This is a genomic window from Spirillospora sp. NPDC048823 (genome assembly GCF_043198445.1).
Lineage (GTDB): Bacteria > Actinomycetota > Actinomycetes > Streptosporangiales > Streptosporangiaceae > Spirillospora.
This window is the reverse complement of the sequence record NZ_JBICUT010000005.1, coordinates 55,846-164,763: the sequence shown is the minus strand read 5'-3', so window position 1 is coordinate 164,763 and position 108,918 is coordinate 55,846. Positions and strand designations below refer to the sequence as shown.

117 protein-coding genes, 3 tRNA genes and 2 pseudogenes (1 of these 122 only partly in view) are annotated in these 108,918 nt (G+C 74.7%); 65 read left to right on the top strand and 57 right to left on the bottom strand.

The genetic code is table 11. The features are described from left to right. Together ACGFK0_RS14215 and ACGFK0_RS14210 are read right to left on the bottom strand one after the other, a co-directional pair. Positions 1-1,008, bottom strand: the 5' portion of a protein-coding gene (locus ACGFK0_RS14215) for a hypothetical protein (protein ID WP_392904474.1). It extends 1,074 nt beyond the left edge of the window; the window shows 1,008 of its 2,082 coding nt (coding positions 1-1,008); its start codon is at positions 1,006-1,008; the stop codon falls past the left edge of the window. A 31-nt stretch (positions 1,009-1,039) separates the two neighbouring features. Continuing rightward, positions 1,040-1,573 (bottom strand): hypothetical protein, encoded by a 534-nt coding sequence (locus tag ACGFK0_RS14210; protein WP_392904472.1) that lies wholly within the window; start codon positions 1,571-1,573, stop codon positions 1,040-1,042. A gap of 416 nt (positions 1,574-1,989) precedes the next feature. Between ACGFK0_RS14210 and ACGFK0_RS14205 the strand changes: the two genes are divergently transcribed. The 6 genes from ACGFK0_RS14205 to ACGFK0_RS14180 all read left to right on the top strand — a co-directional run bounded on the left by ACGFK0_RS14205 (position 1,990) and on the right by ACGFK0_RS14180 (position 8,393). Beyond that, positions 1,990-3,618 (top strand): lysine 5,6-aminomutase subunit alpha, encoded by a 1,629-nt coding sequence (locus ACGFK0_RS14205; RefSeq protein WP_392904470.1) that lies wholly within the window; start codon positions 1,990-1,992, stop codon positions 3,616-3,618. After that, complete coding sequence (locus ACGFK0_RS14200) at positions 3,615-4,454, top strand: OAM dimerization domain-containing protein (RefSeq protein ID WP_392904467.1); 840 nt, start codon at positions 3,615-3,617, stop codon at positions 4,452-4,454. Before ACGFK0_RS14205 ends, ACGFK0_RS14200 begins: the two co-directional genes overlap by 4 nt. Further along, on the top strand, positions 4,454-4,849 hold the full coding sequence (locus tag ACGFK0_RS14195) for a hotdog fold domain-containing protein (RefSeq protein ID WP_392904465.1): 396 nt from the start codon (positions 4,454-4,456) through the stop codon (positions 4,847-4,849). Before ACGFK0_RS14200 ends, ACGFK0_RS14195 begins: the two co-directional genes overlap by 1 nt. A 500-nt stretch (positions 4,850-5,349) precedes the next feature. After that, complete coding sequence (gene lnt / locus ACGFK0_RS14190; protein WP_392904463.1) at positions 5,350-7,005, top strand: apolipoprotein N-acyltransferase; 1,656 nt, start codon at positions 5,350-5,352, stop codon at positions 7,003-7,005. A 5-nt stretch (positions 7,006-7,010) separates the two neighbouring features. Further along, positions 7,011-7,757 carry a polyprenol monophosphomannose synthase gene (locus tag ACGFK0_RS14185; protein WP_392904460.1) on the top strand — a complete coding sequence of 249 codons (747 nt, stop codon included), beginning with the start codon at positions 7,011-7,013 and terminating at the stop codon, positions 7,755-7,757. Between the two features lie 108 nt (positions 7,758-7,865). Further along, on the top strand, positions 7,866-8,393 hold the full coding sequence (locus ACGFK0_RS14180) for an FxsA family protein (protein WP_392904458.1): 528 nt from the start codon (positions 7,866-7,868) through the stop codon (positions 8,391-8,393). Between the two features lie 57 nt (positions 8,394-8,450). Here the strand turns inward: ACGFK0_RS14180 and ACGFK0_RS14175 are convergent, their stop codons facing one another. Both ACGFK0_RS14175 and ACGFK0_RS14170 read right to left on the bottom strand, forming a co-directional pair. Beyond that, on the bottom strand, positions 8,451-9,248 hold the full coding sequence (locus tag ACGFK0_RS14175) for an ABC transporter permease subunit (protein ID WP_392904456.1): 798 nt from the start codon (positions 9,246-9,248) through the stop codon (positions 8,451-8,453). Next, the gene (locus ACGFK0_RS14170; protein ID WP_392904454.1) at positions 9,245-9,772 is read right to left on the bottom strand and encodes a hypothetical protein; all 528 of its coding nucleotides are present in this window, start codon (positions 9,770-9,772) and stop codon (positions 9,245-9,247) included. Before ACGFK0_RS14170 ends, ACGFK0_RS14175 begins: the two co-directional genes overlap by 4 nt. A gap of 62 nt (positions 9,773-9,834) precedes the next feature. Here ACGFK0_RS14170 and ACGFK0_RS14165 point away from each other — a divergent pair, with 62 nt between their 5' ends. Then, positions 9,835-10,539, top strand: a complete 705-nt coding sequence (locus ACGFK0_RS14165) for a response regulator (RefSeq protein WP_392904452.1) — start codon at positions 9,835-9,837, stop codon at positions 10,537-10,539. Positions 10,540-10,616: 77 nt separating this feature from the next. Here ACGFK0_RS14165 and ACGFK0_RS14160 read toward each other — a convergent pair whose 3' ends face one another. The 3 genes from ACGFK0_RS14160 to ACGFK0_RS14150 form a co-directional block, all read right to left on the bottom strand. Then, positions 10,617-10,961, bottom strand: a complete 345-nt coding sequence (locus ACGFK0_RS14160) for an RNA polymerase-binding protein RbpA (RefSeq protein ID WP_392904449.1) — start codon at positions 10,959-10,961, stop codon at positions 10,617-10,619. 140 nt (positions 10,962-11,101) lie between these two features. Further along, positions 11,102-11,707, bottom strand: a complete 606-nt coding sequence (locus ACGFK0_RS14155) for an ATP-dependent Clp protease proteolytic subunit (protein WP_392904447.1) — start codon at positions 11,705-11,707, stop codon at positions 11,102-11,104. Continuing rightward, positions 11,704-12,348, bottom strand: coding sequence for a ClpP family protease (locus tag ACGFK0_RS14150; protein WP_392904444.1), 645 nt, complete (start codon positions 12,346-12,348; stop codon positions 11,704-11,706). Before ACGFK0_RS14150 ends, ACGFK0_RS14155 begins: the two co-directional genes overlap by 4 nt. Positions 12,349-12,437: 89 nt before the next feature. Between ACGFK0_RS14150 and ACGFK0_RS14145 the strand changes: the two genes are divergently transcribed. Then, positions 12,438-12,728 (top strand): type II toxin-antitoxin system Phd/YefM family antitoxin, encoded by a 291-nt coding sequence (locus ACGFK0_RS14145; protein WP_392904440.1) that lies wholly within the window; start codon positions 12,438-12,440, stop codon positions 12,726-12,728. A gap of 57 nt (positions 12,729-12,785) precedes the next feature. Here ACGFK0_RS14145 and ACGFK0_RS14140 read toward each other — a convergent pair whose 3' ends face one another. Continuing rightward, positions 12,786-13,592: a glycerophosphodiester phosphodiesterase gene (locus ACGFK0_RS14140; RefSeq protein WP_392904437.1), complete on the bottom strand. Its 807-nt coding sequence runs from the start codon at positions 13,590-13,592 to the stop codon at positions 12,786-12,788. A 115-nt stretch (positions 13,593-13,707) separates the two neighbouring features. On the opposite strand from ACGFK0_RS14140, the gene ACGFK0_RS14135 reads away from it, so the two are divergent. Further along, positions 13,708-13,932, top strand: coding sequence for an EF-hand domain-containing protein (locus ACGFK0_RS14135; protein WP_392904434.1), 225 nt, complete (start codon positions 13,708-13,710; stop codon positions 13,930-13,932). A 38-nt stretch (positions 13,933-13,970) separates the two neighbouring features. Here the strand turns inward: ACGFK0_RS14135 and ACGFK0_RS14130 are convergent, their stop codons facing one another. From ACGFK0_RS14130 to ACGFK0_RS14095, 8 genes are all read right to left on the bottom strand, one after another. After that, positions 13,971-15,806: an MFS transporter gene (locus tag ACGFK0_RS14130; protein ID WP_392904431.1), complete on the bottom strand. Its 1,836-nt coding sequence runs from the start codon at positions 15,804-15,806 to the stop codon at positions 13,971-13,973. Positions 15,807-15,963: 157 nt separating this feature from the next. Beyond that, positions 15,964-16,755, bottom strand: coding sequence for a rod shape-determining protein (locus ACGFK0_RS14125; protein WP_392904427.1), 792 nt, complete (start codon positions 16,753-16,755; stop codon positions 15,964-15,966). After that, positions 16,755-17,093: a TraR/DksA family transcriptional regulator gene (locus ACGFK0_RS14120; protein WP_392904424.1), complete on the bottom strand. Its 339-nt coding sequence runs from the start codon at positions 17,091-17,093 to the stop codon at positions 16,755-16,757. Before ACGFK0_RS14120 ends, ACGFK0_RS14125 begins: the two co-directional genes overlap by 1 nt. A gap of 122 nt (positions 17,094-17,215) precedes the next feature. Next, positions 17,216-17,767, bottom strand: a complete 552-nt coding sequence (locus tag ACGFK0_RS14115; RefSeq protein WP_392904421.1) for a TrmH family RNA methyltransferase — start codon at positions 17,765-17,767, stop codon at positions 17,216-17,218. Beyond that, positions 17,764-18,378 (bottom strand): class I SAM-dependent methyltransferase, encoded by a 615-nt coding sequence (locus ACGFK0_RS14110; protein ID WP_392904418.1) that lies wholly within the window; start codon positions 18,376-18,378, stop codon positions 17,764-17,766. The genes ACGFK0_RS14115 and ACGFK0_RS14110 overlap by 4 nt, the downstream gene beginning before the upstream one ends. Before the next feature lie 50 nt (positions 18,379-18,428). After that, positions 18,429-19,376 (bottom strand): VWA domain-containing protein, encoded by a 948-nt coding sequence (locus tag ACGFK0_RS14105; protein WP_392904415.1) that lies wholly within the window; start codon positions 19,374-19,376, stop codon positions 18,429-18,431. Then, entirely contained in the window at positions 19,373-20,458 is a 1,086-nt protein-coding gene (locus ACGFK0_RS14100) for a DUF58 domain-containing protein (RefSeq protein WP_392904413.1), read from the bottom strand. Before ACGFK0_RS14100 ends, ACGFK0_RS14105 begins: the two co-directional genes overlap by 4 nt. After that, positions 20,455-21,471, bottom strand: coding sequence for an AAA family ATPase (locus tag ACGFK0_RS14095; RefSeq protein WP_392904411.1), 1,017 nt, complete (start codon positions 21,469-21,471; stop codon positions 20,455-20,457). Before ACGFK0_RS14095 ends, ACGFK0_RS14100 begins: the two co-directional genes overlap by 4 nt. Before the next feature lie 764 nt (positions 21,472-22,235). Here ACGFK0_RS14095 and ACGFK0_RS14090 point away from each other — a divergent pair. Together ACGFK0_RS14090 and ACGFK0_RS14085 are read left to right on the top strand one after the other, a co-directional pair. Next, positions 22,236-22,514: a hypothetical protein gene (locus ACGFK0_RS14090; RefSeq protein ID WP_392904409.1), complete on the top strand. Its 279-nt coding sequence runs from the start codon at positions 22,236-22,238 to the stop codon at positions 22,512-22,514. A gap of 66 nt (positions 22,515-22,580) precedes the next feature. Then, entirely contained in the window at positions 22,581-24,224 is a 1,644-nt protein-coding gene (locus ACGFK0_RS14085; protein ID WP_392904407.1) for a DUF885 domain-containing protein, read from the top strand. Positions 24,225-24,270: 46 nt separating this feature from the next. Here ACGFK0_RS14085 and ACGFK0_RS14080 read toward each other — a convergent pair whose 3' ends face one another. Next, positions 24,271-24,615: a hypothetical protein gene (locus ACGFK0_RS14080; protein WP_392904404.1), complete on the bottom strand. Its 345-nt coding sequence runs from the start codon at positions 24,613-24,615 to the stop codon at positions 24,271-24,273. A 158-nt stretch (positions 24,616-24,773) separates the two neighbouring features. After that, on the bottom strand, positions 24,774-25,688 hold the full coding sequence (locus tag ACGFK0_RS14075; protein ID WP_392904402.1) for an alpha/beta hydrolase: 915 nt from the start codon (positions 25,686-25,688) through the stop codon (positions 24,774-24,776). 304 nt (positions 25,689-25,992) lie between these two features. Here ACGFK0_RS14075 and ACGFK0_RS14070 point away from each other — a divergent pair, with 304 nt between their 5' ends. Continuing rightward, a complete protein-coding gene (locus tag ACGFK0_RS14070) occupies positions 25,993-26,871 on the top strand; it encodes a recombinase family protein (protein ID WP_392904400.1) in 879 nt (292 codons plus the stop codon). A 95-nt stretch (positions 26,872-26,966) separates the two neighbouring features. Here the strand turns inward: ACGFK0_RS14070 and ACGFK0_RS14065 are convergent, their stop codons facing one another. Beyond that, positions 26,967-27,374: a hypothetical protein gene (locus ACGFK0_RS14065; RefSeq protein ID WP_392904398.1), complete on the bottom strand. Its 408-nt coding sequence runs from the start codon at positions 27,372-27,374 to the stop codon at positions 26,967-26,969. 453 nt (positions 27,375-27,827) lie between these two features. On the opposite strand from ACGFK0_RS14065, the gene ACGFK0_RS14060 reads away from it, so the two are divergent. Beyond that, positions 27,828-28,568: a hypothetical protein gene (locus ACGFK0_RS14060; RefSeq protein WP_392904396.1), complete on the top strand. Its 741-nt coding sequence runs from the start codon at positions 27,828-27,830 to the stop codon at positions 28,566-28,568. A 52-nt stretch (positions 28,569-28,620) separates the two neighbouring features. Here ACGFK0_RS14060 and ACGFK0_RS14055 read toward each other — a convergent pair whose 3' ends face one another. Further along, the gene (locus ACGFK0_RS14055; protein WP_392905115.1) at positions 28,621-31,650 is read right to left on the bottom strand and encodes a Tn3 family transposase; all 3,030 of its coding nucleotides are present in this window, start codon (positions 31,648-31,650) and stop codon (positions 28,621-28,623) included. Positions 31,651-32,324: 674 nt separating this feature from the next. Here ACGFK0_RS14055 and ACGFK0_RS14050 point away from each other — a divergent pair. The 3 genes from ACGFK0_RS14050 to ACGFK0_RS14040 all read left to right on the top strand — a co-directional run bounded on the left by ACGFK0_RS14050 (position 32,325) and on the right by ACGFK0_RS14040 (position 32,608). Continuing rightward, a tRNA-Asp gene (locus ACGFK0_RS14050) sits at positions 32,325-32,397 on the top strand. 25 nt (positions 32,398-32,422) lie between these two features. Next, a tRNA-Cys gene (locus ACGFK0_RS14045) sits at positions 32,423-32,495 on the top strand. A 40-nt stretch (positions 32,496-32,535) separates the two neighbouring features. Further along, a tRNA-Arg gene (locus tag ACGFK0_RS14040) sits at positions 32,536-32,608 on the top strand. Between the two features lie 10 nt (positions 32,609-32,618). Here the strand turns inward: ACGFK0_RS14040 and ACGFK0_RS14035 are convergent. Next, a complete protein-coding gene (locus tag ACGFK0_RS14035) occupies positions 32,619-33,023 on the bottom strand; it encodes a RidA family protein (RefSeq protein ID WP_392904394.1) in 405 nt (134 codons plus the stop codon). Positions 33,024-33,169: 146 nt separating this feature from the next. Here ACGFK0_RS14035 and ACGFK0_RS14030 point away from each other — a divergent pair, with 146 nt between their 5' ends. The 3 genes from ACGFK0_RS14030 (at position 33,170) to ACGFK0_RS14020 (ending at position 36,149) form a co-directional block, all read left to right on the top strand. Next, positions 33,170-34,168 (top strand): helix-turn-helix transcriptional regulator, encoded by a 999-nt coding sequence (locus ACGFK0_RS14030; RefSeq protein WP_392904392.1) that lies wholly within the window; start codon positions 33,170-33,172, stop codon positions 34,166-34,168. Positions 34,169-34,308: 140 nt separating this feature from the next. After that, positions 34,309-35,076, top strand: coding sequence for an SDR family NAD(P)-dependent oxidoreductase (locus ACGFK0_RS14025; RefSeq protein ID WP_392904390.1), 768 nt, complete (start codon positions 34,309-34,311; stop codon positions 35,074-35,076). Positions 35,077-35,153: 77 nt separating this feature from the next. Continuing rightward, positions 35,154-36,149: an RNA polymerase sigma-70 factor gene (locus tag ACGFK0_RS14020; RefSeq protein ID WP_392904388.1), complete on the top strand. Its 996-nt coding sequence runs from the start codon at positions 35,154-35,156 to the stop codon at positions 36,147-36,149. Here ACGFK0_RS14020 and ACGFK0_RS14015 read toward each other — a convergent pair. Next, positions 36,139-36,636: an FBP domain-containing protein gene (locus ACGFK0_RS14015; RefSeq protein ID WP_392904386.1), complete on the bottom strand. Its 498-nt coding sequence runs from the start codon at positions 36,634-36,636 to the stop codon at positions 36,139-36,141. The two genes, ACGFK0_RS14020 and ACGFK0_RS14015, sit on opposite strands and share 11 nt — an antisense overlap. Positions 36,637-36,708: 72 nt before the next feature. On the opposite strand from ACGFK0_RS14015, the gene ACGFK0_RS14010 reads away from it, so the two are divergent. Then, on the top strand, positions 36,709-37,284 hold the full coding sequence (locus ACGFK0_RS14010; RefSeq protein ID WP_392904385.1) for a TetR/AcrR family transcriptional regulator: 576 nt from the start codon (positions 36,709-36,711) through the stop codon (positions 37,282-37,284). A 69-nt stretch (positions 37,285-37,353) separates the two neighbouring features. Here ACGFK0_RS14010 and ACGFK0_RS14005 read toward each other — a convergent pair whose 3' ends face one another. Continuing rightward, positions 37,354-38,076, bottom strand: a complete 723-nt coding sequence (locus tag ACGFK0_RS14005; protein WP_392904382.1) for a TetR/AcrR family transcriptional regulator — start codon at positions 38,074-38,076, stop codon at positions 37,354-37,356. 105 nt (positions 38,077-38,181) lie between these two features. Here ACGFK0_RS14005 and ACGFK0_RS14000 point away from each other — a divergent pair, with 105 nt between their 5' ends. Further along, positions 38,182-39,144 carry an ATP-binding cassette domain-containing protein gene (locus ACGFK0_RS14000; protein WP_392904379.1) on the top strand — a complete coding sequence of 321 codons (963 nt, stop codon included), beginning with the start codon at positions 38,182-38,184 and terminating at the stop codon, positions 39,142-39,144. After that, positions 39,141-39,992 (top strand): ABC transporter permease, encoded by an 852-nt coding sequence (locus ACGFK0_RS13995; protein ID WP_392904377.1) that lies wholly within the window; start codon positions 39,141-39,143, stop codon positions 39,990-39,992. Before ACGFK0_RS14000 ends, ACGFK0_RS13995 begins: the two co-directional genes overlap by 4 nt. Positions 39,993-40,014: 22 nt before the next feature. Here the strand turns inward: ACGFK0_RS13995 and ACGFK0_RS13990 are convergent, their stop codons facing one another. Both ACGFK0_RS13990 and rsgA read right to left on the bottom strand, forming a co-directional pair. Next, positions 40,015-40,521 carry a GNAT family N-acetyltransferase gene (locus tag ACGFK0_RS13990; protein ID WP_392904375.1) on the bottom strand — a complete coding sequence of 169 codons (507 nt, stop codon included), beginning with the start codon at positions 40,519-40,521 and terminating at the stop codon, positions 40,015-40,017. Continuing rightward, positions 40,518-41,606, bottom strand: a complete 1,089-nt coding sequence (gene rsgA / locus ACGFK0_RS13985; RefSeq protein WP_392904373.1) for a ribosome small subunit-dependent GTPase A — start codon at positions 41,604-41,606, stop codon at positions 40,518-40,520. The genes ACGFK0_RS13990 and rsgA overlap by 4 nt, the downstream gene beginning before the upstream one ends. Before the next feature lie 323 nt (positions 41,607-41,929). Between rsgA and ACGFK0_RS13980 the strand changes: the two genes are divergently transcribed. The 3 genes from ACGFK0_RS13980 to ACGFK0_RS13970 all read left to right on the top strand — a co-directional run bounded on the left by ACGFK0_RS13980 (position 41,930) and on the right by ACGFK0_RS13970 (position 44,714). Next, positions 41,930-42,949 (top strand): hypothetical protein, encoded by a 1,020-nt coding sequence (locus ACGFK0_RS13980; RefSeq protein ID WP_392904371.1) that lies wholly within the window; start codon positions 41,930-41,932, stop codon positions 42,947-42,949. Between the two features lie 97 nt (positions 42,950-43,046). Further along, on the top strand, positions 43,047-44,243 hold the full coding sequence (locus ACGFK0_RS13975) for a hypothetical protein (RefSeq protein WP_392904368.1): 1,197 nt from the start codon (positions 43,047-43,049) through the stop codon (positions 44,241-44,243). Positions 44,244-44,414: 171 nt separating this feature from the next. After that, positions 44,415-44,714: a 4a-hydroxytetrahydrobiopterin dehydratase gene (locus ACGFK0_RS13970; protein WP_392904366.1), complete on the top strand. Its 300-nt coding sequence runs from the start codon at positions 44,415-44,417 to the stop codon at positions 44,712-44,714. 124 nt (positions 44,715-44,838) lie between these two features. Here ACGFK0_RS13970 and ACGFK0_RS13965 read toward each other — a convergent pair whose 3' ends face one another. From ACGFK0_RS13965 to ACGFK0_RS13955, 3 genes are read right to left on the bottom strand one after another with little or no spacing between them, the layout of a single operon-like run. Continuing rightward, on the bottom strand, positions 44,839-45,033 hold the full coding sequence (locus ACGFK0_RS13965) for an SDR family oxidoreductase (protein ID WP_392904364.1): 195 nt from the start codon (positions 45,031-45,033) through the stop codon (positions 44,839-44,841). 11 nt (positions 45,034-45,044) lie between these two features. Further along, the gene (locus tag ACGFK0_RS13960; RefSeq protein WP_392904362.1) at positions 45,045-45,239 is read right to left on the bottom strand and encodes a hypothetical protein; all 195 of its coding nucleotides are present in this window, start codon (positions 45,237-45,239) and stop codon (positions 45,045-45,047) included. Continuing rightward, positions 45,236-47,125, bottom strand: coding sequence for a hypothetical protein (locus tag ACGFK0_RS13955; protein WP_392904360.1), 1,890 nt, complete (start codon positions 47,123-47,125; stop codon positions 45,236-45,238). The genes ACGFK0_RS13960 and ACGFK0_RS13955 overlap by 4 nt, the downstream gene beginning before the upstream one ends. A 136-nt stretch (positions 47,126-47,261) precedes the next feature. Here ACGFK0_RS13955 and ACGFK0_RS13950 point away from each other — a divergent pair, with 136 nt between their 5' ends. From ACGFK0_RS13950 to ACGFK0_RS13940, 3 genes are all read left to right on the top strand, one after another. Next, positions 47,262-47,693 carry a hypothetical protein gene (locus ACGFK0_RS13950; protein WP_392904357.1) on the top strand — a complete coding sequence of 144 codons (432 nt, stop codon included), beginning with the start codon at positions 47,262-47,264 and terminating at the stop codon, positions 47,691-47,693. Between the two features lie 2 nt (positions 47,694-47,695). Next, positions 47,696-49,075 (top strand): hypothetical protein, encoded by a 1,380-nt coding sequence (locus ACGFK0_RS13945; RefSeq protein ID WP_392904355.1) that lies wholly within the window; start codon positions 47,696-47,698, stop codon positions 49,073-49,075. A 279-nt stretch (positions 49,076-49,354) separates the two neighbouring features. Further along, positions 49,355-49,783 (top strand): hypothetical protein, encoded by a 429-nt coding sequence (locus ACGFK0_RS13940; protein WP_392904353.1) that lies wholly within the window; start codon positions 49,355-49,357, stop codon positions 49,781-49,783. 87 nt (positions 49,784-49,870) lie between these two features. Here the strand turns inward: ACGFK0_RS13940 and ACGFK0_RS13935 are convergent, their stop codons facing one another. Continuing rightward, positions 49,871-50,398 carry a pyridoxamine 5'-phosphate oxidase family protein gene (locus ACGFK0_RS13935; RefSeq protein WP_392904351.1) on the bottom strand — a complete coding sequence of 176 codons (528 nt, stop codon included), beginning with the start codon at positions 50,396-50,398 and terminating at the stop codon, positions 49,871-49,873. Positions 50,399-50,490: 92 nt separating this feature from the next. Here ACGFK0_RS13935 and ACGFK0_RS13930 point away from each other — a divergent pair, with 92 nt between their 5' ends. Both ACGFK0_RS13930 and ACGFK0_RS13925 read left to right on the top strand, forming a co-directional pair. Further along, a complete protein-coding gene (locus tag ACGFK0_RS13930) occupies positions 50,491-50,961 on the top strand; it encodes a PPOX class F420-dependent oxidoreductase (protein ID WP_392904349.1) in 471 nt (156 codons plus the stop codon). A 150-nt stretch (positions 50,962-51,111) separates the two neighbouring features. Beyond that, complete coding sequence (locus tag ACGFK0_RS13925; RefSeq protein WP_392904347.1) at positions 51,112-52,677, top strand: Imm49 family immunity protein; 1,566 nt, start codon at positions 51,112-51,114, stop codon at positions 52,675-52,677. A 55-nt stretch (positions 52,678-52,732) separates the two neighbouring features. Here ACGFK0_RS13925 and ACGFK0_RS13920 read toward each other — a convergent pair whose 3' ends face one another. Beyond that, positions 52,733-54,112 (bottom strand): cytochrome P450, encoded by a 1,380-nt coding sequence (locus ACGFK0_RS13920; protein ID WP_392904345.1) that lies wholly within the window; start codon positions 54,110-54,112, stop codon positions 52,733-52,735. Between the two features lie 101 nt (positions 54,113-54,213). On the opposite strand from ACGFK0_RS13920, the gene ACGFK0_RS13915 reads away from it, so the two are divergent. From ACGFK0_RS13915 to ACGFK0_RS13870, 10 genes are all read left to right on the top strand, one after another. Beyond that, positions 54,214-55,002: an IclR family transcriptional regulator gene (locus ACGFK0_RS13915; protein ID WP_392904342.1), complete on the top strand. Its 789-nt coding sequence runs from the start codon at positions 54,214-54,216 to the stop codon at positions 55,000-55,002. Between the two features lie 179 nt (positions 55,003-55,181). Beyond that, complete coding sequence (locus tag ACGFK0_RS13910; RefSeq protein WP_392904340.1) at positions 55,182-56,258, top strand: aminotransferase class V-fold PLP-dependent enzyme; 1,077 nt, start codon at positions 55,182-55,184, stop codon at positions 56,256-56,258. A gap of 83 nt (positions 56,259-56,341) precedes the next feature. Then, positions 56,342-57,391: an NAD-dependent epimerase/dehydratase family protein gene (locus ACGFK0_RS13905; protein ID WP_392904338.1), complete on the top strand. Its 1,050-nt coding sequence runs from the start codon at positions 56,342-56,344 to the stop codon at positions 57,389-57,391. Between the two features lie 37 nt (positions 57,392-57,428). Beyond that, the gene (locus tag ACGFK0_RS13900) at positions 57,429-58,097 is read left to right on the top strand and encodes a glycosyltransferase family 2 protein (RefSeq protein ID WP_392904334.1); all 669 of its coding nucleotides are present in this window, start codon (positions 57,429-57,431) and stop codon (positions 58,095-58,097) included. Further along, positions 58,094-58,756, top strand: a complete 663-nt coding sequence (locus ACGFK0_RS13895) for a TIGR04282 family arsenosugar biosynthesis glycosyltransferase (RefSeq protein WP_392904330.1) — start codon at positions 58,094-58,096, stop codon at positions 58,754-58,756. The genes ACGFK0_RS13900 and ACGFK0_RS13895 overlap by 4 nt, the downstream gene beginning before the upstream one ends. Continuing rightward, positions 58,753-59,370: a class I SAM-dependent methyltransferase gene (locus tag ACGFK0_RS13890; protein ID WP_392904327.1), complete on the top strand. Its 618-nt coding sequence runs from the start codon at positions 58,753-58,755 to the stop codon at positions 59,368-59,370. Before ACGFK0_RS13895 ends, ACGFK0_RS13890 begins: the two co-directional genes overlap by 4 nt. Then, entirely contained in the window at positions 59,367-60,497 is a 1,131-nt protein-coding gene (locus tag ACGFK0_RS13885; RefSeq protein WP_392904324.1) for a molybdopterin-dependent oxidoreductase, read from the top strand. The genes ACGFK0_RS13890 and ACGFK0_RS13885 overlap by 4 nt, the downstream gene beginning before the upstream one ends. Continuing rightward, positions 60,494-60,925 (top strand): hypothetical protein, encoded by a 432-nt coding sequence (locus ACGFK0_RS13880; protein ID WP_392904321.1) that lies wholly within the window; start codon positions 60,494-60,496, stop codon positions 60,923-60,925. Before ACGFK0_RS13885 ends, ACGFK0_RS13880 begins: the two co-directional genes overlap by 4 nt. Next, positions 60,922-62,295: a hypothetical protein gene (locus ACGFK0_RS13875; RefSeq protein ID WP_392904318.1), complete on the top strand. Its 1,374-nt coding sequence runs from the start codon at positions 60,922-60,924 to the stop codon at positions 62,293-62,295. Before ACGFK0_RS13880 ends, ACGFK0_RS13875 begins: the two co-directional genes overlap by 4 nt. A gap of 174 nt (positions 62,296-62,469) precedes the next feature. Then, positions 62,470-62,937 (top strand): DoxX family protein, encoded by a 468-nt coding sequence (locus tag ACGFK0_RS13870; RefSeq protein ID WP_392904315.1) that lies wholly within the window; start codon positions 62,470-62,472, stop codon positions 62,935-62,937. 91 nt (positions 62,938-63,028) lie between these two features. On the opposite strand, the gene ACGFK0_RS13865 is transcribed toward ACGFK0_RS13870, so the two are convergent. Next, positions 63,029-64,108: a 3-oxoacyl-ACP synthase III family protein gene (locus ACGFK0_RS13865; protein WP_392904312.1), complete on the bottom strand. Its 1,080-nt coding sequence runs from the start codon at positions 64,106-64,108 to the stop codon at positions 63,029-63,031. A gap of 128 nt (positions 64,109-64,236) precedes the next feature. Between ACGFK0_RS13865 and ACGFK0_RS13860 the strand changes: the two genes are divergently transcribed. From ACGFK0_RS13860 to ACGFK0_RS13850, 3 genes are all read left to right on the top strand, one after another. Then, positions 64,237-65,250: an ACP S-malonyltransferase gene (locus tag ACGFK0_RS13860; protein ID WP_392904310.1), complete on the top strand. Its 1,014-nt coding sequence runs from the start codon at positions 64,237-64,239 to the stop codon at positions 65,248-65,250. A gap of 13 nt (positions 65,251-65,263) precedes the next feature. After that, a complete protein-coding gene (locus ACGFK0_RS13855; protein WP_392904307.1) occupies positions 65,264-67,072 on the top strand; it encodes an acyl-CoA dehydrogenase in 1,809 nt (602 codons plus the stop codon). A gap of 150 nt (positions 67,073-67,222) precedes the next feature. After that, the gene (locus ACGFK0_RS13850) at positions 67,223-67,798 is read left to right on the top strand and encodes a TerD family protein (protein WP_392904304.1); all 576 of its coding nucleotides are present in this window, start codon (positions 67,223-67,225) and stop codon (positions 67,796-67,798) included. Positions 67,799-67,874: 76 nt separating this feature from the next. On the opposite strand, the gene ACGFK0_RS13845 is transcribed toward ACGFK0_RS13850, so the two are convergent. Next, positions 67,875-69,578 (bottom strand): class I adenylate-forming enzyme family protein, encoded by a 1,704-nt coding sequence (locus ACGFK0_RS13845; protein ID WP_392904301.1) that lies wholly within the window; start codon positions 69,576-69,578, stop codon positions 67,875-67,877. Positions 69,579-69,765: 187 nt separating this feature from the next. On the opposite strand from ACGFK0_RS13845, the gene ACGFK0_RS13840 reads away from it, so the two are divergent. Further along, the gene (locus ACGFK0_RS13840) at positions 69,766-70,545 is read left to right on the top strand and encodes an HAD-IIA family hydrolase (RefSeq protein ID WP_392904299.1); all 780 of its coding nucleotides are present in this window, start codon (positions 69,766-69,768) and stop codon (positions 70,543-70,545) included. Positions 70,546-70,565: 20 nt separating this feature from the next. On the opposite strand, the gene ACGFK0_RS13835 is transcribed toward ACGFK0_RS13840, so the two are convergent. Continuing rightward, positions 70,566-70,985: an ester cyclase gene (locus ACGFK0_RS13835; protein WP_392904297.1), complete on the bottom strand. Its 420-nt coding sequence runs from the start codon at positions 70,983-70,985 to the stop codon at positions 70,566-70,568. 88 nt (positions 70,986-71,073) lie between these two features. On the opposite strand from ACGFK0_RS13835, the gene ACGFK0_RS13830 reads away from it, so the two are divergent. After that, entirely contained in the window at positions 71,074-71,700 is a 627-nt protein-coding gene (locus tag ACGFK0_RS13830; RefSeq protein ID WP_392904294.1) for an IMPACT family protein, read from the top strand. Positions 71,701-71,722: 22 nt separating this feature from the next. Here ACGFK0_RS13830 and ACGFK0_RS13825 read toward each other — a convergent pair whose 3' ends face one another. Next, on the bottom strand, positions 71,723-72,712 hold the full coding sequence (locus ACGFK0_RS13825; RefSeq protein WP_392904292.1) for a GlxA family transcriptional regulator: 990 nt from the start codon (positions 72,710-72,712) through the stop codon (positions 71,723-71,725). Positions 72,713-72,719: 7 nt separating this feature from the next. Then, positions 72,720-73,346 (bottom strand): cysteine hydrolase family protein, encoded by a 627-nt coding sequence (locus ACGFK0_RS13820; RefSeq protein WP_392904289.1) that lies wholly within the window; start codon positions 73,344-73,346, stop codon positions 72,720-72,722. Positions 73,347-73,561: 215 nt separating this feature from the next. Here ACGFK0_RS13820 and ACGFK0_RS13815 point away from each other — a divergent pair, with 215 nt between their 5' ends. The 4 genes and pseudogenes from ACGFK0_RS13815 to ACGFK0_RS13800 all read left to right on the top strand — a co-directional run. Next, entirely contained in the window at positions 73,562-74,851 is a 1,290-nt protein-coding gene (locus ACGFK0_RS13815; protein ID WP_392904287.1) for a glutamate--cysteine ligase, read from the top strand. After that, a complete protein-coding gene (locus ACGFK0_RS13810; RefSeq protein WP_392904285.1) occupies positions 74,848-75,990 on the top strand; it encodes an iron-containing redox enzyme family protein in 1,143 nt (380 codons plus the stop codon). The genes ACGFK0_RS13815 and ACGFK0_RS13810 overlap by 4 nt, the downstream gene beginning before the upstream one ends. Next, positions 75,987-76,727, top strand: a complete 741-nt coding sequence (locus tag ACGFK0_RS13805; protein ID WP_392904283.1) for a HemK2/MTQ2 family protein methyltransferase — start codon at positions 75,987-75,989, stop codon at positions 76,725-76,727. The genes ACGFK0_RS13810 and ACGFK0_RS13805 overlap by 4 nt, the downstream gene beginning before the upstream one ends. A 97-nt stretch (positions 76,728-76,824) precedes the next feature. After that, positions 76,825-76,983, top strand: a pseudogene (locus ACGFK0_RS13800) (CDGSH iron-sulfur domain-containing protein); the annotation flags it as partial. Between the two features lie 206 nt (positions 76,984-77,189). On the opposite strand, the gene ACGFK0_RS13795 reads toward ACGFK0_RS13800, so the two are convergent. The 6 genes from ACGFK0_RS13795 to ACGFK0_RS13770 form a co-directional block, all read right to left on the bottom strand. Next, positions 77,190-77,441, bottom strand: coding sequence for a hypothetical protein (locus tag ACGFK0_RS13795; protein WP_392904281.1), 252 nt, complete (start codon positions 77,439-77,441; stop codon positions 77,190-77,192). 79 nt (positions 77,442-77,520) lie between these two features. Then, on the bottom strand, positions 77,521-78,594 hold the full coding sequence (locus ACGFK0_RS13790) for an NAD-dependent epimerase/dehydratase family protein (RefSeq protein WP_392904279.1): 1,074 nt from the start codon (positions 78,592-78,594) through the stop codon (positions 77,521-77,523). 118 nt (positions 78,595-78,712) lie between these two features. Beyond that, positions 78,713-79,540, bottom strand: a complete 828-nt coding sequence (locus ACGFK0_RS13785) for a methylated-DNA--[protein]-cysteine S-methyltransferase (protein WP_392904277.1) — start codon at positions 79,538-79,540, stop codon at positions 78,713-78,715. Continuing rightward, positions 79,537-80,190, bottom strand: coding sequence for an RNA polymerase sigma factor (locus tag ACGFK0_RS13780; protein WP_392904275.1), 654 nt, complete (start codon positions 80,188-80,190; stop codon positions 79,537-79,539). Before ACGFK0_RS13780 ends, ACGFK0_RS13785 begins: the two co-directional genes overlap by 4 nt. Positions 80,191-80,245: 55 nt before the next feature. Next, entirely contained in the window at positions 80,246-80,911 is a 666-nt protein-coding gene (locus tag ACGFK0_RS13775) for a response regulator (RefSeq protein WP_392904273.1), read from the bottom strand. Next, positions 80,908-81,042, bottom strand: a complete 135-nt coding sequence (locus ACGFK0_RS13770; RefSeq protein WP_392904271.1) for a hypothetical protein — start codon at positions 81,040-81,042, stop codon at positions 80,908-80,910. Before ACGFK0_RS13770 ends, ACGFK0_RS13775 begins: the two co-directional genes overlap by 4 nt. Before the next feature lie 338 nt (positions 81,043-81,380). Between ACGFK0_RS13770 and ACGFK0_RS13765 the strand changes: the two genes are divergently transcribed. Beyond that, entirely contained in the window at positions 81,381-83,303 is a 1,923-nt protein-coding gene (locus ACGFK0_RS13765) for a sensor histidine kinase (RefSeq protein ID WP_392904268.1), read from the top strand. Beyond that, on the top strand, positions 83,300-83,968 hold the full coding sequence (locus tag ACGFK0_RS13760; protein ID WP_392904265.1) for a response regulator: 669 nt from the start codon (positions 83,300-83,302) through the stop codon (positions 83,966-83,968). The genes ACGFK0_RS13765 and ACGFK0_RS13760 overlap by 4 nt, the downstream gene beginning before the upstream one ends. Positions 83,969-84,000: 32 nt before the next feature. On the opposite strand, the gene ACGFK0_RS13755 is transcribed toward ACGFK0_RS13760, so the two are convergent. After that, the gene (locus ACGFK0_RS13755; protein WP_392904262.1) at positions 84,001-84,717 is read right to left on the bottom strand and encodes a phosphatase PAP2 family protein; all 717 of its coding nucleotides are present in this window, start codon (positions 84,715-84,717) and stop codon (positions 84,001-84,003) included. 105 nt (positions 84,718-84,822) lie between these two features. Further along, positions 84,823-85,497 carry a DedA family protein gene (locus ACGFK0_RS13750; RefSeq protein WP_392904259.1) on the bottom strand — a complete coding sequence of 225 codons (675 nt, stop codon included), beginning with the start codon at positions 85,495-85,497 and terminating at the stop codon, positions 84,823-84,825. 186 nt (positions 85,498-85,683) lie between these two features. Here ACGFK0_RS13750 and ACGFK0_RS13745 point away from each other — a divergent pair, with 186 nt between their 5' ends. The 3 genes and pseudogenes from ACGFK0_RS13745 to ACGFK0_RS13735 form a co-directional block, all read left to right on the top strand. After that, positions 85,684-86,115 carry a DUF1707 domain-containing protein gene (locus tag ACGFK0_RS13745; RefSeq protein WP_392904257.1) on the top strand — a complete coding sequence of 144 codons (432 nt, stop codon included), beginning with the start codon at positions 85,684-85,686 and terminating at the stop codon, positions 86,113-86,115. A gap of 71 nt (positions 86,116-86,186) precedes the next feature. Further along, positions 86,187-86,840, top strand: a complete 654-nt coding sequence (locus ACGFK0_RS13740) for an HAD family hydrolase (RefSeq protein WP_392904255.1) — start codon at positions 86,187-86,189, stop codon at positions 86,838-86,840. Then, positions 86,837-87,607: pseudogene (locus ACGFK0_RS13735) on the top strand (sigma-70 family RNA polymerase sigma factor); the annotation flags it as partial. The gene ACGFK0_RS13740 and the pseudogene ACGFK0_RS13735, both read left to right, overlap by 4 nt. A 57-nt stretch (positions 87,608-87,664) precedes the next feature. On the opposite strand, the gene ACGFK0_RS13730 reads toward ACGFK0_RS13735, so the two are convergent. After that, entirely contained in the window at positions 87,665-88,249 is a 585-nt protein-coding gene (locus ACGFK0_RS13730; protein WP_392904253.1) for a dihydrofolate reductase family protein, read from the bottom strand. Between the two features lie 117 nt (positions 88,250-88,366). Beyond that, entirely contained in the window at positions 88,367-89,434 is a 1,068-nt protein-coding gene (locus ACGFK0_RS13725; protein WP_392904251.1) for a tyrosine-type recombinase/integrase, read from the bottom strand. Positions 89,435-89,487: 53 nt separating this feature from the next. On the opposite strand from ACGFK0_RS13725, the gene ACGFK0_RS13720 reads away from it, so the two are divergent. Continuing rightward, complete coding sequence (locus tag ACGFK0_RS13720) at positions 89,488-89,949, top strand: hypothetical protein (RefSeq protein WP_392904248.1); 462 nt, start codon at positions 89,488-89,490, stop codon at positions 89,947-89,949. Positions 89,950-89,982: 33 nt separating this feature from the next. Here ACGFK0_RS13720 and ACGFK0_RS13715 read toward each other — a convergent pair whose 3' ends face one another. Next, positions 89,983-90,315: a YnfA family protein gene (locus ACGFK0_RS13715; protein ID WP_392904246.1), complete on the bottom strand. Its 333-nt coding sequence runs from the start codon at positions 90,313-90,315 to the stop codon at positions 89,983-89,985. A gap of 179 nt (positions 90,316-90,494) precedes the next feature. Here ACGFK0_RS13715 and ACGFK0_RS13710 point away from each other — a divergent pair, with 179 nt between their 5' ends. From ACGFK0_RS13710 to cydC, 7 genes are all read left to right on the top strand, one after another. After that, positions 90,495-91,028: a GNAT family N-acetyltransferase gene (locus ACGFK0_RS13710; RefSeq protein WP_392904244.1), complete on the top strand. Its 534-nt coding sequence runs from the start codon at positions 90,495-90,497 to the stop codon at positions 91,026-91,028. 229 nt (positions 91,029-91,257) lie between these two features. Beyond that, positions 91,258-91,824 carry a TIGR03086 family metal-binding protein gene (locus tag ACGFK0_RS13705; protein ID WP_392904241.1) on the top strand — a complete coding sequence of 189 codons (567 nt, stop codon included), beginning with the start codon at positions 91,258-91,260 and terminating at the stop codon, positions 91,822-91,824. A 119-nt stretch (positions 91,825-91,943) separates the two neighbouring features. Continuing rightward, a complete protein-coding gene (locus ACGFK0_RS13700) occupies positions 91,944-93,092 on the top strand; it encodes an MFS transporter (RefSeq protein ID WP_392905111.1) in 1,149 nt (382 codons plus the stop codon). A gap of 120 nt (positions 93,093-93,212) precedes the next feature. Then, complete coding sequence (locus ACGFK0_RS13695; protein WP_392905109.1) at positions 93,213-94,463, top strand: cytochrome ubiquinol oxidase subunit I; 1,251 nt, start codon at positions 93,213-93,215, stop codon at positions 94,461-94,463. Between the two features lie 13 nt (positions 94,464-94,476). Beyond that, on the top strand, positions 94,477-95,223 hold the full coding sequence (locus ACGFK0_RS13690; protein ID WP_392904239.1) for a cytochrome d ubiquinol oxidase subunit II: 747 nt from the start codon (positions 94,477-94,479) through the stop codon (positions 95,221-95,223). 61 nt (positions 95,224-95,284) lie between these two features. After that, the gene (gene cydD, locus ACGFK0_RS13685; RefSeq protein ID WP_392904237.1) at positions 95,285-96,862 is read left to right on the top strand and encodes a thiol reductant ABC exporter subunit CydD; all 1,578 of its coding nucleotides are present in this window, start codon (positions 95,285-95,287) and stop codon (positions 96,860-96,862) included. After that, positions 96,859-98,595, top strand: coding sequence for a thiol reductant ABC exporter subunit CydC (gene cydC / locus ACGFK0_RS13680; protein ID WP_392904234.1), 1,737 nt, complete (start codon positions 96,859-96,861; stop codon positions 98,593-98,595). The genes cydD and cydC overlap by 4 nt, the downstream gene beginning before the upstream one ends. A gap of 30 nt (positions 98,596-98,625) precedes the next feature. Here cydC and ACGFK0_RS13675 read toward each other — a convergent pair whose 3' ends face one another. Next, positions 98,626-100,152, bottom strand: coding sequence for a PLP-dependent aminotransferase family protein (locus tag ACGFK0_RS13675; protein ID WP_392904232.1), 1,527 nt, complete (start codon positions 100,150-100,152; stop codon positions 98,626-98,628). Between the two features lie 28 nt (positions 100,153-100,180). Between ACGFK0_RS13675 and ACGFK0_RS13670 the strand changes: the two genes are divergently transcribed. Then, entirely contained in the window at positions 100,181-101,032 is an 852-nt protein-coding gene (locus ACGFK0_RS13670; RefSeq protein WP_392904230.1) for a methyltransferase domain-containing protein, read from the top strand. 12 nt (positions 101,033-101,044) lie between these two features. On the opposite strand, the gene ACGFK0_RS13665 is transcribed toward ACGFK0_RS13670, so the two are convergent. From ACGFK0_RS13665 to gvpJ, 8 genes are read right to left on the bottom strand one after another with little or no spacing between them, the layout of a single operon-like run. Next, positions 101,045-101,542 (bottom strand): gas vesicle protein K, encoded by a 498-nt coding sequence (locus ACGFK0_RS13665; RefSeq protein ID WP_392904228.1) that lies wholly within the window; start codon positions 101,540-101,542, stop codon positions 101,045-101,047. Then, positions 101,539-101,745 (bottom strand): gas vesicle protein, encoded by a 207-nt coding sequence (locus ACGFK0_RS13660; RefSeq protein ID WP_392904227.1) that lies wholly within the window; start codon positions 101,743-101,745, stop codon positions 101,539-101,541. The genes ACGFK0_RS13665 and ACGFK0_RS13660 overlap by 4 nt, the downstream gene beginning before the upstream one ends. Beyond that, the gene (locus ACGFK0_RS13655; RefSeq protein ID WP_392904225.1) at positions 101,742-102,644 is read right to left on the bottom strand and encodes a GvpL/GvpF family gas vesicle protein; all 903 of its coding nucleotides are present in this window, start codon (positions 102,642-102,644) and stop codon (positions 101,742-101,744) included. Before ACGFK0_RS13655 ends, ACGFK0_RS13660 begins: the two co-directional genes overlap by 4 nt. Then, on the bottom strand, positions 102,641-103,021 hold the full coding sequence (locus ACGFK0_RS13650; protein ID WP_392904223.1) for a gas vesicle protein: 381 nt from the start codon (positions 103,019-103,021) through the stop codon (positions 102,641-102,643). The genes ACGFK0_RS13655 and ACGFK0_RS13650 overlap by 4 nt, the downstream gene beginning before the upstream one ends. A 49-nt stretch (positions 103,022-103,070) precedes the next feature. Then, complete coding sequence (gvpO, locus tag ACGFK0_RS13645; RefSeq protein WP_392904220.1) at positions 103,071-103,331, bottom strand: gas vesicle protein GvpO; 261 nt, start codon at positions 103,329-103,331, stop codon at positions 103,071-103,073. A 10-nt stretch (positions 103,332-103,341) separates the two neighbouring features. Further along, a complete protein-coding gene (locus ACGFK0_RS13640) occupies positions 103,342-103,605 on the bottom strand; it encodes a gas vesicle protein GvpG (RefSeq protein ID WP_392904217.1) in 264 nt (87 codons plus the stop codon). A gap of 3 nt (positions 103,606-103,608) precedes the next feature. Beyond that, on the bottom strand, positions 103,609-104,394 hold the full coding sequence (locus tag ACGFK0_RS13635) for a GvpL/GvpF family gas vesicle protein (protein WP_392904214.1): 786 nt from the start codon (positions 104,392-104,394) through the stop codon (positions 103,609-103,611). Then, positions 104,391-104,828, bottom strand: a complete 438-nt coding sequence (gene gvpJ, locus ACGFK0_RS13630; protein ID WP_392904211.1) for a gas vesicle protein GvpJ — start codon at positions 104,826-104,828, stop codon at positions 104,391-104,393. Before gvpJ ends, ACGFK0_RS13635 begins: the two co-directional genes overlap by 4 nt. A 580-nt stretch (positions 104,829-105,408) precedes the next feature. Here gvpJ and ACGFK0_RS13625 point away from each other — a divergent pair. Then, on the top strand, positions 105,409-106,638 hold the full coding sequence (locus tag ACGFK0_RS13625; RefSeq protein WP_392904209.1) for a hypothetical protein: 1,230 nt from the start codon (positions 105,409-105,411) through the stop codon (positions 106,636-106,638). A 40-nt stretch (positions 106,639-106,678) separates the two neighbouring features. Here ACGFK0_RS13625 and ACGFK0_RS13620 read toward each other — a convergent pair whose 3' ends face one another. Continuing rightward, on the bottom strand, positions 106,679-107,278 hold the full coding sequence (locus tag ACGFK0_RS13620; protein WP_392904207.1) for a hemerythrin domain-containing protein: 600 nt from the start codon (positions 107,276-107,278) through the stop codon (positions 106,679-106,681). A 116-nt stretch (positions 107,279-107,394) separates the two neighbouring features. Further along, positions 107,395-108,309, bottom strand: a complete 915-nt coding sequence (locus ACGFK0_RS13615) for a LysR family transcriptional regulator (protein WP_392904204.1) — start codon at positions 108,307-108,309, stop codon at positions 107,395-107,397. A gap of 38 nt (positions 108,310-108,347) precedes the next feature. On the opposite strand from ACGFK0_RS13615, the gene ACGFK0_RS13610 reads away from it, so the two are divergent. Further along, complete coding sequence (locus ACGFK0_RS13610) at positions 108,348-108,845, top strand: nuclear transport factor 2 family protein (RefSeq protein WP_392904202.1); 498 nt, start codon at positions 108,348-108,350, stop codon at positions 108,843-108,845. The last annotated feature ends 73 nt before the right edge of the window (positions 108,846-108,918 follow it).

Here is a 108,918-nt window from a genome sequence, read left to right as displayed (position 1 = left end):
GGTCAGGTCCGTGGCGTCGATGTCGTTGACGGTGACCTGGTCGGCCCACAGCGCGACGCCGTCCGGCGCGGACAGGGAGGCGCCGTCGATGGTGAGGAACGTGCGGATCTGCGCGCCGGGCATGCGCATCTCGCCCTCGGCCCGGAATCCGCGCCGCGCGAAGAACGGGCCCTCGACCGTGAGGCCGCCCGCGCCCAGGGCCACGCCGCCGGGGTTGCGCAGGGCCGCCGCGTCGAGCAGGACCTCGGCGTGGACCCGTGTGCTGCGCAGCGCGGTCTCGCCGTGGACGGTCAGCGCGGTGGCGTGCAGGCCGCCGCCGATCATGGTGCGGCTGAGCGACAGGCCCTTCGAGGAGTGGGCCGCGCCCATGATCGTGGCGTTGTTCAGGTTGAGCCGTCCTTCCACGCGGCCGCCGCGCAGCAGGAAGGGCCCGTCGGCGCGGAACCCCTCGTTTGCCTCGACATCGCCGTCCACGACCAGGCCGTCGGCGGCGGTGGCGACGCCGTCCGCGTCCGGGCCGATCCGGGCGCCGCGCAGCGAGACCTCCCCGTTGATCCTGGCGCGGTCGAGCCTGATCCCGGCCCGGACGGTGCTGAGATGCAGGTTGAGGATGCCGTCCATGCCCATCCGCGCCGCGTTGAGGCTGTGCAGGGACGAGCGCACCAGCCGCACCGTCCGGACGGTCGCCTCGACCAGCCGGACCGGCTCGTCGAAGTGGCAGTACTCGCACACCAGCGCGCAGGGGATCTCGGCGCCCATGAGGTCGAGGCGTCCCCGGACCCGGGCGCCGCGCAACCGGACCCCGGGGCGCCTGCCCGGGTCCGGCGGGACCGCGCCGAGCAGCAGCGCGGCGATCACCTCGGCGCGGACCGTGCGGTCGTCGTCCCACTGCGGAGCGGTGGCGACATCGTCCCGGCCGGGATCGCCCGTGCGCAGGTCGACCCATTCGCCGCGGGGGAAGGCCTCCCACAGCCGTTCTTCGGCCTCGTTGAGCCGCGATGTCGTCATGCCCCGATTGTGGGGGACTCCGGGATGATCGTCAGCGGGCGAAGGCGATGGCGGTGCCCGCGCTGACGACGACCGCGATGATCACCAGGACCAGTGAGGTGCTCAGCGGGTCGCGGCGCTCGGCCGGCCGGTGCGCCCGCACCGCCCGCGGAGCCGCGGGCGCCTCACCCGGCGTGGTCCGCCCCGGCGCCGCCTGCTCCGGCGGGGCCGGCCGCGTCCGGGGCGGCGGCGGGGGAGCGGGGCCGGACGCCCCGCCCGCCGCCGCGGCGGGCGCCGGGCGCGGCTCGGCGGGCGGGGCGTCCGGGGCCGGTGTCCCGGGCGGCGGCGGATCGGTGGGCCGTTCCTGGGACGGCGGCCTCGGCGGGCTTTCGGGCGGTGGTGGCGCCGCCGCGGGCGGCGCCGTGGCCGCGCGCTCGCAGGCGCCGGCGGCGGGCCCGGCGTCCGCCCCGATCCGCACTTCGATGCACACGCTGACCCGGGGCGCCGGCGCGGGGTCGGCGAGCGCGCAGGGCGGGAAGGCGAACACGCCGGCGAGGGCGGCGGGCAGGACGAGGCGGCGGCGCACGCTCAGCCACCTCCCGCGATGCGCCGCGGTCCGCCCCGGCCGCGGGCGCTGAGCCGTCCGTTCTCCATGAGCCTCCGTTCGGGACCGCGGGCGAGACCGGCGTCCTCGCGAGCCCCCGCTGGACGTGCCGTGCCTCCGGCCCGGGCGGCCGTGCGGCGGCCCGGTCATCACCGGTGGTGAGTGTAGTTTCACGGATCGTCGCTACCGGCGGGTTCGGCCTGGGCATCACCTGGAGGTGAGGTGACCGGCCCGGCCAGGGAAGATGGGCCTGTACACCGGAGGCGGCCCGAGGGGATGTACTGCCAGTTCTTGTGAAATACGGTATGAATGCCGGAAGATCTCCTGTAGATGACCTGGTACGAAGGACGATTGATGGAACCGGCCTGAGAGGGGCGGCTGCGTGAGGGGAGACGGCAATGGCGCCGCAGGGAAAACTGGGCCTCGACCCGGAGGTGGTGCGCACCGCCCGGCGGCTGGCCGCCCGGGCCGCAGAGCCCATCATCGACATGGCACGCTCCCACACCACCGTCTCCGTTGAGCGCGCCCTGCTTCGGCTGGCCGGCCTCACCGGCGCCGACGACGGCGGACGCCCCTGGGCCAACCACCTCGCCGACGCCGTCCGCGACCAGGTCGGCCTGGAGCACGGCGTGGCGCTGCCGGTCTGGGACGCACTGCTGAACGGCCCGCACGGCTCCCTCGGCGACCTCGCGCAGGCCGCCGCCCGGGGCCGCGTGTCGTTCCGGCTGCCGTCGGGAACCGACGCCGCCCACGCCCGCAAGGCCGCCGGGGAGGCGGCCCGCGGCGGGATCGGCCGCATCGACCGCCGCCGCGCCGAACGGGACCGGCTGCTGGCCGAACTGCCCCCGCCCGACGCGGGAGACGCGCCGAAGCCGCTGGTCTACCTGATCGTGGCGACCGGCGACATCTACGAGGACATCCCCCAGGCGCAGGCCGCCGCGCGGGAGGGCGCCGACGTCGTCGCGGTGATCCGCTCCACCGGCCAGTCGCTGCTGGACTTCGTCCCCGAGGGCGCCACCCGCGAGGGGTACGCCGGCACCTACGCGACGCGGGAGAACTTCCGGCTGATGCGGTCCGCACTGGACGAGGTGTCCCGCGAGCTCGGCCGGTACGTGCGGCTGACGAACTACGCGTCCGGGCTGTGCATGCCGGAGATCGCGACGCTCGCCGGGCTGGAGCGCCTGGACATGATGCTGAACGACTGCATGTACGGGATCATCTTCCGCGACATCAACCCCCGCCGGACGTTCATCGACCAGCGCTTCTCCCGGCAGATCCACGCCCGCGCCGGCATCATGATCAACACCGGCGAGGACAACTACCTCACCACCGCCGACGCGGTCGACGCCGCGCACACCGTGATCGTCAGCCAGCTGCTGAACGAGAGGTTCGGGCACGAGGCGGGCCTCACCGACGCCCAGCTCGGCCTCGGCCACGCCTTCGAGATCAACCCGGCGATCCCCGAGTCGTTCCGGCTGGAGCTCGCGCACGCCCAGCTCGTCCGGGAGCTGTTCCCCGGCGCGCCGCTGAAGTACATGCCGCCGACCAAGCACATGACCGGCAACATCTTCGCCGGCTACCTGCTGGACGCGTTCTTCAACCTCGCCGGCGTCATGACCGGGCAGTCGATCATCCTGATCGGGATGATGACCGAGGGCATCCACACCCCCTGGCTGTCGGACCGCGACCTGGCGCTGGAGAACGTCCGCTACGTCCGCGACGCCTGCGGCGGCCTCGCCGAGGACTTCGTGCCCCGCCCCGGCGGCATGCTCGTCCAGCGCGCCGAGCGGGTCCTGTCGGAGTCGGTGGAGCTGCTGGAGCGCGTCAGCGACGACGGCCTGCTCACCGCCATCGCCGAGGGCACCTTCGGCGTCACCCGCCGCCCTCCCGACGGCGGCAAGGGCCTGGACGGCGTCGTCCCCCGCGCCGACGGCTACGTCAACCCCGCCATCGAGATCCTCGACTCCGAAGACCCGCACGCCGGCCGCCCCACCGCCGACGCAGCCGAGCAGGAGGTGCCCGCATGACGGTCGAGAGCCCCGGGACCGGTACGCAGACCCCGGCCGAGCCCGCCGACACCCGGCAGGTCATCCGCCCCTACGGCGACACCACCGGGGACGGGATGGTGCAGATGTCGTTCACGCTCCCGGTCCCGTCCGGCAAACGCGCAGACGCCGCCGCGCTGCAGCTCGCCGGGAAGATGGGCCTGGACCAGGCCAGCGTCGTGCACGCCAAGCCGATGGGTCCCGACTTCACCTTCTTCATCGTGTACGGGAAGGTGCGGCACCTCGTCGACTACGCCTCCATCCCCGTCCCCGAGGAACGCGCCTACCCGCTGCTGACCGCTCAGGAGGTGAACCTGGCGATCCGCGGCGCGCTGAACCGGCGGCTGGTGGTCGTCGGCGCCTGCATCGGCACCGACGCCCACACCGTCGGCATCGACGCGATCCTCAACGTCAAGGGGTACGCGGGGGAGAAGGGCCTGGAGTACTACCGCGAGATCCACGTGGTCAACATGGGCGCCCAGGTCACCGTGGCCGAACTGGTCGAGCGCGCCAAGGCCGAGGACGCCGACGCGGTCCTGGTGTCGCAGGTCGTCACCCAGCGCAACGCGCACCTGCACAACACCAAGCAGATGGCCGCCGCGTTCCACTCCGAATACCCCACCGCCGTCGCCGGCGGCATGGGACGGCCCCTGCTGGTCGTCGGCGGCCCCAGGTTCGACACCGTCACCGAGGCCGACCTCGGCGTCGACCGGATCTTCGGCAGGGGCACCACGCCCGCCGAGGTCGCCGCCTACCTCGTGCACGCCCTGCTTCCCGGCGGGACCGCGCCGGGCGACGACGACCCGGAGGACGAGTGATGAGCGACCCGCGCGAGGGACTGGCGGTCACGCACCGCCGCTACATCCCCTACTCCCACGCCCACTACGCGGGCGACCTGGTCGACGGCGCCTACGTGCTCGGGCTGTTCGGGGACGCGGCGACGGAGCTGTGCGTCCGCACCGACGGTGACGAGGGACTGTTCGCGTCCTACTCCGACGTGCAGTTCCGCGCCCCGGTCCGGGCGGGCGACGTCCTGGAGACCACCGCCGTGCTCGCGCGCGCCGGAACCCGCAGCCGCGTCATGGAGTTCGAGGCCCGGGTGGTGTGCCGGGGCCGCCCGGACAAGGGTGAATCGGCCGCCGAGGTCCTGCCGGACCCGATCGTTGCGGTGACCGCCACCGGAACCGTCGTCGTCGCCCCGCCCCGCCCGTGAGACCGGGCGGCCGGGCCGCCGGCCGCCCCCGTGATCGCCGATCTTCCGCACGGAAATCGCACGCCTCACGATCATGGCGCTGACCTGGGAGAACATGGAGTCGCCGCAGAACATGCGGCGGTTGACATGAGGGCTGGAGCCGGTAGTTTTGCTGCAGTCCAGCACGGGACTCACCGATCGTGCCGCCCGAGGCGCCGCAGGGCACCGCGCCACGACGGGGACGGGGGATCACGCGAGTGGTCGACGCCGCGCCCGCCCGAGCCAGCGCGGTGATCCGGGGCCGTGCCCGGACGGAGCCGCCCGATCGCGCGGGGGGTTGGACCCGGGAAGGGCCCGGACATCCGGTAGAAAACGGACGCTCGTTCTCACCGCCTGTGGGACGACTCCGGCCCGACGGGTGTCACGGGCCCTCTTCCGTGTGCGCGCCCCCATCCGTGGTCGCCGTGACGGCCCGAGCCCGGTAGCGTTCCCGGGAGGGAACAAGGGAACGAGGTGGGGACGTGGCCCAGGAGACCCTCCCGGAACGGTCACCGGCCGAGAGCACGGTCACCGGCACGGGAACGGGTGGTGAACCGGGCGCGGCGATACGGCCGGGCTGGGCGGCGCGCCTGGGCGACGGCCTGCGCAGCGGCGGCCGCGCGGGCTGGCCCCGCACGCTGCTGGCCGTGGCCGCCGGGCTGGCCATGTGGCTCGCCTTCCCGCCCTTCGACCTGACACCGGCGGCCCCGGCCGGCGTCGCGCTGCTCACCCTCACGATGCGCGGCCTGTCCGCCCGCACCGGCGCGTGGCTCGGCTTCGTCGGCGGCGCCGCGTTCTTCGTCCCCGTCCTGGAGGGCATCGGCCAGATCGGCCCGGACGCCTGGATCGTGCTCGCCCTCGTCCAGGCCCTGTACTTCCTGCCGCTCGGCGCCGGGATCGCCATGGTCACCCGGCTGCGCGGCTGGCCGGTGTGGACGGCCGCGCTGTGGATCGGCGAAGAGCTGATCCGCGGCCACGTCCCCTTCGGCGGATTCCCGTGGGCGCGGCTCGCCTTCAGCCAGACCGCCACGCCGCTGACACCCTACGCCTCGGTGGGCGGCGCGCCCCTGGTCACGTTCCTGACCGCCCTGATCGGCGGGCTGCTCGCCTACGCGGCCGTCGCCGCCCACCGCGCCCGCACCGCCGGGACGCCGGCGCGATGGCGTCCCCTGGTGCCCGTCGCCGCCGCCCTCGCCGTGATCGCCGCCATCGCCGGGGGCGGGACGCTGATCCCCACGCCCACGTCCGGGCGGCCCGTGACCGTCGCCGTCATCCAGGGCAACGTGCCGCGCCTGGGCCTGGACTTCCTCGGCCAGCGCAAGGCCGTCCTGAACAACCACGTCGAGGCCACCCACGAGCTGGCCGCGCGGGTCCGCGCCGGGAAGGTCCCGAAGCCCGAACTGGTGGTGTGGCCGGAGAACGCCAGCGACCTGGACCCCTACACCGAGCCCGAGGCCTACACCGCCATCGACGCCGCGGTGAAGGACGTCGGCGTCCCCGTCCTGGTCGGCGCCCTCACCGACACGCCCGACGGCGAGAAGGTCGAGAACCGCGGCATCGTCTGGGATCCGCAGAGCGGGCCCGGCGACTACTACGTCAAACGGCACCCCGTCCCGTTCGGGGAGTACCTCCCGTTCCGCGACGTCCTCACCACGCTGATCACCCGGTTCGAGCGGATCCCCCGCGACTTCGCCAAGGGCACCCGTTCCGGCGTGATGCAGCTCGGCCCGGTCACGATCGGCGACGTCATCTGCTTCGAGGTGGCCTACGACAAGGAGGTCCGTGACGTGGCGCGCGGCGACCTGCTGGTCGTGCAGACCAACAACGCCACCTACGGCAAGACGAGCCTGCCGCCGCAGCAGATCGCGATGTCGCGGCTGCGCGCGGTGGAACATGGCCGTACGATCTTGGTTGCCGCGACCAGCGGGATCAGCGCGATCGTCGCCCCGGACGGGCGGATGATCGACGAGTCCCGCGAGTTCGTCCCCGACATCCAGGTCGAGACCGTCCCGGCGCGGACGGCCACCACCCTGTCGGACCGGCTGGGCGCCGCGCCCGAGTGGACGCTCGCGGCGCTCGGCCTCGGCGCGATCTTCGCGGCGGCATGGACGGCGGCGCGCGAGAACGAGGGGAACTGACACCGATGGAGATCCCAGCCGACCTGGGCCGGGTGCTCGTGATCATCCCGACCTACAACGAGCGGGACAACATCGAGGGCATCGCCGGGCGGGTACGCGAGGCCGTCCCGTCCGCGGACGTCCTGGTGGTCGATGACGCCAGCCCCGACGGCACCGGCGAGGCCGCCGACGCCATGGCCGACAAGGACGAGCAGATCCGCGTCCTGCACCGCGAGGGCAAGGACGGCCTCGGCCCGGCCTACATCGCCGGGTTCCGGTGGGCCGCCGAACGCGGCTACGACGTCATGGTCGAGATGGACGCCGACGGCTCCCACCAGCCCGAGGAGCTGCCGCGGCTGCTGGCCGCCCTGGTGGACGCCGACCTGGTCATCGGGGCCCGCTGGGTACCGGGCGGCAAGGTGCGCAACTGGCCCAAGCGGCGCGAGGCGCTGTCGCGGGGCGCCAACACCTACGCCCGGCTGATGCTCGGCATCCCCCTGCACGACGCCACCGGCGGCTACCGCGCGTTCCGCGCCGCGACGCTGGAGAAGATCGGGCTGGACGACGTCGACTCCCGCGGCTACTGCTTCCAGATCGACCTGGCGCTGCGGGCGCTGCGGCAGGGGCTGCGGGTCGTGGAGGTGCCCATCACCTTCGTCGAACGCGTCCACGGCACCAGCAAGATGAACCGGGACGTCATGGCCGAGGCGGCGCTGCGCATCACCCAGTGGGGCGTGAGCGACCGCGCCGGCAAGCTGCGTCCGCCCCGCTGAGCCCCGTCCCGGACCCCGCCCGCCGGACCCCGCGCGCGGCGGGGAAACGAACGGGGGCGCCGCAGCGTTGTACAGGATGAGGCTTTCGACGACCCCGAAGATGGAGCCATGCTGCCGCTGCTGATCGTCCTGGCGTTCCTGCTGGTGCCGGTCCTGGAGATCTACGTCCTGATCCAGGTCGGCCAGGTGATCGGTGCCTGGCCGCTGGCCGGGCTGCTGGCCGCCGAGGTCGTCCTCGGCGCGTGGATCATCCGGCGGGAGGGCCGGCGCGCCTGGGGCGCGCTGTACGACACCGTCCGCAGCGGCGTCCTGCAGGACCGCGAACTCGGCGACGCGGTGCTGGTCATGGCCGGCGGGGTGCTGATCCTGCTGCCCGGCCTCGTCACCGACGTGCTCGGCGCCGCGCTGGTCCTGCCGTTCACGCGGCCGCCGCTCAAGCGGGCGATGTCGGCGTTCGCGGCGCGGCGGATGCGGGCGGCCGAGGCGCGCGCCGCGATGTTCCCGCCGCCCGGCCTCGGAGGCGCCGGGTTCGATCCCTTCGGACGGGGACCGGGACCCGAACGGGTGGAGACCCCGCCCGGGCCCGTGGTCCGCGGCGAGGTCGTCCACGACGATGACACCCCGTCCAAGACCTGACGCGGCCCCCGGCCTCGCAGGCGCCTCCCCGGCCCCGTAGGCGTCCCGCCGGGCCTCTCAGGCGTCGCGCCCGGCGAGCAGGGCACCGCCCGCCAGCAGCGCCGCCGCCGCGTACCCGGCCAGGACCCCCATCCCCGCCCACGGCCCGATCGGCAGCCGGTCCAGGTCGCGGGTCCACTGGACGGCCAGGCCCGCCGACATCGGCGCGAGCTTCTCCAGGCGCTCCTGCCACTGCGCGTCCCCGACGAGCCGCGTGATGACCGGGACGATCCACAGCAGCGCCAGCACGGCCGTGATCGCCGCCGCCTGCTCCCGCACCGCCGTGCCCACCCCGAGCGCCAGCAGTGCCACCAGCACCAGATACAGGACGGTCCCGGCCGCGGCCCGGACGGTGGGCCCGTCCGTCAGCGACAGCGGCGGGTAGCCGGCGGCGGCGGTGAACCCGTTGCCGGGCAGGATGCCCCGCCCCGCCGCCAGCGACGCCAGCACCCCCGCCGTCCCCGCGCCCGCGACGGCGGCCGCGACGACCGCGGCCTTCGCGGCCAGGACCGTGCCGCGGCGCGGGACCGCCGCCAGCGTCGCGGCGATCGTCCCGTTGGCGTACTCGCCGCCGACGGCCAGGACCCCCAGCACGACCGCGGCGACCTGCCCGAGCTGGACGCCCGACAGCGACAGCCTGGGCAGGTCCTCCCGGCATCCGGCGGGGGTCGGGCAGTGGGAGGTGTCCACCGCGCCGGTCACGGCCGCGCCGACCGCCACGATGATCCCCGCCAGGGCCGGCAGCAGCCACATCGTGCTCGGCAGTGTCCGCAGCTTCGTCCACTCCGCGTGCACCGCGCGGGCCGTCGCCGTCACGCGTCCCGCCGCCTGACCAGCCACGCCGCGGCCGCCAGCGCCACCGCCGTGTAGGCGCACAGCACCCCGAAACCGGCCCACGGTCCGATCGCCCGGTCGTACTGCGTCACCGTCTGCTGGATCGCGAACCCCGCCGCCGGGGTCAGCCGTTCCAGCCACCGCGCCGCCGACAGCGGCAGCCCGGTCGCCACGATCTGCGGGACGAGCAGCAGCAGCAGCACCACCGTGATCGCCGGTGCGCTGCGCCGCACGATCACCGCGACCGCCAGGGCGAACACGGCGATCACGCCGAGCAGGGCCCCCGTCCCGACGACCGCCCGCAGCACGGTCGCGTCCCCCAGCGGCGGCGGCGCCAGCCCGTTCGAACGCAGCACCGGTCCGGCCAGCAGCACCGCTCCGAACGCGGCGGCCAGGCCCGCCGCGTCCGCGACAACGGGCCCGGGCCCGTGCCCGGCGCCGTCCCCGCCGGGCACGGCGTCCTCGGCATGCGCGAACGCGCCGCCGCCGTCGGCGGCGACCTGCACGCCGGCCCCGGCCCGGCCGGCGGGTTCCTGGTCGAGGCGGCGCTCCCCGCGGCGGAGACGCCATGACCGGCGGAGACGCCGGGACCGATGAGGGCGCCGGGACCGTGCGCGTGGCCGTGGCCGACGACCAGGAGGTCGCCCGGGCCGGATTCGGCGCCCTGCTGGGCACCCAGCCCGACCTGGACGTCGTCGCCACCGCCGCCGACGGCGCCGCCGCGGTCCGCGTCTGCCGCGAGCACCGGCCCGACGTCGTGCTGATGGACGTGCGGATGCCCGTCATGGACGGCATCGAGGCCACCCGCCGCATCACCGCCGACCCCGGCGCCCCCCGCGTGCTGATCCTCACCACGTTCGACCTCGACGAGCACGTCTACGACGCGCTCGTCGCCGGCGCCAGCGGGTTCCTGCTCAAGGACGTCACCGCCGAGCGGCTGTTCGACGCCGTCCGGGTCGTCGCCTCCGGCGAGGCGCTGCTCGCGCCGGCCGTCACCCGCCGCCTCATCGGCGAGTTCGCCCGCCTGCGGCCCCGCCCCCCGTCCGGGACGCGGCACGCCCTGGACGCCCTGACGCCCCGGGAGACCGACGTGCTGCGCCTGGTCGCCGAGGGTCTCACCAACGGCGAGATCGCCGCGCGCCTCGTCGTGGGGGAGGAGACGGTCAAGACCCACGTCAGCCGCATCCTGCGCAAGCTGGGGCTCCGCGACCGCGTCCAGGCCGTCGTCACCGCCTACGAGAGCGGCCTCGTCCTGCCCCGGACGGGCCGCTGAGGATTCCGGCATTCGGACATGGGACGGGCCCGCACCGGCGACCGGTGCGGGCCCGTTCCACTCGAAGAATCAGATGCTCACGCCGACTTCCTGCGCCCCGCCCGCAGGATCTCCAGCCGCTCCGCCAGAACCTCCTCCAGGTCCTCGACGGTTCTGCGTTCCATGAGCATGTCCCAGTGGGTCCGCGGCGGCTTGCCCTTCTTCGTTTGGGGCAGTTCCCCGTCGACCCGCAGGGCCGTGGCGCCGCAGCTGCGGCATTCCCAGGTCATCGGCACCTCGGCCTCGGCTGCGAGCGTCACGGTGAACCGGTGGCCCTTGGTGCAGGTGTAGTCCACCTCTTGCCGAGGGGCGAGATCGGTGTTGCGATCGTTCTCGTAGCTCGTCGCTCCGAGTCGAGTACCGCGAAGTGCGCGCTCGGCCATCGTCACGTGCCTCCCAGACGGCTTGCGGTCTTGCCCTGACCAACGCTGAATACCGTGACAAGATTCCCGCACCCAGCGTGATCCAACCCTGCTGTTTCCGGCCGCACCGGGCCGCCGGTGAGGAACGTCCCGCTCAGACGCTAGTTACGGGACGTGAGCACCTCGTCGATCAACCCGTAGTCCCTGGCCTCGGCGGCGCTGAAGAAGCGCGCGCGGTCCAGGTCGCGGCGCACGGTCTCCGGTTCCCGCCCGGTCGCCTCCGCCAGGATCGCCTCGGTCTGCGCCCGCAGCCTCAGCACCTCGCGGGCCTGGATGTCCAGGTCGGTGGTGTAGCCCCGCGACACCTCGACGGCGGGCTCGTGCAGCAGGATCCGCGCGCCGGTCAGCGCCGCCCGCCGGCCCGGCGAGCCGGCGGCCAGCAGGATCGCCGCCGCCGACCCGGCCTGCCCCACGCACGTCGTCTCGATCGGCGGCGCGACGTAGCGCATCGTGTCGCAGATCGCCAGCATCGCCGTCAGCGACCCGCCCGGCGAGTTGATGTACAGGGCGATGGGGCGGTCGGCGTCCATGCCCTCCAGCGCCAGCAGCTGCGCCGTGACGTCATTGGCGCTGATGTCGTCCACGGGGGCGCCGAGGAAGACGATGCGGTCCTCGAACAGCTTGTTGTAGGGATTGGTGTCCTTGCGCCCGAAGTTCGTCTGCTCCTCGAACTCGGGGACGAGGTAGCGCCTTTCCGCACGTGTCATGTGCCCACCCGGTCGGTGCTGTCGATGACATGGTCGACGAAACCATAGTCGCGGGCCTCCTCCGCGGTGAACCACGCGTCGCGGTCCCCGTCGGCCTCGATCTGCTCCAGCGTCTGGCCGGTGTGGAACGCCGTCAGCTCCGCCAGGGTCCGCTTGAGGTACAGCGACTGCTCCGCCTGGATCTTGATGTCGGACGCGGTGCCGCCGATCCCGCCGTGCGGCTGGTGCATCATCACCCGCGAGTGCCGCAGCGCGTACCGCTTGCCCGCGGTCCCGGCGCACAGCAGCGTCTGACCCATGGAGGCCGCCATGCCCATCGCGACCGTGGAGATGTCGTTCGGGACGAACCGCATCATGTCGTAGATCGCCATCCCGGCGTCCACGACCCCGCCGGGGGAGTTGATGTAGATCGTGATGTCGCGCCGCGCGTCCTGCGCGGCGAGCAGCAGCAGCTGGGCGTTGACCCGGTTGGCGAGCTTGTCGTCGATCTCGGTGCCGAGGAACACGATCCGCTGCGCCAGCAGCCGCTCGAACAGCTGCGCGTCCGCCAGCTGGGGCAGCTCCGCGACACTCGCGCGGGACCTCCCCGCGTACGTCTCCGGTCGCGCATCGGCCCGGTCCGGCGCCGAGTTCTCCCGCATGTGCCCTCCTAGATCGGATGTATAGAATGTACATTTTAATGTTCTGCCTGGCGAGTTGGACAAGACGCGTTCGCTATAGGATGAAAGACGTGGAAATCGCGGTCACGAAGGCCCGGAAGATCTTCGCGGAGCTGCTCAACCGGGTCATCTATGGCGGTGAGGAGATCGTGCTCACCCGTCACGGCAAGACCGTGGCCGGACTCGTCTCGGCCGAAGACCTGGAGTTGCTGCGGCAGGTCAGGGCCGCACGGCTCGACCTGACCCATGCCGGGCTCTCCGCTGCGGAAGAGGCCTCGCGAGCCATCCCGGAGGAGACTCCCTTCCCGATCGCGGCGCAGTACCGCCCTCCTGGCCGGCAGCGCCCCGGCTTCGGCCGCTGACCTGGTGAGCGCCCGGCGTGCCGTCGCGGGAGGATCCGTCCGCGATGTGCGGGCGCGTCAGCCGGCGGGTGCGGGGCCCGGCCAGAGGTTGCGCGACTTCATGATGCGGCGCAGCTCGACGATCTCGTCGGTCATGATTCCGTCGACGCCGAGGTCCAGGAGGTGTTCCATGGCGGCGGGGTCGTTGACCGTCCAGGCGTGGACCCGCAGGCCCAGTTCGTGGGCGCGGGCGATGAACGACTCGGTGACGAACGGGACGGGCCCGAGGCCGTAGGGGACCTGCGCGCACGCGACGCCCGTGGCGGCGAGGCGTATGAGCTTGGCGGCCGGGCCCCCGTAGGACTTGGCGCGCAGGGCCATCACGCCGCGCGGGTCGAGGGCGGTGCACACGTCGCGGTCGGTGAACAGGGGGAGGCGGGCGCGCATCTGCGCCAGCCGGCGGGTGGAGAAGGACGTGATGCACACCCGGTGCCAGGCGTTCGCACGGTGCAGCGCCGCGGCCAGGGGGCCGATGACGGGGGCGTCCTTCAGGTCGATGTTGACGCGGGCCTGGGGGAAGGAGCCGAGGATCTCCTCCAGGCGGGGGATGGGCTCGGCGCCGCCGATGCGGGCCTTGGCGACCTCGGCGTAGGGGAGGCGCGCGATGGTGCCCGTGCGGTCGGTCACGCGGTCCAGGGTGCGGTCGTGGAAGGCGACGACGACGCCGTCGGCGGTGGCGTGGGCGTCGGTCTCCAGGTAGCGGTAGCCGAGGTCGACGGCGCGCTGGAATGCGGCCAGGGAGTTCTCGGGGAGGCCGTCCGCGCCGCCCCGGTGGGCGAAGGGGATCGGCCCGGGGTGGTCGAGGAACTCATACGAGCGGCGCACTCGTCCGATTATGGCCGACCGGCCGCCCGGACTGGACCTCACTGCGTAAAGGCCGGGGGCCGGGGCACCCGGTGCTAGCGTCACCACGGCAGGCGATCAGCGAAGGAGCACGCGCATGGCGGATGTGAACGACTACCGGGCGACGTTCGAGCTCGTGGACGTCGACGGCGACGGGTACATCTCGGCGGACGAGCTGAAGAACCTGATGAGAGCGCTCGGCGAGGATGTCACCGGAGCCCGCGCGGTGGAGGTCGTCGTGGCCGCCGACGCGAACCGGGACGGGAAGATCTCCCTGGAGGAGTTCACCGCCCTGATGGAGCGGACCGCCCGCCCGGACTGACCGGCCGGACGGGCCGCCCGAACCGGTCGGGGGGTGGCTCAGTCCGCGCGGCGCCGGAGATTGAGGGCGTTGTCGGTGCGCGTCATGACGCGTCCGTCGGGGGCGGTCTGGACGCGTTCGTGATCGCCGCTGCGCAGCACGTCCCATTCTCCGTCCGGGAGGTCCAGGGACTTCAGGACCTCGTCGGCGGTGGGCAGGTGCACGCCGGGGTGGGCGTCGGGGTCCCAGGGCGGCGGGCCGGCGTGCCCGGCGATGAGCAGGGTTCCGCCGGGTGCGACGGCCGCGGCGGCGGCGCGCAGGATCTCCTCGCGGGGCATGCCCTCCTCGGGGGAGTGCAGGAAATGGGCGGAGACCAGGTCGTAGGTGCCCTCGGGGAACGACGAGCCGAGGTCGTGGCGGCGCCAGTCGACGCGGTCGGCGACGCCGGCCGCCTCGGCGTGGCGGGCGGCGCGTTCGAGCGCGACGCGGGAGATGTCGGCGGCGGTGACGCGCCAGCCCCGCTTCGCGAGCCAGATGGCGTCGGCGCCTTCGCCGCATCCCAGGTCGAGGGCGGTGCCGGGTTCCAGCCCGGTGACCTCCTCGACGAGGACGGTGTTGGGTTCCCCGCTCCACAGGTGGTCGTGCTCGGCGTAGCGGGCGTCCCAGAATTCTTCGCCGGTGGTGTGGTCCATGGTCCGATGATGCGCCGTCACCGTCTCGTCCGGCGAACCGTGTTGCCGTTTCCGCAAGGCGAGCAGGGAGAAGGCGCCGAGGGCGGCCGGTGCGGCGGCGAGGGCGTAGCAGGCCGGCAGCGGCAGCACGTCGAGGAGCATGCCGGTCGCCGCCGTGCCGCCGGCCGCGCCGAGGTTCAGGGCGGTGTTCACCCAGGCCGCCGTCCGGGTGCGCGCGTCCGGCGGCGCGGACGCGTCGGCGAGCAGGTAGGCGGCGGTGAGGGTGGGGCCGACGAAGAGCCCGGCGGCGCACGTCAGCAGGGCCAGGACGGTGAGGCTCGGCGCGAGGCCCGCGGCGGCCGGCGTAATGCCGAGCGGGAGCAGGAGCGCGGCGAGGCGGCCGCGTCCGGATGGGGTCCTTGCGGCCGCGCCGTAGACGAGGCCGCCGAGGGTGCTGCCGACCGCGAGAGCGGCCTCCACCCAGGCGGCCGCGGCGGGCTGGTGGTGGCGGTGGCTGAACGCCACGGCCAGCAGGGCGGTCGATCCCAGGACGACGCCGGTGGCCGCGGCGGCGATGGCCGGGGCGGCCGGGATCGCGGGCATGCGGGGGCCCCGGTGGCGCCCGCGCGGCCGCGGGCGTGCCGCAGGGGAGGTGCTCAGGCCGACGGTGCCGGCGGCGACCAGGGCGGCGCTGAGGGCGATTCCGAGGGACGGTGAGGCGATCACGGCCAGCAGCCCCGCCAGGAGCGGTCCGGCGACGAACACGAGTTCCTCGGCGACGGTGTCGAGGCTGTAGGCGCGCCGCAGGAGCGGTCCGTCCTTGAGGAGGCCGCTCCACAGCGTCCGCATGACCACGCCGACCGGGGGAGCGGTGATGCCGGCGGCGATGGTCAGGGCCGCCAGGAGCGGGACGGGGGTCCCGGGCCGCCAGGTGAGGGCGGCCAGGGCGGTGAGGGCGACGGTGTAGCCCGCGGCCATCGGGGGCAGGGCGCGGCGCGGGCCGTGCCGGTCGATGAGGGCGGCGCGCACGGGCGTCAGGGCGGAGACCGTGAGGCCGAGCAGGGCCAGAAGCCCGCCCGCCTTGGCGTAGGAGCCCGTGGAGGAGGTGAACGCCAGCGTCAGGGACAGGAAGACCGTCCCGTAGGACAGGCGTCCCAGCAGGGCCAGGCCGAAGGTGCGGAGGGCGTGCGGTGTGCGCAGGACGGCCGCGTACGACGCAGTCACAGGAGGGGTGTTCCTCAGAAAGGCCCCGGTCCGGGCCGGGGCGGTTTGCGGGGACGCCGGATGCCGCCGTCGCCTTCCCGGCGGCGCGGGACGTCCTACGCAAATATGAGGAACTGCACGGGCCGATGGTAGCGCCTCGCGGGCGCCGGATGCGCGGTCAGGTGCGGGTGAGGCGCCAGGTCTCGGGGGACCGGCAGGTGCGGGCGAGGCCGCGGATGGTGGCGCGGGCGGGGTCGCGGGCGATGGCGATGGTGAGGCCCATCTCGGCGGTGAGCCGGCCCGGCAGGGACGGCAGGCGGGCGCCGCCGCCGGTCAGCAAGAGCCCGCCGCTGCGGGCGGTGCGGCGCAGCGGGACCGGCAGGTCGGTGAGCATGTGCCGGATCCCGGTCGCGATCTGTCCCCGCACGTGCTCGGGGATACGGGGCAGGCTGTGGCCCGCCCGGTGTTCGGGCAGGTACTGGATGGACCGGGCGGCGTGGACGCGGCCCCGCATGATGACGGCGGCCTCGACGATGCCCGCGCCGATGTCGAGGATGAGGCGGGGCCGGGGGTCGCCGGGGTCGATGCCGGCGCCGATCGCGGCGGCGAGCGGTGCCTCCATGGTGCGGACGGGGCGGCCTGCGGCGGCGCGGACGGCGGCGGCCGCGCGGTCGAGCTGGGCGCCGCTGGCGGCTGCCGGCACGGCGAGCAGGATTTCGCGGAGTTCGCGTTCGGGGTCGGCTTCCAGGAGGGTGAGGCGGGTCAGCCGGGTGCAGGCGCAGGCGTCGGTCACCATGCCGTGCTCGATGGGGCGGGCCCGGAAGGTACGGCCGGTCCGGCCGGTGGGGGCGGGCCCGCCGACCGCCGAGGGGCGGTCGACGAGCACGTCGCGGGCGGGCAGCGTCGCCCGGATGCGGCTGCTGCCGAGGTCGATGGCCGCGTGCGGGCCGGGCGGCGTCAGGGTGGGCATCAGCGCCGTCGTTGCTGGCACCGCACGCAGCGGCGCGCGTAGGGGAGAATCTCCAGGCGGCCCGCGGGGACGGGTTCGCGGCAGTCTTCGCAGAGGCCGTAGGTGCCGTCGTCGAGGCGGGTGAGGGCGGCGTCGATCTCCTCCAGCGTGCCCTGCAGGCTCTCGCGGCGGGCGAAGGACGCCTCGTCGGGGGCGCCGTCCTCCTCGTGCTCCAGGACGGCGAGCTGGGCGATCCGGGTCTGGCGCTCCCGCTGGAGCAGCTCCCGGGCCTGGCGGGTCTGCGCGCCGTCCGGCGGGTAGCCGCCGGACGTGCCGTGGACCGCGATGTTCACCGTCATGTCTCTCGGGCTCCCTTCGGCGCCAGGGTCACGGGCCGGCCGACCTCCACCATGGACGGCGGGGGAGCGGTCGTCCATCGGGTGTGACACCCATCTTCGGTCGGGGCGCCGTGCAGCCGGGGTCAGCCGCTCCATTCGCGGCGGCGGGCCTCGGCGAGGGCGATGGCGGTGGCGACGGCGACGTTGAGCGAGCCGACGCGTCCGATCTGGGGGATGTAGGTGACGGTGTCGGCGGCGGCGAGGAGGGCGGGGGAGCAGCCGTGGTCCTCGCCGCCGACGGCGAGGCAGACGTCGCCGTCGAGGGGCGCTTCGTGCAGGGGGACGGCGTCGGTGGTGAGTTCGACGGCGATGAGGCGCAGGCCTTCTTTGTGGACGGCGGCGGCGGCTTCGGCGGGGGTGCCCGCGTGTTCCCAGGTGACGAGGCGGTCGGTGCCGAGGGCGGTTTTGGCGGCGTTGCGGTGGGTGGGGGGTGTGGTGTTGCCGGCGAGCCAGAGGTGGTCGACGCCGAACACGGCGGCGCTGCGGACGATGGAGCCGACGTTGAAAGGCTGTGTGACCGATTCGACCAGGAGGCCGAGGCGGGCGCCGGTGCGGCGCCGCCAGTCGCGGTTGAGGCGTTTGACGTCGGTGGGGCGCAGCTGCCTGCGCTCCTGCGCGGGGCCGGGGGTGGTCATGGGGTGGGGCCTTCTGCTCGGGGTGCGACGCGCAGGACGCGGTAGGCGGACCGGGAGGCGATCCGTTCGGTGGGGAAGCCCTGGCCGTCGAGCCACCGCTGGAGGGAGTCGGAGCCGAGGTGCTTCTGGACGACGAGGTGGGCGTGGCCGTCGGGGGTGAGGCGGGGGAGCCAGGCCAGGAGGAGGTCGTGCAGGGCGGCCTTGCCGATGCGGATCGGGGGGTTGGACCAGATCGCGGTGAAGCGGAGATCGGGGTCGACCTCGTCCCCCAAGATGAACCTTACATTGTCAAGGCCCGCGGTTTTGGCATTGCCTTCTGCGAGTTTCAAGGCTCGTTGATTAACGTCCACACCCCAAACCATCGCCTGGGGCGAACGCTTGGCCAGGGTGAGGGCGATGGGGCCGTATCCGCAGCCGAGGTCGAGGAGGTCGCCGGCCTGCGGAGGGGTGGGGGCCGTTTCGAGGAGGACGCGGGTGCCGGGGTCGACGCGGTCGGGGGAGAACATGCCGCTGTCGGTGTCGAGGCGCAGGTGCAGGTCGGGCAGGACGAGGTCGACGGAACGGCGGCGGCTGGCGGCGTCGGGCCGTTCGGCGAAGTAGTGTTCCCCCACGTCGGCCGACCGTATCAGCGTCCGGTGGGTACCGGCGCCGCGGCGGGGCGTCAGGGCAGCCGGGAGAACCAGGCCAGGGAGGCGCCCGCGGCGCCGAGCGCGAACAGCAGTGCGATGCCGGTGTAGCGGGCGGCGACGTCGCGGTGCTCGGTCTTGAAGCCGAGGGAGCTGCCGATGTTGGTGTAGACGTCGCGGAGCTGGTCGGCGTCGGCGGCCTCGTAGGCCTTGCCTTCGGTGCTGTCGGCGAGGGCGCGCAGGGTCTCCTTGTTGACGGAGACGCTGGTGGTCTCGCCCTCGATGTCGACGGTGCCGTAGGGGGTGCCGAAGGCGATGGTGGAGACGGGGATCTGGGCGACGCGGCTGGCGTCGATGGCCTCCTGGACGGTGCGTCCGGTGGTGTTGTCCCCGTCGGACAGCAGGACGATGTGGGAGGGCGGGGGGTCCTGGCGCGCTTCGGCGTCGAAGGACCGGACGGCCTGCAGGGAGGTGAAGACGGCCTCGCCGATGGCGGTGCGCTTGGCGAGGACGAGCTGGTCGATGGAGGCGATGGCGGCGTTGCGGTCGGCGGACGGCGCGGCGACGAGGTTGGCGCTGCCGGCGAAGGCGACGACGCCGACGTTGAAGCGTCCGGGGAGGTCGCCGATGAACGTCTTGGCGGCGGCCTTGGCGGCTTCGAAGCGGCTGGGCGGGACGTCCCTGGCCATCATGGACAGGGAGACGTCGACGGCGACCATGATGGTGGCGCGGTCGCGGGGGACTTTGACGGAGTCGGCGGGGCGCGCGAACCCGACCATCATGAGGGCGATCATGACGAGGAACAGGACGGCGGCGACGTGCCGGCGCCATCCGGGTCGTTTGGGGGCGATCTGGGACAGCAGGGCGAGGTTGGTGAAGCGGACGGCGTAGGTGCCGCGGCGGAGCTGCAGCAGTGTGTAGGCGGCGGCGAGGAGCGGCAGGAGGCCGAGCAGCCACAGGCGTTCGGGTGACAGGAAGGTCATGGGCGCGCTCCCGCGGTGCTGACGGACGGGCTCCGCTCGACGGACCGGCCGGCTGCGCGGCGTTGACGGAGGGCGAAGCGGGCGATGTCGGCGATCCAGTCGCGGTCGGTGCGCAGGACGAGGTGGTGGGCGCCGCTGCGGCGCAGTGCCTCGCGGTTGCGGTCGCGTTGGGCGGCCGCCGCGGCGGCGTACTGCTCGCGGACGCGGCGGTTCAGCACGATCTCGTGGGCGGTTCCGGTCTCGGGGTCGGTCATCTCGACGAGGCCGATGTCGGGGAGGTCGAGTTCGCGGGGGTCGATGATCTCGATGGCGAGGACCTGGTGGCGGGCGGCGAGGCGGCGCAGGGGGCGTTCCCAGTCGGGCCGGCCGTGGGTGGCGGCAGGGGAGGCGGGGTCGAGGCCGGGGGTGGGGTCGCCGCCGTCGGGGGCGAGGAAGTCGGAGATGACGACGCGGAGGCCGCGGCGGGTCTGGCCGCGGTCGAGGGAGGTGATGGCGGCGGCGAGGTCGTGGGGGGTGGTGGCGCCGGTGCGGGCCTTGCCGGTGCGGGGGGCGCCGTCGTGGACGGATTGGGCGTCCAGGGCGGCTTGGAGGAGGGCGTACATGGCGGCTTTGCCGGTGCGGGCGGGCCAGCGGCGCATGCCGTCGGAGTGCAGGAGGTAGGCGCCGGCGCGGTCGCCGAGGCGGACGGTGAGGAAGCCGACGGCGGCGAGGGCGGCGACGGCGAGGTCGCGTTTGATCATGGTGCCGGTGCCGAAGTCCATGCTGGGGGTGAGGTCGACGAGGGCCCAGGCTTCGAGTTCGTGGTCGGCGATGAGGTCGCGGACGTGGGGTGTGGTGGTGCGGGCGGTGACGGCCCAGTCCATGTGGCGGACGTCGTCTTCGCCGGGCTGGTAGAGGCGGGCTTCGGCGAGTTCGGTGCCGGGGCCGGGGAGCAGGCCGAGGTGTTCGCCGTTGAGGAGGCCGTCGAGGCGGCGGGTGACCTGGAGTTGGAGGCGGCGCAGGGTGCGTTCGGGGGCGAGGTGGGCGAGTTTGCCGCTGCGCCGGCGCCGGGCCGAGCCGAGCTCGTCCGATGGGTGGGTCATGCGCTGGTCACCGCCGCTGCTCCGTGGTTCCACACGACGCGGGGCGGCGGGACGGCGGTGACGATCTGGGCGATGACGTCGGCGGTGTCGACGCCGTCGGCGAGGGCGTCGAAGGTGAGGACGAGGCGGTGGGACATGACGTCGCGGGCGACGGCGCGGACGTCGTCGGGGAGGACGTAGTCGCGTCCGGACAGCAGGGCGAGGGCGCGGGCGGCGGAGGCGATGCCGAGGGTGGCGCGGGGGCTTGCGCCGATGTCGATGACGCCGCGCAGGTCGGGCAGGCGGTACTGCTCGGGTTCGCGGGTGGCCATGACGAGCCGGACGATGTAGTCGGCGATGAGTTCGTGGACGGCGACCTCTTCGGCGGCGCGCTGGAGTCCGGCGAGGCGCGGGGTGTCGAGGATGCGGGTGGCTTCGGGTGGGTCGACGCTCATCCGCTGGAGGATCTGGAGTTCTTCGTGGGCGGCGGGGTGGTGGACGTCGATCTTCATGAGGAAGCGGTCGCGCTGGGCTTCGGGGAGGGGGTAGACGCCTTCGGATTCGATGGGGTTCTGGGTGGCCAGGACGATGAAGGGGTCGGGGAGGGGGTAGGTGTTGCCGCCGAGGGAGACCTGGTGTTCGGCCATGACCTCCAGGAGGGCGGACTGGACTTTGGCGGGGGCGCGGTTGATCTCGTCGGCGAGGACGAAGTTGACGAAGACGGGGCCGAGTTCGACGTCGAACTGTTCGGTGGAGGGGTGGTAGATGCGGGTGCCGACGATGTCGGAGGGGACGAGGTCGGGGGTGAACTGGAGGCGGGCGAAGGTGCCGCCGACGACTTTGGCGAGGGTGCCGACGGCGAGGGTCTTGGCGACGCCGGGGACGCCTTCGATGAGGCAGTGGCCGCGGGCGAGGAGGGCGACGATCATTCGTTCGACCATGTGGTCCTGGCCGACGATGACTTTTTTGACCTCGGCGAGGGTGTTCTGGAGGAGGGCCGCGGCCTCGTCGACGTCGGTGGCGGCGATGGTCATTGTGGGTTTCCCTCACTGTGCCTGGGTGCCGGGCTGGGCGCCTTTACGACCCTACGCGATCACTTGTACCCGTTCGCCGGGGATACGTGCGCGTCGCCGGTGATCGGTTGGGGGCGGGGGGTGTCCGGTGCGGGGGGTCGTTGTCCGAGCCGATGGTAGGGCGTGGTTGTTAGTGTTGCGGCCATGTCGAGGCCGTTGCCCCCGGGTGATCCTGCTCAGCTGGGGCCGTTCCGCTTGTCCGCGCGTTTGTCGGAGTCCGCTGCCGGGATCGTGTTCCTGGGGGTGGACGGTGAGGGGCGGCGCGCGAGTGTGGCGGTGCTGAATCGGGGTGCCGCGGGGGATGCGGCGGCGCGGGGCCGGTTCCGTGCGGCGATCAATGCGGCGGTGCCGGGGCGTGGGGCCGGGCCGGCGGTGGGTCCTGGTGGGCCGGCGCCGGTGGTGGCGGCGCAGCCGGATGGGCCGGCGCCGTGGGTGGCGACGTTGTATGAGGCGGATCGTGCTGGGGCGGAGCGGTTTCTGGAGCCGGTGGTGTTCCAGGGGTCGGGTCGGTCGTGGTGGGGTGGGCGGCGGCGTGGGCCGCAGTTCCAGCCGTATTGGCTGGGGTCGGGGGAGCCGGCGTTGGAGCGTCCGGGGCCGCCGGCGGGTGCGGGTGCGGTGGGGGTGGGGGTGGGGGAGCGTGAGCCGCGGCGGAATCTGGTGGCGGCGACGGTGGCGTTGGCGGCGGGTTTGCTGGTGCTGGCGTTGCTGATGGGGGTGTTGTTCGCGTGTCAGCCGGAGGTGGAGGAGCCGCCTCCTCCGCCGCCGGAGCCGACGCCGACGTTCGAGCGGCCTTCGCCGTCGCGGACGCCGACGTCGCCTTCGCCGTCTCCGTCATCTCCGGTGCCTTCGCCGTCTCCGTCGGGGACGGGTGGCGGTGGGGGCGCGCCGCTGTAGGTGTGAGCGTTGGCGGCCGCCTTGTGCGGCTGCGTTGTGTGGCCGGATGCGCGGGGTCGGGTGTGGTGCTGGTGGCGCTGGGGGTTCGGCTGGCGGCCGCGGCGCGCTGAGATGCGGGCGCCGTTTTGGCACATTCTCATGATCACTTCTGGGGTGGCCGGTCGTAGCCTGGGGCGATGACGGCACTGGATGAGTTCGCCGACCGGTATGTGGACGAGTTCGCTGCGCTGGATCCGTGTCTGGCGGCGATGATGGGGATCTCGGGGCAGGACGGGCGGCTGACCGACTACGGGCCGGACGGGGTGGCGGCGCGGGCGGATCTGGCGCGGCGGTCGCTGGTGGAGCTGGACCGGATCGCGGTCGGGGGCGGCGGGCGGGTGGCGGCGGAGGTGCTGCGGGAGCGTCTGCGGGTGGATGTTGCGCTGGGTGAGGCGGGTGTGCGCGATGGTGTGCTGGACACCATCGACGGGCCGGTGCAGCGGATCCGGACGGCGGTGGAGTTGCTGGATCAGGGGGCGGAGACCGACTGGGAGTCGGTCTGCGGGCGTGTCGGTGCCGTGCCGGGTGCGTTGGGCGGGTTGCGGGTGACGCTGGTGGAGGCGTGCCGGGCGGGGCGGTCGGCGGCGCGGCGGCAGGTGGTCCGCAATGCCGCCGAGTGCCGGGATGTTCCGGCGTATCTGGAGGGTCTGGCGGCGCGGTACGGGGATGGGCCGCTGCGGGGTGTGGTGGACGCCGCGGTGACGGCGGCGTCGGCGGCGCTGGAGGAGTTCGCGTCGTTCCTGGCGGGTGAGCTGGCGGGGCGGGCGCCGGTGCGGGATGCGCTGGGGGCGGACCGGTATCGGCTGGGTGTGCGGGATTTCCTTGGGACGGATCTGGATCTGGAGGAGACGTACGGGTGGGGGTGGGAGGAGCTGGCGCGGATCGAGTCGGAGATGGCGGAGGCGGCGGGGCGGATTCTGCCGGGTGAGCCGGTGCCGGCGGTGCTGGCGGCGCTGGACGCCGATCCGGCGTACCGGATCGTGGGGGCGGAGGCTTTTCTGGGGTGGATTCAGGGGCTGGCCGACCGGGCGATCGAGGATCTGGACGGGGTGCATTTCGACGTTCCGGGGCCGTTGCGGCGGATCGAGTGCCGGGTGCCGCCGGTGGAGTCGGGTGTCTACTATCTGGCGCCGGCGGAGGATCTGTCGCGTCCGGGGACGGTGTGGTGGACGGTGCGTGACCGGTCCGCGGAGGTGGTGACGTGGACGGTTCCGGCGACGATGTTCCATGAGGGTGCGCCGGGTCATCATCTGCAGTTGGGTGTGACGACGCTGAACCCGGGTTTGAACCGGTTTCAGCGTGTGGCGGGGGAGCTGCATCCGGGGCATTGCGAGGGGTGGGGGCTGTACGCGGAGCGGTTGATGGACGAGCTGGGGCATTACCGGGATCCGGCGCACCGGCTGGGGATGCTGGCGGGTGGGCAGCAGTTCCGTGCGGCGCGGGTGATCTTGGACATCGGGTTGCATTTGGAGCTGAGGATCCCGCGGGGGGCGGGGTTTCATGAGGGGGAGCGGTGGACGCCGGAGCTGGGGCTGGAGTTCTTGCGGGCGCATATGGGGCCGGAGGCGGGTGCGCCGGCGGCGTTCGAGATCGACCGGTATCTGGGGCGGCCGGGGCAGGCGATCGCCTACAAGGTGGGTGAGCGGATCTGGCTGGAGGCGCGGGAGGCGGCGCGGCGTCGTGGCGGTGCGGGGTTCGATTTGAAGGAGTTCCACCGCAGGGCGCTTGATCTGGGGCCGATGGGGCTGGATCTGCTGCGTGCCGAGTTGGCGGGTCCCTGAACCGGTGGGATCCGGTGGCCGCGTGGGCTTGGCGGGCGGGGGGTGTTCAGGTTGGGCGGGCGGGGGCGGTGTAGGTTTCCATGCCGGTTTCGCGCAGCCATCGGCGCCCGTTGGGGATGTGGGTGACGGGCGCCTCGTCGGCGGCGGCCTCGTGGGGGCCGGTGCCGTTTGCGATGGTGCCCGTTGTGGTGGCCGGGGGGACCGGTTCCGTTGGTGTGTCGGCGGTGGCGCTGCCGACGTGGCAGGCCTTTTCGTCGCCGGGTTCGATGATCCGCTTGTCGTAGTGGGGGGGCCAGCGCAGCAGGATCCGGCGGCCGCAGGTGGTGCAGGCCCATTCCTCGTGTCCGGACTGTGCGGTTTGGATCATCCGCATCTCGTGCGTCCTGTGCACGCTGTGGCCTCCTTGACCGTGGGTGGGTTTCCGGGCTAGGGGGTTGTGCTTCTGTGATTTCCCACGTCAAGCCGGTTAAACGGGACAGGCAAGGGTCTTTAAGGTCTGTGTCGCGGTGATTGTGTTCCGTCCGGAACCGGGGTCGGTGGAGGGCGCGGTCAGTGGAGGGCGCGGTGGACGGCGGCGCCGATGTCGGCGACGGCCTCGGCGGGGCGGCGGGCGAACGCGCTCCAGCCGAGGAATCCGTGGTCCAGGCCCGTGCCGGTGATGAGGGTCACCGGGACGCCGGCGTCGGTGAGCCGTGCGGCGTGCCGTTCGGCCTGGGGGCGCAGCCGGTCGTGTTCGGCGGTCGCGATGATCGCGGCGGGTAGGCCGCGGGGGTCGGGGTCCAGCAGCGGCGACACGTCGGGGTGGGCCGGGTCGGTGCCGCGCAGGTAGGCGCGCAGGGCGCGGTCGGCGCCCGAGGGCGGGAAGACCAGTCCGTCGGGGTCGGGCGGCTGCGGGGGGTTGCGGCGCAGGTCCAGCGCGGGGTAGACGAGGACCTGCAGGACGGGCCGCGCGGGGCCGGGGGCGCGCAGCCGTCCGGCCGCGGCGGCGGCGAGCTGACCGCCGGCGCTGTCGCCGGCCACGCCGATCCGGGCGGGGTCCAGGCCGAGGCGGGCGGCGTGGGCGGCGACCCAGCGGGTGGCGGCGACGGCGTCGTCCAGCGCGGCCGGGAACGGGTCCTCGGGCGGGCGGCGGTACCCGGCCGACACCCACGCGACGCCGCTGGCGTTCGTGAGCGCCCGCACGACGGGGTCGTAGGAGTCGACGTCGCCGAGCATCCATCCGCCGCCGTGGAAGAACACCAGCGCCGGTACGGGGGCGGTGGAGGCGGGGCGGTAGAGCCGCGCGGGCAGTGGTCCCGCCGGCCCGTCCATGACCAGGTCCTGCACGGTGTGGACCGGCGGCCGCGGGGATCTGGCGAGGTCGGCGGCGTGCTCGCGGCGCGCGTCCTGGACGCCGCGGCCCGGCGCGGCGGGCTCGGCGAGGCGGCTGCGCATGAACGCCAGGTATTCGGGGTCGCGTCCCATCGTTCCTCCCCCGCTGAGCCTACGGCCCCTTGTGTGCCGCCGCGGGCGGGTGCCAGCGGTAGGGCATGTCGGCCTGCCGCAGGATCGGGGGTCGACCAGCATCGGAACGAAAAGTCGCGGTAGGCGGTCGCCCCGGGTTGATGCTGGCGTGACTTCTCGTTCCGATGCGTCCAGGCCGCCGGTGTTTCATAGGCGGTCACCTATGAAACGCGCCGACCGGCGGAGGCCATGCAGGGCAAAGAATGTTTCATGGGTTGTTGCATATGTGTGGGCGTGTGAAACGCCCACATGAAACGCTCTGGGGGTGAACGACGACTTCACCCGCGTGGAGGCCAACGACTGCCCCATGTCGACCTGCGCTGCCCCGGCCGGGTCGCCGTGTCGCACCGGGAAGGGCAAGGTGGCGGTCCAGTACCACACCGCCCGGTTCCGGCTCGTGCCCTCCCTGGCCAAGGTCCTCGACGTGGCCACCCCAGCACTGCGCAAGCCCGGATCCGTTTGGGTCGAGCTGCCTCGCCCCGCGGCCGCCCGCGCCGCCCCGGCCGGGCATGTGCGGATCGGCTATGCCCGCGCCTCCACCGCCCGTCAGTCCTTGGACATCCAGCTCGACTCGCTCAAGGCCGCAGGTGTCACCCGGATCTTCCACGAGAAGATCTCCACCCGCGCTGCCGCCCGGCCCAAACTCGACAATGCTGTCGCTCTCGCCCGGGAGTTGCGGGCGTCCGGTGTCGTGGTCACCCTGGTGGTCCATGAGCACAAGCGCCTCGGCCGCGGCATCGAGCTCGCCGCCCTGGCCGAGCAGCTCAAGGCGTCCGGCATCGGGCTGGAGTTCCTCACCGGTGAGCTGCAGGGCTCGCACGACCCGTCCGGGGTTGTGTTCACCGTGCTCGCCGCCCTGTCTGGGATGGAACGCGAGTACATCCGCGACCGCACCCTCGAAGGCCACGAATCCGCCCGCTCCCGGGGCAAGAGCATCGGCGGTGCCGGCGTCACCAACCCCGCCATGCTCTCCATGGCCCTGCACCTACGCGAACAGAACCTCAGCCTGCGCGACATCGCCGCCCAGCTCATCATCGCCAAGGGCAAGAAGAAGGGCCAGCACCCCTCACCCGCCACCGTCCTGCGGTTGCTCCGCGAACACGACGAAACGACCGCTACGCTACACGAACGGAGTAGCCCCTAGCACTCGCTGACCTGCGGTTCAGGGGTCCTCGTCATGGTCGGCCCGAGACTGGATGGCTGAGCAGATCCGCGTCGTGCTGCGCGTCGGGCCGACGTTCAGAGTCGGTTCGCGCCCAAAGCCGCCCGGTAGGGTTCGGCCGCGGCCAGCCCCTCCTGGTCGATCCTCGCCAGCAGGGTCTCACTCCTGTCAGCGTTCTTCGTCTTGACTTCTGCAGAGACCAACGACCCTGATCGAAAGACGATCTCGATGTAGTGCCCCTGGTCGGAGTACAGCCAGTACTCCTGCTCCAGAACGGAAGGGTCAATTATGTCAACCACGCCGGGGCTGGCCTGGCGGGACTCAACGAACTGGCCGCCCGTCATCGACAGGTAGTCTCCGCCGAGTAGCCCGGTCACCGCTTCCTTGCCCATCCCGGCCTTCAGCCGGAACACCGGATGTGTGGCTTCCAGCGGCTCGCGCTGCGCCGCGGAAGACGAACCGAAGAGTCGCTGGAAGATCGACATCGCGACGAACTCTCCATTCCCCAAACCAGCCGCCTGACGGTACGGCAGACGGTCCGGAGGAAACAGGATACGACGCTGGACCGGGCACAGTCAGGACAAGGACGCAAACGCCGCCACCGCCGACCTCAGCGTAGTGACTCTCGGGCCGTTCAAGGAGATCACCGGGCCGTTGGAGACCAGCAACGATGGCGTCGCCACGGTGCGGCGGCAGAGAACGGTCAGCCCGTTCGCAGTCCACTCGATGGCGGGGGATAGGTCGTTCTGGACCGGCGCGGTGGCATTGCTCGGTACGGTGGCTCGGTGAGCATATGGCGGCGTAAGGCATCCGAGAAGCCAGCTGTCCGGTTCGTGAAGACGGAACGGGTGAAAGGCAGGACGTACCACGTTCACAACGGGCCGGATCTAGCCCAGGCTATGGCCTTCCTCCGCCAAACACCCGTCACAGAACCCAGCGTGTACGTTGTCGTCGAGACTCCCGAGGGCAACGTTGGCCGCGATTTTATCTACATCTTCCGCGAACTCGACGGCACACCCATTGAGCACGGCCCTCGCTCACCGCTGCCCGAACCTGTCTCGTCCACTACCCACTGTGCGTGGTGCGGCTTCTACGTCGAGCCGTTTGATACTTCGTCCGGGATGCCCAACATCACCGGTCCGCTCGAACTCGAACTCTTCCTCGCCGTCGACGACATCCTGAACAACGGCGGTGGTTTCCGGTGCAAGGGCTGCGACCTGCTTCAGTGCGGCTGGTGCTCTGGTTTGACCCCGGGATTAGGCGAGAGAGAAGTCCGGTGCCACTCCTGTGGGGCGGCCATGCATCCTCACCTCACCCTGCCAGCGCGGCGTCGTGGTCCGGTTGTGATCGCGCCGAGCGAAGAAAAGGTGCCCGCAGTTGACACCGAAAAGCACTGGGAGCAGGTCAGGGCCTATTGCGAGCAGTGGCGCGACGAGTTTGCGGCGGCTGATAGGAACCCAGCGGATAAGTTGCGCTGGAGGGTATACGCAGACGGCTTCAAGGATGGGATGCGTATTACGCTGTCCCTTCACACTCCGCAAGGTGACGTGAAGTCGCTGATAGCAGAGATCAAATACAGCGATTTTCCTCTGGACGTCGGGGAGGGGCGCGAGCTGCTTAGGCAAAGGTTCACCAGGTTGTTCGACGGGCTGGGCATTCCATTGCCGCAACTGCCCTGACACCACACCCGCGCGGCATGGAGCGTTGGTCCCCCCCGCTGGCCGCGCGGGGTCATTCGTCGTCGGCGTCGGGGTCACGCAGTTCGCGGACGCCGCTTGGGTCGAGGTCGGGGGCGGTGAAGGTGTAGGTGTAGGTGCCGATCACGTTGATGTGCTTGCGGCCGAACGGCGAGAGCCGGACGACGTCCTCGGCCAGCAGGGGGTAGCCGCCGGTGTGCAGATGGTCCAGGGCGCGGTCGATGTAGAAGGTGTTCCACAGCGTGATGCAGTTCAGGACCAGGCCGAGCGCGCCGAGCTGGTCTTCCATGCCCTTGTAGTAGCGCTGGTAGATCTCACCCTTGCGGCCGTGGAAGACCTTCCCGGCCAGGGCGTGCCGGGATTCTTGCAGGTTGCGGACGCCTTTGATGTCGCGGCGATAGGGCTCCTCGACGGCGTAGGTGAGGATGTGCAGGGTCTTGAAGATCCGGCCGTAGTGCGCGATCGCCTCGCCGAGATGGGTGGGGTTGCCGTCGCGCTGGAGCATCTTCATCACGTCGTGCGCGCGGACCTGCCCGGTGTAGATCGACACCACCACCCGCAGGATGTCGTCCCAGTGCCGCCGGATTTTGTCCAGGTCGATGCGGCCGCGGGCGAACCGGGTCAGCGGACCGTAGTCGGCGTCCTGGATCCGCCAGCCCTTTTGGTCGGGCAGGTCGGCCAGCGCGGGCCGGTACTGCATGCCCAGCAGATGAACCAGGCCGAACACGACGTCGGAGTAAGAGCCGGTGTCGGTGACGATGACCTCGGGGCGGCGGCCGCCGTCCCGGCGGAACAGGACGTCGATCATGTGCAGGGAGTCGCGGACGGTTCCGGTGACGACCTTGGCCCCCAGTCCGACGCCCTGGTCGTTGATCATGTTGAGCCAGGTCAGGCCGCGTCTGGGGCCGAAGTACTTGCGGTTGGGGCGGGTGTAGATCGAGGGGACCGGCACCACGAACCGCATCCCGTCGATCGCGGCGACCAGCCCGCCGCCGAGCTGCCGGGCGAAGCCGATGCTGGCCTGGGCGTCGATGAGCGGGGCGTTGGCGGCCGAGAACGTCTCGGCCGACAGGTAGTTCTGCGCCACGTGCGACAGCCGGGCGCGCTCCAGCGCGGCGGTACCGGGCTTGGTCACCGGCGCGTACCCGATGTTGAGGGCCTGGGAGATCAGGCACGCCGCGACCGAGATGTCGAAGTCGGCTAGCTTGCTGGTGCTGCCGGCCACCGAGGTGAACGCCTCCTCGAACCCCTGCACGCGGCCCATCACCTCCAGCAGCAGCTCGGGCAGGTCCACCCGCGGCAGCATCCCGGCCACCCGTTTGCGCAGGTCGCTCAGCGACGCCGGGTCGGGCAGCGCCACCAGCTTGGCCACGTGCAGCCGGCCCTCGTCATCGACGCTCAGGCCCGACTCGCCGCCGATCCGGCCCGACACGTCCCGCAGCGCCATGTGCAGCACCATCGCGTGCTCGGCCAACAGCGTGCCCGGGTCGTCGGGCAGCCGCAGGTCGGTCAGCGCCGGGCCCTTGGCAGCCCGCCAGGCGTCCCCAGCCAGCAGTTGGGCGCGCGGGTCCCGCCACCGCGCCGACGCCTGCGCGTAGATGTCGCGGCGCTTGAGATGGCGGTGGAACTGGGTCAGCACGCACATGGTGTAGGCGTTCTTATCGACCGTGCTGCCGTGCGCGCCGGGCCGGTGCACCAGCCGCTTCCACGACCCCGACACCAGGCCAGCATCGATGTCGGCCGCGGTGACCTTCTTCTTACGGCCATCCAGCAGCCGCGGCAACGCCTTGGTGGCCTCCAGCACCCGGGCCGCCTCGGCGGTCGCACCGAACTCGATCACCGTGGTGAGGGTCTTCAAGAACCCCGACACCGTGGCGATCCGCTCGGCCAGCAGCGCCCGCATCGGCCCGTCGTCGTCGGCCTCGGGCGGCGGCACCATCTCGGTCACCGCCGCCACCGCCGTCCGCAGATCCCGGCGCGGCACCACCGCGTCGATCGACTCCCACACCTGCTCCAGCGACAGTTCCTCGCCGTACTCGGTGACCTCCAGCAGCATCTCCACCGCGGCCGCCAGCGTCGCCGAGTGCCGCGCCAGCCTCGGGTGCTGGCGGGCGCGTTCCTTGCTGGTCGCGGTCTCGGCCTTACCGATCAGCTCGGTCGTCATCAGCAGATCCAGCAGGTCCAGGCAGTCATCGACCGACTTGCCCTCCAGGTAGATGACCGTGGCCAGCAGCGTGGCCAACTGCCGCGAGGGCCCGTGCCGCCGCAACGTGGTCGCCGTCGCACCCATCCCGTACCGGGCCAGGTCCACCAGCCGCCGCTGCGGCACTTCCGCCGGCAGCTCCACCGTGCCCAGCCCCACCCCCAAGATCTCCTGCGCCCGGCTCAGGGCCTTCTCCAGATTCCGGCCCGACGGCACCGACGGGCCCTTGCGCCACCGCTCCAGGTCCGAGCTCCGCGCGCCCTCGGGCACCTCCAGCAGCAGCTCCAGCACCGCCCGCTGCCGCGGCGACAACACCGCATACAAGCTCTGGTGCAGCCGCTCGATCGCCTGATCACGTACTCGCGCCACCAGCCGCGCCAGCGTCGTCACCCCCGGCAGCAGCACCTTGCCGGTCCGCAGCCACATCACCCCGTCGGTGAAGACGCTCCTGGCGCCGTCCCCGGTGTTCCACGCCCGCGCGTCCACCCACGCCGCGAACTCGGCCTCGGCCTCGGCGAAGTCCCGCAGCCCGTAGGCCCTCCTGATCTCCTCCTGGTGATCGAACGGCGTCTGCCGCCGCTCGGTGTACCGCTTGACCACCGACGCATCAGCGATGCCGAGCTGAGCCGCCAGGTAGTCCAGCACCTCGGCCGGCACGTCCAGCGGATCGGGCAGGAACCGGCCCACGAACCGCGCCGTGGTCACCTGCAGCGCGAACCCCAGCCGGCTCGCCTCGCCCCGCCGCTTGGCGATCAGCTCACGGTCGGCGTCGTCCAGGAAGAACAGCTTCTCCAGCTCCGCCCGCGACGGCGGCCCGGTGTACCGGCCGTAGGCGGCCGCTTCCTCATCACTCAAGAACACAACTGGCATGGCCCCAGAAAGTAGGACCCACCCGGCAGCCGAACCCCGCCAAAGATCAGACCGTTACCGAGCTACACCCGCCACAGCCGCCCGACGAGCACAAACACCCAGCTCACACGCATCGGAACGACCATCCGCGCTACATCGACCCCACCACGCCCACTAACGCGACTTTTCGTTCCGATGCTGGTCGACCCCCGGATCGCGGTGGGGCCCAGGTGACCGGCGAGCCGCAGGAGGGCGTCGCGGGCCGCGACGGGCGCGGCGCCCGACAGGGCGGTCAGGCGGGCGATCCGGCCCCGGCGAGTTGCACGCCGCCGTCGCCGGGTACCTCGCCGGTGTCCTGCCCCCGCAAGGGCGGGAACCCGTCCCCGGACGGAACGGGCCTCAGCGGGCGTAGGCGGCGGTGTACCCCGCGGGCCTCCGCCGGAACGGGCCGCCGGAACGGGCCGCCGGGAAAACCCGTTGCGACCGCGGGCGGCGCCGGGCAGTCTGATTCGTGCGGACGCCGGAACGCCCGGCCCGAGGAGACCGGAAGGGGCCGATCATGACCTGTCGCCGCGACGATCGGATCCGGACCCGGGCCCATGGGCGGCCGGCCCCCTGACACGCGTGTCCCACCAGCGCGCGGCGGCCGCCTCCCCACTCCGGAGACGCGGCCCTTTCCCGTTCACGACCTCGTAGCTCAGCGGCCAGAGCACCGGCCCGTCACGCCGGAAGCCGTGGGTTCGAATCCCATCGGGGTCGCACGGCCCGCACCGCGCGGGCCCGTGACGTCGTAGCCGAGTGGTTCAGGCGGCGGTCTGCAAAACCGCCTCACGTGGGTTCGAATCCCACCGGCGTCTCCGGCTCCGCCCCCGCGTCACCCTGGGGGCGGGGCCCCGGCTCCCCGTAGCTCAGCGGACAGAGCACCGGCCTCCGAAGCCGGGAGCCGCAGGTTCGATTCCTGCCGGGGAGGCGCCGGGCCGTCAGGGGATGACGGCCACAGCCTCGACCTCCACGAGCTGGTCGTCATACCCCAGCACCGTCACCCCCAGCAGCGTGCTCGGCGGATCGTGCTCCCCCATGTGCTCCCGGTACACCTCCCACACCTTCACCAGGTCGGCCTGCCGGCCGGAAGCCACGTACACCGTCGTCTTCACCACGTCCGACAGGGACGCGCCCGCGCCCTCCAGCGCCGCCCGCAGGTTCCGCATGACCTGCCGCGCCTGCCCGGCGTGGTCGCCGGGCGCGATCGTCGCGCCCGCCTGGTCCAGCGGGCACGCGCCCGCCGCCCACACCGCCCGCACCGGCGTGTCCGCGACCGCCGCGTACGCGTAGTCGACACCGGCCAGCCCCACGTCGCGCACCAGCCGCACACCCGCAGTCCCCATCGGTCCCCTCTCTCCTTCGATGACCCGCCCGGGCAACGCCCCGCCCACCAAGATCGTTCCGTTCCCGCCTCGCGCCGTCCGGACGCGGCCGACGCCGGGGGGCGTTCAGGCCGGATCCCGTCCTGAATGTGCGGCATGCTGGCGGCATGGCCGACCCCGCGATCCGTCTGCTGAACCTGCTGTCGCTGCTGCAGACGCCCCGCGACTGGCCCGGCACCGAACTCGCCGGGCGGCTGGGCGTCAGCGGACGCACCGTCCGCCGCGACATCGACCGGCTCCGCGAACTCGGCTACCCCGTCGAGGCCGCCCGCGGGCTCGGCGGTGGTTACCGACTGGTCGCCGGGACGGCGATGCCGCCGCTGCTGCTCGACGACGAGGAGTCCGTCGCGATCGCCGTCGGGCTGCGCACCGCCGCCGCCCACCCCGTCGACGGCATCGGGGAGGCCTCCGCCCGCGCCCTGGCCAAACTCGAGCACATCCTGCCGTCCCGGCTGCGGCACCGCGTCGCCTCCCTCGGCGCTGCCACCGAGCCGCTCACCACCGCCGCCGAACCCGGCGTCGACCCCGCCGTCCTGTCCGCTCTCGCCGCGGCGGCCGCCGCCGGAGAACGCGTCCGCTTCACCCACACCGGCGGAGACGGAACCGAGACCCGCCGCCACACCGAGCCGCACCGCATCATCGCCGCCCGGCGCCGCTGGTACCTCATCGCCTACGACCTCGACCGCCGCGACTGGCGCATCTTCCGCGCCGACCGCGTCACCGCGCCCCACCCCACCGGGCAGCGCGCCGAACCCCGCGACGTCCCCGGCGGCGACGCTGCCGCCTACTTCAGGGACGCCATGTCCTCCATGGCCCCCACCTACCGCGCCGAGGTCACCCTCGACCTGCCCGCCGACCGCGCCGCCGCCCACCTCGGCGCGGGCCTCGCCGGCGTCCGCGCCCTGGACGGCGGCCGCTGCCTGCTCACCACCGAGGCCGACACCCTCGACTGGATCGCGGCCCGCCTGCTCATGCTCGGCTGCGACTTCCACGTCCACGGCCCGCCCGAACTCATCGCCCACCTGCGCGCCCTCGCCGACCGCGCCGCCACCGCCACCGGGCGGCCCGGCGGAACCCCGCCGGGCCGCGGCCGCGCGCCCGCCTGAACGCGGCGCCGTACCGCCGTCTTTCTCCCGCCTCACCCTCCCGCCGCCGGCCCGCGTGTCACAGCCGGGCGGGCCGTCTCGTCTCGGGCCCGTACACGGGTGCTGAGAAGAACGCACCCACCCACGGCGAGGAGCCGATCATGAGTGAGCGGACCGAACGGCAGAAGGTCGCACTGGTCACCGGAGCGAACAAGGGGATCGGCCGCGCGGCGGCCGGGCAGCTCGCCGCGCAGGGCATGACGGTCCTGGTCGGCGCCAGGGACCCGGAACGCGGCGAGGAGGCCGCCGCGGCGCTGCGCGCGGCGGGCGGCGACGCGCACGCGCTCACCCTGGACGTCACCGACCAGGCCGCCGCCCGCGCGGCCGCCGGGCGGATCCGGGAGCGCTTCGGCCGCCTCGACGCGCTGGTCAACAACGCCGGCATCACCGGCTCCGGCCAGGTCTCGCCCATGGACGCCCATGACCAGGTCCCCAGCTCGGTCGACCTGGACATGGTCCGGGCGGTGTTCGAGACCAACGTGTTCGGGGTGATCGCGGTGACCAACGCCATGCTGCCGCTGCTGCGGCGGTCACCGGCGCCGCGCATCGTCAACGTCAGCAGCCATGCCGCGTCGCTGACCCTCACCGGCGACCCCGATGGCCCCTTCGCGGCGCTGCTGCCGTCGGCGGCCTACACCCCTTCCAAGGCCGCGCTGAGCGCGGTCACCGTGCAGTACGCCAACGAGCTGCGCAAGGACGGCGTCCTGGTCAACGCCGCGGCGCCCGGCTTCGTCGACACCGACAGCAACGACCACACCGGGCACCTCACCCCCGCGCAGGGCGCGGCGGTCGTGGTGCGCCTGGCCACCCTCGCCGACGGCGGGCCGACCGGCGGGTTCTTCAGCGAGGACGGCCCCGTGCCCTGGTGAGGCCGGCATGTCACAGACGGCCCGGGGCGTCTCGTCTCCCGTGGCAAGGACGCACACATATGCGGAAGGTGATGGTCATGCGGGTTTTCGTCGCGGGCGGGAGCGGCGTGAGCCGGGACCGCGAGTTCCAGGAACTGCGGCCCCTGCTGTTCTCGATCGCCTACCGCATCCTGGGCAGCGTCGGCGAGGCCGAGGACGCCGTCCAGGAGACCTGGCTGCGCTACCAGGCGGCGCGCGCCGAACCCGCCTCGGCCAAGGCGTTCCTGGCGGCCGTGGTCACCCGGATCTCCATCGACGTGTTGCGCTCGGCCCGCGTCCGGCGCGAGGAGTACGTCGGGCCGTGGTTCCCCGAACCCCTGCTGGCCGACCCCTACCAGGACCCGGAGCGGTCGGCGGAACTGGCCGACTCGGTGTCGATGGCGGCGCTGCTGCTGCTGGAGCGCCTCAGCCCCCTCGAACGCGCGGTGTTCGTGCTGCGCGAGGTGTTCGGGTTCGGGTACCCCGAGATCGCCGACGCCGTGGAACGCTCGCAGGCGGCGTGCCGGCAGCTCGCGGTCCGGGCGCGCCGCCACATGGACGCGGGCCGCCCCCGGTTCGAGGCCGGCCGCCGCGAGCACGAGGAACTCGCCGGGCGGTTCCTGGGCGCCTTCCGCGACGGCGACGTGGACGCGCTGACCGCACTGCTGGCCGCCGACGTCCAGATGGTCGGCGACGCCGGCGGCAAGGCCCCGCTGTGGGCCGAACGCTTCACCGGCGCCGGGAACGTGTCGCGGGTCCTGTCCGCCCTCGCCCGGCCGTTCGCCCGGATCGGGGCGACGGTGCAGCCGCACCCGGTGAACGGCCAGCCCGGCGCGATCTTCCGCGACCGGGACGGCAGGATCCTCAACACCTGGATGCTCGACGTCCTGGACGGGCGGATCCAGACGATCCGCACGGTCGGCAACCCCGACAAGCTCGGGCACCTGGGTCCCGTGGCGGACGCCTGGGCGGCGCTGCGCGAGGGGAACCGGCCGCGCCGCGCCGCGCCCCGGCCCGCCGCGGCCGCCCGGCCCCCGGGCGGGGTCACCCGGTGATCCTGTCCAGGAAGGCGTCCAGGTTGGCGTGCAGGCGGTCGATCTTCTCCTGAAGCGTCAGCGTTTCCTCCAGGTCCCCGCCGGCCGCCGACTGCTTGCGTCCCCGCAGGTACAGCGAGCAGTCCAGGTCGCCGCACAGGTACTGCCCGACGGTGTTGCCCTGCCGCCCGGCCTCGCCGGTGCGGCGCGCGGTCATCAGCGCCACGCCGCCGCCGGTGCGGGTGGTCAGGCACAGCGAGCACATGCTGCGCGCGGTGAAGCCGCGCCCGCCGCCGGAGGTCACCCGCAGCGCGACCCCGACCGGCCGGCCGCCGCGCTCGGCGATCAGATGGGCGCGCCCCGGCGCGCCCGGGTCCCGCCAGCCGAGGAAGTCCAGGTCCTCCCACGGCCGGTCCGCCAGGTCCCGGGGCAGCCCGAGGCGCCTGGCCTCGCCCTTGGTGGAGTTGACGAAGCAGCCGCGGATGTCGCTCTCGGTCATCGCCCTCATGGCGGCGAGGCTAATCGACCTGAAGTTGTTAGGCAAATTCCTAAGTCGTTTAGGTTCTGGGAGGATGGCCCCATGAAACGCGCGGGGGTGACCGCCGAGCGCCTGACCCGGGCGGCGGCGGAACTGGCCGACGAGATCGGCTTCGACAACGTCACGGTCACGGCGCTGGCACGCGGCTTCGGCGTCAAGGAGGCCAGCCTGTACTCCCACGTCCGGAGCATGCGGGACCTGCGGGTCCGGGTGGCCCTGCTCGCCCTCGCCGAACTCGCCGACGACGCCGCCGCCGCCCTGGCCGGACGCTCGGGCAAGGACGCCCTGGTCGCCTTCGCCGACGCCTACCGCGACTACGCCAGGAAGCACCCGGGGCGGTACGCCGCCGCCCGCGTCAGCCTCGACCCGCAGACCGCCGCGGCCAGCGCCGCCGTCCGGCACGTGGAGATGACCCGGGCGATCCTGCGCGGCTACCGCATCCCCGAGGCCGACCAGATCGACGCGATCCGGCTGCTGGGCAGCACCTTCCACGGGTTCGTCAGCCTGGAGGCGGCCGAGGCCTTCCGGCACTCCAGCGACGCGCGCGGCACCGACGCGTCCTGGTCCAGGATCCTGGACGTCCTCCACGCCGCCCTCACCGACTGGCCCCCGGCCTGACCCGCCCACCTCACGGCGCGGTAGAGCGGGTGCGCGGCCCCCGCCCCGCCTACAGCCGGGCCCGGGTGATCACGGCCGCCGGGGCAGGGCGCCGGCGATGCAGTCCAGGACGCGCTCCAGCCCGTGGCCGAACCGCTCCTCGCCGCTCATGTGGGGCAGCCGCGCGTCCCTGACGACCCGTTCGAGCATCGGGTGGGCGCCGGCGTCCAGCAGCTCCCGGACCCGGGGGCCGGTGCGCGCCATCAGCAGCTCGGGCGTCAGCCCGCTGCGCCGGTTCTCCCGGGCCCACTCGATCTCGCCGCGCACGACGTGCTCGACATAGCCGTTCAGCATGTCGAGCAGGATGAGCAGGTCGTCGATGGGGACGCCGACGTCCAGCGCGCCGATCGCGAACTCCGTCAGCCGCAGCCGGTTGGGGCCGAGGGGCGCGCGCGGGCGGGGCAGGGCGGCCAGCCAGGGGTGCCGCAGCCACATCGCGCGGGTGTTCCCGGCGACCAGCGCCAGGTCGGCGCGCCAGTCGCCGGTGGGCCGGTCCGGGAGGTCCATCTCGGCCAGGACGTGGTCGGCCATCAGCTCGATCAGGTCGTCGCGGGAGGGGACGTAGCGGTACAGCGACATCGCGCCGGTGCCGAGCTCGGCGGCGATGCGGCGCATCGAGGCCGCCTCCAGGCCGTCGGCGTCGGCGATGCGGACCGCCGCCTCGGTGATCCGGGCGCGGCTGTAGGCGGGGCGGGGGCCGCGGCCCTGCCGCTCCGGGATCGACCAGATGCTGACGTGCTCGCCGCCTGACACCGGACCTCCTCGCGCGTCCTGCGAAGCATCCTAGTTGCGTACGGCGTACCCGGTTGTCTAGTCTGGCGGGCACCGACCGCGTACACCGTACTCAGAGGAGGCGCCGTGACGGGCGAACCGATCGTCGCCGCCGAGGCGCTGCGCAAGCGCTACGGCGGCACCCAGGCCCTGGACGGCCTCGACCTCGCCGTCCCCGCCGGGACCGTCTGCGGGGTCCTCGGCCCCAACGGCGCCGGCAAGACCACCGCCGTGCGGATCCTGGCGACCCTCGCCGACGCCGACTCCGGCCGCGCCCGCATCGCCGGCTACGACGTCGCCCGCCACCCCGACCGGGTGCGGGCCCGCATCGGGCTGGCCGGGCAGCACGCCGCCGTCGACGACAGGCTCACCGGCCGCGGCAACCTGCGCATGTTCGCCCGCCTGTCCCACCTGCCGCGCCGCGACGCGCGCCGCCGCGCCGACGAGCTGCTGGAGCGGTTCGGGCTCGCCGGCGCCGCCGACCGGCAGGTGCGGGGCTACTCCGGCGGGATGCGCCGCCGCCTCGACCTGATCACCAGCCTCATCCTGGCGCCCCAGGTGCTGTTCCTGGACGAGCCCACCACCGGCCTGGACCCCCGCGGCCGGGGCGAGATCTGGGACGCCGTCCGCGAACTGGCCGCCGGCGGCACCACCGTCCTGCTCACCACCCAGTACCTGGAGGAGGCCGACCGGCTCGCCGACGACATCGCCGTCGTCGACCGCGGCCGCGTCATCGCCGGCGGCGCCCCCGACCGGCTGAAGGCCTCCATCGGCGACCGCCTCGACGTCGTCCTGGAGGACCCCGCCATGGCCGGCGGAGCCGCCGCGGTCCTGCACGCCCTCACCGGCGCCCACCCGGCCCTGGACGGCGGCCGGCTGTCGGTGCCGCTGCCGTCCGGCGCCGTCCGCCTCGCCGACGCCGTCCGCGAACTCGACCGCGCCGGCGTCGCCGCCGCAGACGTCGCACTGCGCCGCCCCACCCTGGACGAGGTGTTCCTGCGCCTCACCGGCACCGCCGCCCCCGAACACGGCAAGGAGACCACCCGATGACCGCGCCCGCCGCTCTCACCGCCCCCGTCCCCGCCGGCGCGGCGTCCCGCGCCGGGCGGCTGCGCTGGGCGATCACCGACGGCCTCACCCTCGCCGGCCGCGAACTGTCGCGCCTGCGCCGCGAACCCGGCGAGCTCGTCGCCGCGCTGATCTTCCCCGCCGTCATGGTCGTGCTGTTCGGCTACGTGTTCGGCAGCGCCATCGCCGTCCCCGGCGGCGGGAACTACCGCGAATACCTGATGCCCGGCCTGTTCGCCATGGTCACCTTCACCGCCGCCATGACCGTCACCATGCGCGTCGCCGCCGACGCCTCCCGCGGCGTCATGGACCGGTTCCGCTCCATGCCGATGGCCCGCTCCGCCGTCCCGTTCGGGCAGACCGGCGCCGACGTCCTCGGCGGCGCCCTCGGCATGGCCATCATGGCCGCCGCCGGGCTCGCCGCCGGGTGGCGCGCCCACAACGGCCTGTGGCCCGCCGCCGAGGCGTTCCTGCTGCTGGCCCTCATGCGGTACGCGCTGAGCTGGGCCGGCTGCTACCTCGGCCTCGTCGTCGGCAGCGAGGAGACCGCCGACCAGCTGCTGCCGCTGGTGTTCCCGGCCGCCATGCTGTCCAACTCCTTCGTCCCCACCGGCGGCATGCCCGCCCCGCTGCGGGCGGTCGCCGACTGGAACCCCGTCAGCGCCCTCACCGCCGCCTGCCGCGAGCTGTTCGGCAACCCCGGCGCCCCGGCCGGCGACGCGGCGTGGCCGCTCGCCCACCCCGTCGCCGCCACGCTCGGCTGGTCGCTGCTGCTGCTGGCGGTCTTCGTGCCGCTGTCGGTGCGGACCTACGCGCGCCGCGGCCGCTGACCGGCCCCGCGCACCCGCGGCCTCAGACGCCGAACGGCGCCGGGTAGGCGATCGTCCCGGACGGGACCGGGCCCGGCCCGTCCAGCACCAGCGCCATCAGCGCCTCGTCCGGCACCTCGAACGGCGCTGCGATCCCCAGCGACGACGCCCGCACGAACCCGAACCGCGGGTAGTACTCCGGATGGCCGAGCACCACCACCAGGCGCTCACCCGGCCGGCCCGCCGCCGCGGCCAGGACCGCGCGGACGGCCGCGCCGCCCGCGCCGCGCCGCTGGAACGCCGGGAGGACGGCCACCGGCGCCAGCGCGAGCGCGGCCGCCCCGCCGACACGGCACCGCGTCAGCAGCGCGTACCCGGCGACACGCCCGCCCGGCGCCTCGGCGACCGCCGACAGGCCCGGCAGCCACGCCGCGTCGCCGCGCAGCGCGTCCACCAGGTCCGCCTCCCCGGCGGTCGGGAAAGCCGCCTCGACCACCTCGCGGACCGCGCCCTCATCGGCGGCGGTCTCCGGCCTGGTCGCCCACCTCACCGGCCGCGCCCCCGCTCCCGGTACATCTCCCGCTGCCACCGGGAGATCGCCTTCCACTGGTCGCGCCGCTCGGCGCGCAGCCGGGCGTCGCCGCGGGAGGCGATCCACTCGTTCTCCCGCTGCAGCTTGCGGTAGCCGGCGAGGCGGCGGCCCGGCAGCGTCCCGTCCTCGATCGCGGCCAGGACGGCGCAGCCCGGCTCGGTGCGGTGCGCGCAGTCACCGAACCGGCACCGCTGCGCCAGCTCCTCGATGTCGGCGAACGTGCGCCGCAGGCCCTCGGACGCGTCGAACAGGCCCACGCCGCGCAGCCCCGGCGTGTCGATCAGGACGCCGCCGCCCGGCAGCGCGAGCAGCTCCCGCCGGACGGTCGTGTGCCGGCCCCTGCCGTCCCGTTCCCGGACGGCGCCGGTCGCCAGGGCCCGCTCGCCCAGCAGCGCGTTGGCGAGCGTGGACTTGCCCGTGCCCGACGGGCCGACCAGCACCACCGTGCCCGCCAGGACGGCGCGGACCACGGCCACGCCGTCGCCGGTCGCGGCGCTGCACGCCACCACGTCCACGCCCGGCGCCGCGGAGGCGACCTCCGCTTCCGCGGCGGCGGTGCCCGGCACCCGGTCGGCCTTGGTGAGCACGACCACCGGCCGGGCGCCGCTCTCGAACGCCAGCGCCAGCAGCCGCTCGACGCGGCCGAGGCGCAGGGGGGCGGCCAGCGACACGGTGACGGCGACGGTGTCGACGTTGGCGGCCAGCACCTGGCCGCGCGAGTCCCGCGACGCCGACGCCCGCACGATCGCGGTCCGGCGCGGCAGCAGCGCCGCGATCACCGGCCGCCCGTCCGGGCCCTGCGGGCGCAGCGCCGCCCAGTCGCCCGTGCACGGTGCCGCCGAGGGGTCGTCGGTCGAGGCGGCGGGCCCGGTCCCGGCCCGGAGCGGGCCGTCCTCGGCGACCACGTCGCACAGGCCGCGGTCGACCGCGGCGACGCGCGCGGGGATCAGCCCCGCCGCGCGATGAGGGGTGAATTCTTCGTCGAGGGTCTCGTCCCAGCCGTAGGCGGCGAGAGGGGACGGCCCCGCGGATGCGAAGGACAATGTCTTGGAACCCTTGCGGTGAAGGGGCCCCGGCGAGCACGCGCCGCACCGGTGGTGCGGGACGGGATCAGCCGGCGGCCCGGGAAATGAGGACAGGCTGAATGCTGCGGGCAGCAGCCACCGCAACGACGGCCATGCATCCTCACCTCCCTCGTGGTTCCGCCCGCGAGTTTATCCGCCGCCCCGGCCCCGGCGCCATCCCTTTTCCGGCGCCGGCTCGCGACCTCGGCGGCGCCCGGCCCGCCGGATGATCCCCCGCGCGGGGGAGCGGGATCGGCCGCGGCGGGGAGGCCCCGTCCCGCCCGGGGTCGCAGGATCATGGCATGGCCACCACCACCCTCACCGACCAGACCGGGACGCCCCGCCGGACGCCCGGCCGACGGGCACTCGAACGCCGCCTCCCCGTCATCGCGCTCGCCTGGGTCACCGCCTACGGCCTGCTGCGCGCCCACTGGGCGTCCGGGCACCGGCCCGGCGGCATGTCGCCCGTGGACACCGACCTGGTGGTCTTCACCGGCTGGGCGAGCGCCGCGCTGTGCGGCGCGGCGGCGGCCGTCCTGCTCGCGCTCGCCCATCCGGAGGCGGGACGGCTGCCCCGGCGGCCGCTGCTGGCCGCGGCCTGGACCGCCGCGGTCTGCCTCGTCGCGTCGGGTGCGCTGCTGCTGCTCGACGTGATCGGCGCGATCCTGCCCGGCCTCGGCATCGACTTCTACCCGCTCGGCGCGCTCAGCCGCGCCGCCTGCGTCGCCGCCGGGATCATGACGGGCCTGTCGGCCCTCGCGCACGCGCGCCGCACCCGCGCCGGATGCGCCGCCTGCGGACGGCCCGCGGCCGCGGCCGCCCCCCTCGCCCGCACCCCCGCGTGGGCGTACTGGGCCGCCTACCTCGCCGTCGCCGGGTGCGTCACCCGGATCATCGCGCAGGCCGCGGTCGGCTTCGGGGAGTCGCCGATGTCCGGCGGCGCCTCGGCGATCCTGTTCGAGGCGGGGTTCGTGCTCGGCGGGAGCCTGCTGCCGCTCGCCCTCGTCCACTCCTTCGGGCGGACGTGGCCGCGGCGGCTCCCCGGGCTCGGCGGGCGCCGCGTCCCGCGCCGGCTGGTGCTGTGGCCCGGCGCCGCGATCTCCGGCGGCCTCACCGTCTACTTCGGGCTGATGCTGCTGCTGATGTTCTGGGAGCGGCTGAACGGCCGCAACCCGTTCCCGCCCGAAGGTGGCCTCGACCTGCCCGAGGCGTTCTTCTGGGTCGCCGTCCCCGCCTACCTGCTGTGGGGCGCCGGGATGGCCGTCGCCGCCCGCGCCTACGCCCGCCGCACCCGCGTCCCCTGCCCGTCGTGCGCCCGCTGACCGTCCCGGGGCGCGGCATCCGGGGGCCGTGCGCAGGAACCGTCGGCGGTGTTCGGAAGTTAAAGTGATTTGGGGGGGCGGATTAGGACAAGGGGGTGTGGCAGTGGACGACGACGGCCGACGGCGGGAACCCGGATCCGGCGAGGGCACCGGGCTTGCGGGAGGGGCCGACCAGGCTGACCGGGCCGCGGCGGAGCGGCTGGAGGAGATCTGGGACGGGCTGGCCCCGGCGGCCGTGAGCGCCGCGCGGACGGCCGCGTCCGCCGGTGAACCCGTCGCCGCCGCCGCGCGCGACGCCGCCGCGCTCGCCGCGACCCGCATCCTGGACCAGGTGTCCGGCACGCCCGCGATGAAGGCCGTGGAGCGGGCCGCCCGCGACGCCGCCGTCAAGACCGCCACCGCCCTGGCCGAGCGGGCCGTCACCGAGGCCCGCGCCGCCGCCGCGGCCAACCCCGCCACCGCGAGCGCGTTCGAGGCCGCCACCACCGCGATGACCCTCGCCGAGCAGGCCGCCCGGCACCCCATGGCGGCCGCAGCGCGCCGCTTCGCCGCCGAGAGCCCCCTCGCCCGCGCCGCCGCCGACGCCGCCATCGACCTGGCCGGCCGCACCGCGACCGCGCCGGTCGTGCAGGCCGCCACCAGGACCGTCGTGGACGCCGCCATCGACACCGTCGCCGACGCCGCCGTCGACGCCGCCATGATCGCGGGCCGCGACGTCGTCGCCCGCGTCGTCCGCGAGACCGCCGAGCAGGCCGCCCGCGACCTGGCCGCCGCGGTGCGCGACGCCGCCGGGTCCGCCGAACTGGCCCCGCTCACCGGCGCGGCCGCCGGCGTGGCCGCCCGTGCCGCCGCCGACCCGGCCGTGCGCGACGCCGCCCGCGGCGCCGGGGACCTGATCGCCGCCGCCGCCGGCAGCGCCGTCGCCCGCACCGCACGCGACCTGGCCCTGCGCGCCGCGTCCCGCGCCCTCACCGCCGCGGTCGAGGCCGTCCTGCGCGAACTGCTGCGCGACGCCCTCAAGCTCGCCATGCAGGACACCCTGCGCGGCATCATCGTCGACGTGTCCCGCGACGTCGTCGTCGACGTCGCCAAGACCACCTGGACCACCGCCACCCGCCCCGCCCCCGCCGCCACCAGGGCGACGGCGACCGTCGTCGTCCAGGCCACCGCGGACACCGCCGACGTGTGGGCGCAGGTCACGGCGCAGACACCGGCCGAGCCCACGGTGGAGGTCACGGCCGAGGCCGGGGTCGAGGTCGCGGTGGACGACCCGCCCGAGGGTCGCCCCTCCTGAACCGGCCCCGAGGCTCCCGAAAGGGACCCTGGGACACCCCGCCGCCGGCCGGGGCGCTCACCCGTGGTGCCCGCGGTGAGCGGACGGAGCCCGGCACGCCGGGGAGGGGCGGCGCGTGATGTACTCGGCAGGGAGAGGTCATCCCTCGGCGACGAACAGGAAGTGATCCCGATGGCCGACACGCTCGACGACACCGCCGTCGCCGACCGCCTGCGCGACCTGCCCGCCTGGAGCCGGGACGGCGACGAGATCCGCCGGACGGTGAAGGCGCCCTCGTTCCCTGCGGGGATCGACGTGGTGACCGACGTCGCCCGCGCCGCCGAGGACGCCGACCACCACCCCGACATCGACATCCGCTGGCGCACCCTGACGTTCGCGCTGTCCACCCACAGCGCCGGCGGCCTGACCGGCAAGGACTTCGCGCTCGCCGCGACGATCGACGAGATCGCCGCCCGGCACGGCGCCGAATAGCCGGGCCGCGGTGTGCGGGCCGGGCGAGTGCACCGAACGGGAACGGGACCACGCGCACGAAACCGGGAGGCCGCCGGCCGCAGGCCCGTCGCAGGCGGCCGGCCCGCTCGGCCGGGGGCCGCGGTCAGTGCGCGGAGAACCCGCCGTCCACGAAGATCGACTGCCCGGTGACGTAGGCGGCCGACGCCGACGCCAGGAACACCGCCGCGCCGGCGATGGCGCGGCCGATGCCCGAGCTGCCGCCCGTCACGACCGCGACCCTGCCCTCCAGCGAGAACAGCCCGGACAGGTATGCGGCGGGTGACGGCCGGTCGCTCATGAGCGCAGAGTCTACGACCCGTCCCGCGCCCCCTCGGGCGGGTCTTCGGGCGGGCCGCCCGCGGCATCCCCGGCGGGGTCGTCGCCGCGGCGGCGGTCGCGCCAGATCACCACCGCGATCACCGCGACGACGATGAACGTCGGAACGAAGAACGGGACCGCCGTGATCAGCGGGTGGGTCGCCAGCACCCCGCCGGCGGGGCTCACCTGCCCCCCTCCGGCGGAGCGCCGGACGCGGCGGCCGCGGGCGCGGGCAGGAGGCGGGCGATCCGCGCGACGCCCCAGCCGAGCGACAGGACCAGCGCCAGCGTGCACAGCAGCACCACCGCCGAGCACGCCGCCCACAGCCAGCCCGGCACGTCGGTCTTCAGCTCCCGCTGCAGGATCGTCCGCTCGCCCTGCAGAGCGCGGGTGAACCGCGCCGGGGCGGCCACCTCCCGCGCGCCGATGGCCGGGTCGGCCGGCAGGTAGACCGGGACGCCCGCCAGCGTCCGTCCGTCGTGGACGCGGATCAGCGTCTTCCACTGGCCGTGCAGCGGCATCGGCTCGGTCGTGCGGTACACGCCCTCGCGTTCGCGCACCAGGTGGTCGACGTGCAGGCCCTCGCCCTGCCAGCCGGTCACCGTCACCCAGGCCGCGCCGTCGACCGCGTCCGCCGGGGAGAACTCGATGCGGGCACCGGCCGTCCGCTGCGCCTCCCCGCCCGCCGCACCGGGCGTCCGGGCCGAGCCCGGCGGCTGGACGGTGAGCGTCACGGTCGCCGTCCGGTCCGGCGGGACGGTGATCAGCAGGCCGTTCGCGACCGCCGCGGCCACCACCAGGATCGCCCCGGCGAAGATCCCGCGCGCCGCCGCGGGCCGCGGCGCCCGCCCCTGCAGGCCCTCGGCCAGCAGCGCCCCGCACAGCCCGCCCGCGACCCCGCCGGCCACCGCCATCGCCATGCCCTCGGCGGCGATGTCGGGCGTCCACGGCAGCCGGAACGCCACCTGGCTCCAGGCGTACTCGGCGCCGAACCCGGCCGTGCCGATCAGCGCCCCCGACACCGCGCCCAGCGCCAGCGGCCGCCGCGCCAGCAGCAGCGCGGCCGCCTCCACGCACAGGGCCTCGGCGAAGTACAGCGGCACCGACGCCCACAGCTCCCCGATCGGCCAGCCGACCAGCACCGACACGCCGCCGCGCACCAGCATGTAGAACGCGACGGCCGACACCGCGCCGCCGCGTCCCGCCCACAGCCGCGCCGCGACCAGCGCGCAGCCCGCCGCCAGCGCGATCAGCAGCGGCTGGTGGACGAGCCGGAACTGCGGCACGCCGAAGTCGTACTCGGCCTGGAACACCGACAGCCCGATCAGCAGGCCGCCCGCGTGCATGGACCGCCGCACGTACCGGACCCATCCGGGCGGCTGCTGGGACGCCGGCCCGCGGAAGGCGCGGCGCCCCTCCCGCTCCAGGACCATCATCGCCACCAGCGACAGGCCGGCGCCGCCGATCAGCATCAGGTGCGTCGGCCCCCACAGCGTCACGTCCTGCCCGAAGATGCGGTGCCACACGTCGTCGAGGGGGAAGCCCAGCAGCGCGTAGAACCCGGCGCCCGCCAGCAGCACCCCGCCGGCGGGGGCGTGCCAGTCCCGCGTGATGCGCACCGACGCCGCGCCGGGACGCTCGCCCTTGGGCAGCACGACGGCCAGCACACCGGCGGTGAAGATGCCGAACAGGCCGATGAGGATGGGGTAGTGGGCGATGTTGGCCAGCGGGCCCTCGTCCCGGCCGTGCGAGATGTGCAGGGAGATGTCCCAGTACATGCCCAGGAGCGCGATGAGCAGCGACACCATCGCCACGGGCGTCGGCAGCGCCGCCCAGCCGGGCGTGCCGCGTCCCGGGCCGCGCTCGGCGAGCCGCGCGAGCCGTTCCAGGACGGTGATCCGGCCGCTGCGGTGCCCCCACCCGAGGACCAGCAGCGCGGCCGTCAGGGCGGCGGCGCCGCCGGAGGCGATGAGGATCTGGTCCAGGGCCGCGCCGCCCGCCGGTTTCGCCGGCGTCTCGGCGGCCAGCCGCAGCGCGGTCCCCGCCCCCCTGCCCGTCAGATGATCCAGCACCGGTGCGCTCCCTCGCCGCAGGAAACCAGACAAGGGGCGCGGCGGCCCCACTACCCGGGAGTATGTCATCTTCTAATGTGTCATTGTCTAGTGTCATATCTGTGGTGTGGGACACCGGAACGGAAGGAGTGCGGACATGCGCAGGGCGTTCACGGCGGGCACCGCGGCCGCGCTGGCCGCCGCCACACTGGTGGCGGCGGCCGGCTGCGGCGAGCCCCCGCCCGCCGGCGGCCCCCGCGGCGGCGCCGCGACCGGCGCACTTGGTGCCTCCGGTGCACCCGGCGCCTCCGGGAGCACCGGACCCTCGGTGGTCACCGTCACCGCGACCGTGGCCGGCGGGAAGGTGCACACCGCGCGGCGCCGCGTGAAGGTCCCGCGCGGCGCGACCGTCCAGATCACCGTCACCGGCGACCGCGCCGACGAGTTCCACCTGCACGGCTACGACCGCGGGATGGCGCTCACCCCCGGGCGTCCCGCCACCCTGCGGTTCACCGCCGACACCCCCGGCGTCTTCGAGGCCGAGCTGCACCACTCCGGCGGCCGCGTGTTCGAACTCCAGGTCGGCTGACCGTGGACGCCGCACCCCGCGTCCACGCCCGGCACGTCCTCGCCCACGGGCTCGGCGGCCGCACCGACCTGCCCCTGGACGCCGTCGCCGCCATCGCCGGCGGCGGCATCGCCGTGGCCGCCTCGTTCCTCGCCCTCACCCTGGCGTGGAAGCGGCCGCGCCTGCACCCGTCCGCCGGGCGGCCCCTGCCCCCGGCGCTCGCCCGCGCCCTGGACGCGGCGTCCCTCACCCGGGCCGGACGCGTCCTCGCCCTGGCCGCCGCCGCCTTCGTCGTCGCGGTCGCGTTCGCCGGACCGCGCGCCACCGGCGCCAACCTCGCGCCATGGGCGCTGTACGTGACGTTCTGGGTCGGGCTCGTCCCCGCCAGCGTCCTGCTCGGCCCCGTCTGGCGGCGCGTCAACCCGCTGCGGACCCTGCACGCCGTCCTGTGCGCCGCCACCCGCACGTCCCCGGCCGGGCGCCGCGCGCTGCCGCCCCGGCTCGGATACTGGCCGGCGGCGGCATGGCTCACGGGGTTCGTGTGGCTCGAACTGGTCGCGCCGAACCGGTCCGACCCCCGCGTCGTCGGCACGCTCATCCTCGCCTACGCGGCGGTCAACCTCGCCCTGGCCTGGTGGTTCGGCCGCGACTGGTTCACCGGCGGCGACGGCTTCGAGGCCTACTCCACCCTGCTGGCCCGGATGTGCCCCCTGGGGCGGCGCGGCGGCGCCGCGCCGCCCGACAGGCCCGCGCCCGCCACCGGCCCACCGGCGGGCTCCACCCGGCCCCTCGTCCTGCGCACCCCGCTGACCGGCCTGATGACCGGCACCGCCGAACCGGGGCTCACCGCGGCCGCGTGCGTGCTGATCGGCTCCACCGGATTCGACGGCCTCACCCGCACCACCTACTGGCGCGACAACGTCGACCCCTCCAGCGTCCCCGCCGGGACGCTAGGGCTCGCCGCCGCGATCGCCGCCGTCGCCGCCCTGTACACCGCGGCGCTGCGGCTCAGCGGGCGCCTGACCGGCCAGGACTCCGCCGCCCTGCCGGGACGGTTCGCCGCGACGCTGCTGCCGATCGCCCTCGGCTACACCGTCGCGCACTACTTCTCGTTCCTCGTCCTGGAAGGGCAGACGACCTTCATCCTGCTCGGCGACCCGTTCGGGACGGGCCTGGACCTGTTCGGCACCGCCGGCAACCGCGTCGACCACGACCTGGCCGGGCCGACCCTCACCGCGCAGGTCCAGGTCAACGCCATCGTCCTCGGGCACATCGCGGGCACCGTCGCCGCGCACGACCTGGCGCTGCGCTCCCCGGCCCGGGCCCTGCGCGGCCAGCTCCCCATCGCCGCCGTCATGATCGCGCTCACCTGCGCCGGCCTGTTCGCGCTGCTGAGCGGCTGACCGCCTGCGCCGCACCTCCCGCACCGCGACGACCGCCGCGATCACGATCGGCAGCCAGAACTTCGTCGTCGCCAGGACCGCCAGGAGCCACGCCGGCGCCGACACGTCCGGCGGATCGGGCCACGGGACGTCCGGCCAGGGGATGTCGGGCCAGGGGAGCGACGGCGCATCGACGTCCGGGAGCCGCACGGACGGCCACGGGATCATCCTGATGAGCACGTTCAGCAGGGCGGTGACGCCCAGCAGCGGGAACACCACCCTGCCGGCCGCCGCCACCACGTGCCGCGAGGCGTACAGGACCGGGCGGGTGCGCGCGAGCTCCTCCCGCGCGGCCGCGCGCGTCCCCTCGGCGGGAACGAACGGCACCGTCTCCCGCGCGCACTCCTTCCCGCCCTTCTCGTTCCCGCCCTTCTCGTTCCCGCCCTTCTCGTTCCCGCCCTTCTCCCCGCACTCGCCGCCGGGTCCGGGCGCCGCCAGCTCGCAGCGCGCCGCCTGCCCGTCGATGAGGCCGAGGACGCCGAACCCGACCGCCACCACCAGATCCCCGTACGGCAGCGCCGCCTTCCGGACGGCCGTGGCCTGCCCGGCGAGCGCACCGTCCACGTACAGGCGCACGACGCGGTTCCACCCGGCGCGTCCGGTCTCCACCTGCAGCCGGTGGCCGCCGTGGTCGAGCGTCCAGCGGCCCGCGGGCCCGCCGCTCAGTGAGATGCCCCCTGTCATGACTCCAGTCTCGGCCGCGCCGGCGCCCCGGCCATCGTCCGGACGTTCACGGCCGGTAGACCAAAGTCGGCGTCACCGGGGGCCGAAGCTCCAGCGGGTCGCGCCGAACGGCTCGGCGGTCGCCACCCCGACCGCGGTGCGGAAGGTGAGGCGGTACAGGTACCACGGCGGCGGGCCCGCGCTCTGCGCGCTGAACGGGGCGGTGAGCGCGTCGCCGTCCACCTGCGCCGGCCAGCCGCCCTCCCGGTACCCGGCCGCCACCGGTTCCAGGACGGCCGGGTCGGTGACGCGCTCGGCCTCGCCCTCCAGCACCAGGTCCACGCCCGGTACCCGGACCGAGATCGTGCACGCCGGGTTCGCCGCCAGGTCGCGGGCCTTGCGGGTGCCGGGGCCGCTGGTGAAGTACAGGTCGCCCTCGTGCCACAGCGCGCCGATGCCCGCCGCGTGCGGGCGGCCGTCCGGCCGGACGGTCCCCAGGAACACCGGAGTCTCCATCTTGGGCAGCGCCGCCCTCAGCGCGTCCCGCGCGGTGTCCCACGCCAGCTCGCCGCCGCCGTAGATGTCGAGGTTGCGGGCCTCCACGGGTTCACGGTCGTTCATCGTCATCGTCCTCCTTGTCGCCGGAACGGTTCCGCAAGGGTCGACCCGCCGCCGCGCGCGAACTCATCGGCGGATTCCCTAGGGTTGCGGACATGGCCCCTTCGATCGCCACCGCGAACCGCGTCGAACGTCCCGGACTTCTCGACTTCCTGCGCCCGAGACACCACGCGGTCCTGTCCACCGTCCGTTCCGACGGGCGCCCGCAGATGTCGCCGGTCACGTGCGGCGTCGACGAGCGGGGACGCATCGTGATCTCCACCTACCCCGAGCGCGCCAAGGCACGCAACGCCCGCCGCGACGCGCGGGTGTCGGTGTGCGTGCTGTCCGACGAGTTCAACGGCCCCTACGTGCAGATCGACGGGACCGCCGAGGTCATCGACATGCCCGGCGCCGCCGACGCCCTGGTCGACTACTACCGCTGCATCGCCGGCGAGCACCCCGACTGGGACGAGTACCGCGAGGCCATGCGCCGCCAGGACAAGTCCCTCATCCGCGTCACCATCGACCGGTGGGGCCCGATCGCCACCGGCGGGTTCCCCGCCCGCCTCGCCCCCGGCCGGTAGCGCGCATCGGCCCGCGAGCAGGCCGGGTGCGGGAGCCGGCGGCAGGGAGCCGATCTTCGTTTCAGGGAGCCGGCCACTGGCCGGCAGCCGGAACCGATCATTGGCCGGTCTCGGCCGCCGGGCCGCCGACGGTCACTACGATCACGCCGCATGCGCATTGATCGTCACAGCATTTCCGAAGAGTCCCTCGCGTCCGCTCTGGCGGCCGTCCCCGAGCAGCTGGACCGGGACACCGGCCTCGCCGAGAACGGCGGCCCGCTCAGCATCGGGATGCTCGCCGACATGCTGCTCGACTACGCGGCGGCGCGCACCGTCGAGGTCGACCCGCGCATCGAGACCCGCGAGACCTGGCGCGCGCTGACCTCGGCCGCGTCGCTGTACCGGGACTACGCGCGCGCCCGGACCGTCCCGGCCGGCGGCGAGGTCCGCGCCTTCGTCGACTACCTGGGCGCCGGGTTCGGCTTCCTGCAGGAGCGGGACGAGAGCCTGAGCGCACGCGACTGGGTCTGGGCCTACCAGGTCGCCCTCGCCATCGGCACGGACGACGTCCTGACCGGCCTGCGCCCGCTGGTCCGGTCCCTGCCCGAGGACGACGACCTTCAGGGCTTCCGCGCCTTCTGGGCGAAGCGGCCCGCCGAGACCTACCCGGACTCCCACGAGGGCCGGATGCTGCACGCGATCGCCGAAGGCGACGCCGCCGCCTTCGGCGCCGCCCTGACCGCGGCGCTGGAGCGGCACCGCGAGCGGGCCGGGAGGTACCCGCGCGACCTGATCGCCTGGGGGCCGCTGGCCATGGCCGCTCTCGCGCACGAGACCGGCCTGCCGATCGAGGTCGAGTCCGGCTACCTCCCCCGGCGGCTGTTCACACGCGCGGGGCCCAAGAAGCCGAGCGCGGACGGCCCGATCGCCCGCCCCGACTTCGGCGCCGACCGCGCCGCCCGCTGGCTGAAGAACGCCGGCGAGGGTTCCCGGCAGGGCGAGGATGTGGATCTCGCGTTCGACCCGAGGGTCCAGGCCCGGTTCTCGGCGATGGCCCGTCCCGGGAACACCATGATGATGGCGCTGTCGTTCCGCTCCGTGCTGGACCCGCGCGCCGAGAGCACCGCGTACACCGACGGGCTGGTCCTGGCGAGCGAGTCGTTCGCGTCGGCGTTCCGGCTGGCCTCGGTCCCGCGCGGCACACCCATCGCCGTCACGCTGGGCGGACGCACCGAGGAGCTGCCCGCGTCCGGGCCGAACCGGGACGCCTCCGACTGGAACTACGCGAGGGCCGCCGCGCTGGCATGGACGTCCCGCAGGCAGGCGGATCTGGCGGTCCTGGCCGCGTTCAACGCCGGCGACCTCCACACCACGCTCCCGGACACCACCGCCTACGCGCGCGCGTGCCATGCCGTCCTGAGCGGACGGGACCCGCGTCCGCATCTGCGGGATGCGCTGGCCAAGACCTCCGGCGATGAGCACTGGGAGTGCCTGCGCAACCCCCGTGCCCGGCTGCTGGAGCGCATCGCCGAGGACGACGCGGACGGCTTCAACGCCGTCCTCGCCGAGGCGCTCGGCCTCTACCGCGACCACTACGGCATGGGCGAGGACATCGACGGGCAGCTCTCCTTCGACGCGCTCGGACTGGCCTGCCTCGCCCACGACCGGGGCATTCCGGTGCGGGTCGAGTCCGACTACCTGCCGCGCGCGGTGATCGAAGGGCTCAGCCCGCAGTGACGACCGGCCCGCTCGACGATCACCGCACCACGCCGCCCCGGGGGCCCAGACGCCGTCAGCCGGCGGGGGACCGGCCGACGACCTCGACGGGCACGCCGCCGCGCGGGCGCATCGCGGTCACGCTGGCCGGCGTGGCGGCGGGGGACAGCAGCCGCAGCCGGGTACGGCGCAGCAGGCACGCCAGCATCGTCTTCAGCTCGACGGTCGCCAGCGTCGAGCCGATGCAGCGGTGCGGGCCGCCGCCGAACGGCAGGTACGTCGCGGGCGTGGCGGGGCGGTACAGGTCCGAGGACGGGTCCCACCGTTCGGGACGGAACCGGCCCGCCTGCGGCCACACGTCCGGCATCCGGTGGGTGACGTAGGGGGAGTAGAACACCATCGCGCCCGCCGGGACGCGGTGCCCGGCGTACTCGAAGTCCTCCACGGGCACGCGGGCGCTGAGCGGGGCGGGCGGGAACAGCCGCAGCGTCTCGCTGACGACGCCGTCCAGGTAGGTCAGCGCGGGCAGGTCGGCGGCCGTCGGGGGCCGGTCGCCGAGCACGCCGGCGACCTCCCGGCGGGCGCGCTCCTCGGCGCCCGGATGGGTCAGCAGCGCGTACACCGCCCACGCCATCGCCGCGCTGGTCGTGTCGTACCCGGCGGAGATGAGGCTGATGACCTGGTCCTGGAGTTCCTGCCGGGTCAGGCCCGTGCCGTCCTCGTCGCGGGCGTCCATCAGCATGCCGAGCACGTCGTCGTGGGCGGTGCCCTCGCGCAGCCGCCGGTCGATCTCCTCGTCCACCCGCCGGGCGACCAGCGCGCGGGACGCGGCGACGCGCCGCGAGTACGGGTTGGGGACCGACCGCAGCATCAGCTGCAGGACGAAGTTGCGGTCGACGCCGGCCAGCGCGGCCTGCAGCCGCCGCCCGATCACCTCGGCGTCGGCGGCGAGCCGGTCGCCGAACAGCACCTCGACGGTGCTGCGGCGGATCACCGACCGCAGTTCGGTGTAGGCGTCCAGGGTCCGGCCGGGGAACCAGCCGTCCAGGGCGGCGTCGGTGTTGGCGGCCATCCGCTCGACGTAGGCGCCGACGCGGCGGTGGTGGAACGCCGGCTGGACCAGGCGGCGCCGCCGGCGGTGGTCGGCGCCGTCGCTGACGATCAGCGCGGTCTCCCCGTTGACCGGCACCAGCAGGTCGAACGCCTCCCGCCAGCGGAACAGGCCGGAGTTGGCGAACACGAACGCGTTGGCGTCCGGCCCGAACAGGTGCACCAGCGGTTTGCGCCGCGACCCGACGGCCGCGACCGGGCCCGCCTCGGCGTACAGCCGCAGCAGGCTCGCGCACGGGTTCATCGCGAACCCGATCCCGTGCCGGGCGGTCAGCGAAAGCGACGGGCCGCCCGGCACGCGCACGCCGGTCGTGCGCGGCCTGCCCGCCGGGATCTGGAGTGTCACGCGCCCACTATGGCACGCCCCTGCGGGCGGCCCGTCCGGGCGCGGTGGGAGGATGGGGGCGTGGAGGAGACCGAGATCGTTCCGGGCCGGCCGGTGGCCGGATGAGCGGGCGACCGGAGGGGCCGTTCCCGCCCCGGCAGGATCCCCCCAAGCCCGGCACGCAGACGGTGGACCGGTCGGTCGCGGTGCTCCGCTCGTTCGAGGCCGACGCCCGGCAGACGCCCACCGAGATCGCGCACCGGCTCGGGCTGTCGGTCAGCACTGCGCACCGCATCGTCCACGCCCTGCACGCCACCGGGATGCTCGGGCAGGACCCGGTGACCGAGCGGTACTTCCTGGGCCCGACCACCGCGATCCTGGGCCGGCTGGCGCTGGAGCGGATGGGTGCGACGCTGCTGCAGCCGGAGCTGACCGCGCTGCGGGACGGGACGGGTGAGGCCGTCAGCCTCGGTGTCCGCGCCGGCGACGAGGTCGCCGTGATGCTGCACCTGCCCTCCCCCCATCCGCTGCGCTACGACCAGCCGCCGGGCGGCCGCAACCCCATCCACGCGTGCGCGATGGGCAAGTCGCTGCTGGCGTTCGGCGACGGCCCGGTCGCGATGGACGAGCCGTTCAGCCGCTACACGCCCGCGACCCTCACCACCCGCGAGGACCTGGGCGCCGACCTGGACCGCGTCCGCGACCGGGGCTACTCCCTCAACGACGAGGAGCGCCTGCCGGGGGTGCGCGCGGTGGCCGCGCCGGTCCGCGACGGAAGCGGGCGCGTGTTCGCGGCCGTGGCGCTACAGGGCCCCTCGGTCCGCTTCGGCGACGACCGGCTGCCCGTCCTGGCCGAGGCCGTCGTGGCCGCCGCCGGGCGCCTCACCGACCTGCACCGGTACCTGTCCTAGCGACCGCGGCGGCGGGCGAGGGCGCGGGCGGCGGCGGTCATCGAGCCGAGCCGCGCCACCTCGCGCAGGATCCGTCCCCGGTGCAGGTCCAGCATCACCGCAAGGTATCAACGACACTGATGGGCCGCCCAGAAAAACGTACTTTGTCCTATGGGTGGTGGAGGGACGATGATCGGTGCATGAGCCCACCGGCCGAGCAGGCCCTCTCGATCCACGAGGCGCAGCGGGAGTTCACCGCCGGCGTCGCCTACCTCAACACCGCCACCTACGGGCTGCCGCCCCGCGCGGCGCACGAGGCGATGCTCGCCGCCGAGCGGGACCGGGCCGCCGGGCTGATGACCACCGCGGCGCTGGACGAGGCGGTGACCCGCTCCCGCGAGGCGTTCGCGCGGCTCCTCGGGGTGCCCGCCGCGCGCGTCGCCTGCGGGCCGCAGGTGTCCTACTTCGTCGGGCTGGTCGCGGCGTCGCTGCCCGCCGGGTCCACGGTCCTGGTCGCCGACGGCGACTTCACCTCGCTGCTGTGGCCGTTCGCCGCCCGGGCGGGGCTGACCGTCCGGTCCGTGCCGCTGGAGCGGATCGCCGAGCAGGTCGACGGCGGCACGGACCTGGTCGCGGTGTCGGCCGTGCAGTCCGCCGACGGCCGCATCGCCCCCATGGACGACCTCATCGCCGCCGCCCGCGCGCACGGCGCCCGGATCCTGCTGGACGCCACCCAGGCCGCCGGATGGCTGCCGCTGCCGGCCGCGGACGTCGACTGGCTGGTGTGCGGCGGCTACAAGTGGCTGCTCGGCCCGCGCGGCACCTGCTTCCTCACCGGCACCGGCGAGGCCCTGGACGCGCTTCCGGCCATCGGCGCCGGCTGGTACGCGGGCGCCGACATCTGGGACTCGGTCTACGGGCTGCCGCTGCGGCTGGCGCCGGGCGGGCGGCGGCTCGACCTGTCCCCGGCGTGGCAGTGCTGGGCCGGGCACGCCCCCGCCCTGGAACTGCTCGGCCGCGTCGGCGTCCAGGCCGTCCACGACCACGACGTGGCGCTGGCGCGGCGCTTCCGGGCCGCGCTGGGCCTGCCGCCCGGCGACTCGGCGATCGTGTCGGTGGCCGTCCCCGACGGCACCGCCGACGTGCTGCGCGCGGGCGGGGTGATCGCCGCTGTCCGCGCGGGACGGCTGCGCTGCGCGTTCCACCTGACCACCACCGAGGCCGACGTGGACAAGGCCGCCGGGCTGCTCGCCCCGCTCGTCGCGCCCGCGGGCTAAAGATCTTACAAGGTTCGAACAAGGTGGCCTGACGGGGCCGTTCACGCCCGTCCGGGCGGTCGGCGCGTCCTACGTTCGACCGCATGAACGTACTGCTCACCGGGTCGGCCGGATTCATCGGCTCGCACATCGCCGAGGCGCTGGCCGCCGCCGGGCACCACGTCCGCGGCCTGGACACCCGGCCCGGCGGCCCCGGGGCCGCGGACGTCGGCGACCCCGCCGGGGGCGCCGCCGACGTCCGCGACCCCGGGGCGGTGGCCGGCCTGCTGGACGGCGTGGACGCCGTCTGCCACCAGGCCGCCAAGGTCGGCCTCGGCGTGGACGTGTCCGACCTGCCCGGCTACACCTCCGTCAACGTGCAGGGAACCGCCGTGCTGCTGGCCGAGATGGCCCGCGCCGGCGTCGGCACCCTCGTCCTGGCCTCCTCGATGGTCGTCTACGGGGAGGGCGCCTACACCTGCGACCGGCACGGCACGGTCCGTCCCGGCCCCCGCGCGGAGGAGGCGCTGCGGGCCGGGCGGTTCGAGCCGGGCTGCCCGTCCTGCGGGCGGCCGCTGGCCCCCGGCGTCGTCGGCGAGGAGACCCCGCCCGACCCCCGCAACGTCTACGCCGACACCAAGCTCGCCCAGGAGCACCTGGCCGCCTCGTGGGCGCGGGCGACCGGCGGCTCGGTCGCCGCGCTGCGGTACCACAACGTCTACGGGCCGCGGATGCCGCGCGACACCCCCTACGCCGGGGTCGCGGCGATCTTCCGGTCGCGGCTGCTGGACGGGCGGGCGCCGCTGGTGTTCGAGGACGGCGCGCAGCGCCGCGACTTCGTGCACGTCCGCGACGTCGCCCGCGCCAACGTGCTCGCCCTGGAGCGCCTGGCCGTCGGGCCGCCCGAACCGGGCGGGCTGCGCGCCTACAACATCGCCAGCGGCGAGCCCCGCACCATCGGCGACATCGCCGGCGCGCTCGCCGGCGCGTTCGGCGGGCCCGGCCCGCGCGTCACCGGCGGCTACCGGCTCGGGGACGTCCGCCACATCGTCGCCCGTCCCGACCGCGCCCGCCGCGAACTGGGGTTCTCCCCGTCGGTGTCGTTCGCCGACGGCATGGCCGAGTTCGCCCGGCGGCCCGTCACCAGTTCGTAAGGGTCATTCGCCCGTCACCGAAAGTAGCGTCACGGACGTGATCGATGTGCTTCTCCCGTGCCTCAACGAGGCCGACGCCCTGCCCTGGGTGCTGACGCGGATGCCCGAGGGCTTCCGGCCGCTGGTGGTCGACAACGCCTCCACCGACGATTCCGCGCGCGTCGCCGCCGCCCACGGCGCACGCGTCGTCCCCGCGGCCGACCGCGGGTTCGGCGCCGCCTGCCACGCCGGGCTGCTGGCCGCCTCCACCGGGGTGGTGTGCGTGATGGACGCCGACGCCTCCCTCGACCCGGCCGACCTGCCCCGGCTCACCGCCGCCCTCCACGAGCTGGAGGCCGCGGGACGGCCGGGGCTGGTGCTGGGGCGGCGGCGGCCGTCCGGGCGCGGCGCGTGGCCGCCGCACGCGCGGCTCGGCAACGCCGTCCTGGCCCGGTCGCTGAACCGGCGCGCCGGGACCCGGCTGCACGACCTGGGGCCGATGCGCGCCGCCCGCCGCGAAGACCTGCTCGCACTCGGGCTGGCCGACCGCCGGTTCGGCTACCCGCTGGAGATGGTGCTGCGCGCGTCCCGCGCCGGGTGGCGGATCGCGGAGGTCGACGTGGCCTACCTTCCCCGCACCGGCCGGTCGAAGGTCACCGGGACGGTCGGCGGGACGGTCCGCGCCGTCCGCGACATGCGCCGCGTCCTGACGGAGGTCGCCCCGTGAACGGCGCCGCCGGCCGGGCACCGCTCGCCGATCTGATCGTCATCGCCAAGGAGCCCGTCCCCGGGCGGGTCAAGACGCGGCTCACCCCCGCGTACACGCCCGCCGAGGCCGCCGCGCTGGCCGAGGCGTCCCTGCGCGACACCCTCGCCGCCGTCGCCGCCGCCCCGGCCGGGCGCCGCACCCTCGCGCTCGACGGCGCCCCCGGCCGGTGGCTGCCCCGCGGCCTCACCGTGATCGCCCAGCGCGGCGGCGGCCTGGACGAGCGCCTCGCGCACGCCTTCGACGACGCCTACGCGGGCCGCCCCCTCGTGCTGATCGGGATGGACACCCCGCAGGTCACGCCCGCGCTGCTGGAGCGGGCCCGGCGCGGCCTGGCCCGGCACGACGCGGTGGTCGGCCCGGCGTCCGACGGCGGGTTCTGGCTGCTGGGGCTGCGGCGCCCCGACGCGCGGTTGCTGCGCGGCGTCCCGATGTCGCGGTCCTACACCGGCGCGGTCCTGCTGGCGCGGCTGCGCGCGGCCCGGCTGAACACCGGGTTCCTGCCGCGGCTCACCGACGTCGACACCCCGGCCGACGCCCGCGCCGTCGCCGCCCGCGCCGCGGGCGGCCGGTTCGCCGCCGCCGTGCGGGCCCTGGGCGCCAGGACGGCCGCGGCGTGATCGGCGAACTGTACGAGGAGGCGCTGCGGGGCAGCGGCCCGGTGGAGATCGAGCACGCCGACGGCCGCCGCCGCCCGCTGCCCGTCCAGGACTGGCTGGCGCCCCGGGCCGGCGACGCCGGGCTGCTGGCCCGCTGCGAGGGCGCCACCCTCGACGTCGGATCCGGGCCGGGGCGCCTCACCGTGGCGCTGGCCCGCCGCGGGCTGCCGGTGCTGGGCATCGACCTGGCCCCCGCCGCGGTCGCGCTGACGGTCGCGGCGGGCGGGCCCGCCCTGTGCCGGGACGTGTTCGGCCGCGTCCCCGGCACCGGCCGCTGGCGGACCGTGCTGCTCGCCGACGGCAACATCGGCATCGGCGGCGACCCGGCCGCGCTGCTGCGCCGCGTCCTGGCGCTGCCGGCCCCCGGCGGGCGGGTGCTGATCGAGGTCGAGCCGCCCGGCGCCGGATCCCGGATCGAGCCGCTGCGGCTGCGGTCGGGCCGATCGGTCGGCGAATGGTTCACCTGGGCGCACGTGTCGGCCGACGCCGCCGCCGGCCTCGCCGCCGCGTGCGCCGCGACCGTGACCGAACTCTGGGAGGAGGCGGGCCGGTGGTTCGTCGCCGTGCGCTCGTGAGACCGCGCCCCCCGGCGGTGCTGACGTCGCTGCCGGCGCGGTTCAGCAGCCGCCTGCACGACGAGCGGGTCGCGGCATGGCTGGGCATGGCCCTGGGCGTCAGCTTCCTGTCGGCGTTCGCGACCGGGCTGATCAGCCACTTCATGCAGCATCCGCCCGGCTGGGCGCAGTGGCCGTCGCGGCCGGTGAACCTGTACCGGGTCAGCCAGGGCGTGCACGTGATCGGCGGGCTGGCGACGGTGCCGCTGCTGCTGGCCAAGCTGTGGACGGTCTACCCGAAGCTGTGGCAGTGGCCGCCCGTCCGGTCCGCCGCGCACGGCCTGCGGCGGCTGCTGATGTTCGCGCTGGTCGGCGGGGCGCTGTTCCAGTTCGTCACCGGGGTGCTGAACATCGCCTACTGGTATGCGTTCCCCTTCTTCTTCACCACCGCGCACTACTGGACCGCCTACATCGTCATCGGGGCGCTGCTGATCCACGCCGCCGACGAATGGTCCAAGGTGCGCCGCACCGTGATGACCCGCCCGCAGGACGCGGTGGGACGCCGCGCGTTCCTGTTCACCGCCGCGGGCGCGGGCGGCGTGATCGCGGCGACGACGGTCGGGGAGGCGTTCGCGCCGCTGGCGCGGCTGGCGGTACTGGCCCCCCGCCGCCCCGGCAACGGGCCGCAGGGCCTGCCGGTCAACAAGTCCGCCGCCGCCGCCGGGGTGAGCGCCCCGGCCCGCGACCCCGGCTGGCGGCTCACCGTCACCGGCCGCGTCGCCCGCGAACTCACCCTGTCGCTGGAGGACCTGCGCGGCCTCCCGCAGCACACCGCGCGGCTCCCGATCGCGTGCGTGGAGGGCTGGAGCGCCGGCGGCGCGTGGCGCGGCGTCCGGCTGCGGGACCTGCTGGCCATGGCGGGCGCCCCCGCCGGCGCGCGGGTGCGGATCGAGTCGCTGCAGCGCGGCGGGATCTACCGCACCTCGCACGTCGCCCCGCGGCACTGGCGCGACCCGCTGACCCTGCTGGCCCTCGGCCTCAACGGCGAGGCCCTCCACATCGACCACGGATATCCGTGCCGCCTGATCGCCCCGAACCGGCCCGGCGTCATGCAGACCAAGTGGGTGCACCGGGTGGTGGTCGAGTGAAGGCCCTGGTGACCGCGGCGGGCCTGGCGCTCATCGCCGTGGGCGTGCGCGGCGTCGTCACCGACCTCGACGTCGCCGCGTGGCTGGCGTGGTTCGCGGGCGCCGCGATCCTGCACGACGGAGTCCTGGTCCCGGTCGTCCTCGCGGCGGGGCTCGCGACCCGCCGGCTGCCCGCCGCCTCCCGGCGCATCGTGCGCGCCGCGCTGGTCACGGCCGCGTGCGTGACCGCCGTCGCGCTGCCGCTCGTCCTCGGCCGCGGCCGCCGCGCCGACGAGCCGTCCCGGCTGCCGCTGCCCTACGACCGCAACCTCGCGATCGTGCTGGCGGCGATCACCGCCGCCGCCGGCGCGGCGATCGCCGTCCGCGCGTTCACCGCCCGCCGCCGCCCCCGGCCGCCGGGCCCCGCGCAGAGAGAAGGCCGAACGTGACCCGCACCGAGACCCGCAGGCGGCCCGCGGCGGCGGAGGACGCCGCGCGGCGCGGACGGCCCCGCTGGGCCGCCGTCGCGGTGTGGGCGGGCGCGATCACGGCGGCGTTCGCGGTGGGCTGCTATCTGCGGCGCGCCGGCCTGGCGACCGAGGACCGGCTGCCCCCGCTGCACGCGCGGGCGCGGGGGTGGCCGCCGGCCTGGCGGCTGCTGCCCGCGGCGGCGGTCGCGGCCGCCGCCGTGGCGGCGCTGCCGGTGCTGGCGGCACGGCTGCCGTGGCGGGCGCTGCCGGCCGCCGCGTGGGCGGCCGCGGCGGCGTGGGCGGTGGCGCTGGCGGCCGCCGACGGCTGGGACGCGCTCGCCGCCCCCCTGAATGCCCCCACCGAGTACCCGGCGGGCCTGGCGCAGGTCCGCCCCGACCCGCTGCTGTGGCTGCAGACCTTCACCGAGCGCCTCGGCGGCTACACCACGCACGTGCGGGGGCATCCGCCGCTGCCGACGCTGGTGCTGTGGGCGCTGGAGGCGTCCGGTCCGGACGGCACCGGCTGGGCGGCGGCGTTCATCATCGCGGCGGGCACGTCCGCGGTGGCGGCGATCGCGGTGACGGTGCGGTGCGTGGCGGGCGAGGACCTGGCGCGGGCGGCGGTGCCGTTCCTGGCGCTGGCGCCGGCGGCGCTGTGGATCGCGACCGCGATGGACGCGTTCTTCCTGGCCGTGGGCGCGTGGGGAACGGCGCTGCTCGCCCTGGCGGCCCGCCGCGCCGGGGCGCGGGCGCTCGCCGCCGCCTGCGCGGGCGGGCTGCTGCTCGGATGCCTGCCGTATCTGAGCTACGGGCTGCTCCCGCTGTTCGCGGTGCCGCTGGCGGTGCTGGTGCTGACCCGTCCCCGCCCGCACGTGCTCGCCGCCCTGGCCGCGGGGCTGGTGGTGGTGCCGGCGGCGTTCACGCTGCTGGGGTTCTGGTGGCCAGACGGCGTCCGCGCCACGCTGGAGACGTACCTGGTCAGCCGCGGGTCGGCGCAGCGCTCCTACGCCTACTTCGTCGTGGCGAACCTCGCCGTGCTGGGCCTGCTGACCGGCCCGGCGGTCGCGCACGCGCTGCCTCGTGCGCTGGGGGCGCTGCGCGCCGCGATCCGGGCGAGGGCCGCGTCCCCGCCCGCCGCGGCGGCGGCGCTGGCGGTTGCGGCGCTGGTGGGCGTGCTCGCCCTGGACGCCTCCGGCGTGACCCGCGGGGAGGTGGAGCGGATCTGGGTGCCGTTCGCCGCCTGGCTGCTCGCCGCCGCCGCCCTGCACCGGCCCCCGGCGCGGGCATGGCTGGCGGCACAGGCCGCGACCGCCCTCGCCGTGCAGGCCCTCATCGTGTCCCCGTGGTGAAGCGGCCGTGGTGAAGCGACCGTGGTGACGACTGCCGGCGGCCTCTCTCACCTGCGCTGATACGGCCGCGGGAAAAAACTCGAAGAAAAATCCGGGGAGATGTCGATCCGGCGGGCGCCCGTGCGACGCGTCAGTGAAAGGCCGATGAGACACCCGCACGGAAGGACCACCGCCATGACCGCCACCCAGATCCCCGCCACCCAGATCCCCGCCGCCCGGAACTCCGCCCACGACACCGCCGCCGGCGAGAACCGCCGCGTCCTGCGCAAGGCGCTGTGGGGCGCGCAGATCTTCATCGCGGCGTTCCTGTTCTTCGCCTCGGCGCTGCCGAAGTTCGCCGGGCAGGTGGACGCGGTCGAGACCTTCAACGAGATCGGCTGGGGCCAGTGGTTCCGGTACGTCACCGGCGCCGTCGAGGCCGCCGGCGCGATCGCGCTGGTGATCCCGCGGCTGGCCGGGCTCGCCGCGGCCGGCCTGATCGGCCTGATGGGCGGCGCGGTCCTCACCCAGATCCTGGTGCTGGAGCCCGCGTGGGCGCTGCTGCCCGCCGCGTACGCCGCCGTGCTCGCCGCGGTCGCCTGGGACCGCCGCGCCGAGTCCCGCCGGGTGCTGCGCTCCCTGCGGGGCCGCACCGGGCGGTGACACCGCGCGCACCGCGACGGCGGACGACCCGAGGCCACCCGGCCCGGGTCGTCCGCCGTCGCGCGGGGCCGGGGCGTGCTCGGGACGGCGGTCAGGCGGGCGGCCAGGTGATGAGGGCGTGCCCCCAGGTCACGCCCGCGCCGAAGCCGGCGAGCAGGACCAGGTCGCCGGCCGCGATCCGGTTGTCGCGGACGGCACGGTCCAGGGCGTAGGGGAGGCTGGCGGCGCCGATGTTGCCGACGTCCTGCCCGGCGATCGCCAGCTGCGACGGGTCGAGACCGGCCTCGCCGGCCAGCGCGGCGACCAGCCGCGGGTTGGGCTGGTGCGGGACGACCAGCGCCAGGTCGGCGGGCTTGATCCCGGCGTCCTCGCAGGCCTCGGCCACCAGCCGCGGGAAGACGTCGGCGATGAAGCCGCGCACGGCACGGGCGTCCATGTGGATGGTGTGGCCGAGCCCGGCGACGGTGCCGGCGCCGGCGGGGGAGCGGCTGCCTCCGGCGGGGATGAGCACGTCTCCGGCGCGGGAGCCGTCCGACCCGAGCGTGACCGGGCCGATCCCGTACGGCGGCGCGACGGGCCCGATCACCGCGGCCGCGGCGCCGTCCCCGAACAGCGCGGCGGTGGCCCGGTCGGCGGGGTTGAGGAAGCGCGAGTACACCTCGACGCCGATGACCAGCGCGTGCGGCGCGGGCTCGGGACGGCCGGCGAGCCAGCCGACCGCGGCCTGCAGCGCGTAGACGAACCCGGTGCAGGCGGCGGAGACGTCGAACGCGGCGGCGCGGCGGGCGCCCAGCAGCGCCTGCACGCGGCAGGCGGTGGAGGGGCCCAGCTCGTCGGGGGTGGACGTGCCGAGGACGATCAGGCCGATGTCGCCGGCGCCCAGTCCCGCCTCCTGCATCGCGCGCCCGGCGGCGGCCGCGGCCAGGTCCGAGGCGGCCTGCCCGGGACCGGCGACGTGCCGGTGGCGGATGCCGGTGCGCTCCTCGATCCAGGACGGATCCAGCCCCATCGACCGGGACAGCTCCTCGCTGTCCACCCGCCGGGCGGGCAGGTACGCGCCGGTTCCGCGGATCGCCCACCCCCGAGGCCCGCCGTGCTGGTGGACGCCGTGCTGGTGAACGGCCTGGGAGTGGACGCCGGGGGAGGGGAGTTCGTGCGGTGCTCGTGCCACTGACGGTTGCCAGACGGATCCCATAAGCGAATAATCCCATTTCAGGGCTTATGTTCCATAACTATTGGTTAAGCGGCCTTGTACCAAAAAGAAAAGAGAGCCTTCCTTCGAGGTAAGGAGACCCCCGCGTGTCGTTCTCTCACTTTCATCCGGCCGAGGAGCTCAAGCCCGACGACGTGTGCGCGTTCCTTTTCGCCGGCACCGGCTCGGCGGGGGCACCCGACCTGTCCGCGCTCGCCCGCACCGGGCGCGCCGCCGCCCGCGCCGTCGCCGACGTGCTGGACGCCGTCCAGGAGGGCCTGCCGCGCACCGGGTGGCCGTCCCTGCGCTCGATCCTGCTGGAGGACCCCGGCGCCTACCGCGCGGCGGCCCGCGCGCCCGGCGTCGCCCAGCTCACCGGATACGCCGCCTCCGTCGCCGTCGACCGGGTCCTGCGCACCGCCGGGGTGCACCCCGGCCATGTGGTCGGGCAGAGCTTCGGGGAGATCGCCGCGCTGGTCAGCGCGGGCGCGTTCGCGATCGCCGACGGAGCCCGCATGGCCGTCAGCCTCGTCGGGGTGCTGACGCGGCGCGGCCGCGGCGGCGGCCTGGCCCTGCTGGAGGCCGGTGAGGACGGCGCCCGCGCCTGCATCGAGGCCGCCGCCGCCCCGCAGGTCGTGGTGGCGTGCCTGAACGCGCCGTCGGTGACGGTCGTGTCCGGCCCGGACGGGCCCCTGGAGCGGGTCCTGGACGCGGCACGCGTCCGGGGGGTGCGGACCGTCCGGCTCGCCGTCCCCTACCTGTCGCACCATCCGGCGATGGCCGGAGCCGACGACGAGTGGTACACGATGATCCGCCGGTTCCCGCAGCGGCCGCTGGAGCTGCCGGTGCACTCGCCCGTGCGGGGCCGCGCCTACCGCGACGGCGACGACCTGCACCGCGCGCTGGCCGACTGCATCGTCAAGCCGGTGCGGCTTCCGCAGACGCTGCGCGCGGTCCACGAAGCGGGCGCGACGGTGTTCACCGAGGCCGGCGCCGGGAACGCGCTGGCCCAGTGCGCCCGGCTGACGCTGCCGGGCGCGCGCACCCTGACGCCCCTGCACGACCGCCCGGCCGGGCCGCGTCCCGGCACGCACGCCCCCGCCGCCCGTCCCCGAGCCTGACGGAGGAACCGCGATGGACACCTTCACCGGCGCCGTTCCCGACGCGGGCCTGCTCGGCTTCGTGCGGGGCACGTCCCTGGACGCCAAGACGCGGGCGCGGCTGGCCGAGGCCGTCCCCGACGAGTTCTTCGCCTACCCCGGCGGCCTCACCGCCCGCGACCACCAGGAACTCACCTACGAGCGGCTGCGGCGGGCGGGACTGGCCGCGCCTCCCGCGACCGACCTGCTGGACGACCCGCCGGCGCTGTGCGCGCTGCTGGAACGCGCCGCGATCGCCGACCCCGCCCTGTTCCACGTGATGCTGCTGCACTACACCCTGGCGCTCGGCCCGATCCTGCGGTTCGGCGCCGGGCAGGACGGCCCCCGGCGGGCGCGCGAGGACCTGGAGTCGATGACCTCGTTCGGGACGCTGCTGATGACCGAGGTGGGGCGCAGCAACAGCCACCTGTCGCCGCGCACCCTCGCCCGCCACGACCCGTCCACCGGCGGGTTCGTGCTGAGCACACCGGACGCGCAGGCCGCCAAGTTCCCCACCAATACCGCCCACCCCCGTGTCCCCAAGACCGCCGCCGTCTACGCCACCCTCGTCCACGGCGGCCGGGAGCAGGGCGTGTTCGTGTTCGTGGTGCCGCTGCGCGGCGCCGGCGGCGCCGTCCCGCCCGGCGTCCGGATCGTCGCGGCGCCCGAGACGACGGGCCTTCAGGTCGACTACGCGGCCGTGCTGCTGGACGATCTGGCGGTGCCCTACGAGTCGTGGCTGCGCGACGGCGCCCGCATCGACGCCGGCGGGGCCTTCCACGACCCGGCCGGGTCCCCGGCGGCGCGGCTGACGCGGTCGATGGGGATCGCCCCGGCGGTGTGGCGCGCCGTCATCTCCGCGTCGGCGGCGATCACGCGGGCGTCGGCGGGGACGCTGCTGGCGCACTCGGCGGGACGCGCCACGCTCGGCCGGCTGGCGCCGCGCCGCCCGCTGACCGACTACCGCAACCAGCAGGAGGCGGTGCTGGGCGCGCTCGCGTCCGGCTACGCCCTCACCGCCGTCGCCGCGCACGTCCAGGCGCGCCGCTCCGCCGGGCCCGCCGCCGGGGACGGGGGACCCGGCACCGCGTGGGCGCCATGGTCGGCGGTCGACCGCGACCTGGCGCTGCTGAAGGCCGCCGCGACCGCGCAGGCGCAGGAGACGGTGTCGGCGTGCCGGGTGCACAGCGGCGCGGCCGGGTTCGCCGCCGCCGAGCGCCTCAACGCCTACCGGGGCCTGGCGCACGCCTACACCAGCGCCGGCGGCGACAACGAGCTGATCCTCTACGACACCGCCCGCGCGATGGCCGAACTGGACCGCTACGCCCCGCCCGAGCCGGGGGCCGGGCCGCCCGACGGCGGCGACCTGGAATCCCCGCGGGTGTGGCTGTTCCTGGCCCGCGACGCCGAGCGCCGGATGCGCGACCGGCTCGCCGCGCGGGTGCAGGCCGCCCGCGGTTCGGGCGAGGACGCGTTCACCGCGTGGAACGCCAACCTGGTGCTGGCCGCGCGGACCGCGGCGGCCTGCGCCGACCGGATCGTCCTGGACATCCTCGCCGCCGCCGTCGAGGCGGGGCCGCCCGAGCTGCGCCCCGTGCTGCGCCTGCACGCCCTGAACCGGCTGGAGCACCGCGCCGCCGACCTGCTGAACGAGGGCGTGGCGCCGCCCGGCATGCTCGACGAGGTGTGGGCGTCGCGGCGGGCGGTGTGCGACGAGCTGGCCCCGCGCGCCGGGGAGCTGGCCGCCGCGTTCGGGCTTCCCCCCGCGATCGGCGCGCCCGCCGCGTTCCTCGGCGGCGGGTGAGGGCCGCGGCGCCGCGGAAAACGGCACGCCACGCCGTGATTTTGCCAAGGAGGCGGGGGAACCCGCGCGAGGTGGCTACCGTTCTCGTAAGACAGACGAAACGCGCGCGGGTGAATCGCACCCGCAGAGGCCGATACGGAGGTAGACACAGTGGGAGTCAGTCTGAGCAAGGGCGGCAACGTCTCGCTGACCAAGGAGGCTCCCGGACTGACCGCCGTCGTGGTTGGTCTGGGCTGGGACGTGCGGACCACGACCGGCACCGACTTCGACCTCGACGCCAGCGCCCTGGTGTGCTCGGCGGAGAACAAGGTCCTGTCGGACCAGCACTTCGTGTTCTTCAACAACCTCAAGAGCCCGGACGGGTCGGTCGAGCACACCGGCGACAACCTCACCGGTGAGGGCGAGGGCGACGACGAGCAGATCAAGGTGAGCCTGTCGACCGTCCCGGCCGACGTCGCCAAGATCGTGTTCCCGGTGTCGATCTACGACGCCGACGGCCGCCAGCAGAGCTTCGGCCAGGTCCGCAACGCCTTCATCCGGGTGGTGAACCAGGCCGACAACTCCGAGATCGCACGCTACGACCTGTCGGAGGACGCCTCGACCGAGACCGCGATGGTGTTCGGCGAGCTGTACCGCAGCGGCGCGGAGTGGAAGTTCCGCGCGGTGGGCCAGGGGTACGCCTCGGGCCTGTCGGGCATCGCCTCCGACTTCGGCGTCAACGTCTGAGCGTCCGCGGCAGGGCGGGGCGTCCCGGGCAGGTCCCGGGGCGCCCCGCCGCATGTCCGGGCGCCCCGGGGGCGGATCAGCCGAGGAGCTCCTCGCGCAGCCGGGTCTTGAGGATCTTCCCGCCGGGGTTGCGGGGCAGGCCCTCGTCCCGGAACCAGTAGTGCACCGGGACCTTGAACGCCGCGATCCGCCCGGCCAGGAACTCCGCGATGTCCTGCTCGGTGACGGCGGCGCCGGGACGCGGCACGATCACGGCGCCGACCTCCTCGCCGAGGACCTGGTGGGGGACGCCGATCACGGCGCAGTCGGCCACGGCGGCATGCTCGTAAAGGGCCGCCTCGACCTCGGCGCAGTAGATGTTCTCCCCCCCGCGGATGAGCATGTCCTTGGCGCGGTCGACGATGTAGACGAACCCGTCGTCGTCCAGGCGGGCCAGGTCGCCGCTGTGGAACCAGCCGCCGGTGAACGACTGCGCGGTCGCCTCGGGCTTGTTCCAGTAGCCCTTGATGACGTTGGGGCCCTTGATGAGCAGCTCGCCGACCTCCCCGGCCGGCAGCTCCTCCCCGGCCGGATCGACGACCTTGACGTCGCAGACCGCGACGGGCGGGCCGACGCTCTCGGGCCGCTCCAGGTAGTTGACGCCGCCGTTGTAGGTGGTGACCGACGACGTCTCGGTCAGGCCGTAGCCGTTGCCGGGGATCCGCTCGGGCAGCCGCTCCTTGATCTTGTCGACGAGGGCGGGCGCGGCGGGCGCGCCGCCGTAGCTGACGCCGGTCAGGCTGGAGGTGTCGTACTCGCCGAAGTCGGGGGAGGTCAGCACCTGCCACGCCATGGTGGGGACGCCGCCGAACCCGGTGACGCGTTCCCGCTCGATCAGCTCCAGCGCGGTCCGCACGTCCCACTTGTACATCATCACGACGGTGCCGCCCTGCAGGGCGCTGGTGACCAGGACCGAGTGGCAGCCGGTGGCGTGGAAGAACGGGACGCTCAGCAGCGTCACCCGCGGCTGCGGCGCCGTCAGCTCCTCGACCGTCCGGCCGGCGCGGACCCCGGCGGACATGATCCCGTAGGCGAGGCTGACGGGGTTGGTGGCGATGTTGCGGTGGGTGCCGAGCGCCCCCTTGGGGCGGCCGGTGGTGCCGGAGGTGTAGAAGATGGTGGCCTCGTCGTCGGGGTCGAGCGGCACGTCCGGCAGGGACGCGGCGGCGGGGTCGCCGGCGTCGCCGAGCACGTCCTCGAACGGCTCGCAGCCGCCGGGGACGGCGCCGCCGCCGCGGGCGACCAGGCAGGCGACGCCGAGCCCCGGCAGGACGCCGGCGAGGCGGCCGGCGCGTTCGGCGTCGGCGATGAGGACCTTCGCGCCGCTGTCGGCCAGGCCGTACTCCAGTTCGGCGGCGGTCCACCACGCGTTCAGCGGCACCACGACCGCGCCCGCGGCGGCGGCGCCGAAGAACGCCACCGACCACTCGGGGTAGTTGCGCATCGCGATCGCGACCCGGTCGCCCTTGGCGACGCCGTAGCCGTCGATGAGGCGGCGCGCGAACGCGGCGGCCCGCGCGTAGTGGTCGGCGAAGCTCAGCCGGTCGTCCTCGTACACCAGGTACGGGGCGTCGCCGTGGGCGCGGGAGATCTCCAGGATCTCGCGGAGGGTGGGCGGGGCGTTCTTCCAGACGCGGGTCCGCACGCCGCGGACATCGGCCTCGTCCATCTCGAACAACTGCCCGGGCGCCGTCATCGCCGCCCTGACCTCGGCGATGGCCGGCAATTGCTGGTCGTGCACGTCGCGCCTCCCGCGGGATGACGGCGCACCGCCGCACGACCCGATCGCCGAACATGATTCGGTGCGCCGTGCCCGAAATCTATGATCCGCATCACGCGCAGGTCAACGCCCCTGCCGCGGCGGGCGCGTCCGGTCCGGCGGCCCGGGCGAAGATCCCCGCCTGCACGGATCCTGCGACAATGGGGGCATGAACGAGCGCGGGCCGATCGAATACTGGCTGTCGGACATGGACGGGGTCCTGGTGCACGAGGGCCGCCCCGTCCCCGGCGCCGAGGAGTTCATCCGGCGGCTGTCGGCGTCCGGCAAGCCCTTCCTGGTCCTGACCAACAACTCGATCTACACCCGCCGGGACCTGTCGGCGCGCCTGGCCGCGGCGGGCCTGCGGGTGCCGCCCGAGTCGATCTGGACGTCGGCGCTGGCGACCGCGCGGTTCCTGGCCGACCAGCGGCCCGCCGGGTCGGCGTACGTGATCGGGGAGGCGGGACTGACGACGGCGCTGCACGAGTCGGACTTCGTGCTGACCGACATCGACCCCGACTACGTGGTGCTGGGCGAGACACGCACCTACAGCTTCTCCCAGATCACCCGCGCGATCCGGCTGATCGAGGGCGGCGCGCGGTTCGTGGCGACCAACCCCGACCCGGTCGGCCCGTCCCCGGAGGGGTCGCTGCCCGCGTGCGGCGCGGTCGCCGCCATGATCACCCGCGCGACGGGCGTGGAGCCCTACTTCGTCGGCAAGCCGAACCCGCTGATGATGCGGACGGCGCTGAACCGCGTCGGCGGGCACAGCGAGTCCACCGCGATGATCGGCGACCGCATGGACACCGACATCGTCGCCGGCGTCGAGGCCGGTCTGGAGACGATCCTGGTCCTGACCGGCGTGACCCGCGAGGACGAAATCGCCCGGTTCCCGTTCCGCCCCAACCGCGTCGTGCCCTCGATCGCCGACCTCCTCGACCTGGTCTGACCCGGCCCCGGGCCCGCGGGTCAGCCGAGGGCGCCCAGGGCGGTCATCAGGCCCAGGGCGTCGGAGACGACCCAGTACTCGGCGAACCGGCCGTCCCGCGCGCGGAAGATGTCCTGGCCGCGGAAGGAGACGGGGGTGCCGGGCGCGGCGGTGGCGCCGGGGATTCCGCCGCGGTAGGCGCCGTGGAAGGTCCATGCCGCGGCGACCATCCCGTCGTCCGCCACGCCCTGGACGACGGGTCCGACGTCCAGAGTGGTGCGGACGCCGGTGAAGTACGCGTGGGAGCGGCGGACCTGGTCGACGGCCTCCTCCGGCCCGTGGACCTCCAGGTTCGGCCAGTGGCCGGTGAAGTCCGGGGTGAGGATCCGCGCGGCCACGTCGAAGTCGCCGTTCCACACCTCGAACAGCCAGCGGCGGTACAACTCCTCCAGCGCATCCATCACGTCACGCTGCGTGCCCGCGGCGCCCCGGCGTCAAACGCCCGCGCCGGACCGGCCGGACCGGCACCGCATACACTCGGAGCCGACCATGCGCATGATCAAGCAGGCGGGCTCCCGCGAGCTGGAGATCCGCAAGTCCCGTTTCGTCTGCACCCTCGCCCGCGCCGCCGGCGAGGCCGAGGCGGTGGCGTTCCTGGCCCGGCACCGGCGGGCGCACCGCGACGCCACCCACAACTGCACCGCCTACGTGGTCGGCGAGCACGGCGAGATCACCAAGAGCAGCGACGACGGCGAACCGGCCGGGACGGCGGGCATCCCGATGCTGGAGGTGCTGACGCGGCGCGGCCTGACCGGCACCGTCGCGGTCGTCACCCGCTACTTCGGCGGCGTCAAGCTCGGCGCGGGCGGCCTGGTGCGCGCCTACGCGCAGGCCGTGGCCGACACCGTCGACGCGGTCGGGGTGGTGGAGCTGCGCCCGGTGGTGACGGTCACCGTGGGCGTGGACCACGCGCTGGCGGGCCGGTTCCTGGGCGACCTGCACGGCCGCGGCGTGCAGCCCGGCGACGTCCGCTACGGGGAGGGCGTGGAGGCCGACGTCGCGGTCCCGGTCACCGACCTGGACGACTTCGAGGCGTGGGCGGCGCAGGTCACCGCCGGGCGCGCGTCGCTGCGGCGCGGCGCACCCGGGTACGTCGAGGTTCCGGTCCCCCGCTAGCGGACGCCCCCGGTCCGGGCGATCAGGGGGTGCGGGCGCGGAGGCGGCGGAGCATGCGGGCGTCGGTGAAGCCGACGGCGCGGGCGGCGGCGTCGGCGGTGGCGCCCTGCCCGAGGAGGTGCTCGGCGCGTTCCAGCCGGAGCTCCTGCTGGTACCGCAGCGGGGTGAGGCCGGTCGCGGCGGTGAACCGGCGCGTGAGGGTGCGTTCGCTGACGCCGGCCTCGGCGGCCAGGGCCGCCAGCGGCAGGGGCCGGGTGTAGCCGGCGTCGATGAGGTCCTGGGCGCGGTGCACGGCGTCACTGAGGTGGCCGCGGTGGCGGAGCATGATCCCGGCCTGGGGTTCGTCGCCGTTGCGGCGCGTGTACACGACCATGGCGCGGGCGGTGCGGGCTGCGGCGCCGGGGCCGTGCCGGGAGGCGAGCAGGTGCAGGGCCAGGTCGATGCCGCTGGCGATGCCGGCGGAGGTGACGACGCGGCCGTCGGTGACGTACAGGACGTCGCGGACGACGGCGGCGCGGGGGTGGCGGCGGGCCAGGGCGTCCTGCAGCTCGTGGTGGGTGGTGCAGCGGCGGCCGTCCAGGAGCCCGGCGTGGGCGAGGGCGAACGCGCCGGCGCAGACGCTGGCGACCAGCCCGCCGGCGGCGTGGTGGGCGGCCAGCCGGCGGGCGGCGCCGCGCGAGACGGGCGGGGCGTGCGGGCCGCCGCGGCCCCACCGCCATCCGGGGACCATGACGATGTCGGCGGCGGTCAGGTGCGGCCAGGCGGAGGAGGCCAGCAGGGGCAGCCCCTGGGCGGCGGCGACGCTCACCGTCCCGGCGTCCCCGGCCCCCGGTGGTCCGGTCGTCCCCGTGTGCTCGCCTGCGCCGGTGTCCGGCTCGGCGCCGGGCCGGTCGGCGACGTAGGACAGCCGGTAGGGCAGGCCGCCGTCGGCGGCGGTCGAGAACACCTGGGCCGGGCCGGCGAGGTCGAGCAGGTGCACTCCGGGGACGAGAAGGAAGGCGATCCGGGTCACGATCCGGTCAGTTTACAGCGCCGGCGGGGCCGGGAACGGGGGCGAGGTCGTCGAGCGCGGCGATGTCGGCGAACCGCCCGGCCAGGGCGTACTCGGTGCGGGCGATGATCTGGTCGGGGTGCAGGGTGGCGGGGTCGGCCAGGACGTCGGCCAGGGGCCGTCCGGGCGGGGCGTCGCGGTGGGGGATGGGGAAGGTGGCGGTGGCGTCGGTGACGAAGGTGACGCGGTAGCCGAGGTCGGCGGCCAGGCGGGCGGTGGTCTCGCAGCACTGCTCGGTCTGGATGCCGCAGACGACCAGTTCGCGGATGCCGCGTCCGGTGAGCATCTGCTGCAGCGCGGTGGTGGTGAAGGCGTTGCGGGAGGTCTTGGTCAGGACGGGCTCGCCGGCGGCCGGGGCGAGGCCGTCCATGAGGCGGACGTGGCCGAGTTCGGGGTCGAACACGCCGCCGGTGCCGGGCTCGGCGTGCAGGACCCACACGACCAGGTCGCCGGCGGCGCGGGCGGCGCCGGCGAGCCGGGCGGCGCGGGCGTCGATGTCGGGGGCCGACACCGCCCGCCAGTTCGGGCGGCGGCGGAAGGACTCCTGGACGTCGATGACCAGCAGGGCCCGGTCGCTGTCGGTGTCGTGGTTCATGCCCGTGATGCTGCCCGGCCGGCGCGGCGCCCGGTAGGCATCATCGCGGCGCGATGCGGAACGATCCGGTCACCGGACCCCACCCGGCGGAAAGGATCTTGGGCGAGGGGAGGGAGGGGCCGTCCTGTACGGGCATCCCCGGGTAGACGGGCCCCCGGGGTGTGGCGGGTCCGCACGTCCGCGGGGACCGGCGCGGGGATCAGGGGGGATGCGGCATGGGCGGGCACGACGCGGACGCCGGAGCGGGCGGGGGCGCCGGGGAACCGGGGGTGACCCTCGGGGTCGAGGAGGAGTTCCTGCTGGTCGACGCGCAGTCGGGGGTGTGCGTCCCGCACGCGGAACGGGTCCTGGCGGAGGCGGAGCCGCACCCGTGGCGCGCCGCGGGCGCCGCGTTCCACGCCGAGCTGCTCACCTCGCAGGTGGAGGCGGCGACCGGGGTGTGCCGGGACCTCGCGGGCCTGCGGGCGCAGCTGCGCGGCAGCCGGGCGCGGCTCGCCGGTGCCGCGCGGGCCGCCGGCGCGCGGCTGGTGTCGGCGGGCGCGCCCGTGCTGGGCGGACCGCCCCCGCCGCCGGCGGCCGGCGCCCGCTTCGCCGCGATCATGGAGGCGTACGGGGAGGTGGTGGAGGACTACCAGGCGTGCGGCTGCCACGTCCACGTGGGCGTCGCGGACCGGGAGACGGCGGTGGCGGTGGTGAACCATCTGCGGCCGTGGCTGCCGGTGCTGGTGGCGCTGTCGGTGAACTCCCCGTTCGGCCACGGCCGCGCCGGCCGCCACGACAGCCGCCGGATCGTGGAGATGGCGCGGTTCCCGGGTGCGGGGACTCCGCCGTTCTCGGCGTCGGCGGCCGAGTACGACGGGCGCGTCGCGGCGCTGGTGGAGGCGGGCGTCCTGGTGGACGAGGCGATGAGTTTCTGGCTGGCGCGGCCGTCGCCGCGGTGGCCGACGGTGGAGGTGCGCGCGGCGGACGCGGCGGCGACCGCCGACGAGGCGGTGCTGCAGGCGGCGCTGGTGCGGGGCCTGGTCGGCGCGGCGCTGGCGGACCTGGCCGGCGGGCGGGAGGCCGCGCCCGTGGACGGGCAGGTGTGCGCGGCGGCGCTGTGGAACGCGGCCCGCCACGGGATGGCCGGCCCGGCGCTGGACCCGTTCACCCGGCGGGCGGTGCCGGCGTGGCGGCGGGCCGAGGATCTGCTCACCCGCGCCGGCCCGTCCCTGGCCGAGACCGGGGACCTGGCGGCGGTGGTCGCGCTGGTGGAGGGCGTCCGCCGCGCCGGGACGGGCGCGGACCGGCAGCGCCGCGCCGCCCGGCGGGGCGGTCCCCGCGCCGCGGTGGACCTGCTGGCCCGGCAGACCGGGTCCGGCGGGCTCGCGGGCGGCCCCCCGGACGCCGCGGCGGACGGGCCGGGCCGGCCCGCCGGAGCGGCACCGGGGGAGGAATCGGGCGTATGGGACGCGTGTGAGCGGGTACCGCAGCCGGACATCCCCCGCACCACGGAGGAGACATGACCGTTCTGCACCACCCCGGGCACCTCCCGCGCCCCGCGCACCGGCGGCCTCCGCCACCGCCGCGGCGGGCGGGGGACGCGGCGCCGGCACTGCCCGCCCCGCGCGGGCCGCTGTCGCGGGCCGTCGTGCAGGCCCTGGCGGCCGGCCCGCCGCCCGGTGCCGCGCGGAGCCGGGCACCGGCCGCGCACGCGGTGCGGCGGGCCGGGTCGGCCGACCCGTACGGCGAGGATCTGCAGCTGGCGCTGCACACCTGTTTCGAGCTGCACTACCGCGGGTTCACCGGGGTCGACCCGGACTGGGAGTGGGATCCGGGGCTGCTGCGGCTGCGCGGGACGATGGAGGAGGCCTTCCTGGCGGCGCTGCGCCGGGACACCGCGTCCCACCCCGGCGGGACCGGCGTGCAGGACGCGCTGGAGGAGCTGCTGATCGAGCCGGTGGGCGCACGCGGCGTCACCCACCACCTGCGCGACGACGGGCAGTGGTGGCAGCTGCTGGAGCACGCGGCGCTGCGGTCGGTGTACCACCTGAAGGAGGCCGACCCGCACGCGTGGGTCGTGCCCAGGCTGCGGGGGCGCGCCAAGACGGCGCTGGTCGCCGTGGAGCACGACGAGTTCGGCGGCGGCCGGCCGGAGATGCTCCACCAGGGCCTGTACGCCGATCTGCTGGACGAGCTGGGCCTGGACCCCTCCTACGGCGCGTACGTGGACGCGGCCCCGGCGGTGATGCTGGCGACGGTGAACATGATGTCGCTGTTCGGACTGCGGCGGTCGCTGCGGGGCGCGCTGGTGGGCCATTTCGCCGCCGCGGAGATCACCACGGCGCCGTCGGCGCGGCGGATGGCGCGGGCGCTGGAGCGGCTGGGAGCCGGGCCGCGGGCCGTGCTGTTCTACACCGAGCACATCGAGGCCGACGCCGTCCACGAGCAGGTCCTGCGCCACGACGTGATCGGCGGGCTGCTGGAGGACGAGCCCGGCCTGGCGGGGGACGTGGTGCTGGGGGTGCGGGCGACGGGACTGCTGGAGGACCGCCTGGCCGCGCACCTGCTGGGTTCCTGGCGGCGGCCCCCGCGGTCGTCGCTGCGCCGCCCGCTGCCGGGCTCGCCGGCGGGTTCCGCGGCGGCGGGTGAGGGGGAGCGATGATGCCGCTGCTCAGGCCGCCGGGCGTGTACCGCCCGCAGTCCGACACGCGGCTGCTGGCGGGCGCGCTGCGCGGCGCGCGGATCCCGCCCGGCGCGCGGCTGCTGGAGATCGGCACCGGGACGGGCGCGGTCGCGATGGCCGCCGCCCGCGACGGCTGCGAGGTCGTGGCGGTCGACGTGTCGGCGCAGGCGGTGCTGGCGGCGCGGGTGAACGCGCTGGTGCGGGGCCTGCCGGTGCGGGTGCTGCGCGGCGACCTGTTCGCGCCGGTGGCGGGCGAGGTGTTCGACGTGATCGTCGCCAACCCCCCGTACGTGGCGGGCGGAACCGACCCCGCGGCGGCGCGGGGCCGGGCCCGCGCGTGGGAGGCGGGGCCGGGCGGCCGGGTGCTGCTGGACCGGATCTGCGCGGCGGCGCCGGGGCATCTGACGCCGTCGGGGACGCTGCTGGTGGTGCATTCGGCGCTGAACGGGGTGGCGGAGACACTGCTGTCGCTGCGGCGCGCCGGGATGCGGGCGTCGGTGGTGGCGCGGCGGCGTGAGCCGCTGGGCCCGGTGATGCGGCGCCGCGCCGCCGACCTGCGGGCGCGGGGGCTGCTGCGCCCCGGGCAGCAGTACGAGGACCTCGTGGTGGTGCGCGCCGACCGCGTCGAGGGCGGTGCGCGGCACGGGGGCCTGGCCGGACCCGGCGGGCACGCGGGACCGCAGGGACGTGGGGGCCATGGCCGCCGCGCGGCGTGAGTGCGACGCCGCCGCGCGGCGTGAAGGCGACGCGGTCGCGGGGCCTGAGCGCGGCGTCCCGCCCGGCGGCGGCGAGCGGGACCGGCGGCGGGTGAGGATGGTGCCGGGCGGGCCGGTGCTGGTGGAGGGCCCGGTCGAGGTGGTCCTGCCGGACGGGCGGACGGTGGTGTCGGACCGTTTCCTGGTGGCGCTGTGCGCGTGCCGGCGCAGCCGCGCCTACCCGTTCTGCGACACCAGCCACCGCCGCCGCGTCCGCGCGGGCGCCTCGGACCTGCCGGACACGGCGGACTCGCCGGATGATCCGCCCGGGCCGGACGGGCGACGTCCGTGCACCGGCCACGGCGAAGACCTTGAAGGAAAGCGCGGGGAGGGCCGCTGAGCGCTCCACCCCCCCGCCTCCCGGGGACGCCCCCGGCGGGCCGCAGCTCCATCGCTCGGCTTTGCGGCCCGCGAGGCGGCGGTTCAGCCGCCGAGGCTTTCGAGGGCGACGTCCAGGCGCTGGGCGAGGGTTTCGATCTGCTCCTCGTTGGCGCCGGTGTCCAGTTCGGCGATCACCGCGTCCCGGGTGGTGATCACCAGCGCATCCTCGGGTCCCCCGCCGCGGGACGGGTCGGCCGGGACGACGGTGGCCTCACCGGCGACGACGACGAGCGCGGCGTCGCGGTCGGCGGAGGCCAGCAGGGCGTGCAGGTGGTCGGGAGTGATCGTCGGCATGGTGACCTCCGTGTTCTGGGCAGGTGTTCTGGGCAGGTGTCGCGGGCGGGTGCGGGTGAGTGTCCCGGTGTGCCGCGGTTCAGGGTTTGCGGCCGATGCCGGTGGCGAACTCGCGGGCGCGCACCGGACCGCCGGTCTCGGGCGACAGCGGCGGGGTGTCGCGCCCGGCCCCGGCCCGAAGTCCTTCCAGGAACTCCTCGATGGCCTCGCGGGCGGTGCGCCGGGGCGTCCAGCCCAGCTCGTCGCGTGCCCGCGACACGTCCATGATCGGGACCTCCAGGGCCAGGTCGAACAGGCCGGGGGATGCGGGCACCAGGTGCAGCGTCCACGCGGCGGCCAGCGCGGCCCGCACGCCCCGCGCCGGGAGCCGGACGGTGCGGGCGCCGAGGATCCCGGCGAGTTCGGCGGCGTCCAGGACGGGGTCGGCGGCGATGTTGAACGCGCCGCGGGCGCCGCCGGTGGCGGCCAGCCGGAACGCCTCACCGGCGTCGGCCGAATGCAGGGCCTGCAGCCGCAGCCCGGGCAGGTCCGGGACGGCGGGGATCAGGCCGGGGCGGGCGAGGCGGCCGGGCAGCAGCGGCCCGGCGAACAGCCGCCGCTGTTGGGACGCGCTCTGCCGCTCGAAGATGAACCCCGGCCGGATCCGCACGACGCGGCACCCGGGGTTGCGGGCCTCGAACACGTCCAGGAGCCGTTCGACGTAGGCCTTCTCGCGGCTGTAGGCGGCGCCGGGCCAGCCGTGCGTGGGCCAGGACTCGTCGACCGCCCGGTCCTTGGGGCCGGGGGAGTAGGCGCCGACCGACGAGGAGTACACCAGGTTGCGCACACCGGCCTCGGCGGCGGCGGCGAACACGCGGGAACTGCCGACCACGTTGGCGTCCCATGTCACCGCCGGGCGGTGGGTGGGCTGGAACAGCCAGGCCAGGTGCACCACGGCGTCGGCGCCGCGCATCAGCGGGACCAGGTCGCTGTCGGTGACGTCGGCCTCGGCCCACTCGACCTTCCCGGCGGCGGCGCCGGCCCCGGCCGGATCGGCGCCGCCGGGTTCACGGCGGGCCAGGCCGGTGACGGCGGTGACGCCCGGGTCCGCGGCGAGCGCACGGACGGTTCTGGTTCCGATGTTGCCGGTGGCGCCGGTGACGACGACGCGCATGGCGGCCTCCCCCTGGTCGCCCGCCCCCACGGGGCCGTTCCCGCAGGTGGACGGGACCGCCCCATTCCCGCCCCGGGCCGATCTATGCGCCCCCGGCCCCGGGCCGCGGCGGGACCGGTCAGGCGGGACGCGGGTCGCCGGGCCGGCAGCGCAGGCACGGCCGGTACCCGGCGGCCTCCGCGGCGGCCAGGTCACCGAACCCGCGCCGGTGCCGCGGCGTGATCCGCCGCGCGTCACCGCAGGTGGGGTAGCACACGATCCCCGTGGTGTCGCTGCCGACCAGCCGCACGCCGCGCCGCGCCAGCGCGGTGACCTCGTCGACGTCGACGTCCTCGGCGCGCAGCAGCCGCTCCTTGGCGCCGGCGCCGAACACGTAGTCGCCGAGCGTCCCGTCCGAGCGGGTGACGCGGTGGCAGGGGATCAGCAGCGGAACGGGGTTGCGGCCCAGCGCCGACCCGACCGCGCGGACCGCCTTCGGACGCCCCGCCGCCCGCGCCACCCACGCGTACGGCCGGACCTGCCCCCGCGGGATCTGCGCGGCGGCGCGCAGCACGGCGGCCTCGAACTCGCTGAGGCCCCGCAGGTCCAGCCGCAGGCCGCCCAGCCGCCCGGTCCGCAGCGCGGGCACCAGCCCGGCGGGCGGGCCGGCGGCGGGCAGCAGCGGCCGCCCGAACCGGGCACGGAACGCGGCGGCGAACTCCCGCTCGTCCATGCCGGCGCGCAGGTAGGCGACGCCGTGGTCGGTGAAGGCGACCTGCAGGCCGGTGCTCAGCCCGGACGCGGGGCCGGGCAGCGGCCCGGGGACGTGGACGCGGCGCGCCGCGATGCGGTCCAGCAGGCCGGGGGGCGCGTCTGCGGCCAGCCCCGCCAGATCCGCCGCCAGATCCCCGGTCGTCTCGGCGGCCTGCGGGCGGGGTGCCTCGCCGGCGGGGTCGTTGCGAATCATCTGATGCCCCCTCGCTCCTGCTGCCGATCATGTCCTCCCGGGCCGGGGGGCCCCGCGCCGCGCAGGTCGCGCAGGCGGGCCAGGCCCCGGGAGACGTGCGATTTGACGGTGCCCACGGGCATGCCGAGGACGGCGGCGATCTCGGCGACGGGCAGGCCGGTGACGTGCCGCAGCACGACCGCGGCGCGCTGGTCGCCCGGCAGCCGCGCCAGCAGCGCCGCCAGCTCACGCCCGGTCTCGCGGCGCGCCGCGGTGTCCTCCACGCCCTCGCCGGGGTCGGGCGGGTCGGGAACGTCCTCGATCGGGCCGGGCGGCGGGCGCCGCGCCGCCGACCGCACGCTGTTGCGCCACACGTTGGTCAGGATCGTCAGCAGCCACGCCCGCGGCCGCAGTTCCGCGATCCGCTCCGGCCCGTAACCGCACAGCGCCCGGTAGGCGCGCAGGAACGCCTCCGCGGACAGGTCCTCGGCCTCGGCCCACCGCCCGCACAGCCGCAGCGCGGTGGAGAACACCGCGCTGCGGTACGCCTCGTACAGGACCGCGAACCCGTCGTCCAGGTCACGCGACAGCGCCGCGACGACCCGCGCGCCCGCCGCGTCGCTCGCGCCCGCGCCTGCGGGAGGGATGAGAGCTTCGTCCGTTGCCGTCACATCCGTTCAACACCACCGCGCCCCGCCGGGTTGCACCCGGGCCGGGACGGCCGTGTCAGCCGAGCCATCCGGGACGGATCATGCCCGTCTCGTAGGCCAGCACCACAAGCTGCGCCCTGTCCCGCGCCCCCAGCTTGGACAGGATGCGGCTCACATGGGTCTTGGCGGTCGCGGGCGACAGCACCAGCCGCCCGGCGATCTCCTCGTTCGACAGCCCGGCCGCCACCAGCTCCAGCACCTCGCGCTCCCGGTCGGTGAGGGAGTTCAGCTCCACCGCCGGCGGCGGCGCGGTGATCCGGGACGCGAACTCGGCGATGAGCCGCCGCGTCACGGTCGGCGCCAGCAGCGCGTCACCGCGCGCCACGACCCGCACCCCGTGGATCAGCTCGGGCGGCTCGGTGTCCTTGACCAGGAACCCGCTCGCCCCGGCCTTGATCGCGCCGTAGACGTAGTCGTCCAGATCGAACGTCGTCAAGATCACGACCCGGACGGCGTCCAGCCGCGGGTCGGTGATGATGCGGCGGGTGGCCTCCAGCCCGTCCAGGACGGGCATCCGGATGTCCATCAGCACCACGTCGGGCCGCAGCTCCGACGCCCTGCGCACCGCCTGATCCCCGTCCCCGGCCTCGGCGACGATCTCGATGTCGTCCTCGCCTTCCAGGATCGACCGGAACCCCGCCCGCACCAGCGTCTGGTCGTCGGCCAGCATCACCCGGATCACGCGATCTCCTCCATCTGCTCCCGCTCGCCGCCGCGGCCGCCGACCGGCAGCCGCGCCCACACCCGGAACCCGCCCGCCGGGCCCGGTCCCGCCGTCATCCGCCCGCCCACCGAGGCGGCGCGCTCGCGCATGCCCCGCCGCCCGTTCCCGCCCGCGCCCGCCCGCGCCCGGCTCCCCGGTGCCGCCGGAGCCGTCGTCGTCGACCTGCACGATCACCGCTCCGGGCACACGCGACACCGTCACGGTCACCACCGCGGCGCACGCACCGCCGCGCGGGCCGCGCGGGCCGCGCGCACGGCACCGCGCACACGGCTGCTGGGGGGCGACGCTGTCACGGGCCAACCGTAGTTCAGCCGCATCCCCTCCCACACCAGACCCCAAGATCACCGCAGGGAGCCGGCCGCCGCCCCGCCGCACCCCTGACTTTCGTCAGTAACACCGCAGTTCACCGGCTTGTAGCGTGGAGCGCGTGAACGACACGGCGTCCCCCCGCCCCGCCCCCCGCCACCGGCGCGCCGCCGCGGCGGCGGCCCGCGCCCGCGCGGCCGGTGCCGCCGCCACGCGGATCACCAGGCCCCGGACGCTGCGCGAGGCCGTCCGCCGACCGTCCCGGTCCGCTGTGGTCAAGGACGTCCTGCTGTACGGGGCGCTGGCGTTCCCCGTCGCCGTCGACATGATCTCGCCGCTGCAGCCCCTGCTGGCGTCCTGGTGGCTGCTGGCCGGCGGCCTGGCCGTCCTGGCCGCCGCCGTCGCGATGTGCCGCACCTGGCCCACGGCCGCGCTGCTCACCTCCATCTCGCTGATCCTCCTGCACGGCAACTTCGTGTTCGCCATGCCGGTGCTGTCCTACCTGACCGGACGGCGGACCCTCCGAGCCCAGCCGCTGCTGTGGGTGTTCACCACCGTGTTCGTCGCCGGGACGGCCCTGGCCGTCGCCCGCGGCCTGGCCGTCACCGCCTGGTTCCCCTCCACGGTCTGGCTGGTGCTGCTGGGCGTCCTGCCCTGGCTGGTCGGCCGCTACTGGCGCCAGTACCAGGAACTCCTGCACGCCGGATGGGAGCGCGCCGAACGCCTCGAACACGAGCAGCGCATCATCGCCGAACGCGAACGGCTCCGCGAACGCGCCCGCATCGCCCAGGACATGCACGACTCCCTCGGCCACGAGCTCGCCCTCATCGCCGTCCGCGCCGGCGCCCTGCAGGTCGCACCAGGACTGCACGGCCGCCACCGCGACGCCGCCGCGCAGCTGCGCGCCGGCGCGGCCGAAGCCACCGAACACCTCCGCGAGATCATCGGCGTCCTCCACGAGGACACCGCCCCCGGCACCGCCTTCCCCGGCGAGACCGGCCCGCATGAGGGCGGCCCGAGCGAGGGCGGCGGGGACGGGACGGCTCCGGTCCGGCCCTCCCGCGAGAGCATCTCCGAACTCATCGCACGCGCCCGCGCCTCCGGCGTCCCCGTCCGCCTCGCCGACGCGGACGCCGCCGCCGACCTTGCGGACCTGCCGCCCATGGTCGCGCTCGCCGCCCACCGCGTCGTGAAGGAGGCCGTCACCAACGCCGCCAAGCACGCCCCCGGCGCCGCCGTCACCGTGCACCTGACCCGCCACGACCCGCCCGAACCCGGCCCGCCCCCCGAACCGGGCGGAACGGGCGGCGCGGTGACCGTCACGGTCACCAACCGCCCCCCGCCCGGCGGGCCGCCGCTCCTGCCGTCCGGCGGTCACGGCCTGACCGGCCTCACCGAACGGGTCCGTCTCCTCGGCGGCACCCTGCACGCCGGCCCCACCCCCGCGGGCGGCTTCGAGGTCACCGCCGACCTGCCCCCGACCCCGGCCGAACCCCGCACCGGACCCACCGGCCCGCCCGCCGCCGGCACCACCGCGACCGGGCCCGCCACCGGATCCGCGGCCGCCACGGCACTGCGCACCGCCCTCGGCCTCACCGGCCCGCCACCGGGGGAGTGGCCCTCCGAATCGGCCCGCCACCTCGCCAGCGAACGCCGCCAGGTCCGCCGCGGCCTGATCACCGCGATCGCCGTCCCCGCCGCCCTCATGACCGCCCTCGGCGCCGTCATGGCCGGCTACCACATCTACGCCACCCTCAACTCCGTCCTGCCGCCCGCCGACTACGCCGCGCTGCGCCTCGGCACCCCCCAAGCCCGCGCCCAGCACACCCTCCCGCCGATGCAGGCGATGGGCGCCGGAACCGTCCGCGAAACCGTCCCCGAACCCCCGCACGCCGACTGCCGCTACTACCGCCCCGACGCCGACCTGCTCGGCATCTCCCGCATCTACCGGCTCTGCTTCACCGGCGGCCGCCTCACCGACAAGAACGCCTACGACACCAGCCTGCTCAGCGCGCAGCGCCGGCAACGACAGGAGAACCAGTGATCCGGGCACTGCTCGCCGACGACGAGGCCATGATCCGCGCGGGCGTCCGCGCGATCCTGGCCGCCGACCCCGGCATCGACGTCGTCGCCGAAGCCGCCGACGGGCACGAAGCCGTCGAACTCACCCTGCGCCACCGCCCCGACGTCACCCTCCTGGACATCCGCATGCCCCGCCTCGACGGCCTCGCCGCCGCCGCCGAACTGCGCCGCGCCGCCCCCGCCACCGGCGTCATCATGCTCACCACGTTCGGCGAGGACGAGTACATCGCCCGCGCCCTGGCCGGCGGCGCCAGCGGCTTCCTCCTCAAATCCGGCGACCCCCGCGAACTCATCGCCGGCGTCCGCGCCGTCGCCGGCGGCGCCGCCTACCTGTCCCCGAAGGTCGCCCACCGCGTCATCACCGAACTCGGCGGCGGCCGCCTCGCCGGCGGCGCCCGCGCCCGCCACCGCACCGCCCGCCTCACCCCACGCGAACGCGACGTCCTGGCCCTGCTGGGCGCCGGCCTGTCCAACGCCGAGATCGCCGCGCGCCTCCACGTCGTCGAAGGCACCGTCAAGGCCTACGTCAGCGCGATCCTCACCCGCCTGGACGTCCGCAACCGCGTCCAGGCCGCCGTCATCGCCTACGAGGCCGGCCTCGTCGACGCCACCGGCGACACCCCCTGACAACCCGCCGGGGGAGCGGCCCGTTCACCCCGCTAGGACCACCGGCCGCCCCCGCGGGTCACACCACCCATCACGTCCGGCATCGTCACCGACGCCTCATCCACCGGCCGCACAGCCCCGACGGCCACACCGCGGCCACCCGCCGCCACCGGCCGCGCCCCCAGCACCACCGCACCCACAGCCACGCCCCGCAACGACTCCACCAGCGGACGCAGCACCGCCACCAGCACCAGCGCCACCACCGAAGCCACCACCACACCCAGCACGAACCCCGCCGCCACATCATGCGGATAATGCACACCCACGAACACCCGCGAGAACGCCATCAGCGCCGCCAGCGGCAACACCAGCGGCGCCATCGCCCGCCACGCCACCACGATCGCCGCAGCCGACGCCGCCGCGATCGTCGCGTGATTACTCGGAAAAGACCAGTCGCCCGGCGACGGGCACGCCGCGATGTGAACCGCCCCCCGCACCGCCCGGCACGGCCGCTCCTCCTCGATGAACGTCTTGGAAACCTCACTCACCAGATACGCCGCCACCACCGCGAACGGCGCCGCCAGCGCCAGCCCCATCGCCCGCGCGTCCCCCGCCCGGGCCCGCCACCAGCCCGCCACGAACAACACCGCGAACAACAGCAGCCCCGCGTCCGTCCCCACCTCCGCCGCCGTATGCACCCACGACGGCGTGCCCTCCGCGAACCCCGTGATGTCCCGGTACAGATCGGCGCTGAACTCCGGCGCTCCCATGCTCTCCCTCACGATCGACGACGGCCCGACACCCTTGAGACACCGCACGTTCCGCCGAAGTTCACCCTACGGCCACACGCCCGCCACTTCCGGCGCTTCCGGCGATCACACGCCCGGCAACGACCCCACCCGCCGCGAACCGCGCCCCTCCGGCGACGACCCCGCCTCCGCACGACGCCCCCGCCGACGCCGCCGCGCGAACCGGATCCCCTCCACCAACGCCGTCACCGACAACGCCAGCCCGATCCCCACCACAACGCCCTTCAACGGATCATCCTCGAACGCCACCCCGCCGACATAACCCAGCACCGCCCCGTACAACCCCCACGACACCGCCGCCACCGCCGCGAACAACGAGAACGACCGAAGCCGGAACCCCACCGCCCCCATCGTCAGCGTCACCGCCGTCCGCCCACCCGGCACATAACGCGCCACCACCAAGATCAGCCCGCCCCGCTCGGCCATCGTCCGCCGCGCCCACCCGAACGCCGCGAACCGCCGCGTCCCCGGCCGCAGCCCCCGCACCACCCGCCCACCCGACCCGCGCCCCACCAGATACGACACGTGATCCCCGACGAACGCCCCCAGCGCAGCCACGACCACCACCAGCACCAGATCCGGCCGCCCCGACACCGCGTACACCCCCGCCGTGATCACCATGCTCTCGCTCGGCACCACCGGGAAGAACGCGTCCAACGCCGCCACCGCGAACAACGCCAGATAGAACCACGGCGACGTCACCGCCGTATCCACCACACCCATGACCGCGTCCATGTCCATGAACCCGACGCTAGAAAAACACCACCCGCCCCCGAACCACCCGAACGACCACAGCCACCCCCGACCTTCGGCAGAGGTCCCACTACGTCCTGCGAACGAAGTACACCCGCTTCCTCACCACGAAGGACGCCCCGCACCCCCACCCCGCGCAACCCTGGAAACACACACCGACCAGGGGAACCGACCATGCACCACCAGCCCGCCCACGACCGGACCCGCGCCTCCGACCACGACCGCGACACCACCGTCCAACGCCTCGGCGACGCCCTCGCCGACGGAGCCCTCGACCCCGCCGAACACGGCCGCCGCCTCGAACACGCCCTCACCGCCACCACCCACGGCGACCTGCACCGCCTCACCGCCGACCTGCCCCCCTCCCAGACCGCCCGCCACCGCGCCGAAACCGCCCGCCGCACCGCCAAGACCAAAGCCGACAAACGCGCCTGGCGCGACGAATGGAACTACTGGACCGGCGCCGCCGCCATCATGACCGCCATCTGGGCCATCTCCGCACTCCGCAAAGGGGAGTGGACGTCCTACTGGCCCGCCGTCCCGCTCGGCATCTGGGCCGCCATCCTCATCTCCTACGCCATCTGGCCCTCACGCGACGACCACTGACACCGGCCCGGCCCGGCCCGGCCCGGAAACAAGTGGACGGGCGTCCCGGCGTGCGACCACACTGCACCCCTGTGGGACACCTGCACATCTTCGACATGGACGGCACCCTCCTGACCGGCACCACCGCCAACCTGGAAGTCGCCCGGCACCTCGGCACCCTCACCGAACTCCACGACCTCGAGGCCCGCTTCACCGCCGGAACCCTCGACACCCGCGGCTTCTCCCAGGAAATCCACCGCCTCTGGCGCCACCTCACCCCCGCCATCGTCGCCACCGCCTACACCGCCGCCACCTGGCTCACCGGCATCGCCGACGTCTGCGCCGACATCCGCGCCCGCGGCGAACACTCCGCCGTCATCACCATGTCGCCCGACTTCTTCGCCCACCACCTCCTCGGCCTCGGCTTCGACGACGTCATCGCCTCCCGCTTCCCCCCGATGCCCTTCACCGGCACCCTCGACCCCGCCGGAATCCTCACCCCCGACGACAAAGTCCACATCACCGAGGACCTCCGCACCCGCCACGGCCTCACCACCGAACAATGCACCGCCTACGGCGACTCCATGTCCGACGCGCCCCTGTTCCGCCACCTCACCAACACCGTCGCCGTCAACGCCGACCACCACCTCGCCGACATCGCCGCCCTCGACTACCGCGGCACCGACCTCACCGAGGCGTACACCCTCGCCCGCACCCTCCACCCCACCCGACCACCAACGGAATGACCACCACGGCGAACGTGGTCTCCTTCGACCCCGGCGGCACCCCGGCAGACGGACCACGAGGAACACCTCCGCCGGATCGACTCCGACCCGCCCGGCCCGACCAACGACCCGGTGCCAGCACCCTCACCGATCAGAACCCCTCCGCCACGTCGTCAGTCCTGGTTGCACCCCCGCCACCTGCGGAAGGATCGACGACCATGACCGACGCCGGACTGCCAGGCGCGGAAAACGCCGCGTTCATCGCGGCGGCCCGCTCACGTGACACAGCACAGTTCGCGCTCATCACCGAGCGCCACCGGCGTGAGCTGCAGGTGCACTGCTACCGGATGCTCGCCAACTACGAGGACGCCCAGGACATGACGCAGGAGACGTTCCTGCGGGCGTGGAACAAACGGGAGTCGTTCAAAGGCCACGCCGCGCTGCGGACCTGGCTGTACCGGATCGCGACGAACGCCTGCCTCGACTTCCTGGACAAACGCAACGACCGCACACCCCTGCCCGCCGAACTGCCGGACGCGGGCTCAGAAGTGCGCTACCTCCAGCCCTACCCGGACCGGATACTCCCCGAGGACCCCCAGGAATCGGCGGTGGCGCGGGAGACGAGCGAACTCGCGTTCATCGCCGCCGTCCAGCACCTGCCGCCGCGGCAGCGGGCGGTGTTCATCCTCCGCGACGTCCTCGGCTGGCCGGCGTCGAAGGCCGCCGACACCCTCGAACTGACCAGCGCATCGGTGACCAGCGCACTGCAGCGGGCGCGCGTGACCATGCGCGAGCAGCTGCCCGACCGCCGCCTCGACTGGCGCTGCATCGCCACGACGCCGTGCTCATCGCCTCGTCTCGTAGCGCGTCAGCACCACGCCGCCGGGGAACGTCCGCGTCTCGACCAGGTTCAGGTTCACCCAGCCGTCCAACGCGGTGAAGAACGGCGTGCCGCCGCCCACCAAGACCGGATGGGTCATGATCACGTACTCGTCGATCAGCCCGGCCCGCATGGCCGCCCCGGCGAGCGTCGCGCCGCCGATGTCCATCGGGCCGCCGTCCCCGGCCCTGAGCCGGGCGATCTCGGCGACCGCATCGCCGCTGACCAGACGGGTGTTCCAGTCGACCGTGTCGATCGTCGACGAGAACACCACCTTCGGCATGTCCCGCCAGCGGCGCGCGAACTCGATCTCCGCCGGGGTGGCGCCGGGCCGCCGGTCGGCGGTCGGCCAGTCGGAGCTCATCACCTCCCACAACCTGCGCCCATACAGCGCCAGGCCCGTCGCCCCCACCCGGTCGGACCACCACTGGAAAAACTCGTCGCCCGGCGACGAGTCCGGACCCTCCCCGCCACTCCAGCCGAGGTCGTCGCCGGTCGCGGCGATGAAGCCGTCCAGGGTCACGTTCATGCCGAAGATCAGTTTCCGCATCGTGCCAGCCTCCCGTAAGTCGATCTCACACCTACAAACGGACGCGGCGCGGAAACCTAACCGGTGCGCGAACGGCCAGACCCGCGAACCCCGACACGACCCGGCCGGCCAGGACCGTCACCCGCGGCGGCCCTCCACCGGCCCCAGCAGCGGATGCACCCGCATCGCCGCCTCCAGCTCACCCGGCAACTCATCCCGGTAACGCCCCAGCGTCGACAGATCCGCATGCCCCAGCACCCGCCGCACCGCATCCATGTCCGTCGCCGCCGCCAGCAGATGCGTCGCCGTCGTATGCCGCAGCCCATGCGGCGTCACACTCCGCCGCCGCCCCGGCTCCACCCGCGCCAGAACCCGATCGATCACCGCCTGCACATCACCCCGTGCCAGCCGCCGCCCCCGCCACGACAACAGCAGCGCCTTCGGCTCCCGCCCCCGATCCAGCAGCCCCCGCCCCTCCGCCAGATACGCGTCCAGCACCTCCACCACCGGACCCGGCAGCGGCACATCCCGCGTCCGCCCGCCCTTACCGAAGATCCGCCAATACCGCGTCCCCCCGTTGACGAAGAAATCCTCCGCGTTCGCCGCCGTCAGCTCCGACACCCGCGGCCCCACCGCCGCCAGCAGCAACACGACCAGCCCGTCCCGCAACTCCGTCCGCTGATCCGCACGCCCCCGCCCCGGCGCCGCCGGCCCCGCCTCCGCCAAACCCCGCGCCGCCCCCAGCAACCCCTCCGCCTGCTCCACCGTCAACGCCCGCCGCTGCGCCCGCAACCCACCCCGCTGCCGCGGACGCACCGTCACCGCATCCATCGGATTCAGCTGCACCCACCCCGCCACCAGCGCATACTTGAAGAACGCCGACACCGACCGCCGGAACCGCGCCTGCGACGCCGCACTCTGCACCGCACCACCCCGCGCCCCGGCGCCCCCCGCGTCCACCGCACCCCGCCGACGCCCGTCAGGCTTGCGCGCGAAACCCAGCAGCACCTCATCGACGTCCTCGCCCGTCAGATCGTCCAGCACCCGATCCCCGCCCGCCAGCACCGCGAACGTCACCACATCCCGCACGTACACCTCCGCCGTCTTCGGCGTCAGCGCACCCGTCGAGGTCTTCGCACGCACCATCTCCCCATACCGGTCGACGCTCTCGGCAACGGTCAGGCGCTGAACATCAGAGGGACGCACGCGCCGGACGCTACATCCCCCCACCGACAGCGCACGCCGTAAGATCGACCCCGATGACCGACAGGGCACTCTTCGAACAGGTCGGCGAGATCATCCGAGGATCCACCCCACCCGCCCTCGGAACCCCGCACGTCCACGTACGCCACAACGGCGTCAAAGCCTGGTTCGGCGACCCCGCACCCCAGCGCGAACACTACGAAGCCCAGATCATCCCCGCCGGCATCGCCCCGGGCACCCGCACCCACGCCATCGAGATCGGATTCCACGCCGAACACCGCGACGAACCCGACAACGAAGCCGCCCTCAGCCGCCTCCTCGCCACCGAACCCGCCTGGCGCGCCGAACTCGGCGACGACCCCCTCACCGGCGTCTTCCTCGGCCGCGGCACCTGGCGCCGCGTCTCCGAGACCTGGCCCGACCCCGACCTCACCGAATCCGACATCCCCTTCGACATCGGCGTCCGCCTCGTCGACTACATCCGCGCCCTCGAACCCCACCGCCGCCACCTGGCATGACCACGGCAAGGCCACGGAACCGGGGGAGAGGGATCAGCCGCGCGGCGCGTACATGATCACGGCCACTCCGGCCAGGCAGATCAGGGCCCCGGCGATGTCCCAGCGGTCGGGGCGGAAACCGTCCACGACCACGCCCCAGGCCAGGGAGCCCGCCACGAACACACCGCCGTAGGCCGCCAGGATCCGCCCGAAGTCGGGGGAGGGCTGGAACGTGGCCGCGAACCCGTAGGCGCCGAGCGCGAGGACGCCGGCGGCGATCCACAGCGGTCCGCGCTGCTCCCGCCATCCCTGCCACACCAGCCACGCCCCGCCGATCTCGGCCATGGCCGCCAGCACGAACAACCCCACGGACCGAAGCACGCTCATTCGGCTCACCCTACGAACCCGCCGGGCGGGCCCGGGCAAGAGGGACCCATAAGAACAGGTCAATCCGCACAAAGTGCGCATACCAGACAGAATTCAGCTTCTGTCCGGTTAAGTGAACTTCTTCGCCACGGACACCGGGCACGCATCCGATCGCGACGCCCGCCGGGGATACTCGGACCGTGCCCGAGCTTCTCCATCCGCCGCGCCTCGTGCGGCCGACCACGGCGGTCCGCGAGTCGTTCCTGGCCGGGGAGTGGGCGGACCATCTGGCGAGCGGCGACCACGCCGGATGGCTGGAGAACGCCGCCGAGGACTTCGCGGCGTTCGTCGCCGAGCGCCACGGCGTCCAGCGCCGGTGGGGCGTCCCGTGCACGACCTTCTGGTACGTGGCGGACGAGCTTTACCTCGGCACGCTGCTCGTGCGGCACCGCCTGACGCCCGAGCTCGCCGAGGCCGGCGGCCACGTCGGCTACCACGTCGTCCCTGCGTGGCGGCGGCAGGGTCACGCCACGCGGATGCTGGCCGCCGGGCTGATGGAATGCCGCCGCCTCGGCCTGGAACGCGTCCTGCTGACCTGTGCCGCCGGCAACGAGCCGTCGCGCCGCGTGATCCTGGCGAACGGCGGCGTCGAGGACGGCCGCGCCCGCGGCGAAGACCGTTTCTGGATCGACCTCGGCGGCTCCGGCGGCGGGAACCGCGCCCACTGCACGTGAAGAAGGCGGATCACGGGTGATTCGCCCCGCTTCCAGTTGCGCTGATCGTTGGTCGATAATGCACATTATGTTAAGTAGAGAGTCGATCGGGGGCGCTGGGGCGGTCCGCCCGATCGCACACCGCCCCCGGCCAGCGTCATTTTTTGGCGGTGTGGGGAACGGGTGTCGCGTGCGGTGCGATCGTGTGATGATCGTGTGAGGACGATCTGATGTGGGCGGTGCGGGTGCCGTGATTCCTGAGCGTTTCGTTCGTGCGCTGGACGGTTTCGAGGCGGTGCTGGCCGCGACGCCGCCGGACCGGTGGTTGTCGCCGTCGCCGTGTGAGGGCTGGTGCGCGGTCGATGTCGCCGGGCACGTCATCGCGGGGCTGCTGGTGGTCGAGATGCGCGCCGCCGGCCGGCCGCTCCCCCGGGACGATCCGGATTGGCGCGAGGTGGCGGGTGAGGATCCGGTGGCGTCCTGGCGCGAGGTGCGGGCCCGGATGACGGCCGAGTTGGTGCCCGATGCGCTGGCGCGGCGGATCACGCTGGGTGTCGGGCTGGAGATGACGGTGCGCGAGTGGCTGGAGCAGTATCCGCTGGAGTTGCTCGTCCACACGTGGGATCTGGGGCAGGCCACCGGGCAGCCGGTGGTGTTCGACGCGGATCTGGTGGGTCCGGCGCTGGAGACGGCGCGGCGGATGGCGCCCGGCGGGCGTGAGCGGGGAATGGTCGGTTCCGAGCGTCCTGTCCCCCAGGGCGCCGATGACCAGGCGCGCCTGCTCGCGTTGTTCGGCCGCGATCCTTCCGGTGGGTGAGATCTCGGCCGCTCCCCTCCCCCGGGAATTCGGGGGTGCGGTGGGCGGGGCGGTGTGGTTATGGTGCTGGTATGGCTCGACGACATTGATCTTCACCTGAGGCGGGGCTCGCGCGCAGGCTGTACGTCTACGCGTTCCTCGAGGATTTCGTTCTTCTGTACCCGGTGTACGCGGTGCTTTTCGCCGATGCCGGGTTGTCTCCCGCTGCGATCTCGTCGCTGTTCGTGATCTGGTCGGTCACGACGTTCTCTTTTGAGCTGCCGTCCGGTTTGTGGGCGGATGTGTTCTCGCGCCGGTTGTTGCTGGTGGTCGCTCCCCTGCTGGCGGGTGTGGGTTTCGGGTTGTGGGTGGCGTTTCCTTCGTATCCGGCGTTCGCTGCGGGTTTCGTGTTGTGGGGTGTGGGGTCGGCGCTGCGTTCGGGGACGATGCAGGCGCTGGTGTACGAGGAGCTGGGGCGTGCGGGCGCGGCGGGGGCGTATGCGCGGTTGATCGGGCGGTCGGAGGCGGTGTCGCTGCTGGCGGTGGTGGCGGCTTCGGCGGTGGCGGCGCCGGTGCTGGCGGGTGGGGGTTACCGGGCGGCGGGCGTCGCGAGTGTGGCGGTGTGCGTGCTGTGTGCGGTGGCGGGGTGGTTCCTACCGGAGTCGCGGGGTGCCGGCCGTGGCGGGGACGCGGATGGGGGCGGGGCGTCGCTGGCGTCGGTGGCGGGTGAGGGGTGGGCGCAGCTGCGCGGGGAGCCGGCGGTGCGGTGGGCGCTGGTTCTGGTGATGGTGGTGGAGGGTGTGACGGCGCTGGATGAGTATGTGCCGTTGCTGGTGCGGTCGACGGGGGTGGCGGCGGCGTCGGTGCCGTTGCTGGTGATGGTGGTGACGGTGGGTGATGCGGTGGGGGGCTGGTTGGCGGGGCGTGGGGTGCGGTGGCTGGCGCCGGTGCTGGCGGTGGGTGCGGTGTGCCTGGCGGCGGGGTCGTTGGGCGGGCGGCCGGGCGGGTTGGTGTTGGTGGCGGTGGCGTTCGGGGTGTTCCGGTGGGCGATGGCGGCGGCGGACGCGCGGTTGCAGGAGCGGATCGGTGATGGGGCGCGGGCGACGGTGACGTCGGTGGCGGGGCTCGGTTCGGAGACGGTGGCGGTGCTGATGTTCGCGAGTTGGGCGTTGGGGTCGCGGTGGGGTGATGCGGGGGTGCTGATGGGGTTGGCGTCGGTGCCGTATGTGGTGGTGGCTGTCGTACTGGGGTTGGCGGGGCGGCGTGGTGGTGTACATCGGGAGATGTAGGGGCGGGGTTGGGGCTGCGCGAAAGGTGCAGGGCGGTTGAACACTCGCGCCTGATTCGCGGGTGTGGTGTGTGCGCTGAGGATCGTGGAGTCGGTTCGGAGCGATTCTTGGGGCGTGCTCATGGGTGTGGACCCGTTGATGTTGGCGCGGGTGCAGTTCGCGTTGACGGCCGGTACCCATTTTCTGTTCGTGGCGTTGACGTTGGGGCTGGCGACGCTGGTGGCATTGACGCAGACGCGGGCGGCGGTGTCGGGCAGTGCGGTGCATGAGCGGATGGTGCGGTTCTGGGGGCAGCTGTATGTCGTGAACTATGCGGTGGGGATCGTCACGGGGTTGGTGATGGAGTTCCAGTTCGGGTTGAACTGGGCGGGGATGTCGCGGGTGACGGGTGGTGTGTTCGGGGCGCCGCTTGCTTTGGAGACGATCGTGGCGTTCTTCGTGGAGTCGACGTTCCTGGGGTTGTGGATCTTCGGGTGGGATCGGCTGAACCGGTGGGTGCATCTGGCGCTGATCTGGGTGGTGACGCTGACGGCGTATCTGTCGGCGTATTTCGTGCTGGTGGCGAATGGGTGGCTGCAGCGTCCGGTGGGGTTCGAGATGGTGGACGGTGCGGCGCGGCTGACGGATGTGGGGGCGTTGCTGACCAATCCGACGGCGGTGCTGGCGTTCTTCCATGTGCTGTTCGGCGGGTTGCTGACGGCGGGGTTCTTCATGGCCGGGGTGAGCGGTTATCACTTGTTCCGGCGGACGGCGGAGGTGGAGTTCTTCCGGCGGTCGATGCGGATCGGGTTGCTGACGGTGATCTTGTCGGTGATGCCGGTGGTGATGTTCGGTGGGGCGCAGTTCGCGTATGTGCAGCCGACGAAGATCGGTGGGGATGACGCGCCGGCGGCGGTGGCGGATTTTTCGGCGCGGTTCGGGCCGGACGAGTACATGGCGCCGGGGCTGGCGGCGGTCGGTGAGGGCCTGATGACGGGCATGTGGTCGTTGATGGTCTTGGTGGCGCTGGTGGCGCTGGTGAAGTTTCCGTTCCGGGGGTGGCTGGTGCGGGGGCGGGTGTTCCACGTGGTGATGGTCGTGGCGGTGCCGCTGCCGTATGTGGCGATGGTGTCGGGGTGGGTGTTCCGTGAGGTGGGGCGGCAGCCGTGGATGGTGTACGGGGTGCTGAAGACGCGGGACGCGCTGTCGCCGGGTGTGGGGCCGGGGACGATGACGGTGTCGTTCGTGGCGTTCACGGTGCTGTTCGCTTTGCTGTTCGTGGTGAACGCGTGGCTGCTGGTGCGGTTCGCGCGGCGGGGGCCGGAGGGGTCGGGTCTTGGTGCCTCTCCCCCGGTGGAGCCGGCCGCGCCGGTGATGAGCCCGACGTTCTGACTGGAGTTCGGTGATGGAAGCTCTTGCGGTGGTGTTGCTGGCGGTGTTCTCCGGCGGGTACCTGGTGCTGGCCGGTGCGGATATCGGGGTGGGGATGCTGCTTCCGTGGCTGGGGCGGGATGAGCGGGAGCGGCGGTTGGTGATCGCGTCGTTCGCGCCGTTCTTCCTGGGCAACGAGGTGTGGCTGGTGGCGTCGGCGGGGCTGGTCGCGGGTGCGTTCCCGGGGTTGGAGCACGATCTGCTGGAGGAGCTGTATCCGCTGGTGGCGGTGCTGCTGATCGGGTGGGTCGTGCGGGACATGGGGTTGTGGCTGCGGGGCCGGGTGGATGCGGTGGCGTGGCGCGGCGGGTGTGATGCGGCGATCGTGGTGGGGAGCTGGGCGCTGGCGCTGGCGTGGGGTGCGGTGCTGGGTTCGGTGCTGGGGGGCGGCGGGTTGAACGCCGGGAGTGTGCTGGGTCTGCCGCTGGCGGTGGTGTTCGCGTGGCATGGTGCGGGGTTCGCGCGGTGGCGTTTGCCGGTGGGTGTTCTGGCGGCGCGTGCGGGGCGGGTGCCGTCGCGGTATGCGGTGTCGGCGGTGGTGATGGTGGCGGCGCCGGTGGTGGCGGGTGTGCGGTTGCCGTGGTCGGAGGCGGTGGCCGGGGGTGCGGGGTTGACGATGACGGCGGTGACGACGGTGGTGGTGCTGCCGTTGCTGCTGGGGTCGCAGGCGCTGGTGTGGTGGACGTTCCGTGGGCGGGTCGAGTCGCCCTCGTACCTGTAGCCGGGTGGCCCGGGGTCTGGGGGCTGGGGTGAAGGGTGTCGAGCGTCGTCTGCTGGGGTGTGTGCCCCGCCGGGTGACGGTGGTGCTGGGGGTGCTGGCGGCGGGACAGGGTGTTCTGCTGGTGGTGCAGGCCGAGCTGCTGGTGCGGGCGGTGGCGGGGTTGGACGCGGGTCCGCTGCCGTGGCTGGTGGGTGCGGTGGCGGGGCGTGCGGTGCTGGCGTGGGCGGTGTCGCTGGTGGCGGGCCGGGCGGCGGCGCGGGTGAAGCGGAATCTGCGGGGGGCGCTGCTGGACGCGCCGGCGGGTGATGCGGGGTCGCGGGTGACGTTGCTGACGCGGGGGCTGGACGGGGTCGATCCGTTCTTCACCGGTTATGTGCCGCAGCTGCTGGCGGCGTGTGTGATTCCGGTGGTGGTGCTGGTGCGGCTGGTGGCGGCGGATTGGGCGTCGGCGCTGGTGGTGTTGGTGACGGTGCCGCTGGTTCCGGTGTTCGGGGCGCTGGTGGGGATGCGTACGGCGGCGTTGACGGGGCGGCAGTGGGGGCTGCTGCACCGGCTGGGCGGGCATTTCCGGGATGTGCTGGCGGGGCTGTCGACGTTGCGGGCGTTCGGGCGGACGGGGCATCAGTCGGTGGTGGTGCGGGAGCTGGCGGAGGGGCATCGGCGGGCGAGTGTGCGGGCTTTGCGGGTGGCGTTCTTGTCGTCGCTGGTGCTGGAGCTGGTGTGCGCGTTGTCGGTGGCGTTGGTGGCGGTGCCGGTGGGGTTGCGGCTGCTGGCGGGTGAGATGGCGTTGTCGGCGGGGTTGCTGGTGCTGGTGCTGACGCCGGAGGTGTATTCGCCGTTGCGGGCGCTGGGTCAGCGGTTCCATGCGTGTGCGGAGGGTGTGGCGGCGGCCGGGGAGGTGTTCGCGGTGCTGGACGCGCCGGTGGTGCGGCCGGCGGGGCGGGTGGTCGTCGCGGGGGGTGCGCCGGAGATCGTGCTGCGGGATGTGACGGTGCGGTATCGGGGGGCGCGGGAGCCGGCGCTGGCGGGTGTGTCGTTGCGGGTGGCGGCGGGTGAGCGGGTGGCGGTCGCGGGTCCGTCGGGTGCGGGCAAGTCGACGCTGCTGCTGGTGCTGGCGGGGCTTGTGGTGCCGGATTCGGGGCGGGTGCTGGTCGACGGCGTGGATCTTGCGGAGCTGGACGTGGAGGGGTGGCGGTCGCGGGTGGGGTGGGTGCCGCAGCGTCCGCATCTGTTCGCGGCGTCGGTGGCCGACAACATCCGGCTGGGTGATCCGGGTGCGGGTGATGAGCGGGTGGTGGAGGCGGCGCGGGCGGCGTCGGCGGAGTTCGTGGAGGATCTGCCGGAGGGGTTCGCGACGGTGCTGGGTGAGGGGGGTGCGGGGTTGTCGGCGGGGCAGCGGCAGCGGCTGGCGATCGCGCGGGCGTATCTGTCGGGTGGTCCGGTGATGTTGCTGGACGAGCCGACGGCGCGGCTGGATCTGCACAGTGAGCGGGTGCTGGTGGACGCGGCGGGGCGGCTGCTGGAGGGGCGGACGGCGGTGCTGGTGGCGCATCGTCCGGCGCTGCTGGGGGTGGCGGACCGGGTGGTGCGGTTGGAGGGGGGCCGGGTCGCGGGCGGTGTGTGCGGGGAGGCGGCGTGAGCGGCGTGCGGGGTGTGTGGGGTGCGGTGCGTCCGCATGGGGTGCGGCTGGTGGGTGCGGGGCTAGCGGGGGCCGCGGCGGAGTTGTGCGGGCTGGGGTTGATCGCGGCGGCGGCGTGGCTGGTGGCGCGGGCGGCGCAGCGGCCGGAGCTGGCGGCGTTGTCGCTGGCGATCGTGGCGGTGCGGGGGTTCGCGCTGGCGAAGGGGTCGCTGCGGTATGTGGAGCGGTTGGCGGGTCATGACGCGGTGTTGCGGGCGCTGGCGGAGCTGCGGGGCCGGGTGTTCGACGCTCTGGCGGCGGGCCCGGGGCGGGTACGTCCCGGGCCCGGCGGGGCGGCGGGGCGCGGGGTGCGGGACGGTGATGCGCTGACGCGGATGGTGTCGGATGTCGACGCCGTCCAGGATCTTCTGCTGCGGTGCGTCCTGCCGGCGGTGGCGGCGGTGGCGTGCGGTGCGGCGGGTGTGGTGGTGTGCGGGGTGGTTCTGCCGTCGTCGGCGGTGGTGCTGGCCGGGGGTCTGCTGGTGGCGGGGGTGGTGCTGCCGGTGGCGGCGTCGGTCGCGGGCGGGCGTGCGGCGGCGCGGGTGGCGGCCGGGCGTGAGGTGCTGGCGGTGCGGGCGCTGGACGTGCTGGAGGGTGCGGCGGAGCTGGCGATGTTCGGTGCGTCCGGCCGGTTCGCTGCGCGGGCGGGGGACGCGGCGGGGCGGCTGGAGTCGGCGGAGCGGTCCGGTGCGCGGGTGTCGGCGATGGTGGCGGCGGCGGGTTTCACGGTGCAGGGCGCGACGGTCGCGGCGGTGGTGTGGGTGGGGTTGCGCGGGGGGCTCGACGAGGTCGGTGTGGCGGTGTCGGCGTTGACGGCGCTGGTCGCGGTGGAGTCGGTGCTGCCGCTGGCGTCGGCGGCGCAGCGGTTGCGGGAGGTGGTGCCGGCGGTGCGGCGGGTCGGGGTGCTGCTGGCCGCTCCCCCGGCGGCGGTGCCGCGGAGTCCGGTGCGGATGCCGCGTGGGCCGCTGGGTGTGGAGCTGCTGGGCGTCCGCGTCGCCTACGGCGGTGGGGCCGCGGCGTTGGACGGGGTGGATCTGCGGGTGGAGCGGGGCCGCCGGGTCGCGGTCGTGGGGGCGAGCGGCGCGGGCAAGAGCACGCTGCTGGCGGCGGTGTCGGGTGAGGTGCCGGTGGCGTCGGGCGCGGTGGTGCTGGGCGGGCATGCTCTGGGCCGTTACGCGCCCGGTGATGTGCGGGCGGCGGTGCGGGGGCTGGCGCAGGACGCGCATGTGTTCGCGGCGACGGTCCGGGCGAACCTGCTGCTGGCGCGGCCGGACGCGAGCGTGGCGCAGTTGGAGGCCGCGGCGGCGCGGGCGCGGTTCGCCGAGGTGGTGGAGGCGCTGCCGGACGGGTGGGACACGGTGGTCGGGGCGGGTGGGCGGGGCCTGTCGGGGGGGCAGCGGCAGCGGCTGCTGCTGGCGCGGGCGCTGCTGGCCGATCCGCCGGTGCTGGTGCTGGACGAGCCGGCCGAGGCGCTGGATCCGGCGATGGCGGACGCGTTGACGCGGGATCTGCTGGAGTGGCCGGGCGGGGGGACGCTGCTGCTGGTGACGCACCGGCTCGCGGCGCTGGACGCGGCCGACGAGGTGGTGGTGCTGGACCGGGGGCGGGTGGTGCAGCGCGGTCGGCACGGTGATCTGGTCGCGGCGGCGGGGGCGTACCGGGATCTGTGGGAGGCGGAGCTGCTGGCCGCGTGACCGGCCGGGTGCGCCCAGGGGCGGGCGGGGTCAGGTGAGGTCGCGCAGGGCCCGTCCGATGGTGGTGATGCCTTCGGTGATGCCGGTGGCGGGGACGGCGGCGTAGCCGAGGACGAGGCCGGGCCGGGTGGGCCGCTGGGCGTGCCAGGACAGCGGCTGGGTCTTGACGCCGTGGTGCAGGGCGGCCGCGGCGAGGTCGGCGTCGTGGAAGGCGGCGTCGAAGGTGACGGTGAGGTGCAGGCCTGCGGCGGTGCCGTGGACGGCGGCGCCGGGCAGGTGCGCGGCGATCGCGTCGATCATGGTGTCCCGGCGGCTGCGGTGGCGGCGGCGCAGCAGCCGCAGGCCGCGTTCCATCTCGCCCGAGTCCATCAGTTCGGCGAGGACGAGTTGGGGCAGGGCGGCGCTGCCGAGGTCGGCGAAGCGTTTCTCCTCGACGGCGGCGTCCAGGTGGGCGGGCGGCGGCAGGAGCCAGCCGGTCCTCAGTGCGGGGGCCAGCAGCTTGGACACGCTGCCGGTGTAGAAGGTGCGGTCGGTGAGCAGTGAGCGCAGCGCGGGGGTCGGGGGGCGGTCGTAGCGGTGTTCGGCGTCGTAGTCGTCCTCGATGACCAGGCCGCCGTCGGCGGCCCAGCGCATCAGCTCGCGGCGGCGGTGCCCGGTGAGGACGGCGCCGGTCGGGAACTGGTGGGCGGGGGTGAGCAGGGCTGCGGGTGCGCCGGTGTCGCGGAGGCGGTCGACGCGGACGCCGCCGGCGTCGACGGGGACGGGCGGGGTGGCCATCCCCCAGTGCCGCAGGTGCTGGCGGACGCCGAGGGAGCCGGGGTCCTCGACGGCGACGGCGGTGATGCCGTCGCGGGCCAGGACGCGGGCGATGAGGCCGAGGGCCTGCGCGGTGCCGGCGACGATGATGATCTCGGCGGGGTCGGCGCGGACGCCGCGGTTGCGGGCGAGCCAGGCGGCGGCCGCGGCGCGCAGCGGGAGGGCTCCGCGCGGGTCGCCGTATCCGAGGGCGGGGGCGGGAAGGTCGCGCAGGACGGCGCGTTGTGCGCGTTGCCAGGCGGCGCGGGGGAACGCCGACAGGTCGGGGAGGCCGGGTGACAGGTCGACGCGTGCGGGGGCGGCGCGCAGGACGTCGAACACGTCGGCGGCCGGTTCGCCGGGGAACGCGAGGCCGGGCCGGGCGTCCTGCCGGGTGCCGGGCCGGGCGGCGGGCCGGGTGGGCGGGGCGGTGAGCGGGGCGGCGACGACGACGGTGCCGGCGCGGCCGCGGCCGGCGAGGTGGCCGTCGTCGATCAGGCGGTGGTAGGCCTCGGTGACCACGCCGCGGGACACGCGCAGCTCGGCCGCCAGGACGCGGGTGGCGGGCAGCCGGGACCCGACGGGCAGGTGGCCGTCGCCGATCGCCTCGCGCAGCCGCCGGGCGAGCCAGTCCGACAGGCCGCCCGGCGGCGCGTCGGCCGGGTCCAGCTGGAGGAAGTCCGACCCCCGCGGTTGCGGGCCCGGCTGTTCCGCGCCCCGTGTTATGGACCGGTCGGGTTCGTTGGCTTTGGATCTGTTCATCAGGCCATTGTGCGGCCACGGTGGTGCCATGGAGACAACGACGACGACCGGTCCCGCTGATCACGCGCCGGGTGATTACGTGCACGGCTACTCAGGTCGTGAGGCGCGGCGGCTGGGCGACCAGGCCGACACGCTCGCCGGGCTGCTGCACGACGGCACGTCCTACCCGGCCGGGAGCCGGGTGCTGGAGGCCGGCTGCGGGGTCGGCGCGCAGACGGTGCATCTGGTGTCGCGCTCCCCCGGCGCGCTGCTGACCGCCGTCGATGTGTCCCGCGGTTCCCTGGAGCAGGCCCGCGCCCGCGTCGTCGCGTCCGTCCCGGGCGCACGTGTCGCGTGGGCGCACGCCGACCTGCACGACCTGCCGTTCGGCGACGGCGAGTTCGATCACCTGTTCGTGTGCTTCGTCCTGGAGCACCTGCCCGACCCGCGCGGCGCGCTGGCGGCGCTGCGGCGGGTGCTGCGGCCCGGCGGGACGCTCACCGTGATCGAGGGCGACCACGGGTCGGCGTTCTTTCATCCCGACTGCGCCCATGCCCGCGCCGTGATCGGCCACCTGGTCGCGCTGCAGGCCGCCGCGGGCGGTGACGCGCTCATCGGGCGGCGGCTGCGGCCGCTGCTGGCCGGCGCCGGATATGGCGGCGTCACCGTCTCCCCCAGGACCGTGTACGCCGATCCGGGGCGCCCCGCGCTGGCGCGGGGGTTCACCCTGGACACTTTCACCGCGATGGTCGAGGCGGTCGGGGACGAGGCCGTCGCGGCCGGGCTGTCCACGCGGGCCGGCTGGGACCGCGGCGTCGCCGGGCTGCGCCGCGCCGCCGGCCCGGACGGGACGTTCTGCTACACGTTCTTCAAGGCCGTCGCCGTCAACCCGCCCGTGTGAGCCGGCCGGCGGTCAGTCTTGCGGCAGGAGCGGGCCGAGGGGGCCGAGGTCGAGGTTGAGGTCGTGGTCGTCGAGGTCGAAGTGGTCCTTGAGGCGGGTCATCGCCTCGTCCAGCCGCATCAGCGCCAGCCCGAGCGCCTCGATCTGGTCGTCGGACAGGTCGCCGCCCTCGGCGCGGCGCAGCGCCTGGCGCTCCATCAGCTGGCGGATCAGCTCGACCAGGGTGAGGACGAGTTTGACCAGGTCGCGTTCCACGGTCTCGGGGTCGGACCGCAGCCGCTGCATCGTCCGGGACGAGCGTTCCCGCGGCCCCATCTCGCGGTCGGGGCCGCGGGCGGGCGCGGCGCGGACGGGGGCGTGGGCTGATGAGCCGCCGGTGCGGCCCGCCAGGATGTCGTCGGTGAAGGGGTCCCCGGCGGCGGGGTCGCGCACCGACACCTCCCCTGTCACCGGCTCGCGCTCGCGGCCGGTGGGCTCGCGGCCGGTGGGGGCGTGGTCCGGTCGGGTCACGGCAGGTCCTCCTCGGGCAGCAGTTCGTCGCGGACGCTGGTGATCAGCGCCCGCAGCGACACCTGCACCAGGTCGATGCCCGCGATGGAGATCACCAGGTCACCGGTGATGACGACGCCGCCGGCCAGCAGCCGGTCGAGCAGGTCGACCAGCGCGATCCGCTCCATCGGCGCGTCGCCGGCGTGGTCCAGGACGGCCGTCACCGGGTCGCGTCCCCCGGCTCGGGCGCGGGCGTGGTGTCGGCGGTGTCGATGAAGGAGTAGGGCGGCCACGGCCCCGTCACCTCCACCTCGATGCCCGCCATCCGCTCGGCGGCCGCGCGGGTCACCGCCAGGAACCCCTCGACCTGCTCCTCGTCCAGCAGGTAGGCGACATTGAGGATCTGGGTTCCGCGGCGGCCCGACAGGCCCGGGTCCTGCGGCGGGTGGTGCCGGAACGCCACGGCGTGGTCGGCGAGTTCGGCGTGCACGCCGTCGGCCTGCTCGCCGGTCCGGCGTGCCGCGTCGGCGCGGCGGCGGCGCTCGTCCTGGCGGCGGCGCAGGTACGCGGTTCCCACGCCGCCGGAAGAGCCGGCGGAGGGGGCGTCGGGCCGGGGGCCGGTGAGGGGCTCGGCGCTGGGCGCGAGCCCCCCACCGGGGTCTGCGGGGGCGGGGCCGCCCGCGGGTGCGTCGCCGCGCAGCGTCCCGGGGTCGGCGTAGGCCTTCACGCCCCATTCCGAGCGGCCGGCGATGCGGTCGAGGGCGGCGTCGAACCGCTCGCCCTGTGCGGTGAGGACCTCAGCGACGCGGGTGTCGTCGCGGTAGAGGGTGGCGATGCGGACGGGGGCGGTCGGCGCGGCGTGCGCTGCGCGGTCGACGACGTCGTGGTGGGCGCGGGCGGTGGCCTCCAGCCACGCCAGGTCCTCCAGGTTGGCGCGCAGTGCCGCTTCGCCGTACTCCTCCAGCCGCACGGTGCTGACCAGTGCGGTCAGCCCGCCGGCGACCACGCCGCGGACCGGTGCGCCCGCCACTCCGGCGGCGTCGCCGAGCGCGGCGGGGTTCAGGTCCCGCGCGACCCCGTACAGGTAGACGGCGGTGTCGCCGGTGAACGGTGTGCCGGTCATGGTCTGGGCTCCTTCCCCCGCCCGGGCCGTGCCGCCGGCGCGGCGGCGGCCCTGTCGTCCGCGCCGTCGCCGGCCTCCAGGGCGGCCAGCCGCTCGCGCAGCCGCCGGTTCTCCTCCTGCAGGGCGCGGTCTCCGCCGCCGTCCTCCACCCGCCGGTCGGCCTGCCGGGCCTTGGACGACAGCGACGGGTCGTGCTCCCACCAGTCGATGCCCATCTCCTTGGCCCGGTCCACCGATGCCACCAGCAGCCGCAGCTTGATCGTCAGCAGCTCGATGTCGAGCAGGTTGACCCGGATGTCCCCGACGATCACGATGCCCTTGTCGAGGATGCGTTCCAGCAGGTCGGCCAGGTTGGCCGACGTCTTCTCCCCGGCCATCGACCGTGTGGGAGACCGCGTTCCGCTCCAGGAGGTCTCACTCAATGCTCTAGTCCCTCTCGACTCGTCCGCGCGGATAGCGGCGGGCGCGGCGGTAGCCGACCAGCTCCCCGTCCGCGTCCACCTCGGTCTCGTAGATCGCGAGGATGTCGGCGGAGTCGGGGATGCGGCGGGTCTCCACCACCTCCACCTGCACGCGCCAGGCGTCCTCGCCGGCGCGCTCCACCCCCACCACGCATTCGGCGCTGCGGCCGGTCATCGCGGTGACGTGTTCGGCCGCCCGCTTGGCGGCCTCGGACGCGGACATCATCACGTGCCCCCTAGCCGCCGGCCTGCTCGCGGCGGGCCTGCTCGCGGGCACGGCCCTCGTTCAGGCGGCGGATCAGGTCCTCCTCGCGCTCGGCGGCCTCGTCCTCGGTGATCTCGCCGGCGGCGGCCTCATCGGCGACCTGCTGCATCTCCGCGGCGATCCGCCCCGGGTCGTACAGCTGCGCCTCGGCCTGCTCGGTGAGCGTCTCGGCCAGCCACATGACGCCGCGCACGGGCGCCAGCGGCAGCGTCACCAGCCCGGTGAACAGCCCCATCGCCTACTCCTGCGGGACGAAGTCGTAGGGCGGCAGCGGCCCGATCAGCCGGACCTTGACGCGCTCGGCGTGGTCGCGGGCCAGCTTGTCGACGGCCTGCTCGAACTCGGCGCGCCGGTCGGCGTGGACCAGGAACGAGGCGTCCAGGACGTCCTCCTCGCGGACGGGCGTCTTGGCGGCGACGGCCTCGGCCGCGGGGGCGGCGCCGCCCAGCAGCGCCCGGCCGTCGGCGTCGCGGAGCCGCTCCATCGACTGGGTGATCAGCTCGCCGAGCCGGATGCGGTCGTAGTAGACGGCGTCGGCGACGTCGGGTGAGACCTCGCGCAGCCGCCGCGACAGCTCGGCGATCTCCGGGTCGGCCGCCATGATCTCGCGGAGCACCGCGTCCTGGACGTAGGTGGCCTTCAGGCGCAGTTCGATCCTGCCGTCCAGCTGGTCGAGGATGTGCCCGAACCGCTCGGAGTTGTCGGCGAGCAGTTCCTTCTCCACGGCGGCGCGGTCGGCCAGCGCCGCGCCGAACCGGAACGGCAGGACCACGGTCCCGGCGTCGACGAGCGCGTTCAGGACCCGCTGGTGGGCGACCAGGTCGGCGCGTTCGCCGAGCGCCCGGTCGCGTGGCAGGTCGCTGACGAGCGCGGCGCACACGCCGCCGTCCTCGACCAGGGTGACCGGCAGGTCGTCCAGGCCGTGCACGTCGCCGGGCAGGGCCGCGCCCGATCGGGTCACCCCGTACACGTACTGGGGGGTGCCCCCGGGGGCGGGGGCGCCGGGGGGTTGCGGCGTGGTCATGACTCCTCGTCCTCCTTCTTGCGGGACGAGCGGCGCCGTGCGGGCTGCCTGTCGTCGTCCTCGGAGTCGTCGTCGCCGCCGAAGGTCTCCTTCAGCCGCTCCTGGGCGCCTTCGAGGGCGCCGCGGGTCTTCTTCTTGGCGCCCGACTCCTGCATGCCCTCCACGAACTGCGGCAGCCCCTGTGAGGTGCCGTCGTGGGCGATGTCGAGGCGGTTGACGGCCTCGGCGAAGCGCAGGTAGGTGTCGACGCTGGCGACGACGATCCGCACGTCCACGGTGAGGATCTCGATGCCGACGAGCGAGACCCGGGCATAGATGTCGATGACCAGGCCCTTTTCCAGGATCAGGTCGACGACGTCGGCGAGGCTGCTGCCGGATCCGCCGCGCTGGACGGAGTTGCTGCCCGAGGTCTGCTGGGCGATCGGCCCAGTCATGTCATTCACTCCCTGTGGGGGTCGAGGGTTTGGTGTTATTTGGGGGGTTTAGCGGTTGTTCACGTCCCCCCCTGTACCCGCGCTGATCTCCCTAAACTGACCGCCCCGATTCGGTCACCCGCCGGTCAAGGCCCCGCAGGCGCCCCCGGAGGGCCGGGACGCCCGCTCCGGGGGCGCCTGCGGGGCCGCGCCCGGGGGTCAGCGTTTCCGCGCCGTGAGCCGCCCGACGACGACGCCCGCGGCACCTGCCACCGCCACCGGGACGGCGCGCAGCAGCCGCGCCAGCGTCATCAGCCTGGCCAGCCCCGCCACCCGGCCCGCCAGCGCCGCCGGCCTGCGCCGCGCCCTTGCGGACGCCGGCCGCCGTGCCCCGGGCCGCGCCGGACCGGCACCCGCGGCGCCATTTGCCCACCGGCCCCGCGACAGGCCACTCTGTGAGACCCACCGCCGAGCCGCACCCACCGGCCCGGCCCGACCACCGCCCGACCCGCGCCGGCCCGAGCCGAGCGCGGCCGACGTCACCGAAGCCGCACCCGCAACCGCACTCGCAACCGCGCCGCGCCCGGGAAGGAGGGCACCGTTGACCCGCCGCCTTCCCCGTGCCCGCATCTGCCTCGCCGCCGCCGTCGCCGCCCTGCTCGCCGCGGTCATCGCCGTCGCGGCCGGCATCTCCTCCTCCCCGCCCCGCCCGCCCGGTACCGCGCCGCCCGCCCGCGTCCTGTCCGCCTACGAGACCGCCGCCCCCGGCAACACCATCGACCGCGACTGCGGCTACAGCGCCCCGCTGCCCGGCCGGCCCGGCCGCAGCATCTGGCTGTTCTGCGACACCGTCTGGAAGGGCGCCCGCCCCGGCCTGTGGCTGGGCACCACCGCCGCCACCGGCCCCGCCGACCCCGGCCGCGTCCCCGCCCCCCTCACCGAACTGCCCACCCCCGACGGCGGACCCAGCCCGCCCGCCACACCGGACGCCGGCCCGTCCGCCGGGCCGTCCACCGGGCCGTCCACCGGGCCGTCACCGTCCGGGCGGGCGCGGCCCCCGCAGGGCATGCTCGGCGCGCCGCCCGGCCTCGTCCTGCCCGGCGGCCGGGCCTGCCACATCCCCGGCACCGCCTACGGCGCCTCCTGGGCCTCCGGCGCCGCCCGCCCGCCCGGCACCGCCACCCTCCTGATCGCCTACACCGACGTGTGCGTGCACGGCACCACCATCAGCACCCAGGGATTCGGCCTGGTCACCTACCGGCCCGACGGCCACGCCCTCACCGGCCGCGCCCGGCTGTTCAACTCCCCCGCCGGGCTGCCGTTCCAGCACAACCTCGGCTCACCGGTGTTCGCCCGCGGCCACCTGTACCTGTTCGCCTCGGTGTGCGACACCTCCGCGTTCGGCGCCTGCCACGGCGGGCGCGTCACCCTCGCCCGCGTCCGCGCCGACCCGGCCGCCTGGCGCGACCCCGCCGCCTACCGGTACTGGACGCCGGGCGGCTGGACCCCCGACGCCGCCCAGGCCCGCACCGTCGTGCGCGGCGCCGCACCCTACCTGGTCCACGTCGCCGACTACAGCGCCCTCGGCAAGGGCCTGGTCATGGTCGAGCAGCGCGGCCTGGACGGGCGGTACCGCCTCTGGCGCGCGCCGGCCCCCGAAGGCCCCTGGACCCCCGCCGCGGACGGCGCCGTCCCCTGCTCGGGCGGGTCGGGCCTCAACCAGTGCCGCGCCCTCATCGGCCACCCCGGCCTCAGCACCCGCGACGCGCTGCTGCTGTCGTACTACGACCCCGCCGACCACCACATCACCGCCCGCGCCGTCCCCTGGTGACGCCCGCGCCCCCCCCCGAAAGGGCGGGCGGGTCAGGGCCTCAGGTGCTCCACAGGCGCCGCTTGCGGTACCGGGGCTCCCACGCCACCCGGTTGCGGTCCCGGACCGGCGCCGGCAGCGCCGTCAGGAACCGGCTCCGCTCGACCGGCGCGATCCCGTCCACGACCCACGGGACGAACAGCGGCGTGCCCGCCTCGCAGCCGCTCCCGGCCTCGTCGGCGAGCTCCCGCCAGTCCGCGGGGCCTAGCACCGACTCCGCCAGCGGCAGCGCGGTCATCTCCTCGTGCCGCAGATGCGCCTCCACCGCCGCGCGCAGCTCCCGCACCGCCGCCGGCAGGTCCCCGCCGTCGCGCATCACCGCGTCGACCCGCCCGATCAGCGGCCCGATCCGGGCGTGCTCGGCGCCCATCTCCTCCATCACCGCCCGCTCGGCGCGGCGGCCCGCGACCGCCCGCCGCACCCGCGGCCACAGCAGGCGGTCCTCCAGATCGTGATGGATGCGGATCTGGTCCTTGAGGTTCTCCCAGCCCGCGCGCACGTGCGCCGCCCCGCCCTTGCCGGCCGCCGCCGCAGCCGCAAGCCGGTCCAGGTCCCGGCGGAACGCGTCGTGCGCGGCGTACAGGAGGGTGTGGCAGGTCACGTTACGCGGCTCAATCGCGAATGTTCCCATGCATATAAGAGCCCCGGCCCGCCCCCGGATGTGACGGCCGCGCGGCCGGAGAGACACACTTCACACCCCCGCCGGGCCCTCGCGGGTCAGGGGCCGCGCAGCAGGTCGCGCGCCGCCTCGGCGAAGGCGCGGACGCGGGCGCTGTCACCGCCCGCCCGCCACAGCAGCCCCCACTCCACGGGCGGCGCGTCCTCCAGCAGGACGAAGGCGACATCGGGCCGCGCGTGGTAACGGCGGACATGCGCGCCCACGCGGAACACGCCCTCGCCCGCGCCGACCAGCGTGAGCGTCTCCAGCAGCGTCGCCCCCGGCGCCAGCACCCGCGCCCGGGCCAGATCCGCCACCGGCACCGACGCGCGGCGCGCGAACGGGTGACCGGCCGGCACCGCCAGCATCGCCGCCTCCCGCACCAGCACCGGCCCGGCCACGACACCCGCCTCGTCACCGGCACCCGGCCCGTCCCCCGGCGACGCCGCCAAGCACACCTCCACCTCCCCGTCGCGCAGCCACGCCGCGACGTCACCGGCCCGCACCTCCCGGATCCGCACCCGGCAGCCCGGCTCACGCGACCGCAGCAGCCCGGCGGCGCCGGCCAGCAGCTGCCCCGCCGCCGCGCCGGTGAACCCGGCCACCAGCGTGCCGGTGACCCCCCGGCCCTCCTGCACCGCCCGCTCCACCGCCGCGCCGATCCGCGCCCACGCCGGCCCGATCTCGTCCGCCAGCCGCCGCCCCGCCGGAGTCGGCTCCACCCGCCGCGACGTCCGGTCGAACAGCCGGACCCCCACCCGCCGCTCCAGCCTGCGGATCGTCTGGCTCACCCGGGCCGTCGACACGTGCAACCGCTCCGCCGTCCGGCCGAAGTGCAGTTCCTCGGACAGCGTCAGCAACGCCTCGATCTCGTGCCGCTCCAGCACCGCCCGCCCCCCGTCGTTAAGTCTGGCTTCACGATCCTTGCACGGGACCGCGTTGATCGCCACGGTGTCCGCCGCGACGCTGGACATGTCCGGAAAATGCCCACTGACCTGCATCGGAGCCTGTCATGTACGTCACACGCCCGCACGCGCTGTCCCCCGGCGCCGACGCCGCCGAGCTGCACGACCGCACCGAGATCATCGACGCGCTCTACCGGTTCGGGCTCGGCCAGGACCTCAAGGACCCCGGCCTGCTGGCCTCCGCCTTCGCCGCCGACGCCGGCCTGGACTTCCGCCCCGCAGCCGCCGCGTGGGGCGCCGAGCCGCCGCCGATGTCGGGACGCGACACCATCGTCGCCACCATCCTCGGCGGGTTCGAGGGCCGCGTCGACACCACCCACCAGGTCACCAACCCCCGCGTCCACATCCAGCCCGACGGCGGCGCCGCACGCCTGACCGCGCTGGTCGAGGCTCAGCACCTGCTCACCGCCGACCACCGCGTGCACGCCCTGCTGAAGAACCTCTACGACACCGAACTCGTCCGCGACGGCCACCGATGGGTCATGCGCAGCGTCGTCATCGACAACCTCTGGTACACCGGCGACCCCACCGCGATCTTCGGCTGACCGGAGGCGCCCGCGGACCGGACCCGGCCACCGGGCGCGGGCGGCCACACCCGGGCGGAACCGGGGCTTGAGC

What these genes read in the sequence shown, in the direction of transcription:
- ACGFK0_RS13635 (WP_392904214.1), bottom strand. Translation starts at nt 104,394, where the DNA reads ATGACCACGCCGCAACCCCCCGGCGCCCCCGCCCCCGGGGGCACCCCC.
- ACGFK0_RS14180 (WP_392904458.1), top strand. Translation starts at nt 7,866, where the DNA reads ATGCTGCCGCTGCTGATCGTCCTGGCGTTCCTGCTGGTGCCGGTCCTG.
- ACGFK0_RS14095 (WP_392904411.1), bottom strand. Translation starts at nt 21,471, where the DNA reads ATGACCATCGCCGCCACCGACGTCGACGAGGCCGCGGCCCTCCTCCAG.
- ACGFK0_RS13650 (WP_392904223.1), bottom strand. Translation starts at nt 103,021, where the DNA reads ATGGCCGGGGAGAAGACGTCGGCCAACCTGGCCGACCTGCTGGAACGC.
- ACGFK0_RS13720 (WP_392904248.1), top strand. Translation starts at nt 89,488, where the DNA reads ATGACCGACAGGGCACTCTTCGAACAGGTCGGCGAGATCATCCGAGGA.
- ACGFK0_RS14160 (WP_392904449.1), bottom strand. Translation starts at nt 10,961, where the DNA reads ATGGCCGAGCGCGCACTTCGCGGTACTCGACTCGGAGCGACGAGCTAC.
- ACGFK0_RS14030 (WP_392904392.1), top strand. Translation starts at nt 33,170, where the DNA reads ATGGCCGACCCCGCGATCCGTCTGCTGAACCTGCTGTCGCTGCTGCAG.
- ACGFK0_RS13770 (WP_392904271.1), bottom strand. Translation starts at nt 81,042, where the DNA reads ATGCGCGAGCGCGCCGCCTCGGTGGGCGGGCGGATGACGGCGGGACCG.
- ACGFK0_RS14195 (WP_392904465.1), top strand. Translation starts at nt 4,454, where the DNA reads ATGAGCGACCCGCGCGAGGGACTGGCGGTCACGCACCGCCGCTACATC.
- ACGFK0_RS13905 (WP_392904338.1), top strand. Translation starts at nt 56,342, where the DNA reads ATGAACGTACTGCTCACCGGGTCGGCCGGATTCATCGGCTCGCACATC.
- ACGFK0_RS14065 (WP_392904398.1), bottom strand. Translation starts at nt 27,374, where the DNA reads ATGTCGATCTTCCAGCGACTCTTCGGTTCGTCTTCCGCGGCGCAGCGC.
- ACGFK0_RS14120 (WP_392904424.1), bottom strand. Translation starts at nt 17,093, where the DNA reads ATGACGGTGAACATCGCGGTCCACGGCACGTCCGGCGGCTACCCGCCG.
- ACGFK0_RS13730 (WP_392904253.1), bottom strand. Translation starts at nt 88,249, where the DNA reads ATGCGGAAACTGATCTTCGGCATGAACGTGACCCTGGACGGCTTCATC.
- ACGFK0_RS13930 (WP_392904349.1), top strand. Translation starts at nt 50,491, where the DNA reads ATGGCCCCTTCGATCGCCACCGCGAACCGCGTCGAACGTCCCGGACTT.
- ACGFK0_RS13610 (WP_392904202.1), top strand. Translation starts at nt 108,348, where the DNA reads ATGTACGTCACACGCCCGCACGCGCTGTCCCCCGGCGCCGACGCCGCC.
- ACGFK0_RS13925 (WP_392904347.1), top strand. Translation starts at nt 51,112, where the DNA reads ATGCGCATTGATCGTCACAGCATTTCCGAAGAGTCCCTCGCGTCCGCT.
- ACGFK0_RS13695 (WP_392905109.1), top strand. Translation starts at nt 93,213, where the DNA reads ATGGGTGTGGACCCGTTGATGTTGGCGCGGGTGCAGTTCGCGTTGACG.
- gvpO (WP_392904220.1), bottom strand. Translation starts at nt 103,331, where the DNA reads ATGATGTCCGCGTCCGAGGCCGCCAAGCGGGCGGCCGAACACGTCACC.
- ACGFK0_RS13805 (WP_392904283.1), top strand. Translation starts at nt 75,987, where the DNA reads ATGATGCCGCTGCTCAGGCCGCCGGGCGTGTACCGCCCGCAGTCCGAC.
- ACGFK0_RS14125 (WP_392904427.1), bottom strand. Translation starts at nt 16,755, where the DNA reads ATGCCCACCCTGACGCCGCCCGGCCCGCACGCGGCCATCGACCTCGGC.
- ACGFK0_RS14200 (WP_392904467.1), top strand. Translation starts at nt 3,615, where the DNA reads ATGACGGTCGAGAGCCCCGGGACCGGTACGCAGACCCCGGCCGAGCCC.
- ACGFK0_RS13950 (WP_392904357.1), top strand. Translation starts at nt 47,262, where the DNA reads ATGCGCAGGGCGTTCACGGCGGGCACCGCGGCCGCGCTGGCCGCCGCC.
- ACGFK0_RS13935 (WP_392904351.1), bottom strand. Translation starts at nt 50,398, where the DNA reads ATGAACGACCGTGAACCCGTGGAGGCCCGCAACCTCGACATCTACGGC.
- ACGFK0_RS14015 (WP_392904386.1), bottom strand. Translation starts at nt 36,636, where the DNA reads ATGAGGGCGATGACCGAGAGCGACATCCGCGGCTGCTTCGTCAACTCC.
- ACGFK0_RS13995 (WP_392904377.1), top strand. Translation starts at nt 39,141, where the DNA reads ATGACCGCGCCCGCCGCTCTCACCGCCCCCGTCCCCGCCGGCGCGGCG.
- ACGFK0_RS14020 (WP_392904388.1), top strand. Translation starts at nt 35,154, where the DNA reads ATGCGGGTTTTCGTCGCGGGCGGGAGCGGCGTGAGCCGGGACCGCGAG.
- ACGFK0_RS13855 (WP_392904307.1), top strand. Translation starts at nt 65,264, where the DNA reads ATGGACACCTTCACCGGCGCCGTTCCCGACGCGGGCCTGCTCGGCTTC.
- ACGFK0_RS13810 (WP_392904285.1), top strand. Translation starts at nt 74,848, where the DNA reads ATGACCGTTCTGCACCACCCCGGGCACCTCCCGCGCCCCGCGCACCGG.
- gvpJ (WP_392904211.1), bottom strand. Translation starts at nt 104,828, where the DNA reads ATGACTGGGCCGATCGCCCAGCAGACCTCGGGCAGCAACTCCGTCCAG.
- ACGFK0_RS13790 (WP_392904279.1), bottom strand. Translation starts at nt 78,594, where the DNA reads ATGCGCGTCGTCGTCACCGGCGCCACCGGCAACATCGGAACCAGAACC.
- ACGFK0_RS13785 (WP_392904277.1), bottom strand. Translation starts at nt 79,540, where the DNA reads ATGATTCGCAACGACCCCGCCGGCGAGGCACCCCGCCCGCAGGCCGCC.
- ACGFK0_RS13910 (WP_392904340.1), top strand. Translation starts at nt 55,182, where the DNA reads ATGAGCCCACCGGCCGAGCAGGCCCTCTCGATCCACGAGGCGCAGCGG.
- ACGFK0_RS14185 (WP_392904460.1), top strand. Translation starts at nt 7,011, where the DNA reads ATGGAGATCCCAGCCGACCTGGGCCGGGTGCTCGTGATCATCCCGACC.
- ACGFK0_RS13840 (WP_392904299.1), top strand. Translation starts at nt 69,766, where the DNA reads ATGAACGAGCGCGGGCCGATCGAATACTGGCTGTCGGACATGGACGGG.
- ACGFK0_RS13830 (WP_392904294.1), top strand. Translation starts at nt 71,074, where the DNA reads ATGCGCATGATCAAGCAGGCGGGCTCCCGCGAGCTGGAGATCCGCAAG.
- ACGFK0_RS14025 (WP_392904390.1), top strand. Translation starts at nt 34,309, where the DNA reads ATGAGTGAGCGGACCGAACGGCAGAAGGTCGCACTGGTCACCGGAGCG.
- ACGFK0_RS13615 (WP_392904204.1), bottom strand. Translation starts at nt 108,309, where the DNA reads ATGTCCAGCGTCGCGGCGGACACCGTGGCGATCAACGCGGTCCCGTGC.
- ACGFK0_RS14105 (WP_392904415.1), bottom strand. Translation starts at nt 19,376, where the DNA reads ATGACCTTCCTGTCACCCGAACGCCTGTGGCTGCTCGGCCTCCTGCCG.
- ACGFK0_RS13655 (WP_392904225.1), bottom strand. Translation starts at nt 102,644, where the DNA reads ATGACCGGCACACCGTTCACCGGCGACACCGCCGTCTACCTGTACGGG.
- ACGFK0_RS13675 (WP_392904232.1), bottom strand. Translation starts at nt 100,152, where the DNA reads ATGAACAGATCCAAAGCCAACGAACCCGACCGGTCCATAACACGGGGC.
- ACGFK0_RS14155 (WP_392904447.1), bottom strand. Translation starts at nt 11,707, where the DNA reads ATGACACGTGCGGAAAGGCGCTACCTCGTCCCCGAGTTCGAGGAGCAG.
- ACGFK0_RS13715 (WP_392904246.1), bottom strand. Translation starts at nt 90,315, where the DNA reads ATGAGCGTGCTTCGGTCCGTGGGGTTGTTCGTGCTGGCGGCCATGGCC.
- ACGFK0_RS14035 (WP_392904394.1), bottom strand. Translation starts at nt 33,023, where the DNA reads ATGGGGACTGCGGGTGTGCGGCTGGTGCGCGACGTGGGGCTGGCCGGT.
- ACGFK0_RS13820 (WP_392904289.1), bottom strand. Translation starts at nt 73,346, where the DNA reads ATGAACCACGACACCGACAGCGACCGGGCCCTGCTGGTCATCGACGTC.
- ACGFK0_RS13870 (WP_392904315.1), top strand. Translation starts at nt 62,470, where the DNA reads ATGACCGCCACCCAGATCCCCGCCACCCAGATCCCCGCCGCCCGGAAC.
- ACGFK0_RS13670 (WP_392904230.1), top strand. Translation starts at nt 100,181, where the DNA reads ATGGAGACAACGACGACGACCGGTCCCGCTGATCACGCGCCGGGTGAT.
- ACGFK0_RS13745 (WP_392904257.1), top strand. Translation starts at nt 85,684, where the DNA reads ATGCACCACCAGCCCGCCCACGACCGGACCCGCGCCTCCGACCACGAC.
- ACGFK0_RS14205 (WP_392904470.1), top strand. Translation starts at nt 1,990, where the DNA reads ATGGCGCCGCAGGGAAAACTGGGCCTCGACCCGGAGGTGGTGCGCACC.
- ACGFK0_RS14165 (WP_392904452.1), top strand. Translation starts at nt 9,835, where the DNA reads ATGACCGGCGGAGACGCCGGGACCGATGAGGGCGCCGGGACCGTGCGC.
- ACGFK0_RS14010 (WP_392904385.1), top strand. Translation starts at nt 36,709, where the DNA reads ATGAAACGCGCGGGGGTGACCGCCGAGCGCCTGACCCGGGCGGCGGCG.
- ACGFK0_RS13690 (WP_392904239.1), top strand. Translation starts at nt 94,477, where the DNA reads ATGGAAGCTCTTGCGGTGGTGTTGCTGGCGGTGTTCTCCGGCGGGTAC.
- ACGFK0_RS13750 (WP_392904259.1), bottom strand. Translation starts at nt 85,497, where the DNA reads ATGGACATGGACGCGGTCATGGGTGTGGTGGATACGGCGGTGACGTCG.
- ACGFK0_RS13835 (WP_392904297.1), bottom strand. Translation starts at nt 70,985, where the DNA reads ATGGATGCGCTGGAGGAGTTGTACCGCCGCTGGCTGTTCGAGGTGTGG.
- ACGFK0_RS13980 (WP_392904371.1), top strand. Translation starts at nt 41,930, where the DNA reads ATGGCCACCACCACCCTCACCGACCAGACCGGGACGCCCCGCCGGACG.
- ACGFK0_RS14085 (WP_392904407.1), top strand. Translation starts at nt 22,581, where the DNA reads ATGACGGCACTGGATGAGTTCGCCGACCGGTATGTGGACGAGTTCGCT.
- ACGFK0_RS13915 (WP_392904342.1), top strand. Translation starts at nt 54,214, where the DNA reads ATGAGCGGGCGACCGGAGGGGCCGTTCCCGCCCCGGCAGGATCCCCCC.
- ACGFK0_RS14135 (WP_392904434.1), top strand. Translation starts at nt 13,708, where the DNA reads ATGGCGGATGTGAACGACTACCGGGCGACGTTCGAGCTCGTGGACGTC.
- ACGFK0_RS13795 (WP_392904281.1), bottom strand. Translation starts at nt 77,441, where the DNA reads ATGCCGACGATCACTCCCGACCACCTGCACGCCCTGCTGGCCTCCGCC.
- ACGFK0_RS13965 (WP_392904364.1), bottom strand. Translation starts at nt 45,033, where the DNA reads ATGAGCGACCGGCCGTCACCCGCCGCATACCTGTCCGGGCTGTTCTCG.
- ACGFK0_RS13640 (WP_392904217.1), bottom strand. Translation starts at nt 103,605, where the DNA reads ATGGGGCTGTTCACCGGGCTGGTGACGCTGCCGCTGGCGCCCGTGCGC.
- ACGFK0_RS13815 (WP_392904287.1), top strand. Translation starts at nt 73,562, where the DNA reads ATGGGCGGGCACGACGCGGACGCCGGAGCGGGCGGGGGCGCCGGGGAA.
- ACGFK0_RS14100 (WP_392904413.1), bottom strand. Translation starts at nt 20,458, where the DNA reads ATGACCCACCCATCGGACGAGCTCGGCTCGGCCCGGCGCCGGCGCAGC.
- ACGFK0_RS13970 (WP_392904366.1), top strand. Translation starts at nt 44,415, where the DNA reads ATGGCCGACACGCTCGACGACACCGCCGTCGCCGACCGCCTGCGCGAC.
- ACGFK0_RS14115 (WP_392904421.1), bottom strand. Translation starts at nt 17,767, where the DNA reads ATGACCACCCCCGGCCCCGCGCAGGAGCGCAGGCAGCTGCGCCCCACC.
- ACGFK0_RS14075 (WP_392904402.1), bottom strand. Translation starts at nt 25,688, where the DNA reads ATGGGACGCGACCCCGAATACCTGGCGTTCATGCGCAGCCGCCTCGCC.
- ACGFK0_RS14150 (WP_392904444.1), bottom strand. Translation starts at nt 12,348, where the DNA reads ATGCGGGAGAACTCGGCGCCGGACCGGGCCGATGCGCGACCGGAGACG.
- ACGFK0_RS13755 (WP_392904262.1), bottom strand. Translation starts at nt 84,717, where the DNA reads ATGGGAGCGCCGGAGTTCAGCGCCGATCTGTACCGGGACATCACGGGG.